The organism is Mycetocola zhujimingii, assembly GCF_003065425.1.
Lineage (GTDB): Bacteria > Actinomycetota > Actinomycetes > Actinomycetales > Microbacteriaceae > Mycetocola_A > Mycetocola_A zhujimingii.
Genome location: NZ_CP026949.1, coordinates 1,769,626 through 1,884,363 on the forward strand (window position 1 = coordinate 1,769,626; position 114,738 = coordinate 1,884,363).

Genomic DNA, 114,738 nt, shown 5'->3' on the forward strand with positions numbered 1-114,738 from the left:
GCGTCCTGATCGTCGTCAACCGCGTCGTCGTCGACTGGATCGCTGTCACTAGGCTCGTGGTCTACCGGCTCACTGTCACCTGGCTCAGTGGCGACCGCGTCATTCTCAACGCGCTCGTTCTCGGCGGGAGCCTTGCTCGCAGGAGCAACGACAGGGGCCTGACTCGCGGCGGAGTTTTTCTCTCCGGACCGGGCATCGCCGGGTTCGACGAGCGGCGGGATGATGGTGACGGATGCCGTCCGCACGCGTTCGAGGTCACGCGCCTGTCGCCGGGTCAGCTGCGACCCTTCGGCTGCCGCGCGCTCGAGCGCTTCAACTTCTTCGGCCGTCATCGACGGCTCGGGCTGCGAGCCGGACACGTTGGGTATCGCCCCACCTGACACAGGAGTCGTGGTGGAGACGCGACGTGACTTCGTTTCGGGGGTCACGTCAGTCGTTCGCTGCTGCTCACGCAGCTGGCGACGAGAGAGCGGTTGCTCGTCGGGCAGCGGGGTCATGCAATACTCCGATACAGGTGGTGTTTGGTGATGTACTGAACGACACCGTCGGGAACCAAATACCAGACCGGGAATCCCCGGCTCACCCGGCTCCGACAGTCGGTCGACGATATCGCCAGGGCCGGAACTTCCAACAAGCTTACGTCTTGAGGCGGTAATCCCGAAACGCTGAGCGGATGTCCCGGTCGACTCACAGCCACGAAGTGGGCGAGAGACCAGAGCTCCTCGACGTCTTTCCAGTTAAAAATCTGTGCAACGGCATCCGCACCGGTGATGAAGAACAGTTCAGCATCCGGGCGATTCCGGTGGATGTCGCGAAGCGTATCGATCGTGTACGTCGTGCCTTCGCGGTCGACGTCGACCCGGCTGACCGTGAATCTGGGGTTCGACGCTGTCGCGATGACCGTCATGAGATAGCGGTGCTCGGCCGGGGTGACAACGTTCTTGTGCCACGGTCGGCCCGTCGGCACGAAGATGACCTCGTCGAGATCGAACGACTGGGCAACCTCACTGGCGGCGACAAGGTGGCCGTTGTGGATGGGATCGAAGGTTCCACCCATAACGCCCACTCGTGGCCGGCGCGACGCGACTGCCATTGTGGGGCTAGTGACCGTGTCCGGGTTCTGCCGCGGCTTGTCCCGAGGCCTTGGCGCTGTGCCGGTTTGCAACGTCGCGGTAGCTGAACGTCGCGACGCCGAGGAAGATGAAGACAATGAGAGCGATGACGCCGTACATCCAGGTGGGCATGGGCAGCTCCACGTGTGATACTGCTTCGGCGAGAAGGGTCGTCGCATACGACATGTGTGCTCCATTCAGTTCCGGCGGGGTGACCACGCCACCATTCAGTCTAACGACTATCCGCGCACCTGGCCGGTACCCCGGACCGTCCACTTGGTGCTCGTGAGTTCGGAGACCCCCATCGGGCCCCTGGCGTGGAGCTTCTGCGTTGAGATTCCCACCTCTGCACCGAAGCCGAACTCGCCACCGTCGGTAAATCGCGTCGAAGCGTTCACCATCACGACAGCTGAATCCACCTCAGCCAGGAACCGCTCGGCGCTTGACACGCTCTCGGTGATGATCGATTCGGTGTGCCCGGTGGAGTACTGGCTGATGTGGTCGATCGCCTCGTCGAGGCCGTCCACCACCCTGACCGAGATGTCGAGGCTCATGTGCTCTGTTGCCCAGTCCTCCTCGGTCGCGACGAGGGCATCAGGCCAGATGGCACGCGTCGCATCGTCAGCGTGGATTGTGACACCGGATTCCGCCAACCGCGCGAGCACGCCCGGAAGCAACCGGTCTGCGGCTGCGGCGTGCACCAGAACGGTCTCAACGGCGTTGCACACGCTGGGACGCTGCACCTTGGCGTTGTGCACGATGTCCGTTGCCCAGTCCTCCCGAGCCGACTCGTCGAGGTAAATGTGGACAACGCCAGCCCCGGTCTCGATCACAGGAACGCGCGACTCGGTCACCACCGCCTGGATGAGTGACGCACTCCCCCTCGGAACGAGAACGTCGACGAGGCCGCGCGCCTGCATCAGCCGCGTCGCGCCGTCCCGACCGAACTCGTCGATGGTCTGCGCGGCGCCCGAAGGCAGTCCTACCGAGCCGAGGGCATCCTGAATCACCTCAACGAGCCTGCCGTTCGTGTTCTCGGCAGCGGAACCGCCACGCAGAACGACAGCGTTACCGCTCTTGATCGCGAGTGCGGCGATGTCGATGGTGACGTTGGGGCGCGCCTCATAAATCGCCCCGACGACGCCGAACGGCACCCGGATCTGGTCGATGCGCACGCCGTTGGGCAGGCGCGAGCCGCGAACGCTCTGTCCGATCGGGTCGGTCAGTACCATGATTTCGCGAATCGCCACAGCGAGGGCGTCCAGTCGGCTCTCGTCGAGGCGCAGCCTGTCCAGCAGGCCGACAGCCAGCCCGTTTGCGCGTCCGTTCTCGAGGTCCTTCGCGTTCGCGGCGAGGATCTTCTCACTTGCCTCAGAGAGTCCGACGGCCATCGCTTCGAGGGCGGCGTTTTTCAGATCCCCGGATGCCGTCGCCAGCACGCGGGATGCGTCGCGCGCTCGGAGGAGGCGCTCGTCGAACGACACCCCGTGGCCGGGATCGGCGAGTGAGCTCGCGGTGGACGAAGCGATGTCTACGGCAGCGGTGTCGGTCATAAGACCGATATTAGCCAGCCGCAGGCGTACGTTCGACCCGTTCCGCCGGCACGAACCACGTTCCGACGGCTTCACCGTTCAAAGCGCGAGCAACATTGTCCGTCGACGTGATGAGGACGCCGGCTCCCGCATCGGCGGCAAGGCGGGCCGCAGACACCTTGGTGGATGCTCCCCCGGTCCCGACGCCGACAGCTCCGGCGCCGCCGAACGTCACACCGATGAGGGCGTCTCCGCGCTCCACCCGGCTGATCGGTTCGGCGCCGGCCTCGGCTGGAGGCTTCGTGTAGAGCGCGTCCACATCGCTGAGCAGCACGAGCGCGTCAGCGTGAATGAGGATCGACACGAGTGCAGCGAGCCGATCGTTGTCACCGAAACGGATCTCGTGTGTAGCAACTGTGTCGTTCTCGTTGACAATGGGAAGGATCCTGAGCGCGAGCAACCGCTCCATGGCGCGCTGGGCGTTCGAGCGGTGAGCGTCGTTCTCGAGATCACCCGCGGTGAGCAACACCTGTCCGGCTACGATCCCGTAGCGGTCAAGGCTGTCCTGGTAGCGGTAGATGAGCACGTTCTGCCCCACCGCCGCCGCGGCCTGCTGGGTAGCGAGGTCGACCGGCCGGTTGGTGAGCGCCAGGTACGGCATCCCGGTCGCGATCGCACCGCTCGAGACGAGAACGATCTCGGCGCCCCGCCCGTGGGCCGCGGCAAGCGCGTCCACGAGCGGTGCAATCTGACCGGCGTTGTCCCCGCTGATCGACGATGATCCCACCTTGACGACAACCCGCCTGGCCGAAGCCAGGTCGGACCGATCAGCTACCGTCATGACCTATTTTTCTCCCTCAGCGCTGGCTGCTTCGGCGGCCGCGCGTTCTTCATCCTCGTACTGGTCGCGCCACAGCCCGGCTTCCCGTTCGCGAACCATTTCGGCACGCGCTTCGGTTTTCGCATCCATCCGCTCGAAGTACTCCTCGCGGCGCTGGTTGCGGGTCGGGCGGTTGTTCGCGTCGAGCCTCGCATCGAGTCCACGAGGAGTCGTGATCATCTCGGCGGACGAGGTCAGCGTCGGCTCCCAGTCGAAGACCACACCGTTGTCAGAACCGATGATGACCGTGGATCCACCGACAGCACCCGCCTTGAAGAGGCCATCTTCGACGCCGAGCTTCGCGAGGCGGTCGGCAAGGTAGCCCACTGCTTCGTCGTTCGTGAAGTCGGTCTGCTGCACCCAGCGCTCGGGCTTGGCGCCACGAACACGGTAGATGTTGCCGAAGCTGCCGCCCTCGACGGTGACCGTGAACTTGGACTCGTCGACGGGACGGGGGCGGATGACGATGCGGGGGTGTGCGGCTTCGTGCTCGGCCTTGGCCTTGCGTTCGGCCTCGACCAGGTCGCCCAGTGCGTAGGAGAGCTGGCGCAATCCCTCGTGGCTGACCGTCGAGATCTCGAACACGCGGTATCCGCGGGCTTCGAGTTCGGGCTTGACCAGCTCGGCGAGGTCCTTGCCCTCTGGAACGTCCACTTTATTGAGCGCGATCAGCTGGGGGCGCTCAAGGAGCGGCGTCTGGCCCTCAGGTACCGGGTACGCGCCGAGCTCACCGAGGATGATGTCGAGGTCGCTGATCGGGTCACGACCCGGCTCGAGGGTCGCGCAGTCGAGGACGTGCACGAGGGCAGAGCAGCGCTCAACGTGACGGAGGAACTCGAGTCCGAGTCCCCTGCCCTCGCTCGCGCCCTCGATGAGTCCGGGGACGTCGGCGACGGTGTAGCGGATCTCTCCGGCCTGGACGACGCCGAGGTTGGGGTGCAGAGTCGTGAAGGGGTAGTCGGCGATCTTCGGCTTCGCAGCGCTCATGGCGGCGATCAGGCTCGACTTTCCGGCAGAGGGGTAACCGACGAGTGCGACGTCGGCAACAACCTTGAGCTCGAGGGTGAACGACCCCTCCTGCCCGAGCGTGCCGAGCAGAGCGAACCCGGGAGCCTTCCGCTTGGTGGTCGAGAGAGCCGCGTTGCCGAGGCCACCCTGTCCACCCTGCGCGATGACGTAACGGATGCCTGGCTCGGCGAAGTCGATCAGTTCGTTGCCATCGGCGTCCTTGACGACGGTTCCGACCGGTACGGGCAGTTCGAGTTCTTCACCCGTCGTCCCCGCGCGGTGGTCGCCCATGCCTGGGCCACCGTTCGGTGAGCTCCGGTGCGGTGAGCGGTGGTAGTTGAGAAGTGTCGTGACCTGCGGGTCAGAAACGAGGACGATGTCGCCACCGTTACCGCCATTTCCACCATCAGGTCCGGCAAGCGGCTTGAACTTCTCCCGACGCACAGACACGCATCCGTTACCGCCGTTTCCAGCACGCAGGTGCAATGTCACCTGATCGACGAATGTGGCCACGAGAGCCCTCCAAATTAGTTTGTTCTTCTACATAAAAAACTCAGGGGCGAGCCGAAGCTCGCCCCTGAGACACATCGAACTGATGCCTATTCGGCAGCTGCCGTCACGATGTTGATGACCTTGCGGCCGCCCTTCGCGCCGAACTCGACGGCTCCTGCCTCGAGGGCGAAGAGCGTGTCGTCACCGCCGCGTCCGACGTTGACGCCGGGGTGGAAGTGCGTGCCGCGCTGGCGAACGATGATCTCGCCTGCTGAGACAACCTGACCGCCAAAGCGCTTCACGCCGAGGCGCTGTGCGTTGGAGTCGCGACCGTTGCGAGTGGAACTCGCGCCCTTTTTGTGTGCCATCTCTGTTCTCCCTCAGGCTTACTTGATGCCGGTGATCTTGACGCGTGTGAGCTCCTGACGGTGCCCCTGACGCTTCTTGTAACCGGTCTTGTTCTTGAACTTCTGGATGTGAATCTTGGGGCCGCGGAGGTTCTCGATGAACTCAGCCGTGACTGTGACCTTTGCGAGCGACTCGGCGTCAGTGGTGATCTTGTCACCGTCGACGAGGAGAACAGCGGCCAGTTCGACCTTGCCGTCCTTGATGCTCTTGACGCGGTCCATCGTCACAATGGTGCCGACCTCTACCTTTTCCTGCCGACCACCGGCGCGCACTACTGCGTAAACCACTTCTCGTACCTACTTCTCTTGGGAGCTTGTGCTCCGAGTTGAATCTGTCAAGGAATATTCACTGTGCGGTAGACCCCAGCGGGAAGGGAGGTCAAGCTGACAGAAAACCATGGGCAAAACGCGGGATAAGCCAACGTGCACCAACAGGAAACTTTACTTGATCACACCCGATCTCACAAATGCACGCCCAGCCGTGTCGCAATTCGTAGACTTCACATCATGACCGTGCTCATCGACACTCCGTTATGGCCGGCACACAACACACTCTGGTCCCACCTCATCAGCGATGTTTCTCTCGATGAGTTGCACGCGTTCGCCGCACGTCATTCACTCCCCCGGCGCAGCTTCGACCTCGATCACTATGACGTGCCGCAGGAACGCTTCGAGGAGCTGGTCGCCGGTGGTGCCGTACCGGTGAGCGCGAATGTCCTCGTCCGCCGGCTGATCGAGAGCAACCTCAGGGTGACGGCGAAGGAACGCAAACGGCGGTCGACCCTCGGGTGAGGGCGACCGCCGTTTCGTCGTTACTCGTTAGTCAGCAGCCGGGGCGGATGTTCCGGCGTCTGCGTCGTGAGCGACAGGAGTCCCGGTCAGGCCGGCTGTCGTAACCCGGCGACGACGTGCGCGGCCGGTTCCGGGAAGCTTGGGCTCCGGAAGCGCGTCGAGCACTGAGCCGAGGAGGTCCTCTGCGTCGCGCGGGTCGACTCTCTTCGCCTTGCGTGCGGGCTCGAGGGGGATGTCGAGGATCGACAGCGCGTCCCGGGCGTCCGTACGGGAATCGGCAACCTGGGGCTCGGGGGCCGGCCTGCTGGTGTCCGGTTTGCTCGTTTCCGGCCGGCTGGCAGGAGCCGAGCTCTCGGCACGAGAGTCAGGCGCAGCTTCCTCGGCCTGGCCTGCTGAGCCGCCACCCGAGTTCCCCTGTGCCGATCCGGCGCCACGGTTCTGGCTCTTCTGGTTCTTCCGGCGTTCGTTGCGTCGCTCGCTGCGTGACTCATTGCGTCGCTCGCTGGCTGCGGGCTGCTCCGTCACCTGATCGGTCGACTGTGCGTCGTCCGCGTGAACAACGATCGTTGATGCGGCGATCTTCGCGAGGGCGTTCTTCGCGTCATCGGTGATGGCGTGTGTCGGTGCCTTCGGTGCCTGGCCGGCGTTGTTTCCTCCGCCGTTGCCGTTGGTGTTGCCACCGTTGCCGTTTCCATTGCCATTGCTGTTCGAGGTGCCACCCTTGCCGCGACGCTTGGTCTCGGGCTGGGGGGTCTGGCGGTGCTTGACGATCGGATCGTGGTGCACGATGACACCGCGTCCTGCACACACCTCGCATGGCTCACTGAATGACTCGAGCAGGCCAAGGCCCAGCTTCTTGCGCGTCATCTGAACGAGACCGAGCGAGGTCACCTCGGCGACCTGGTGCTTGGTCCGGTCACGGCTGAGGCACTCGATCAGGCGGCGCAAAACGAGATCGCGGTTGGATTCAAGCACCATGTCGATGAAGTCGACGACGATGATTCCACCGATGTCGCGCAGCCGAAGCTGGCGGACGATCTCCTCGGCGGATTCGAGGTTGTTCTTCGTTACCGTCTCCTCGAGGTTTCCGCCTGAACCGACGAATTTTCCCGTGTTGACGTCGACGACGGTCATCGCCTCGGTGCGGTCAATGACGAGCGATCCACCGGAGGGCAGCCAGACCTTGCGGTCGAGGGCCTTCTCGATCTGTTCCGTGATGCGGTACTCGTCGAAGACGTCCCGGTTTCCCTCGTAGCGCTCGACGCGCTCGAGGAGGTCGGGCGCGACGCCACGAAGGTAGCTTTCGATGACTTCCTGCGCGTCATCGCCGGCGATAAGCATCTTCTGGAAGTCCTCGTTGAACACATCGCGGACGATCTTGATCAGCAGGTCAGGCTCGGAGTGCAGCAGAGCTGGCGCCTGAACGCTCTCCATCTGCCGTGAGATCTCTGCCCACTGGTTGATCAGGCGATTGACGTCGAGCGTGAGCTGCTCCTCGGTTGCACCCTCAGCAGCGGTGCGCACGATGACGCCGACGTTGTCGGGAAGCACCTCTTTGAGGATCTTCTTGAGGCGCGCGCGTTCGGTGTCAGGAAGCTTGCGTGAGATGCCGTTCATCGAGCCGTTGGGCACGTAGACGAGGTAACGGCCGGGAAGCGACACCTGGCTGGTCAGTCGAGCACCCTTGTGTCCGACCGGGTCCTTGGTGACCTGGACGAGAACGCGGTCGCCCGGCTTGAGCGCCAGTTCGATGCGGCGCGGCTGGTTTCCGGTCTCTGCGGCGTCCCAGTCGACTTCGCCCGAGTACAGCACGGCGTTGCGTCCGCGTCCGATGTCGACGAAGGCTGCTTCCATGCTCGGCAGCACGTTCTGTACGCGGCCAAGGTAGACGTTTCCGATGAGGGATGCCTCTTCGTTACGCGCGACGTAGTGCTCAACGAGAACGCCGTCTTCGAGGACGCCGATCTGAATCTTGTTGCTCTTCGAGCGGACGATCATCGTGCGGTCGACCGACTCGCGACGGGCGAGGAACTCTGCCTCGGTGACAACCGGGCGGCGGCGTCCGGCATCACGGCCGTCGCGTCGTCGCTGTTTCTTCGCTTCGAGGCGCGTCGAGCCCTTGATGCGCTGCGGCTCGGTGATCTGCTCGACCTCGCGCGGCTGTTCCCGCGGCTGCCTGACCTTGACCACGGTGTTGGCCGGATCGTTTTGTCCTGAACGGCGTTCGTCGCCCGAGCGGCGGCGGGCGCGGCGGCGGACCGTCGACGGCTCGTCGTCCTCGTCATCGTCATCGTCGATCACGTCATCGCGATAATCACGCGCGGGGAGCGGCTTGACGTCGGGCGCCTGGAAGAACAGCGCTGTCGTCGGCGCTGTGGAGTACGCGGCGAAGATGCCGGACGCCGTGCTCCCAGCGGTCTTCGCGGGCTCGGCAGCGTTTGTTGCTGACTGCTCGCCAGCAGTCTCGGCTTCGGGCTGAGGGGCGTCGGCGACATCGCCAGCGGCGTCGTGGGCTGCGGACTCGTCATCGGCTGCAACGCCCTCGGGGGCCACAGGCTCGGCGTCGGATGACGACGCACCCTCGGCGTCAGCGCGTTGAGGTGCGTCTTGCTCGCCGAGTCCGTCTGATGCGGCATCCGGTGCCTGAATGCCAGCACTCGGCGTCAGGAACGCCTGCTCCTCGGCTACCTGATTCTCGGTGCTTTCGAGCGCTGCGCCCTCGCTGTTGGTTGATGTGTCGGCCGTGTTATCAAAATTTTCATTCACCATTCCTGGTGCACTCCTCATCCGGCACGGCAGCCGCGCTGCCCATCCGGGAACTCTCGAGCGGTTTCTCGCTTTCGCGTACTCCCCGCAAATCCTGTACGTCCACGACCGGCCCTGTGGCTCTGGTCGCGTACCTTCTTTGTCGGCCGTACCCCTTCGAGTTGTGACCGACGAACACTTTTGTCTCAAACACTGGGCGAACGCTGTTTCATTACGAGCGCCGTGCCCAATAAGCCTTCTGTTGTACGACCCTAGAGCGCGGCCCTATGGTCGTCCATTCATTATCGCACGGCGGGCGTGCTCAGAGCGATTCTCCCGGCTCGCGCCGCAACACTGTGTCGTTCTCTTGCCGTTCCCTGGAGACGTGAGCCGCGAAGGGCTTTGCTCGGACACAAACGGCCACTCGCATCGCCCGCGGGCCTTGCTCGGACACAAACGGTCGCACTTCTCACGAAAGTGCAGCCCTTTCTGTCCGAGCAGCGACTGACCAGCCATTTGTGACCGAGCAGCGGATGCCGTGCCGCCCCGGACGCGCGGCGGCGTGCCGCGCCGCACCCCGCCTGCGTGTCGTACCCTCGAATCGTGAGCCGCGACGAGACCAACACCCGACCGACTGTCCTCGCAGTCTTTCTCATCCTCGCGGGCATCATCGGTGAGATCGCCGCTTTCGCCCTCACGGTCGAGAAGATTCACACACTGTCATCGCCCGGCGAGTCGCTGTCGTGCGACTTCAGCGTCCTCGTGCAGTGCGGCGCCAACCTCGAGTCCTGGCAGGGCTCGGTATTCGGTTTCCCCAACCCGCTGCTCGGCCTCGCGGGCTGGGCCGCTCCGATCGCCGTCGGCATCAGCATCCTCGCCGGTGCCCGCTTCGCGCGCTGGTACTGGGCGCTATTCAACCTGGGCCTCGCCGGCGCTCTCGCTTTCGTGATCTGGCTGATCTCCCAGAGCATCTTCGTGCTCGGGACCCTGTGCCCGTGGTGCATGGTCACCTGGTCGGTGACCATCCCCGCGTTCCTCGCCGTGACCCTCTACAACCTGAAAGCCGGGAATCTTCCCGCACCGGCCGGCGTGCGCCGGGCAGCCGGGGCGCTCTACGGCTGGCTCGTGCCGCTCACCCTGGCCTGCTACCTGATCGTCGCCGTGATCGCGCAGGTGCGCCTCGATGTCCTGCAGCACCTCTAACGAGCGGGGTCGCAGGGTAACGGCATAACGCGCAGCGACACAGCGCCTGTTAACGACACGGCGCTCGTTTAAACGACACAGCGCCAGTTAACGACACAGCGAGGCGCCCGTTCCCGGGTCGCCTCGCTGTGTTGAGGTGGATCGGTTACTTGAACCAGAGCGCGAGTTCGCGCGCCGCCGACTCAGGGCTGTCCGAGCCGTGAACCAGGTTCTGCTGAACCTTCAGGCCCCAGTCGCGACCGAAGTCTCCACGGATGGTGCCGGGAGCTGCCGTCGTCGGGTCTGTCGTACCCGCGAGGCTGCGGAAGCCCTCGATCACGCGGTCACCGGCGACGCGAATCGCGACGATCGGACCTGACAGCATGAACTCGACGAGCGGCTCGTAGAACGGCTTGCCCTCGTGCTCGGCGTAGTGCGCCGCGAGCACCGATCGGTCGGGCTGAACGAGACGGATGTCGACGAGCGAGTAGCCCTTCGCCTCAATACGCGCGAGGATCGCTCCGGTCAGGTTGCGTGCGACACCGTCCGGCTTGACCAGAACGAGTGTTTCTTCAACTGCCATGTGTTTCGTCTCCCAATTGCGCTGCGGCCGCTTTTTCGCGGTCGATCCGACCGCCAGCCACCATGGAGTAAACCCACATGCCGGCAAAAAGCGCACCAATAATGAACATGATCGGCACCAGGATGCCGGTAGCAACGATAACGCCTTGCAGCACCCAGCCCGCAATGATGCCCCAGCGGTAGCGGAGCCCGGCGAGGGCCACCAGGATCGCGACACAGATCGCTGCGCCGCCCCCGAGGGCCACCGGAGCAGGAAGCACCTTGAGCCCGAAGGCCACCAGCGCGGCGAGGAACATCACGATGAGTTCAAAGCCAAGGACGATCGACGCGAGGGATTGCCTCACGCTCTGTCGCTGTCGTCTCATGACTTCTTCCACTCTCCGGCTTCGGCCAGCTCGATGACCTCGCCTGCGAGAACGACAGAGCCGGTGACGACGACGAGCCTCGACGGGCCGTCATTCGCCCATTCGCGTGCGGCGAAGACCGCGTCTTCCACGGTGTCGTACGCGTGAATGAGTCCGGGATCTGCGACAGCCGCTGCACGCCTGGCGAGAGAAGCGGCAGGGATGGACCGTTCGGACGACGGTTCGGTCACGTGGATGCGTGCCGCAATCGGCGCGAGCACGGAGAGGATTCCCTCGGCGTCCTTGTCTCCGAGTACACCGACGACGAAGACGGTCTCGGCGAAGTCGAAGTACTTCCCAAGCGCGGCGGCGAGTGATCGTGCGCCGTGCGGGTTGTGCGCCGCATCGATGAGAACCGTCGGCTCGATGCCGACGAGTTGAAGCCGCCCGGGAGTGGTGATCTCCGAGAGCCCCTCGACCAGTGGCTCCGTCGAGAGCGGCTGGCTGCCGTCGCCGAGGAATGTCTCGACCGCGGCGATGGCGACCGCCGCGTTCTGACCCTGGTGGTCACCGTAGAGCGGGAGGAAGAGGTCGTTGTACTCCCCCGCCCGTCCGCGCACGCTGATCACCTGGCCGCCGACGGCGACATGATCCGCCGTCAATGCGAAGTCGACGTCCTGTGCGATGACGGGCGCTTCGTCCCGTTCTGCCGCCTTCACGATCTCTGCCATGGCGTCGGGATGCTGCGCCGCGGTGACGACGGTAGCGGCCGGCTTGATGATGCCCGCCTTGGTTCGCGCGATCTCTGCAATGGTCGACCCGAGTCGGGCAACGTGGTCGAGATCGATCGGGGTGAACACGGCAATCTGCGCATCGGCGACATTGGTGGAATCCCACTCACCGCCCATCCCGACCTCGATCACACCGACGTCGATCGGCGCATCAGCGAAGCTCGCATAAGCGAGCACGGTGAGCACCTCAAAGAAGGTCAGCGGCACGTCACCGGCGTTTTCAAGCTCGAGGTCGACCATCTCGACGTACGTCCGAATGTCTTCCCAGTTGCGGGCGAGGGCCTCGTTCGAGATCGGTTCACCGTCGATAACGATGCGCTCGTTAAAGCTCACAAGGTGCGGGCTCGTAAAGAGTCCGGTCCGGAGCCCGTAGGCACGGAGAATTCCCTCGATCAGCCGGCTCGTGCTCGTCTTGCCGTTGGTTCCCGTGAGCTGGATGATCGGGAACGCCCGTTGCGGGTCGCCGAGCAGGTCGAGCACCCTGCGGGTCGGCTCCAGCCGCGGCCGAGGAGCCTGCTCGCCCGTTCGGGCGAGCAGGTCCTCGTAGACAGCCTGTCCTTCATCGGCAAATTCGTCGTCAATTTCAGACATTGATGCTCCTGGTAGCGCGGCGAACGGCCACGATGAACGGTCCGGCGTTGGCGAACTGTCCCTTGGCGAACTCCTGGTAGAACTCCGGCTGGTCGTCGAGAAGCTCGGGGAGCCACTCCGCCGGTGTACCGGCACGGCGCGCGTCGTCGATTTCGGCGAACGCGTGGATCGAGGTGGTCGTCGCGAGCGTCTCCGCGGCGATGTCGACCTCGGTGACGAAGGTCACGGCATCCGCATCTTCCGGGCTCTCAAAAACGAGGCCGAGGCGGATGCGGTCGCTGACGTCGAATCCGGCAGCCTTGCGGGTGTCCTGCACGGCACGGACGACGTCCCGAGCGAGACCCTCGGCCTCGAGTTCGGGGGTGGTGTGCGTGTCGAGCAGCACGAATCCCCCGCCGGGCAGCAGAGCGAGCGCCTGCTCGGCGCTGCCCTCAACCGCGGCGGTTTCGAGAACGAGCTCGAATTCGCCGTCCTGGAGTTCGATGCCTCCGGCGGTGACGACACCGTCGGTCTCGGACCAGTCCCCGGCACGGGCCGCCTTGATCACGGTCTGCACGTTCTTGCCGAGACGCGGCCCGGCGGCACGAGCGTTGACGGTGAGCTTCGACGTGATGCCGTAGTCGCCGGCGCTGGAGTCGGTGAGCGTGACGAACTCGACGTTCTTGACGTTGACCTCATCGCGGAGGATGTCGCCGAACCGTTCGAGGTGCTCAGGGTCGGGTGAGACAACGGTGAGCGTCGCGAGCGGGAGACGCACGCGTCGACCGGCTTGCTTCCGGAGGGAGAGCACGGTTGAGCTGATGGCGCGGATGGCGTCCATCGACGCAACCAGCACATCGTCCTCGTTGAAGGCGTTCAGGTCGGGCCAGTCCTCGAGGTGCACGCTGCGGCCACCGGTGAGGTCCTTCCAGATCCGCTCGGACACCAGCGGGAGGAGCGGCGCGGATGCCCGCGTGATCGTCTCGAGCACGGTGTACAGCGTGTCGAACGCCTCGGTTCCGTTGCCGTTCTCGTCGACCCCGGTCCAGAACCGCTCCCGCGACCGACGCACGTACCAGTTGGTGAGCACATCGGCGAAGTCCCGCAGGGTCGCCGCTGCCAGCGTCGAGTCAAGGTTCTCGAGGTGAGTGCCGACCTCCTCGACGACGAGGCGGGTCTTCGCGAGGATGTACCGGTCGAGGACGTCGGTCGAGTCGGTGCGCCACGAGGCGTCGTATCCACCGTCGCGAGCGGTGTTGGCGTAGAGGCTGAAGAAGTACCACGTGCTCCAGAGCGGAAGCAGCATCTGGCGAACACCCTCGCGGATGCCCTCCTCTGTGACGATGAGGTTGCCGCCGCGCAGGACGGAACTCGACATCAGGAACCAGCGCATGGCATCCGAGCCGTCACGATCGAAGACCTCGTTGACGTCCGGGTAGTTACGGAGCGACTTCGACATCTTCTGCCCGTCGCTGCCGAGCACGATGCCGTGGCTGAGCACGTTCTTGTACGCGGGCCGGTCGAACAACGCGGTCGAGAGCACGTGGAGGGTGTAGAACCAGCCACGCGTCTGCCCGATGTACTCGACGATGAAGTCGGCCGGGTTGTGCGAGTCGAACCACTCGCGGTTCTCGAACGGGTAGTGCACCTGGGCGAACGGCATCGAGCCGGAGTCGAACCAGACGTCGAGGACGTCGGTGATGCGCCGCATGGTCGACTGCCCGGTGGGGTCGTCGGGGTTCGGGCGCGTCAGCTCGTCAATGTACGGCCGGTGCAGGTCGGTCGGGCGAACGCCGAAGTCCTGCTCGAGCTCGTCGAGCGACCCATACACGTCAACGCGCGGGTACTCGGGGTTATCGCTCTTCCACACGGGGATCGGTGAACCCCAGTACCTGTTTCGGCTGATAGACCAGTCACGGGCGTTGCCGATCCACTTGCCGAACTGGCCGTGCTTGACGTTGTCCGGCACCCAGTTGATGTCCTCGTTGAGGTCGACCATCCGGTCCCGGAAGTCGGGCACACGGATGAACCAGCTCGACACCGCCTTGTAGATGAGTGGGTTGCGGCAGCGCCAGCAGTGCGGGTACGAGTGCTCGTAGCTCGCCTGGCGGAGCAGGCGTCCCTCCGACTTGATCAGCTGGGTCAGCGGCTTGTTGGCGTCTGACCACAGCAGCCCCGCGACATCCGTCACCGCGGGCAGGAACTTTCCGCCGTCATCGACAGAGATGATGACGGGGATGCCTGCTGCCTCACAGATCTTCTGGTCCTCTTCACCGTATGCCGGCGACTGGTGCACGATGCCGGTTCCGTCTTCGAGGGTGACGTAGTCGGCGACGAGGATCCGCCACGCGTTCTGCATGCCGTACTCCTCGACATCCGAGTAATAGTCGAAGAGACGGTCGTAGGTGACGTCCTCGAGCTCGGACCCGAGCAGCGTCCGCGACACGGCCGCGAGGGCGTCTTCCGCAGAGTCATACCCGAGGTCCTTGGCGTAGTTACCGACGAGCGCCGTTGCGAGCAGGTACTGCCCGCCGAGCACCTCGGTGAGGCCGGCGTCGTCTCCCGCTTTCTCGCGCAGCACAGTGGCATCCGGTGTTCCATGCGGGCCGGCGGGCACAACGGCATATTCGATGTCGGGTCCGACGGCCAGCGCGGCGTTGGTCGGCAGGGTCCACGGCGTCGTCGTCCAGGCCAGCGCACGCACGCCGGTGAGGCCGAGCGACTCGGCCTTGATGCCAACGAGCGGGAAAGTGACGGTGACCGTCTGGTCCTGGCGCATCTTGTAGACGTCGTCATCCATGCGGAGCTCGTGGTTCGACAACGGAGTCTGGTCGCGCCAGCAGTACGGCAGCACGCGGTAGCCCTCGTAGGCGAGTCCCTTGTCGTGCAGCTGCTTGAACGCCCAGATGACACTCTCCATGAAGGTGATGTCGAGCGTCTTGTAGTCGTTGTCGAAATCGACCCAGCGAGCCTGGCGGGTGACGTACCGCTCCCAGTCCTCGGTGTACTTGAGCACCGCGTCCTTCGCAGCACCGTTGAACGCCGCGATGCCCATCTCTTCGATCTGGGCCTTGTCGGTGATGCCGAGCTGGCGCTCCGCCTCGAGTTCGGCGGGCAGTCCGTGGGTGTCCCAGCCGAAGCGGCGGTGCACCTGCTTGCCTCGCATCGTCTGGAAACGCGGGAAGAGGTCCTTCGCGTATCCGGTGAGCAGGTGGCCGTAGTGCGGCAGGCCGTTCGCGAACGGCGGGCCGTCGTAGAAGACCCACTCATCGGCGCCCTCGCGCTGGGCGACGGATGCCTCGAAGGTTCCGTCGTTCTTCCAGAACTCGAGGATCTGGTTCTCGATGTCGGGGAACTTCGGCGAGGGGGTCACGCCGAAGGCGGACCCGGCGTTCGGCGAATCGTCGTTCGACTTGGGGTAAGGCATTTTTCTCCCGGCAGGTTCAGTGTTCACCTGCGAGGGCGGATCGTTTCCGATCCGCGGTACCACCTCGCTTGCCGCTTGTGACGGCCGCTCGTTCATTGGCTGTGACGGGCCAGCCCCGTTCGGTTCTACTGGGCTCCGCAGGTGCACGGTGCTGTTCTTCCGAAGACTCCCCGGTGATGGCCGGTTCACAGTCGCTTCCTCAAGGATAGCGGGGATTTCCGGCCGCCGGGGAGTCAGTGCCTTTCGGCGTGGTGCGGATGCCGTCAGGCGGCAGAGCGAGCGACAAGCGTCTGCATCACACGGGCGGCCGTCTCGGCGTCATCAACGGTCACGACGAGTCGCTTGCCGTTGCGTCTGGTGACCTCGATCGCCTCACCGGCGCGGAGGATGATTCCCGTTCGCCTGCCAGGGGCCACGCGCCAGCCCCAGCCACCGAAATCGGCGGTCGGGTTGACCCGCACAACGCGGACGTCGGCAACCTCGTTGGCCGGAATGCTGACCTGGGGCCAGCCCAGGATCCCGCGCACGGCGAAACCACGTCGGTCGGCACGCACCCGCCAGAACGACATCCCGACCGACAGGAGCAGTACGAACACGGCGAGACCGAGAGCGAACGGCAGGCCTGATGACGACCCACGCGCTGTGGCGATGGCGTTTCCGACGGTGAGCGCGACAACGAGAGCCAGCACCACAACAATGCCCCCGGAGATCCGCACGGTCCGCGACCAGTAGACATTCTCGGTCGGAGCGAGGTCGAGCGGCTCGACCTCGGTCTCCTCGTCGAAGCTGGCCGGCACGGCCCTGGGCAGGACGAACCAGGCGACGGCAGCGAGCAGAACGCCGCCGATTGCGCCGACGATCATCGGCGTCGCGATGTTCGGAGCGGCGGCTGCATCGCTCAACCCTCGCTGCGCAGCGAGCGAGCCGATGACACCAATGGTCAACAGGACGCTCAGGAACATCCGCGTGACGACGATGATCTTCTCAGTGCTGGTGAGCCCGCCGCGCTGGGGTGCGCCGCGGAGTGACAACCCGCTCGCCACAGTGACCACGGTGACGATGGCCAGCGGCATCAGGATCATGATCCATACGCTGCCGAATCCGTCGGCACCGTTGCTGTCCCAGTGGATAGCAACGGGATCTGGGAGGTCGGGCAGCCAGGTCAGAGCGACGATCGCCCCGACGAGGGCGATGAGGATCGGCAGGATCACGCCGATGACCAGGTATCGGCGTCGGCCTGGCATCGTCTGGGGTGCGGTGGTCATCGAAGGGCCTCTCGGAGTAGTGCGGTTACGGTATCTGGACTGAGTTCGAGGATGCGTGCTTCAGCGACAACGGCGTCGATCGCGGCGCTGAGCTGCGAGTAGCGGGCGGCGCGGTCGGTGACAACGGCGCCGCGCCCCCTCCGGAGGTCGACGAGACCTTCGTCGCGGAGCACCTGATACGCCCGGAGGACTGTGTGCACGTTGATCTCGAGCGACTCCGCGAGTTCGCGAGCCGCCGGGAGCCGCTCCCCCGCTTTCACGTCACCGGAGATGGCGGCGGCGCGGATGCTCGCGGCGAGCTGGTCAAACAGCGGTGTGGTCGACGACTGGTCGATTCGAAGGAGCATGGGTCCATTCTATAGTTCTAGTTCAACTAGAACAAGTGGCAATCTGGCTGATTGCCGAACCCGCCTGCAACAATGGCCGGATGACCCGTGCCGATCCGTTTGCCGACACCCGGCTCGTGCGAGACATTCGCCGCATCACCGACGTCGCAGTCCCCGGCGACCAGTGGCCGGCAACCATCCCCGCCATCGCGGCCGTGCTCGACTCGGGGCTCCCACTCGGCAACGGCGTCACATTCCTCGTCGGCGAAAACGGCAGCGGCAAGTCCACCCTGATCGAGGCTGCGGCGGCCGCGTACGGCCTCGGCCCCGAGGGCGGCACGATCAACTCGGCGCACGAGACCAGGCGGACTGAGTCACCCCTCGGCGATTGGATCACCCTCGCCAAACGCCCCGGTGCGGCAAAGTGGGGCTTCTTCCTTCGCGCCGAGACGATGCACGGCTACTACACCTTCCAGGATTCGCTCGAGGGCGGCCACGACTTCCACAGCATGAGTCACGGCGAATCGTTCCTCGCTGTGGCCGAGACCTACCTGACCCGACCCGGTTTCTACTGCCTCGACGAGCCGGAGGCAGCCCTGAGTTTCAGTTCGACCCTCGCGATGATCGGGGTGCTCGGCGACCTCGTCGCCAATGGGTCGCAAGTGCTTTGCGCGACACACTCCCCCGTGCTCGCATCACTTCCCGGCGCGACGATCTACGAACTCGGCGATCACGGCATCCGCCGCGCCGACTGGGAAGACCTCGATCTCGTCACCCACTGGAAGTCCTACCTCGATGCGCCTGGACGCTACCTGCGTCACATCCTCGACTGACCGCCGGCACTGGGTCAGACCGCGTCGGCGAAACCCGCGCAGACCGGACCGACGGCCTCATCGACGTAATCCGCGAGCGGGCGCCTGGTGACGCCGGCGTTCGCCCAGACACCGGCTGCAGCCGCTGCCGCGCCGAGCACCGCAAAGGCAATGGCCTGCGGGAGCAGCACTCCCGCTGAGCCATCCGTCCGGCGCTCAACGAAATCCCGGATGACCGTGCTCTGCTTCATCAAACGCCGGAGCCCGGATGCCTCGAGGTCCTCACGAGTGCCCATGAGGTCGACCTGCGTCAACGCCCACGGCACACGATCGCCGGGATGGGACCGCGCAACACGCACGACTGCGTTGCGCACGGCATCCATCACGGGCTCGGTCGCATCCGCTGCCGCGAGCTCATCGGCGAGCCGGGCGAGTGTCTCGTCGAAGTCGATCCAGAGCACGTCGGACTTGGAGCCGAAGTAGTTGAAGAAGGTGTTCCGACTGACGCCGGCTCGCTGTGCGATCTGGTCGACCGTCGTCCCTGCGTAGGTCTGCTCGAGGAACAGCTCGGCGGCCGCCTCCTCAAGCGTGCGCTTCGATGATCGCCTCGGTCGCCCGACCTGCACGGTGTTCTCGCTCAATGGGTCCTCCTTACGAGATCGTATCGACCCGGGGCACGCCGTCCCCGCTGCCCATCGACGGAAACCGAATCCACCTGTGCTCCCACACCGGCAGCCGAGTCGGGGGCATCGGGAAGAAATCAGGCACTAGTGTCGTTATTAGACCGCGTCCAATAAATCTGGGCGCCACGCTCGGGCCACCCGCATCGCGGCTTTGCCCTCGTCAAGGAACAGGCAATGCACTCACTCACCACATCCCGCGCGCGCCGCGGACTTGGGGCTGTCGGCTCGGCGGCCGTTCTCGCCCTCCTCATCACCGCCTGCCAGTCACCCGCGGCCGAACAGTCGTCCACCCCGGTCGCAGGTGGAACTCTCACCTACGCCAGCGGAGACGCCGAACCCACCTGCCTCGACCCCCACGTCGGCGGCAACTACCCGCAGGCGCTCATTGCCGGCCAGTTCCTCGACTCGCTCGTCTCCCGTGATGCGGACGGCACCGTCATCCCGTGGCTGGCGACCGAATGGTCGGCATCAGACGACGGCCTCAGCTGGGACTTCACTCTTCGTGATGACGTCAGCTTCACCGATGGCACGCCGTTCAACGCCGAAGCTGTGAAGGTCAACGTCGAGCACCTCAAGGATCCGGCCACTGAGTCGTCGACGGGCTACCTCGCCCTCGGCAAAGTGGAGAGCGTCGAAGCGGTCTCCGACACCGTTGCCCGGTTCACCCTGAGCGCGCCCGACAGCGCGCTGCTCGAGTCTCTCTCGATGCCGTGGCTCGCCATCGAGTCGCCCGCCGGAATCGCCCGCGGCATGGAGGAGAACTGCCAGGCACCGATCGGCACAGGGCCGTTCATCGTCGACGAGTGGGTCAAACAGGACCACGTCTCGCTCGTTCGCAATGACGACTACAACTCACCGCCAGCCGACGCGAAGCACGAGGGCAAGGCCTACCTCGAGGCGATCGAATGGCGCTTCATCCCCGACTCCGCATCGCGCTACGCCGCTCTGCAGGCCGGGCAGGTCGACGTCCTCGACAATGCGCAGCCGGACACCATCTCCGCAGCCGAGAAGACCACGACGCTCGCACACATTGACGCGCCCCGCCCCGGTGCCGCCAACCGCATCGAGCTGAACGCCGGTGCTGCACCATTCAGCGACCCCGCTGTCCGTGAGGCATTCATTCGCGCGGTGAACGTCAACGACGGCATCGAGTCACTGTTCTTCGGCTCGGCGGAACGCTCGTACTCGCCGCTGTCGAGCGCTGAGTCGGCTGGATTCTCCGAGGAGTCCCTGTTCGACACCGACCTCGACGAGGCCAACGAACTGCTCGACTCCGCCGGCTGGACCGAACGGGATGCCGACGGCTATCGGGTCAAAGACGGCGAGCGCCTCACTCTCGATTTCCCCGTCTCGACGAACCAGTCGATCCCCGCCGAGCAGTCGCTCTTCGAGCAGATCCAGGCGACGGCCAAGGACGCCGGCTTCGAGGTGAGGCTTTCGCTGCTCGACCTGTCGAGCTGGTACGGCGTCCTCGCCGAGAACAACTACGACCTCGTGAGCGCCCCGTACACGAAGGTCGGCCCTGACGTGCTGCGGATCCTGTACCACTCCGACGGAATCGTCCCGGCGCCGAGCGGATATTTCGCGAACCTCTCGCAGGTCAGCAACCCTGAGCTGGATGAGCTGCTGACCACAGCGAGTGAGACCTCGGATGACGGCGAGCGCGCCGCGCTCTACGACCAGGCGCAGGAGATCATCCTCGGCGGTTTCCACATCCTCCCGCTGTATGACCAGCAGAACCACTTCCTGCTCGGCACACAGGTGAAGGATGCCCGCGCCATGCCGACGGTGTCGACACCCACGTTCTATGACGCCTGGCTTGCCGGACAGTAATCCGGCCAGGCGGTCGAGGAGCCGGCGCTCAGTGCGCTGGCTCCTCGTTCGACTCGGCGGTGCTGCGTTCGTACTGTGGGCAGTCGCGACGCTGACCTTCTTCGCCATCCGCCTGATTCCGGGAGACCCGGCCGAGGCGGTACTCGGCGGGCCCGGGTCGCAGGCGTCACAGGAGACCCTCGACCAGGTTCGACGCGATTACGGTCTCGATCTCCCCCTCAGTATCCAGTACCTTCACGCACTGGGCCGGTTGCTCAGGGGCGACCTCGGCACCTCCTACGCGCTCAAGGTCCCCGTCACCGAACTTCTCGGCGCCCAGCTCGGCGGCACGCTCCTCCTCGCTCTCGCGGCACTCGCCCTCGCCTGGCTCGCTGCCCTCGGCCTCTCGCTCTGGTCGACCGGCGGCGGCCGCTTTGCGGCATCCCTCGGGCAGGGCATCGAACTCACGAGCGCTGCGCTCCCCCACTTCTGGCTCGCCACTGTCCTCATCGCCGTGTTCAGCACGAGCCTCGGCTGGCTCCCACCGGTGTCGACGGGAGGCCCAACGGGACTCATCCTCCCTACGCTGACGCTCGCCATTCCCCTCGCCGGGTTCCTCGCCCAAGTGATGCGCGAGACGCTGCTCGACACCCTCGACGCGCCGTTCATCGTGTCGGCGAGGGCTCGGGGCGAATCGGAGCGGGGCATCCGGCTCCGCCACGCACTCCGTCACGCGAGCCTGCCGGCGATCAGCCTCTCCGGCTGGGCACTCGGTTACCTCATCTCGGGCGCCGTGGTGGTCGAAACCATCTTCGCGAGACCGGGACTTGGCCGCACTCTGCTGCAGGCGGTGACGCTTCGCGATGTGCCCGTGGTCACCGGTGTTGTCCTGCTTGTCGCCCTGGTCTACATCCTCATGACGATTCTGACGGATGCCGCCTCCCGGCTGGCAGATCCGCGCCTGGCCAGTGCGGAGGCAACGCGATGAGCGAACTCGACCTGCGGACCGCTGCGGCGAGCGCGGCACCCGCCCGCCGCGCCCGCCCAAGTGTCGGCGAAATACTCGCCGGTCTCTTCGTCCTCTTCCTCATCGTCGCCACCGTCGCGCCCGGGCTGCTCTCGTCTTTCGACCCCAACGCCATCTCGGCACGCGACGCGTTCCAGGGCCCGTCACTGGCTCACTGGTTCGGCACCGACGAGTCGGGGCGCGACATCTACAGCCGGGTCGTCACCGGAACGGCGACCTCGCTGTTGATCGGCGTATCAGCGACAGCGATCGGTCTCATTCTGGGGCTGATCCTCGGGGTACTCGCCGGGTTCGGCGGTCGCGTATTCGACTTCACGGTGAACCGCACGATCGAGGTTCTCTTCGCATTCCCCGGACTCCTCCTCGCTCTCCTCGTCATTGTGATCGCTGGCCCGGGCCCGGTGACCGCAACCATCGCCGTCGGCCTCTCCACCGCGCCCGGGTACGCGAGGATCATCCGCGGCCAGCTCGTCAGCATCCGTTCGTCTGCGTACGTCGAATCGGCACGAGTGCTCGGTCACGGGCCGTGGCGAATCCTCACCAGGCACATCCTGCCGAACGCCCTCGCTCCCCTCGCGGTACTCGCCACCCTCGGCGTAGGCCAGGCCGTTGTGTGGGCCGCCGCCCTCAGCTACCTGGGCCTCGGCGCACAACCGCCGGAGCCGGAGTGGGGCGCGATGTTGTCTGCCGGGCGCACCTACATCGGTACCGCGTGGTGGCTGACCGTGTTCCCCGGCCTCATGATCGTGCTCACCACCATCGCGACAACGGTGCTCGGCCGAAGCCTCACCCGACGAACGGCGGGCAACCGATGACCGACAGGCAACCGATGAACGCTTCGACAGGCTCCGCGTCACCCCTCCTCGAGGTAGACGGCCTCTCCGTCTCCTTCGGCGGCGTCCCCGTGGTCAGGGACATCTCCCTCAGCATCGGCCGGGGCGAGTGCGTTGCCATCGTCGGCGAATCGGGGTCGGGCAAGAGCGTCACAGCGCGGGCTCTGCTCGGCCTCGCCGGTCGCGGCTCCGAGGTGACTGCGTCAAGGCTCACCCTCGCCGGGCGTGACCTCACCGCGGCGAGTGAACGGGACTGGCGCGGCATCCGCGGATCGCAGGTCGGGCTTGTCCTCCAGGACGCGCTGGTCTCCCTCGACCCGTTGCGTCCGATCGGTCGCGAAATCGGCGACGCGCTCCGGCTGCACGCGAACCTGTCAGCAACGGATGCCCGCAATCGCGTCGTCGAGGTGCTCGCCCGGGTCGGAATGCCCGATCCCGAGCGGGCGGTCTCCCAGCGTGCCGGTGAACTGAGCGGAGGACTCCGGCAGCGAGCACTGATCGCAGCGGCTATCGCTTTGGATCCGCCGTTCGTGATTGCCGACGAGCCGACGACCGCCCTCGACGTCACCATCCAGGCCCGCATTCTCGATCTGCTCGCCGAATTGCGGTCACGGGGTACGGGCATCCTGCTGATCAGCCACGACCTCGCCGTCGTGAGTGCAATCGCCGATCGTGTGCTCGTGCTGAAGGACGGCAGCGTTGTGGAGTCGGGAACGACTCGTGAGCTGCTGACCCGGCCCCGGGAGGACTACACCCGGCGGCTTATCGCGGCGGTGCCCACCGATAAGCCGCGCGGAACCCCGCTCGTGCCGGTTCAGGAGTCGGACGTGACCGATGTTGGCACGGCTCGGGCGCGCGTCGACCCCACAGCGTCGGTCCGTCGAGCCACAACGCCTGCGAAAGCGGATGCCACTCCCGCTGTTCTCGAGGCACGGTCGCTCGTGAAGACGTATCGGTCTCCAGCGGGCCGGTTCCGCGCCGTGGACGGTGTGTCGTTCACCCTGGGCAGGGGCGAGACGCTCGGCCTCGTGGGCGAATCCGGGTCTGGCAAGACGACGGTGGCCCGGCTGGTTCTCGCGCTCACCGCGGCGGACGAGGGCGAGGTGCTGCTCGACGGCGCTCCGTTCTCCACGCTGCGTGAGCGGGAGCGGCGGCCACTCCGGCCACGGATCGGTGCCATCTACCAGGACAGCCTCAGCTCGTTCGATCCCCGGCTCTCGGTGAGACGCATTCTCGACGACGCCATCGGCACCGCGCCAGCCACCGACCGGTCGACCGTCGAAGAACTGCTCGACGCCGTCGGTCTGGCGAGCGGTGTTGCCGACGTGCGACCGTTGCTGCTCTCGGGTGGTCAGCGGCAGCGGGTGTCCATCGCCCGCGCGCTCGCTGCCCGGCCCGACGTCATCGTCTGTGATGAACCGGTCTCTGCGCTCGATGTCACGGTCCAGGCGCAGGTGCTTGACCTGCTCGATCGGCTGCAGGTTGAACGCGAGCTCAGCTACCTGTTCATCTCACACGATCTGGGTGTTGTCCGGCACATGAGCGACCGGGTCGCCGCGATGAAGGATGGGCAGATTGTCGAGACCGGTGACGCGGCGGCCGTGTTTGCCGACCCGCAGCATCCGTACACCGCACGCCTCGTGGCCGATGTGCCCCGGCTCCTTCCAACACATTGATTCGCGTGCGGCATTCCGCTCGGCTCGTCCGGCCGTTACGGTGTCGGTATGAAGCCTCAGTCAGTCACCATCGGCATCCCGGTCCGCGATCTTCGGGCAGCGACCGCCTGGTACCAGACGGCATTCGAACTGGGTGAGCCCGACCTCGAACCAATGGAAGGGCTCGTCGAGTTCGACCTGGGCGCCTTCTGGCTACAGCTTGCCCTGGCGAGCGAGTTCGCAGGAAACGAGGGCATCTCGGTGAGCATCAGTGTCGCGGATGCCACGGCGCAGCGAGAATCGTTTGTCACCCTGGGGCTCGAGGTGACCCCGCTGCAGCACATTGAGGGCGTCGTTGATTTCTTTGAACTGACAGACCTCGACGGCAACAAGATCGGGTTCGTCACCGAGCTCGCCTGACCCTCTGAACCGCTGTGCTGCGGTTCGCTACGGAAACGAGTGCCTGCCTGCCGCGCAGGCGGTATTCTTCCACCATGACCAGTCGCGACACCCACGAGCCCACCGTCCACTCGCGCGGCATCGCGACCGTCTTTTTCTGTGGTGCGGTCATTGTGCTGATGTTCTCAGTACTCACGTTCGGCAACGCAACCGACTGGTACGAGTACGTGAGCGGTGTCGTCTTTGTCGGTCTCGCAGCGACGCTGACATACCGGGGGGTCCTGGCGCTCCGAACCGCGCGCGACGCCGACGCATCGCTCTGACGACCGCCCGCTTCCCTCGCCGCCGGGCTCGCTCTCGGGTCGTCCTCGGGTCGCCCTCGGGGTGGCCTCGCCGTTCGCGCTGCCCCGGCTCCGCTACCATGGATAGTCCCCGACACTCAGGCACGTACACACGGTGCCGCCCATATTGAACCGGAGTTACCCATGACCTCGCACGTTCCAGACAAGCCCGCACTCGAGGGTCTCGAAGCGAAATGGGGTCCGGAATGGGAGTCCCGCGGCACCTACAGCTTCAACCGTTCAGCCGCTCTCGACGGTGGCCGCGAGTGTGTGTACTCGATCGACACACCTCCACCGACGGCATCCGGTTCACTGCACATCGGGCACGTGTTCAGCTACACCCACACCGACGTTGTGGCCCGGTTCCAGCGCATGCGCGGCAAGCAGGTCTTCTACCCGATGGGCTGGGACGACAACGGTCTCCCCACCGAGCGTCGCGTGCAGAACTACTACGGCGTCCGCTGTGACCCGACACTCCCCTACAACGCCGACTTCGTGCCGCCGTTCGAGGGTGGAGACGGCAAGAGCTCCAAGGCTGCCGACCAGGTTCCGATCTCACGACGCAACTTCATCGAGCTCTGCGAGAAGCTGACGCTCGAAGACGAGAAGCAGTTCGAAGAGCTGTGGCGCACCCTCGGCCTCTCGGTGGACTGGAAGCAGTCGTACCGCACGATCGGTGCAGACTCGATCCGGTCGAGCCAGCTTGCCTTCGTGCGCAACGTCGCGCGTGGCGAGGCCTACCAGGCCATGGCGCCCACCCTGTGGGACGTCACCTTCCGTACCGCGGTCGCCCAGGCCGAGCTCGAAGACAAAGAGCAGCCAGCGGCCTACCACCGCCTCGCCTTCGCCAAGCCCGACGGCGGCACGATCGAGATCGAAACCACGCGGCCCGAGCTGCTCCCCGCGTGTGTCGCCCTCGTCGCGCACCCCGACGACGAGCGCTACCAGCAGTACTTCGGCACAACGGTGAAGACGCCGTTGTTCGGTGTCGATGTGCCCGTGCTCGCGCACCACCTCGCCCAGCCTGACAAGGGTGCGGGCATCGCGATGATCTGTACGTTCGGTGACGTCACCGACGTCGTCTGGTGGCGTGAACTCGACCTGCCCAACCGCACCATCATGGGTCGCGACGGTCGCATCATCAGCGAAGCACCGGATGTCATCACGAGCGAAGAAGGCCAGGCCGCGTACCGCGAACTGGCCGGCAAGACCGTCTTCAGCGCCAAGCAGGCCGTTGTTGCCCTGCTCAAGGAGTCAGGTGAGCTCATCGGAGACCCCAAGCCGATCACGCACCAGGTGAAGTTCTTCGAGAAGGGCGACAAGCCGCTCGAGATCGTCTCCACCCGCCAGTGGTACATCAAGAACGGTGCCCGCGACGAGGAGCTTCGTGCCCGCCTGATCGAGCTCGGTAAGGAGCTCGAGTGGCACCCCGACTTCATGCGGGTGCGCTACGAAAACTGGGTCGGTGGACTCACCGGTGACTGGCTGATTTCACGCCAGCGGTTCTTCGGCGTCTCGATCCCGATCTGGTACCCGCTGGACGCCGACGGCAACCCGGTCTACGACTCCCCGATCGTTGCATCGGAAGAGTCACTGCCCGTCGACCCGTCGAGCGACACCGCCCCCGGCTACGACGAATCACAGCGCAATGCTCCCGGTGGCTTCATCGGCGAGCTCGACGTGATGGACACCTGGGCGACCTCCTCGCTCACCCCGCAGCTCGCCGGCGGCTGGGAGCGTGACCCGGAGCTCTGGAACCTTGTCTTCCCCTACTCGGTGCGCCCGCAGGGCCAGGACATCATTCGGACCTGGTTGTTCTCGACCATGCTCCGTTCGGTTCTCGAGTACGGTGAAAAGCCCTGGGAGCACGCTGCCCTGTCCGGCTGGATCCTCGACCCCGACCGCAAGAAGATGTCGAAGTCGAAGGGCAACGTCGTCACGCCCGCCGACATTCTGGAGAAGCACGGTTCGGATGCCGTGCGCTACTGGGCAGCATCTTCTCGCCTCGGTACGGATGCCGGTTTCGACCCGCAGAACCCGACCCAGATCAAAATCGGGCGTCGTCTCGCGATCAAGGTGCTCAACGCGTCGAAGTTCATCCTGAGCTTCGAATCGGCTGCGGATGCGGCCGTGACCGAGCCTCTTGACCTGAGTATGCTCGCGACTCTCCGGACGGTTGTCGCTGATGCGACCAGCGCATTCGAGTCGTACGACCACGCTCGAGCGCTCGAGACCGCCGAGACCTTCTTCTGGACGTTCTGCGACGATTACCTCGAGCTGGTCAAGGAGCGTGCGTACGACGCTGAGCACCCTGGACAGGCGTCTGCCGTAGCGGCGCTCCGTGAAGCACTGAGCGTTTTGCTCCGACTCTTCGCTCCATTCATCCCGTTTGCCGTCGACGAGGCATGGTCCTGGTGGAACGAGGGCTCCGTGCACTCTGCTTCCTGGCCGACCGTCGAAGAGCTGACCGCGGCCGGTGCGCCTGAGCTGCTGGCGCTTGCAGGACAGGCGCTCACGAGCATCCGTCGTGCCAAAACCGACGCCAAGGCCTCGCAGAAGGCGACGTTGAACGAAGCCACCATCACCGGCACACCGGACCAGATAGGCCTTTTGGCTCATGCGGAAGGGGACCTTAAGGCGGTAGGACGTATCGTTAGACTCACATTCACCCCGGCCGACACACTGTCGGTAACCGGAGTCGAGTTTGCCCCGGTCGACGTTCCGACGTCGAACCACAGTTAGAGGAGACACTATGACGATCGAAATCCGTCCGGTCCGCGACCGCGACTTCTTTGACTGGCTGCCACTGTTTGCAAGCTATGGCGAGTTCTACGGTGCTCAGGTGCCCGACGAGAAGGCCCTGCTCGTCTGGAGCTGGATCTCAGACAAAGTGCACGGCGTTTCTGCCCTCGTGGTGCAGGATGACGACGGCAAACTCGTTGGCCTTGCCCACTATCGGCCGTTCCCGAGGCCGCTCGAGGGCGGAACCGGCATCTACATCGACGACCTGTTCGTCGCTCCCGAATCGCGCGGCAAGGGAATCGCGTCTGCGCTGCTCGACCGGGTCACTGAAATTGCTCGTTCGGAGCGTGCCGGGATCGTTCGGTGGGCGACAGCTCCCGACAATGACGCGGCCCAGAGCCTCAGTGGCAAGGTTGCCGACCGCACCGACTGGATCACGTACGACCGCTCGGTCAACGGCTAGCGTCATGCAGCTCGGTACGCGCTGGTCTATCGGTGACACCCCGCCCGCGGGGCTTCCCGAGGTCATCGTCGCTGCGGTCAGGACTGTTGAGGACGAGCTCCGTGCGGAGGATGTCACCACCACCGGGTGGCGATGGACTCTGACGTGGCTTGAGCGAAAGCCGGTTGTCGAACTCGATGATGGAACGGTGATCACGTACAACTCGACAACCGACTCGGCAACGATTCGGCAGTATGACGAGCCGACCCTCGATGACGATGAGGATGACGCCTAGGGCACTGGCCGTCAGGGTTGGCTAAATTTGCGGGAGGGCTGAGCTCCCCGCGACCCCCGACTACGCGGTCCGGGTCTGTTGGGCCGACAGGTGGGCGGAGTTCTCCCTTGGCCTCTGGCCACCCGGTCCGCTCGGCCCGTCACCGCCACCATCGGCACCGGCCGGGTCATGCACGCGGCCACCAGCGCTGCCACCACCATCGTTTCCGGCTGCGGCTCGTGCTGCGGCGTCAGCGGCGTCGGTCGCGGCCTTGATCCCGGCGAGGCGGAGTCGTTCCTTTTCCAACGGTGATTTCGATGGCATCCGGATCGGAATCCGTTCACCGTTCTCCCCCGGTGGGGGGATCAGGTAATACTCGCCCTCGATCCGGACCACCCGATACCCAAACGTGTGCACCAACGTGTGGTGATAGGGACACAACAGGATGCCGTCAGCCAGGTCGGTGCAACCATCGTGGGCGGCCCATTCGTTGATGTGGTGCGCTTCGGTCATCGACGGCGGACACTCGCAGCCCTCGATCCGGCACCCACCGTCACGGACCGCCATCGCCACCCGCTGCTTCCGGGTGTGCAAGCGTTGCTCCCTGCCCACGTCGAGGATCGTGCCAGAAGTGTCCATCAGGATCGGTGAGATCCCGGAGATACAGATCTGCTTCTCGACCACACTGCCCGGAAACGCATCCTTGCTGTCTTCCAGATACCCGGTACCGACCAGGTGCTCCGCGCCCTCACTGTCGGTGGCACGGTTGTCGAGGCTGGTTTCGGTCATCACCACCCGAATTCCGGGTTGACGTGACCCGTACGTCGTGGTCGGGTCGGCCTGCACCCCGGTCCGCATCGCACCCATCAGAATGTCGTACACAATCTGGTCGTTACTGCGTTCGTCTACCCGGAGTTTCTCGGCGCGTTCCGCCTCGACCGGGTCCACCATCCGCGGCCCGCCCCGCCGCGGCCGCAAAGCCGCACCGACGATCGATTCCACCCAGGCGGCGCCTTCCTCGTCGAAGGCCACATACGCCGTCTTCGTGCCGTCCTCGTTGCGGCCGAATCGCCACTTCCGGTTCGCGTACCGCTCATCCCACCGCAACTGCACCCCGGCCGGATCAATCCGGTCCCGCAAATGCCGCGCCCGCACCCCGAGCTCGTCAGCGTTCACCCCGGCAGCATCCGCGATGATCTCCACCGCCGCCGCCCGCAACATCTCCACACCCACCCGGTCGTTCGGTTGCCCGAGCCCGCGCATGATGATCGTTACTGCCTCGGACCGGATCACACCCTCCCGCGCCGCCCGAGAGATCGGTTCATGCCACGGCACCACCGGAACCGGACGCAACAACGACACCCGAGCATCCGCGTCAGGGTCAACGTCCGGGTCAGCGTCGGGGTCGGGGTCGATCAGAACGTTACCGTCGAGATCGATCAACGGCTCATCCGACCCATCAGCATCGGTACCAGCGCCGGGTCCGAACCCCGTCGGGTGGGTGGCGGCATCCGCCTCACCCATTGCCTCACCCAATCGCACCTGCCGGAACGCCTCGGACTTGGTCGACCCGGTCAACCGTTGCACCAGGTTCACCGCCGTGCGATCCCCCGTCGACTGCGCCCACCCCGAGTAACCGAGGTCACGCGCCGACCGTTTCGCCGCGACACCAGCGCCGGCCGCAATCACGGCATCAAGCTCCGACTTCGCCCGCGCCGCATTGCGGAGCAACTCCTCCAGCTCGGCGTTCGCAGCCCGCTCCAACACCATAGATAACGGCAGGCCAGCGTCAGACGCCGAAGTTGCACCCGCAGCAACAACTCCGCCGCTGTTGCTGCCAGCACCAAGCCCAGCGCCCTCCGGCTCTGGCTCCACCGGCACGAACCGCGGCCGCTTAAACGACGAACCGGCACCACCGAACTCGGTGATGCCGGTCGAAACCTCTGCGGACGAAGACCCGCCCCTGCCCGAAACCTGCAGGGCCCCCGACGCCGGTTCAGGACCAGCCGCCGGCTCCGGCTCCGGCCCCGCAGCATCCCCCGCCACACGACCAACCGCCTCGATGGCGTCCTCATACCGAGCGATCTGGTCGCACACCCGAAGGGCGACCTCTCGAATCTGCTCGGACACCTTTGCCATACTTCATGATACCAAGATATTCGATATTAGGAAAGATTCTTCTCCAGTATATTCGTAGATATCTTCTAGTTTGTATCTGAAGAGACGCGCAAACCTCACCGCGCTGCAGATGCCGTCAGTTGCTCGGTGGGATGCACCAGTTGTTCCGTCGTGACTATCGAGGCGAATTCGCGACTGCCGAGGATGCTCGCAGTCCGGCTGATGAGGTCATCAGCGGAGACGCCCGCGTAACCGGGGCCCGGCTCGATGTCGCTGGTCGTGGTGGCGTCGGTTACAAACTCCACCTCGAAGCCCAGGTCGCTTGCCACGCGTGCCGTGGTCTCGCAGCACTGTTCAGTTCTGATCCCGCAGATGACCACCCTGCGAACGTCGTGCTGCACCAATTGCTGATGCAGGTTCGTCGTCGTGAACGCATTGACCGAGGTCTTGGTCACGCGCAATTCGCTGTCGAGGGGATCGAGTTCCGCCACGACCCGAACGAACCCAAGCTCAGGATCAAACACGCCCCCTGTCCCCGGCTCGGCGTGGGTTACCCATACAACGAGCTGACCGGCGGAGCGTGCGTGCGCCACAAGCCGGGCGATGTTGTCGAACACGAATGGGTTTGCCATCCTTGCCCAGTCATCCGGTCGTTGGCGAAAAGACTCCTGAGCGTCGATGACGAGCAGTGCGGTGCGGGTTTCTCGATTCATGGACCCATCCTGCGTGCCCAGAGTGCCAACGCGAAAGCGCTCAGCGGTCAACATATGACGGATTCCGGACAGGTCCGTTTGTCAAAGCGCTCGCTACGCAGACCGCGCGGTGTGCCAGACGGTCAGTTCTTCTCACCGGTCAGTTCGACTCACCCGTCTGGGCAGTCTCCGTGCCGCTGGCCCCGTCGGCAGCGGCGCCGTCGGCGGAAATATCCCCGGCGGAGGCCGCAGCGGGCCTGATCCGCAGGCTCGTGATCAGCCCGACCACCAGAGCACCCGCGGCGATCCAGCCGGCGAGTGACGCACCGTCCGTCATCGCTGCACGCGCGGCATCCGCAATGAACGCGGTCTGCTCATTCGCCGCCAGCGAGGCGATGCTTCCCCCTGAACTCGCGTTCACTGAGTCAACGAGCGACTGGAGCATCGGATTGCCGGCGACGGCATCCGCCACCCGATTCTCCGTGCCCGTCTTGAGCGTCGTGAAGAACGCGGTGCCAAGCACGGCGATCCCGAGCGCTGAGCCGGTCTGCCGAGCGGTGCTCTGTGTCGCGGACCCCTGGCCGCTCCTCGCCACGGGCACATCGGCCAGGACCACACTGGTCAGCTGAGCCGTGGCAAGCCCGACGCCCATTCCATAGACCAGGAGGATCGGGGATGTCAGCCAGGCCGTGCTGTCGGGACGGATCAGGAGCGCAAGCACAGCGATCGCGAGGATCTCGAGACCGAGCCCGATTCGCACCACAACGATCGGTGAGAGTCGCTTCGACAGCCCCGCCACTGCACCGCTCGCGAGGAAAGACCCCGCTGCGAGCGGCACGAGGGCGAGCCCGGCCTCAAATGCCGTGTATCCCAGCACGTTCTGGAACCAGAGAGGCAGCGACAGGATGAGTCCGAACTCGCCGAAACTGACGATCAGCGCGGTGATATTGCCGTTGGCGAATGACGGGATGCTGAACAGCGAGAGATCGAGGATGACGCCCTTGCCCGCATTGGTCCTGGCGCGCTCCCAGAGCACGAAGGCGGTCAACGCGATGACAGCGAGCAGGAACGCGAATGGAACCGGCGAGATGTCACCCACCGCGAACGGGGCCTCGTCTGTTGCGGTCCACCAGCCGTAGTTCCGCCCCTCGATCAGACCGAAGACGAGCGCACCGAAACCGAGGATGGAGAGCAGCGCTCCCCCGATGTCGAGCCGCTGCAGCGCCCCGGTCACCGCCTCGGATGATTCGGCCACGAAGAGGATCAACCCCGCGATGATCAACGCACCGACGGGCACGTTGATGCCGAACGCCCAGCGCCAGCTCGCGTTCTCGGTGAGCCACCCACCCAGCAGCGGACCTACGGCGGCCATTCCACCGATGGTGGACCCCCACACGGCGAAGGCGATACCACGCTCTCTGCCCTGGAAGTTGGCGTTGAGCAGCGCGAGCGTCGTTGGCAGAATCATCGATCCGCCGAGCCCCTGCAGAGCCCGACCGGCGATGAGGACAGCCCCGTTGTCGGCGAGGGCGCAGAGCACGCTGGCCGCGACGAAGATCACGACACCGATGAGCATGATCCGACGCCGCCCGACCCGGTCTGCGATGCGCCCCCAGGTCAGGAGCAGCGCGGCGAACAGCAGCGTGTAGATCTCCTGTACCCACTGGATCTCCGTGCTGGAAATCCCGAGGTCATCGACGATCGAAGGGATTGCGACCGAAACGATTGTCGCGTCCATGATGATGATGGCGACGCCGAGGCTGATGGCGAGCAATCCCCACCAGCGGTAACGCACGTAACGGTCGGGAGTCGATCCCGTCGATGTCTGACTCATGAATAACCCCTTCGGCACAGAGGGCCACCCTAGACCCGCCAGTTCAGAGCACGGAGGGCTGGCGGTCAGGAACCGCCTCTGCTACTTCCGGGCGAGTATCTCACCGTGCGGCATCGCGTACCAGCCGCGATCGTCGGCAACCCATTCTCTCCACGCGGCCGAGATCTCCTCGAGCTCTGCCCCTGTAGCCGCACCCGTTTCGATCGACTGCGTGGCGAAGCTCGATTCGACCGCACGATCCGCCCATGCGCTCCCCCACCAGTCCCGGTCGGCATCCGTCGAGAAGCACCAGATCGAGGCTGCGCTCTCCACCTCGGTAAAGCCGGCCTCCATCGCCCATGCCTTGAGCGAACGTCCGGCGTTCGGCTCTCCCGCGTTCGATCTGGCCAGCGCCTGGTAGACCCGCATCCAGGTGTCGAGACCGGGCAGGAGCGGATACCAGGACGCCGCCCCGTAGACGACGTCCCGGGCTGCGACGATGCCGCCAGGCTTTACAACCCTCCGCATCTCGCGCAGCACAGCAACCGGGTCACCGACGTGCTGCAGCACCTGATGGGCGTGAACGATATCGAAGCTGTCATCCGGAAAATCGAGGGAGTATGCATCGCCGACAACGAAGTCCACATTCATCACACTGCTGTCCCGAGCAAGGGTCGAGGCCTGAATACACACGTCAGCGGACGCATCCATACCGATAACGGATCCCGGTGCGATCCGCTCAGCGATATCGAGGGTAATCGTGCCTGGGCCGCTCCCGACGTCGAGCACCCTGACCCCGGGGACGAGGTAGGGCACGAGATATGCAGCGGAGTTGTCGACGGTGCGCCAGCTGTGCGTGCGGAGCACGCTTTCGTGGTGCCCCAGCGTGTAGCGCTCGGAAATTGCCATGGTCCAAGCCTATGACCGGTTCACGAGCACTCTCGTCCACATGACGGCCCAAGGGTTGGTTCAGGCACGACGTGGCCGCTGCCTGTCCGGCGCGCACTCGGGCGAGCCCGCCCACCGGGCACGCCGGCCGGGCTCGCCGGTTCGCCAAAACAGGCTCACCCAGCGCGGTCTGGGCGGGGTCAGCGAGCCAGTTTTGGCAAACGGATGCTGCGCGACCGCGAGGTCACCGGGCTGAGTTCGCCAGCCCGGGGTCGCCGTTCACGGGAACGACGGCGCGGGTCAGGCCGATTTCTCCTGGCGACGCTGCTTGTGGGGCACAATCGTCGGCGCCGCGTTCTCGAGAACGGATTCGCGAGTGATGATCACCCGCGCCACCTCCTCGGTCGACGGAACCTCGAACATGACGGGGCCGAGGACCTCTTCGAGAATCGCTCGGAGTCCTCGGGCACCGGTCTTGCGAAGCACCGCGAGGTCAGCGATCGCCTCGAGGGCGCTTCGCTCGAACTCAAGCTCGACGCCATCTATCTCGAACATCCGCTGGTACTGGCGAACCAGGGCGTTCTTGGGCACGGTGAGGATCTGCATCAGTGCGTCCTGGTCGAGCGGCGTGACGGTCGTGACGACCGGCAGACGGCCGATGAACTCGGGGATGAGACCGAACTTGTGCAGGTCTTCGGGCAGAACCTCGCTGAACAGGTTCATGTCGTCGCCCTTGGAGTGCAGCGGGGCGCCGAAACCGATGCCCTTCTTCCCGGCTCGCGACGAGATGATCTCCTCGAGTCCGGCGAATGCTCCAGCGACGATGAACAGCACGTTAGTGGTGTCGATCTGGATGAACTCCTGGTGCGGGTGCTTGCGACCACCCTGCGGCGGAACCGAAGCGACCGTGCCCTCGAGAATCTTGAGCAGGGCCTGCTGAACGCCCTCGCCCGATACGTCGCGGGTGATCGACGGGTTTTCGGCCTTGCGGGCGATCTTGTCGACCTCGTCGATGTAGATGATGCCGGTCTCGGCTCGCTTGACGTCGTAGTCGGCGGCCTGGATGAGCTTGAGGAGGATGTTCTCGACATCTTCACCGACGTAGCCGGCCTCGGTCAGCGCGGTTGCATCAGCGACGGCGAACGGCACGTTGAGCCGCTTCGCCAGAGTCTGCGCGAGGTAGGTCTTGCCGCAGCCGGTCGGGCCGATAAGCAGGATGTTGCTTTTCGCGATCTCGATGTCGTCGTTGATCGAGTCGGCGCTGGTGAGCGTGGACCGTGCCCGTGTGCGCTTGTAGTGGTTGTACACCGCGACAGACAGCGCCTTCTTGGCCGGCTCCTGCCCGATGACGTACTCCTCGAGGAAGTTGAAGATCTCGCGGGGCTTCGGGAGTTCGAACTCCGTCGCCGCGACCTCGCCTGCCTCTGCGAGACGCTCTTCGATGATCTCGTTGCAGAGCTCGACGCACTCGTCGCAGATGTAGACGCCTGGCCCAGCAATGAGCTGCTGTACCTGCTTCTGGCTCTTGCCACAGAAGGAGCACTTGAGCAGGTCGGCGCTCTCACCGATTCGTGCCATCAGCTTTTCTCCTCTTCTGGCTATCCGGTACTCGAGCCTAACCCGAACATATGACATCGGAGTGTATCCGGCGCGCGGTGGGTCACAATCGTGACCACCCGCAGACCGAAAAAGGTGGGATCCAATGGTGTTCCATGGATCCCACCTTCGTGGTTGATCGGTGTTACGCGCCCTTGACGAGAGCCGGCAGGCTCTTGCGGCTCGTGAGCACCTGGTCGATGAGACCGTACTCGAGCGCCTCGGCGGCCGAGAGGATCTTGTCGCGATCGATGTCCTTGTTGACCTGCTCGACCGAGCGGTTCGAGAGCTGCGACAGCGTCTCCTCGAGCCAGACACGCATACGGAGGATCTCCGCTGCCTGGATCTCGATGTCGGATGCCTGCCCCTGGCCCGCCTGGCCGACAGCCGGCTGGTGGATGAGGATCCGGGCGTTCGGCAGCGCGAGTCGCTTACCCGGCGTGCCGGCAGCGGTGAGCACCGCGGCAGCTGACGCGGCCTGGCCGAGAACAACAGTCTGCACGTGCGGACGGATGTACTGCATGGTGTCGTAGATCGCCGTCATCGCGGTGAACGAGCCACCGGGTGAGTTGATGTACATGACGATGTCGCGGTCAGGGTCCATGCTCTCGAGCACGAGCAGCTGCGCCATGACGTCATCCGCCGATGCGTCGTCGATCTGCACGCCGAGGAAGATGATGCGGTCCTCGAAGAGCTTCGCGTACGGGTCCTGGCGCTTGTAGCCGTATGCCGTGCGCTCCTCGAAGCTGGGGAGGATGTAGCGCGAGTTCGGCATCGCTGCCGCCTGCTGCGGAAGGTTGCCCGCTGCGCGGAATGTAGGGGTGTCCATAGTTTTTCCTTTGTCTCTCTGCGCTTAGCTCGCCTCGGTGCCGCCGCCGCCGGCGACGTCCGTTGCTGATTCGCGGATGTGATCGACGAAACCGTACTCGAGGGCTTCCTGTGCCGTGAACCAGCGGTCACGGTCACCGTCGGCGTTGATCTGCTCGACGGTCTTCCCGGTCTGCGCTGCGGTGATCTCAGCGAGGCGCTTCTTCATGTCGAGGATGAGCTGAGCCTGCGTCTGGATGTCGCTCGCGGTTCCACCGAAGCCACCGTGCGGCTGGTGCAGGAGCACCCGGGCGTTCGGCGTGATGTAGCGCTTGCCCTTGGTTCCGGCCGTCAGAAGAAGCTGTCCCATCGAGGCCGCCATGCCGATACCGACCGTGACGATGTCGTTGGGGACGAACTGCATGGTGTCGTAGATCGCCATGCCCGCGGTGATGGAACCACCGGGTGAGTTGATGTAGAGGTAAATGTCACGCTTGGAGTCTTCAGCCGCGAGCAGCAACAGCTTCGCAGCGATCTCATTGGCGTTCTCATCGCGTACTTCTGCGCCGAGCCAGATGATGCGATCCTTCAGCAGTCGGTCAAAAACACTGTTCGGCAGTGCCAGTTCGGCCATGTCGCGCTCCATTTCAGTTGTTGCGTGTAATCGAATCTATCGGAGGTGCAAAGCCACTTCTGCCCTGTTCGCCGTGGGCAGATATCCCGAGGGCCATGAGCGTGCGTACAGCGCACCCACGACAAAACGACGGATGCCCCGGAAAAAATTCCGGGGCATCCGTCGTTATCGCACGGCGATACTACTTCTTGGCCTTCTTCGCCTTCTTAGCCGGAGCCTCTTCGGTCTCAGCGTCGGCAGCGTCAGCTTCGACAGCGTCGGCCTCAACAGCGTCGGCCGCGTCGGTCTCGTCAGCGGGAGCGTCGTCTTCGTCGGTCGGGATGAACCCGGTGAGGTCAACGGGCTTTCCGGCGGTGTCGACGACCTTGGTCTTGCCGAGGACAACCGCGAGGGCCTTGTTGCGGGCAACCTCTCCGACCATGGCCGGGATCTGGTTGTTCTCGTCGAGAACCTTGATGAACTCGCCCGGCTCCATGCCGTACTGAGCGGCACCCTGGATCAGGTACTGGGTGAGCTCGTCCTGGCTGACCTGGACCTTCTCGGCCTCAGCGATGGTGTCGAGAAGCATCTGCTGCTTGAAGGTTGCCTCGCTCGAGGTCTTGACCTCTGCGCGGTGCTCGTCGTCTTCGAGTCGGCCTTCGCCCTCGAGGTGACGGTGAACCTCGTCTTCGACGAGCTTCTCCGGAACGGGGATCTCAACCATTTCGACGAGCTTCTCGAGCAGCTTGGTGCGAGCCTCGGTGCCCTGGCCGAACGCCTTCTGGCGAGCCGCCTGCTCCTTGAGGCTCTCGGTCAGCTCGGCGATGGTGTCGAACTCGCTGGCGATCTGCGCGAAGTCGTCGTCGGCTGCAGGAAGCTCGCGCTCCTTGACGGCTCCGACGGTGACGGTGATCTCAGCGGTCTCGCCCTCGTGGTCTCCACCGAGCAGCGGTGCGCTGAACGTGGTGACCTCGCCGGCGGTGAGTGACTCGAGGACCTCGTCGATGCCCTCGATGAGGTCACCGGAACCGACCTCGTATGAGATACCTGAAGCGGTGTCGACCTCTTCGCCGTTGATCGTTGCAACGAGGTCGATCTGCACGAAGTCGCCGGTTGCCGCTGGGCGGTCAACGGTGACGAGCGTGCCGAACCGGGTGCGGAGCTTGTTGAGTTCTTCTTCAACGTCTGCGTCGGTAACCTCGGCTGCGTCGACCTCGATGGTGATGTCGTCGTATGCCGGGAGAGTGATCTCGGGACGAACGTCAACCTCGATGGCGAGCTTCAGGTCTCCGGAGAAGTCCTTGTCGCTGGGCCACTCGACGATGTCAGCCTCCGGGCGACCCAGAGTGCGGATGCCGTGCTCTTCGATGGCGGCGCGGTAGAAACCGTCGAGGCCCTCGTTGACGGCGTGCTCGAGCACAGCGCCCTTGCCCATGCGCTGGTCGATGATTGCCGGGGGAACCTTGCCCTTGCGGAATCCGGGGATGTTGACCTGTTCGGCGATGTGGCCGTAGGCGTGGGTGATGCTCGGCTTCAGGTCTTCGGGTGTCACCGAGATGGCAACCTTGACGCGAGTGGGGCTGAGCTGTTCGACCGTGGATTTCACGTTGGTGTGTTCTCCTGTGTTGTGGATTTTTCCTCGATCTGAGGAGTTTCGGATTGTCGGGGCGACAGGATTCGAACCTGCGACCTCCCGGTCCCAAACCGGGCGCTCTACCAAGCTGAGCTACGCCCCGGTATTACTACCGGTGATGGACAAGCCAATCGATAACAAAACTCGGTTGGAAGGCCTCGGACAGTCTAATGCACGGACGGCGGGCAATCCTGTCCACCGTGCATGTGCACACACCACCCCCAAACGTGTACTACGATATTCGAGTGCCGGTTCGCCGGCATGGTTCTCCAACTGAATACCGTAATTCCGGCATAAATCCGCCGGATTCGGGGCTGTAGCTTAGTGGTAAAGCCTCTGTCTTCCAAACAGATGATGCGAGTTCGATTCTCGTCAGCCCCTCCAATGATCCGTTCCGCCCGCACGACGAAGGCGAAGCCATGAAGATGCTCCGGCCTTACGCGCTGTGGACAGCCGCCGGCGTCGTGCTCTTCGTGATTGCCGGTCTCGCACTCGCCACGGGCCGCTTCGGCTCCGGAGTCCTTCTCATGGCCGCGTCGGCGCTCTGCCTCGGTACCGGAATGGCCTCACAGAAGCGCTGGACGAAGAAAAACCGCCAACGCCAGCGCTAAGTGACACTCACGCTCCCGCGTCGAGTGATTCCGCGTGGTGTTTCGAGTGCCCGAGATAGATCTCCGCATTCTTTCGGATGCCATCGATCTCGTCATCGGTCAGCTCGCGTCGAACCTTTCCCGGCACCCCTGCGACGAGCGAACGCGGTGGAATAACCGCCCCCGACAGCACGACCGCTCCCCCGGCGATCAGGCACTCGTCGCCGATCACCGCTCCGCTGAGGACGACGGCGCCCATGCCAACGAGCACCGTGTCTCCAATCGTGCAGCCGTGCACGACGGCATTGTGACCGACCGATACCCCTTTGCCGATGACAACAGGCGATGCTGAATCCACGTGCACGGCGACCCCGTCCTGGATGTTGCTCCCATCGCCGATCTCGATCGACGCCGAGTCCCCGCGGAGAACCGCGTTGTACCAGACGCTCGATGCCGGCCCGAGCGTGACGTTACCGACGATGCGCGCACCGGGCGCAATGAAGGCTGTGTCGTCGATCGTCGGCCCCTCGATCCCGGTGAGCCGGAGGACTGTTGCGCTGCTGTCACTCGTCATGGGGTCACACTATCGCTCCGGATTTTCTCCACATGGGCAGTTCTGTCCACGGATCGCAAATGTACCCACCCATCTCGACAGCCTCTGCCACAATCGGGCCATGTCTTCGACTCAGGGCCATGTGCCCCAGCCGCACCCTCCGACTGAGCCCACTGTTCCCGGTGGAGGACTGAACGGTCGAACACCGGTATGGCCGCAGCGCGCGGAATACCTGACAGACAGCTCTCGGTGCCCGTCATGCTTCACCGCTCTCTCGGCATCCACACCGGTGCCGGCAGGTTCCGCCGGTCCTGTGTGCCACGTGTGCGGTCTCGACCTCTCAGGCCCCGAGGCCGCCGGCGTGCTCGAAGCGGGCACCGCTGTTCGGACCGCTGAGTCGAGACGGCAGAATCTTCTCGATCGCATGCGCGCCTCGCAGGCTGAGCGCGAGGCGCTTCGGCTCGCGGCTAGCGCGCCTGTACCGCAGGTGGTCCAGCAGCAGCCGGTAAACGTCGGGCAGTACCCGGGCGCGCTGTACCAGAGTGCGCAGTCCCCCGCCGCCTCTGTTCCCCTCGCACACTCGACAGAACCAGCATCCCTGAGCGCGCTGCACGCACAACTGCCGCCGCAAGCTCTCCCGCCGACGTCGGGGGGTGCAACCGCTGATGGCCGCCCGCGCCGTTCGGGCATCCAGATACTGATGCTGACGGTTGGCGTCATCCTGGTCTCGATCATGGCGATCTTCTTCGTCCTTCTCGCCTACCTCGTCGCGAGCCTCGAAGTCCGGTCGATCCTGACCGGAGCGGCAAGCATCGCCGTCTTCGGCATTGCCTGGCTGCTGCACCGGCGGAGGCTCTCGGGCACCGCGCAGGGAATCGCCGTGCTCGCCATCGTGCTCCTCCTGCTCGACATCTGGATCGTTCGCGCCAATGACCTGTTCGGCTCGGCAACGCTCGACGGCTGGTTGTACACGGGCATCGCAACGGGCCTGCTGGCTGTGGCACTCACCGCGGGATTCCGGATGCTGCCGCTGCGGTCGCTGAGTATCTCCGCGGCGCTGCTCGGGCCGGTCGCCGTCTTCGCGCTCACCATCGGCATTCTCACCACGGTCGACGCCAGCGAGCAGATCTGGGCGGCGTTTGCGGCCGTGGGTGCTGCCGCCCTCGCATGGCGCTGGATTCCGCTCGGCGCGCTCGAGTGCAGCCTGGTGCGAGCGCTCGGGTTCATCGCGGCCGGGCTGGCGATCCTTCCGGGTTCGTTCGGGTTCCCCGATCTGGACGGTGGCGCGGTTATCGCGCTCGCTGTGATCGCGGTGATTTGGTTCGGCCACCTCGCACTGTCCGAGTTCCAGGTCGTCGGGCCGACAGGCCCAGGCGGCACCAACCCGGCTGGCGTCGCCCCTGGCGTTCTCGACCCCAGCGTCGCCCCCGACATGGGGGCACCGCCCATCGAGGAACCGGCCGACAACGCAGCCGCGCAACCGGCGTCGCAGCCGCGTCCCGATGTGACCTCGGCGCTCCGGAGCACACCGTGGCAGGTCTTCGCCGCCCTCGGGCTCGGCTTGAGCATCGCGGCAATCGGTCCCGCTCTCCTGTTGGAGGCGAACAGCCCCAGCGACCTGTTCTGGATTCCCGTGACCGCGACAGCGATGGGTGCTGTCGTTCTCGCCATCGTCGCGCGGCTCGGTCGCGCGTCAGACGGCGCATCGCTCCTGAGGCTCGCGACGGCCGTGCCCCTCGCCGCGACAGCGCTGCTGGCCGCTCCGGCCGCGATGAGTGCGCTCCTCCACCTCCTCTCGATCCTTACCCTCCGACCGTTCAGCCTCGGTGTGCTCGAACCATTCGCGCGTTCGGGGCCCGGCTCCGAGTGGACCGCACCTGTCGCGCTCATCGCTGTCTCGCTGCTCACAGCATCCGCACTCGCGCTGCTTGGCCACCTTCGGAGCAGCGGCTGGGCGTCCCTGGCTCTCGGCGCCATCGGCCTCATCGGCGCGTGTCTCGTCCTGGGCACACCGGCACTGAGCGGCTCTGGTCTCCTCCTCGTCGCCGTTGCAGCGCTTGCCGCGACCGCATCAGGACGTATCGCCTGGCCCTACCGGCTCGTCGCCGCGATCACCTCAGCTCTCGGCACCTTCGGGGTGTTCGTCGTCGGCCTCACGAGCACCGTTACCTTCCCCTTCGCGGTGATCGCGACGCTGGCGGTTCTCGTTGTCCTCCACCGGGTCGTGCACCACACGGCCCCTCACACCGTGGCCAGCGCAACAACGCCGGTCGTCGTCGCCAGCGGACTCGGGGTTCTGCTCGGCAGCGTCCTGCTCGCTCCCTCCTGGTACCAGACGGTCACGGAAGCCACGAGTGCGCCGGCCGCTCCCGCCCTGGCCCTGGTCGTCTGCGCCGCCGTAATCGTCCTGACCGTCCTCTTTGCGCCAGGGCTTCTCACCCGCGCGGAGTCCGCCGTCGCCGTGTCCATCGGCGGCCTCGCGACCTTCGCGGGCCTCCTCTGGCTGGCCGCCCGCATCTCCGCCGACGCCACTCCGTTCCTCATCGCCTCGGGGATTGCGGCGGGTGTCACCATCCTCTGGCAGTTCCCCCGTCGCGTCGCTGCGTGGCCTGAACGGTACGTGGCTGCTGCGGCAGCACCGGTCACCGCCCTCGGGTTCGTTGCTGTCCTCTGGGACCAGATCGACGACGCAGTGACTCCGGTGGCCGTCTCCTCGGCAATCGTCGTCCTCGCCGCTCTGGCTCTCGCGGTCTTCCGGCCGACGCACAATTCGGCGGCAGCGACTCTTGCAGGAATCCTGAACGACCCGGCGAGGATCGCACGGGCCTGTTGGGACGTCCCCGTCGTTCTCGTGGCCGCGTTCCTCGTCCCGCGCGCGGTCGGCAGCGAGAGACTCGGCTGGCTCGCGCTCCTTCTGCTCGCGGTCGCCGCAGTGATCATCGCGAGTGGCGACGGCGGAGTCTTCGCTGGTCGTTCGCTCCGCCGCCACGTGGCGTGGGCAGGTCTCCCGCTCGCAGTGGGTTCGTTGTGGCTTGGCCTCGCGAGAAACGACGTCGATGTCGTCGAGTTCTACACCCTGCCGGTCTCCGGTCTCCTGTTCGCGATCCTGGCCCTCATCGTGATCCGTCGCGAGCCTGTCACCGACAGAGTCAGTTCACCCCGGACCGTCCTCTTCGGTGCGGCGCTCGCGGTTGCGCTGCTCCCGAGCGCCGCAGCCTCGGGCACCGATGAGCCCGTTCGCATGGCCATCACGCTTGGCGCCGCCATCCTGTTGCTTCTGGCTGGCCCGTTCCTGCCGCCCGTCTGGGCCGCGACCCGCGTTGCTGTCGTGGTGTGGTTCACCGGCGTGGTCACGATGCTGCTCCTCACCCTCGTCCTCCCGGTCGTCGACTCGACGCGCACCCCGGGCGGATGGGAGAACGAGGTCGCCGCGGCTGGCCTTGCGGTCGGCGGTGCGCTCTGGCTGTACCGCCGCCGGGTTCCCCACATCCTCGGCACACTCGCCGTCGCCGCGGCCCCCGTTGTCCTCGCACTCCCACTCGCGGAGTCGATCCTGGCCGGAGAGGCAGAGTTCTGGCGGTTCCTGCTCACGCTGCTGCTCGCCAGCGCCCTCTTCGTCGCCGCGTCGCTGGGAGCCGCACGGTCGGAGATCATTCGCTGGACGGCACTCGGAGCCGCGGTGATCGTCGCAGCATCGGCGATGACCGTCGGCCTCGCCGACCCGTTCGAAACGGCGACGGTGCCGATCGCGGTCGCCCTGATTGCGGTTGGCGCCGTGCGTCTGAGCGCCGACCCGGCGGCCCGCTCATGGCCGCACCTCGGTGCTGGCCTGATCCTTCTCCTGGTTCCGTCGCTCTTCGCCGATTTCGCGAGCAACGAGCTGTGGCGCGTTGTCGCTCTCGGCGTCGCGGCACTCGTCGTGTTCGGAATCGGGCTGGCTCTCAAGCTCAGTGCACCGACACTGATCGGGGCCGCTGTGCTCGTCGTCCACGGTCTCGCACAGCTCTGGCCGTGGATTTCGGGACTCTACGGGGCCATCCCCTGGTGGCTGTGGGCGGGCATCGGTGGCGTCATCCTCATTGTCCTCGCGGCAACATACGAGAAACGGATTCGTGATCTTCAGGCCGTTGCACGGAGCATCCGGTCACTGCGTTAGTTCGCGGCGTCGGATCCGTCTGCGTCTGCAACATCAGTGATCATGGCCGGTTCCTTCAGTCTGCCGTGGGCCATACCCGTCCGGGTGTTGATCGTGCTTCGGTGAGGTCGGTGCTCCGGGGAGATCGCGCTGTTCGCCCGGCTCGACGACGAGAAACTGGCCCATCATCCCGTTGTCCTCGTGCCACAGCAGATGGCAGTGGTACATGTAGGGAACGTCCGAATCGGCGTAGTCCTCGAAGCGCAACAGAAGCCGGTACTCGACCTGTGGTGCGAGATAGATCGTGTCTTTCCAGCCGGCGAGTTCGGGCCCTGGTTCCTTCCCGTCGACGGATGCCACCTGGAACTGAACGTCGTGCACGTGGAAGTTGTGCGGCATCGTCATGCCGTTGGTAACCACCCACTCCTCGGTGGAGCCGACCGTGACCACCTCATCGATGCGGTCCATGTCCATGCTCTGACCGTTGATGGTGAACCCGTCGAGTCTGAATGTCCGCGTGGTTACAGCATCCGACGCCTGGATCCGGTCAACGGGGACCAGCGCGTCCGGAACCGCCGCGGAGGGACGCAGCGTGGCCGCGGCGCGCAACTCGAGCACGTCGAACCGGTCAGCACCACCGTTCTGGCCAGCGAGGACCGGCAGCATGCCGAGGTCGGGTTCTGTCGACCGTAGCGCCACACGCTCGCCTGGCACGATATCGACCACGATTTCCGCCCGTTCCCCCGGCGACAACCGCACGGCTGAGGTGCGATTCGGTTCGGCGAGGAGTCCTCCGTCCGAACCGATCTGCGCGAAGTCCCTCCTGTCATCGAACCCGAAGTTGTATGTCCGCGCTGTCGAGGCGTTGAGGAGGCGGAGCCGCACGGATGTCGTCTCGACGTCGAGGTATGGACCTGGCGTTCCGTTGACGATCAGATCCCGGCCGAGGGCTCCAACGAACCCGCGATCTTCGTTTCGGATCTCTCCGTCGTCATCGATGGGAGTGTCCTGCACAATGACGGGAACGTCGTCGACTCCGTACGTGCGCGGGAGCGCAAGCGCCGCCTCGGCGTCGTCCCGAAGGTAAAAGAGCCCGGCAAGTCCCGCCGTGACCTGGTTGTCGGTCTCACCGTGCGGATGCGGGTGGTACCAGAGTGTCGCGGCTGGCTGGTCAATGACCCACTCGGGCGACCAGGTCGCATCGGGCTCGATCGGCTGGTGTGGTCCTCCGTCCATGGCCGGGGGCAGGTGCATGCCGTGCCAGTGCACCGTGGTGCGATCGTCCAGGCGATTCGTTACATCCACCCGCACTTTCTCGCCGCGGGCAGCAACGAGGGTCGGACCGAGATGGTTGCCGTTGTACCCGCGGGTGGTGGTCGTCGTTCCCGGTCGGAAACTCGTCGACCCTTCCTGCGGTTCGAGCTCGAAAACGCGCGTGCCGTCGGACTCGAGGCGCGACGGGGCGAGCGGAGGAACCGCGAGTGCATTCGCGAACGACACCGAACCGATGGTGTTCACTTTCGCAGCGGCGAACACCCCCGCCGACCCGAAGACGGCAAGGGCTGCGCACCCGGCGATGAGCAGGACGGGGATGGCGATGATGAGGCTGAGAAGTGCTCCGCGGCGTGGTCGCGCCGGAGAAGCGGAAGAACGGGAGGTCATGCATCAAGCCTCGTGAGAGCGAGCTCTCACAACATCCGGCATCGTCCCGATTCCGACCGGGGTAAACCCCCTCTGATCCCTGAGTTAGACGAGCCTTGGCTTGCTTGCGGAATGCCTGAGCCTGAGTACCGTTGCATCCAGAGCGCACCACTTTCAGCGCACAAGCAAAGGGGAACACCATGGCAGAAACCACCGCAACCGTCTCACAGACCTCCGTCAGCCCCGACGTCGCCGCAGGCGTCGCACAGTTCCTGACCCCGGTCGTTATCGACCTCACCGCCCTCGTCGTCAACGGCAAGCAGGCGCACTGGCACGTTCGCGGAGCGAACTTCATCGGGGTCCACGAGCTCCTCGACACCATCGTCGCGCACGCCCAGGACTGGGCAGACAGCGCAGCAGAGCGCATCGTCGCATTGGGCCTTCCTGTGGACGCACGCCTGTCCACCGTCGCCGCCAAGACCACCACCGGCGAGCTGACCGCTGGTTTCCAGCAGTCGGAGACCACCATCGCCGAATTCGTGGCGCAGATCGACGCAACGCTCACCACGGTGAAGACCGCGGTTGACGAGCTCGACGCCATCGACCTCACCAGCCAGGACATCGCCGTCGAGGTTTCCCGCGGCCTTGAAAAGGACCGCTGGTTCCTCGTCGCCCACGTCGCCAGGTAGCGCCGGTTCCCCGCTCTCTTCGAAAGAGGGTCGCCTTCGGGCGGCCCTCTTTTGTGTTGCGCCAGCGGGTACAGCCGGATGGGTTCTAGAGCACCGAGTGCGTGAACCGGCCGTTGAGGATCGTCGCAGCGACGGGCATCCGCCTCAGTTCTTCCGGAGTTGAGGTAAGCGGGTTCCTGTCGACGATGGCGAGGTCAGCGACCCGCCCGGCCGCTACCGCCTCGTTCGGCGTGCGGGTGGTCGCCGCGAGCGCCTCGGCGACACCAATCGACTGTTCCGGATGCCACGGCGCGCGGTCGTCCCTCGACCGCCCCACCGCTGCAGAAATGGCCACCCACGGATCGAGTGGCGCGACGGGCGCATCCGAACCCAGGGCGATGGTTGCACCGTGATCGAGCAGGGCACGGAGGACAAATGCGCGGCGCGTGCGCCCCGGCCACAGCTTCTCCGCAGCGTCGCGATCGTCCATGGCGTGCTCGGGCTGAACACTCGCCGTAACGCCGAGCTCGGCGAACCTCGCAACATCGGTGTCGCGAAGCAGTTGTGCGTGTTCGATGGACCCTGTCGCGCCCGTCGCGGCAAAGGCGTCGAGTGCGAGCGAGTTTGCGCGGTCACCGATGGCGTGAATCGCGCTGCTCAGGCCACCGGCCGTTGCGCGACGCATCAGCTCGGTGAGTTCTGCCTCGGGGACCGTCAGCACACCGTGTGCGTCCGATTGACCAGCGAGTCCGTCGTAGTGATCGTCGCAGTACGCGGTCCTCGTGTTCAGGGACCCGTCGGTGATGACCTTGAGCGAGCCGACCTCGACGAGGCCGTGGGTGTGCGGCACGACCTGCCCGGTCGCGAGCCGCTCGGTGAGCGCGCGGTCGAGGTCGCCGGGGTAGATACCGAACCGCACCCGGAGCGCGGTTGCCCCGGCCTGGGCCCGACGCTTCCACACCTCGAGATTCCACGCCATTTCAAAGTCGACCACCCCGACCACTCCGCGTGCAGCCGCCGCAGCGGCCGTGTCTCGCGCCCAGCCATCGACGACGAGATCATCAGCGCCGAGTCCCTGGCTCACGGCGAAGGCGTCCTCCTCGCGCAGCAGCCCGGTGGGGTGACCCGCGTGCCCGAACTGCGCGAGGGCGGCGCTGTTCAGCCACACACAGTGCAGGTCTGCTCCGATCAGCACAACCCGGCGGCCATGGGAGATCCGGTCGAACGCCTCGAGCTCAGCGGCATCCGGCCACAGAGCGTCACGGAAACCGGAGCCGACGAGGATGTCGTCGGGACGCACCGTCGGGAGGGCAGCGGCGACATAGCCGCTGACGAGGTCGAGCACCGATGCGGCTGAGTCGCTCGCCGTCAGGTCGAGCCGTCGGGAGGCCAGGGCTACCTGCGTGAAGTGAACGTGGTGATCCCAGAGGCCTGGCAGCACCCACCGGCCATCGAGCTCCGTGAGTTCCCCCTCCTGAGCCGTCGAACCAGCGGGACGGATGTCGGCGATCCGGGCGTCTTCGATCACGATATCGACACCAGAGCCGTCGGAACCGACAACGCGGGCGTTTCTGAGGGTCGAGCGGATGCCGGAACCCGGACTGGTTGCGCTCAGCCGGAATTCTGTCATCGCGCCCTCCTCGGGTGGGCCATACCGCCGGTCACCGCTGGCAGTTGGGGCACCAGTACAGCTTTCGGGCACCCATCTCTTCGAGAACGATGTTCGTCCCGCAGACCCGGCAGGGCAGACCCTCGCGCTTGTAAACCCAGTGGCGATCATCTCGACTCGCCATCGCCTTGCGATAGTCCTCGCCCCGGAGATCGTCCATCGTCATCATCTGGCCGGTCTCCACCCCAATGGGCAGGAGCCTCGCCCAGTCCTGCCAGAGCCCGCGCACGAGTTCCTCGGGGATCTGCTTGCCCGGAGTGTGCGGGTTGATCCGCGAACGGAAGAGCAGCTCAGCGCGGTAGACGTTTCCGATCCCGGAGACGACGGACTGGTCCATCAGCAGCAGGCCGATCGGTGTGGGCTTCTTGCGCACAACAGCGGTGAACCTGTCCTCGGCGGCCTGACTCGGGTCGAGGAGCGGGTCAGGGCCGAGTTTCGCGATCACCGCGTTCACCCGTTCGCCATCGAGAATCTCGCAGGCGGTCGGACCCCGCAGGTCGGCGACGGCATGCTCGGTCAGCAGGCGGAGCCGGACGGCGCCGACGGGCGGAGGCGGGAACGTGTCCCAGTCCTCACCCGAGAGGCCCTTGGTCTGCTCAGACATTCGCACGCGGGTCTTTCGCGGCGCACCGATCGAGTGCAGCGAATTCTCGCCGGCCTCGTCGAGGATCACCGCGGCGAGGTCGGTACCGTGCTGGTTGGTCTGGCCCATCCTGCCGTTGGCACTCGCGATAGTGGCGTCAGAGGTGATCTCACCGGCAAAGTCCCATGCCCCGTACATGCCGAGGTGGACCCGCAGCCAGAGGTCGTCATCGAAGTCGAGGAACATCTGCTTGCCGACGGCCTTCACGTCGGTGAGCGTACGACCGTCGAGGATCGACGCCCCCTCCGCGAACCTCCCCTGCGGGCTCGACGCGGCGACCCGGTGTCCCTGGAAATTCGTGCGGAACTGCCGGGCGATGCGATGAACTGAGTGACCCTCTGGCACGCTAACCCCGCTCGGACAATCCGGCGTCGACGCCCTTGCCGGCGATCGTCCCCGTGGTCTCGTACTCGGCGATCTGCGCAATGCGCCGGACGTGGCGCTCATCGCCCGAGAATGGTTCAGCGATGAACGCGTCGATAAACGTCTTCACCTCGTCGAACGAGTGCTGCCGCGCACCGATCGAGATCACGTTGGCGTCATTGTGCTCGCGTGCGAGCTTCGCGGTGCTCACGTTCCAGACGAGGGCAGCACGGATGCCGTTCACCTTGTTCGCGGCGATCTGCTCGCCGTTGCCAGAGCCACCGAACACCACACCGAGAGCCTCGACACCGGCCGCACGGTCGTGCAGCACTCCGAGCGCCGCGTTGATGCAGAACGCCGGGTAGTCGTCGAGTGCGTCATACTCGGTCGGCCCGTGGTCGATGACCTCGTGCCCGCTACCGGCGAGGTACTCCTGCAGGTCTGTGCTGAAGTCGAGGCCGGCATGATCGGTGGCGATATGGATGCGCATGCTTCCATTCTGCCGTCCCCGACGAGAGTCCGTGCGACTCGCGCGGCGCGATCAGTTGAAGATGGGCTCGACGGTCCGGCTGCGCTTGAGTTCGAAGAAGCCGGGGTATGACGCCACAGCGACGACTCCGTCCCACAGGCGGACGGCCTCCTCGCCCAGCGGCGCCGGGGAAATGACCGGTCCGAAGAACGCTGTGCCGTTCACGGCAATGACCGGCGTTCCGACATCCTGGCCGACCCGCTCGATGCCGTCGAAGTGGCTGGCACGCATCTGGGCGTCGTAGCTGTCGCTCTCGGAGTGCTCCGCGAATTCCGGGGGAAGGCCGACCTCGGCGAGCGCCTGCGAGATCACCGTGTCCGGGTCGGTTGACCCGCCGGGGTGAATCTGGGTGCCGAGGGCGTCGTAGAGGGGCTTAACGATGGCCTGACCGAATTCTTCCTTCGCGGCGGTGACGAGGCGGGTGTACCGGAGCGCTCGCGGGAAAAAGGCGCGGTATTCGTCCGACACGTCCTGGTTCTCATTGAGCACGGCGAGGCTCATCACGTGCCACGTCACCTCGAGGTTGCGGTATTTCGCGACCTCGTCCACCCACCTCGATGTCATCCACGCCCAGGGGCAGGACGGGTCGAACCAGAAATCAACAGCGGTCGGGGTATCGGTGCTCATTCCCACAGCCAACCACGGAATTCACTCACGAGAGGCCACCTCAGCCCATTGGCAGCGGAAGGCGGAGCACTACGCTGGAATCTCGGACACGATCCGCATCGATCCACAGCCACACCTAAGGAGTCCCCGTTGCCCGGAGAAAACCTCACCCGCGCCGAAGCACAGGAACGAGCCTCGCTCGTCTCTCCCTCGAGCTACCAGATCGCCCTTGACCTCACCACCGGCCCCGAGACCTTCCGGTCGACGACGACGGTCCGGTTCAGCGCGACACCGGGCGCTTCGACCTTCATCGACGCCATCACCCGCACCGTGCACTCGGTGACCCTCAACGGTGTTGCCCTCGACCCCGCGGCCATCAGCGACGGCATCCGTATCGCCCTCGACAACCTGCAGGCCGACAACGAGCTCATCGTCGACGCCGACATGATCTACATGAACACCGGTGAGGGCCTGCACCGATTCGTCGACCCCGTCGACGACGAGGTCTACCTCTACAGCCAGTTCGAGGTGCCGGACTCGCGCCGCATGTATGCCGTCTTCGAGCAGCCGGACCTCAAGGCGACCTTCCGGTTCACCGTGACCGCGCCCGCCCACTGGGACGTCATCTCCAACTCCCCCACTCCAGAGCCCGTCGATGCAGGCGAGAACAGCAAGACCTGGGCGTTCGAGCCGACACAGCGGATGTCGAGCTACATCACCGCGATCATCGCAGGTCCGTATGTCGCCGTGCGCAGTGAGCTGACGTCGAGTGACGGACGCACGATTCCGCTCGGAGTCTTCTGCCGTCAGAGCCTGTCCGAATATCTTGACGCTGACTACATCTTCGAGAAGACCCGCCAGGGCTTCGAATACTTCGAGAAGAACTTCGACTACCCGTACCCCTTCCCCAAGTACGACCAGCTGTTCGTACCCGAGTACAACGCCGGGGCCATGGAGCACGCGGGGGCTGTCACGTTCACCGAGGCGTACGTCTTCCGCTCCAAGGTGACGGATGCCATCAAGGAACGCCGCGTCGTCACGATCCTGCACGAGCTCGCGCACATGTGGTTCGGCGACCTCGTCACGATGAAGTGGTGGAACGACCTGTGGCTCAACGAGTCGTTCGCCGAGTGGGCGTCGACCATCGCGGTCGCAGAGGCCACCGAGTGGACCGGCGCATGGACAACGTTCAACGCCATGGAGAAGAGCTGGGCATACAAGCAGGACCAGCTGCCATCGACCCACCCCATCGTTGCGACGATCAACGACCTCGAGGACGTTCAGGTCAACTTCGACGGCATCACGTACGCCAAGGGTGGCTCGGTTCTCAAGCAGCTCGTGGCCTGGGTCGGAATCGAGGCGTTCTACGCCGGCGTCGCCGCGTACTTCAAGAAGCACGAGTACGGCAACACCGAACTCGTCGACCTGCTCAGCGAGCTCGAGACGGCGTCCGGCCGCGACCTCAGCGACTGGGGCAAGCTCTGGCTCGAGACGGCCGGCGTCAACACGCTCCGTCCGGAGATCGCCGTCGACGAATCGGGAGCCATCACCTCGTTCGCCGTGCTGCAGTCGGCGGTACCTGAGTACCCGACGATCCGCCCCCACCGCCTCGCCATCGGTTTCTACAACCTGGTCGACGGCAAGCTCCTCCGCGAGCACAGGATCGAGCTCGACGTCGACGGTGAGCGCACCGAGGTCGCCGAACTCGTCGGCCTGAAGCGCCCGGACCTCGTGCTGCTCAACGACGACGACCTCGCCTACGCGAAGATCCGCCTCGATGACGCATCACTCGCCGTCGCGACCGAGTCGCTCTCCGCGATCGAGGACCCGCTCGCACGGTCCCTCGTGTGGGCCGCCGCCTGGGACGCGACCCGCGACGCCGAAACTCCCGCTCGCGACTACGTGCGCCTCGTGCTCGGAAACATCGCGACAGAGACCGAGTCGACGACCATCCGCACGACACTCAACCAGCTCGTACTCGCGGCCACCCAGTACGTCGCACCCGAGCACAGGGAGAGCACGGTTCGCGAGGTCGGCGACGCACTGTGGGCCCTCGCCCAGGGTGCCGAAGCCGGCAGCGACGCCCAGTTCCAGTTCGTGAAGTTCTTCGCGGCTGTCGCGTCGACCGGGGAGCACTTCGACGCCATTCGCGCCCTCCGTTCGGGCGAGACCGCGCTCGACGGACTCGAGATCGACACCGACCTCGACTGGGAACTCCTCGCCGCACTCACGGCGGGTGGAGTCGCCGGAAACGACGAGGTCGATGCGGCCCTGGCCGCCGACAACACGGCCAATGGCGCGAAGGCTGCTGCGCTCGCCCGCGCCGCGATCCCGACGCTCGAAGCGAAGCGTGCCGCCTGGGCATCCGTCGTCGACATCGACACCGCCCCGAACGCCATCGTGCAGTGGACCGGCATCGGCTTCCAGCGCGCTCGCGACCGTGATGTTCTCGCGTCGTTCGTTCCCGACTACTTCGAGATGCTCCAGCGCATCTGGGCATCGCGCAGCTACAAGATCGCCGAGTACCTCGCGGTGGGGCTCTACCCTGCACCGCTCGCCAGTGCAGAACTGCGGGACGCAACGGTGGCCTGGCTCGACCAGAACGCCGAGCCGCCCGCCCTTCGGCGCATCGTCGTCGAGAACCTCGCGGGCGTTGAGCGTGCGCTCAGCGCACAGGAGCGCGACGCTCAGGCGTAGCCCGACCTTCAGGGGCGCCATGCGCACGGATGCCGTCACCGGCCCGTGCGTGTGGCGCCTTTGTCGTTAACCACCTCGGATCCGACACCCACGCCGCCTCCAGCATCCGCCCAGTGCGCCGCACGTAGACTTGGAGCGATGACTGAATTCTGGACAGGCGTTGAGGCGTTTTTCGCGACCCCCATCGGCAAACTCGTCGCGATAGCGATCATTATTGTCGGCGCGTTCATCGCGTCGTGGCTTCTGCACTTCGTCATTCGACGGGTCGTGAACCAAATAGTCTCTGGGGTGAAGAAGACCCAGGGTGCTGAAGATACCCAGGCGCTCAACGTCTCCCCGCTCGCTGCGGTGAGACTTGTGCAGCGGACCCGCACCCTCGGCACCGTGCTCGGCAACATCGTCAACGTCACTGTCGTCATCATCACCGTCGTTCTCATCGTGAACCTGATCGACGACAAGATCATCGGCTCGCTCGCACTGCTCACCGCCGCGCTCGGTGCCGGTCTTGGTTTCGGTGCCCAGAACATCGTCAAGGACGTGCTCAACGGCCTGTTCATGGTGATGGAAGACCAGCTCGGCGTCGGCGACGTCGTCGATCTGGGTCCTGCCACCGGAGTGGTCGAGCGCGTCGGCATCCGCATCACGCAGGTACGCGACGTCAACGGAACCCTGTGGTTCGTTCGCAACGGCGAGATCCTCCGCGTCGGCAACATGTCTCAGGGCTGGGCGCGCGTGATCATCGACCTCGCGATTCCGTATGACGCCCCTGATGTCGAAGCCGTCCAGGACACCATGCTCGCCACGTCGACAGGCCTCGCCCAGGACCCGAAGTGGCGCAGCCGCATCCTCGAGCGTCCCGAGCTCTGGGGCATCGAGTCTATCTCCGAGGAGGCACTCGTCATTCGCCTCGTCGTGAAGACCCGTCCGCCCGCCAAGGACGACGTCGCCCGCGAGCTCCGTGCGCGGCTCAAGGCGGCAACCGACGAGATGGGCATCCTCCTGCCGTCGCTCAATAGCGTGGTCCTCGAGGGCTTCGACGGCGCGGCATCCGTGACCGGAGCGCGCCCCCCGCGTACGAAGCCGCTCAAGACGGTCAACGAAGCTCCCCACGCTGTGAGGAAGCCGGCGAAGAAGGGGCCAGCACAGCCATGACCAACCTCAACTCCCCCAGTTTCTACGAGGAGGTCGGCGGCCGGGCCACCTTCGAAAAGCTGTCACTCGAGTTTTACAAGGGTGTCGCCGCCGATCCCGTGCTCAAGCCGATGTACCCCGAGGAAGACCTCGCAGCGGCGACCGAACGCCTGACGATGTTCTTCGAGCAGTACTGGGGCGGGCCGTCGACGTACAGCGAGCAGCGCGGGCACCCGCGGCTCCGCATGCGGCACATGCCGTTCAAGGTCAATCCGGATGCGCGCGACCGCTGGCTGCTGCACATGCGCGCCGCGGTCGATACCCTCGGCCTGTCGCCCCTGCACGAAGCGACCCTCTGGGACTACCTCGAGCGCGCAGCGCAGGCGATGGTCAATACCTTCGACGAGTAACGCGCCGACGACGCCCCTCTCGTCCGATGCGGCACCCATCTCCTACGCTGGGAGCATTGCGGGCGGCGTAGCCCGCGGATCGAAGGAGATCCCGGATGCCAGCAGTACCATCGACCTCGGCCGACGTGATCATTGTGGGCGCTGGGCTCGCCGGGCTCGTGGCTGCCGCTGAGCTGTCGGACGCCGGCAGGCGGGTGATCATCGTTGAGCAGGAACCGGAAGCGTCACTCGGCGGACAGGCCCACTGGTCGTTCGGTGGGCTGTTCCTCGTCGACACACCCGAGCAGCGCCGTATGGGCATTCGCGACTCGCACTCCCTCGCCTGGCAGGACTGGCAGGGGTCCGCTGCCTTTGACCGGCAGGACGACGACTGGGCCAGGCGATGGGCAGAAGCGTATGTCGACTTCGCCGCTGGGGACAAGCGATCGTGGTTGCGCGAACGTGGCGTCGGCTTCTTCCCCGTCGTCGGCTGGGCTGAGCGCGGCGGGTACACGGCGAACGGGCACGGCAACTCGGTCCCGCGGTTCCACATCGTCTGGGGCACCGGTCCCGCGATCGTCGAACCGTTCCTGAAACGCGTCCGGGCGGGGGTCGAGGCAGGGCGTGTAGAGCTCAGGCATCGCCACCGCGTCGACGACCTCGTGGTTCACGACGGTGCTGTGACCGGCGTGACCGGAAGCGTTCTCTCGCCATCGACCGCCAGTCGTGGCGAAGCGAGCCCGCACGACGTCGTCGCCGACTTCGAGCTGTCGGCGCAGGCCGTCGTCCTGACGACGGGCGGCATCGGCGGCAACCTCGATCTGGTCAGGGCGAACTGGCCGGCGAGGCTCGGTGCCCCGCCCGAGTCGATGCTCTCCGGAGTACCGGCCCACGTCGACGGCCGCGGGCTCGGTATCGCCGAGCGCGCCGGCGCCCGACTGGTCAACGGTGACCGGATGTGGCACTACACGGAGGGCATTGCCAACTGGGATCCGGTCTGGGCCGCCCACGGCATCCGAATTCTCCCCGGGCCGTCATCACTCTGGCTCGATGCAACGGGTGCACGCCTTCCCGCGCCACTGTTCCCCGGCTTCGACACGCTGGGGACCCTGCAGCACATCCTCGGCACAGGACACGGTCACAGTTGGTTCGTACTCACCCAGAAGATCATCGAGAAGGAGTTCGCCCTCTCCGGCAGCGAGCAAAACCCCGATCTCACCGACCGGGACCTCCGGCTCCTGCTCAAGCGGGTCGCTCCCGGCGCACCAGGCCCGGTTGAGGCGTTCAAAGAGAAGGGCGACGACTTCGTGGTCGCGGACAACCTGCCCGAGCTGTTGGCGGGCATGGAGCGGCTCTCTGGCACCGCCCCACTCGACCCGGTGCGGGTGGAACGCGAGATCAGGTGGCGGGATGCCCAGCTGGACAACGAGTTCTCGAAGGATGCCCAGATCACAGCGATCAGGGGCGCCCGCTCCTACCGGGGCGACAGGATCATCCGTGTCGCACGACCGCACAAACTGCTCGATCCGAAGGCAGGGCCGCTCATCGCGGTGAAACTGCACATCCTCACCCGGAAAAGCCTTGGCGGCATCCAAACCGACCTGTCCGCGCGTGCGATCGGCCACGACGGTTCACCGGTCCCGGGCCTCTACGCGGCCGGAGAGGCCAGCGGCTTCGGCGGCGGCGGGATGCACGGATACCGGGCGCTCGAGGGGACGTTTCTGGGCGGATGCCTGTTCACCGGGCGGACCGCCGGGCGCGCGATCGTCGCCCAGCTGTCCTGAGCCACGCGAGTTGCTGGGTGTGCACCGGCGGCGGCAACGCTGACCCGGGCAAACCCAGCAACTCGCGATCGGTTACAGCTCCTGCGGTCAAAGACCCCGTGACGAGCGAACGAGGACGTGGCCCCGCAGCGGGCTCGCCCTGATCCAGGGACCGGAGGCGTAGAGCGGGACCTCTTCCTCGCCGACGAGGAACCCGAGGCTCCCCGCCGCGAACGCGATTCCTGACGGAACGTCCGGATGCCCGGCGAGCGGGCGCGACCAGACCTCGGCCCTGACCCGCTGCACGATGGCGTCACCCGCGTTGTCCGGCACAGTCCGGGCAACTTCTCCCGCGCCGTCCCTCGCTGCCAGTTCGAGCGCGACCGAGCTGATTCCTCCGATCCGCTCCCACCCGCCACGGGGCGGCGCGATCCCCGACCAGCTCGTTCGTACGTCGGCCGGCGGAAGCGGGATCACAATCTCGCCGGACGCCCCTTCGGTGTGCGCGAGCCGGTCTGCGATCGCAGCCGGAGCGACCACGCGGTCGAAGACGGCGCCGGAAACCTCGGCGAAGGTCCGGAGGCCGAGGATCGTCGGACTGGTGTCGAGCAGGCCGCGCGGGTGCAGCACAGCCGAATACACGGCGAGCACTCCCCCGCCTGCAATCAGGCGAACCGCTGTGTCATCCACGAGTCTCGCCCGGGCGAGATATACCCGAAGGTCGGCGGCGGCGTGGGCGTCCTGGAGGGTGATCGCGTCATTCATCTGCTGTCTAAACTACCTAAGAAGCATTGGTGAAACCCACCAGTCCGCCCGCACCACCAATCGGAGAGCAATGACAGACCCCGTCGCATCCCTCTTGAACGCCCTTAACCTGACTGATACCGGAGCTCGGACCAGCGAGGACATCTTCACGGGGCCATCACTGTGGATGCCGGGTGGGCGCGTCTACGGCGGGCAGGTGCTCGCACAGGCCGTGATGGCGGCAAGCCGAACGACGGCGGAAGACCGCATCGTCCACTCGATGCACGGCTACTTCCTGCGGCCCGGCGACGTGAACCAGGAAATCACATTCAGTGTCGACCGGATTCACGACGGCCGTTCATTCTCGACGAGACGCACACAGGCGTACCAGTCCGGTGTTCCGATCCTCTCGATGATCGCATCGTTCCAGGACCCGGACGAAGGCCTCGACCACCAGGCGACAATGCCTGAGGGGTACCCAGACCCCGAGAGCCTCCCGACCGCAGCCGAGCTGCTCGGACACATCGATCACCCGGCTGCCAGGGCGTGGGCCAACGATCGACCATTCGACATCCGCCACGTCCCGTCGCCGATCTACCTCTCGGTCGAGGGCGAGCGCACGGCGACGAACGCGGTCTGGATCAAGGCGTTCGGCACACTTCCCGACGACCCGAGCCTGCACAGGGCTGCGCTCGCGTACGCGAGCGACTACCCGCTGCTCGAGTCGATCCTGCGCAAGCACGGGCTGGCCTGGGTCACCCCGAATCTCAAGGTCGCGAGCCTCGACCACGCCATGTGGTGGCACCGGCCGGCCCGCGCTGACGAGTGGTTGCTCTACGTCCAGGAGTCCCCGAGCGCATCCGGCGGACGCGGACTCGCGCTCGGCCGGTTCTACTCCCGCGACGGCGTGCTGGTTGCGAGTGTCGCCCAGGAGGGCATGGTGCGGGTACCACCGGCACTGGCAACTGACGCTTAAGCCCACCCGGTGAAGGCACGACAAGAATGAAGGCCATGCCGGTGACTGAGTCACCGGCATGGCCTTCATCGTTTCGCCAGAGCGCCCGCGTCAGTCGCGAGTGAGCTTGCGGTAGGCGGAACGGTGCGGCTTCGCTGCATCCGGTCCGAGCCGCTCAATCTTGTTCTCCTCGTACGACTCGAAGTTGCCCTCGAACCAGTACCAGTTGCCCGGGTCTTCCTCTGTCCCCTCGTAGGAGAGGATGTGAGTTGCAATGCGGTCGAGGAACCACCGGTCGTGGGTGATGACCACGGCACAACCGGGGAACTCGAGAAGCGCGTTCTCGAGGCTGCCGAGCGTTTCGACGTCGAGGTCGTTTGTCGGTTCGTCGAGGAGCAGGAGGTTTCCGCCCTGCTTGAGGGTCAGTGCCAGGTTGAGACGGTTGCGCTCACCACCGGAAAGGACACCGGCCTTCTTCTGCTGGTCAGGGCCCTTGAACCCGAACTGGGAGACGTACGCCCTGGACGGGATCTCGGTCTTTCCGACCTGGATGTAGTCCTGGCCGTCTGAGACGACCTCCCACAGGTTCTTGTTCGGGTCGATGCCACCGCGGCTCTGGTCGACGTACGAGATGTCGACCGTCTCACCGATCTTGAGCTCTCCGCCGTCAAGCGGCTCAAGGCCAACGATGGTCTTGAAGAGCGTGGTCTTACCCACACCGTTGGGGCCGATGACTCCGACGATGCCGTTGCGGGGCAGGGTGAAGCTGAGGTCGTTGATGAGGATGCGCTCCCCGAAGCCCTTCTTGAGGTTCTTCGCGTCGATGACCTGCGCGCCGAGGCGCGGTCCGACGGGGATGACGATCTCTTCGAAGTCGAGCTTCCGCGTGCGCTCGGCCTCGGTCACCATCTCTTCGTAGCGTGCGAGTCGAGCCTTCGACTTCGCCTGCCGTCCCTTGGCGTTCGACCGGACCCACTCGAGTTCCTCAGCGAGGCGCTTCGACAGCTTCTGGTCTTTCTTGCCCTGGACCTGGAGACGTTCCTGCTTCTTCTCGAGGTAGGTCGAGTAGTTGCCCTCGTACGGGTAGAGGTGACCGCGGTCGACCTCAGCGATCCACTCGGCGACGTGGTCGAGGAAGTACCGGTCGTGAGTGACGGCGAGCACGGCACCTGCGTACTTGGCGAGGTGCTGCTCGAGCCAGAGAACGCTTTCGGCGTCGAGGTGGTTGGTGGGCTCATCGAGGAGCAGGAGGTCAGGCTTCTGCAGCAAAAGCTTGCAGAGCGCAACGCGACGCTTCTCTCCACCGGAGAGGTTGGCAACGGGCAGGTCACCGGGCGGGGTGCGCAGCGCGTCCATTGCCTGTTCCAGCTGGGAATCGAGGTCCCACGCGTCAGCGTGGTCGATTTCTTCCTGGAGCGTGCCCATCTCGGCGAGCAGCGCGTCGAAGTCGGCATCCGGTTCGCCCATGGCGAGGGAGATTTCGTTGAAGCGGTCGACCTTGGCTTTGATCTCGCCGACGCCCTCCTGGACGTTCTCGAGTACGGTCTTCGACTCGTCGAGTTCCGGCTCCTGCATGAGGATGCCGACGGTGTAGCCGGGCGTGAGCTTCGCTTCACCGTTGCTCGGTGTATCGAGGCCAGCCATGATCTTGAGGATCGTGGACTTTCCGGCCCCGTTGGGACCGACGACACCGATTTTGGCGCCAGGGAAGAACGACATGGTGACGTCGTCAAGAATCAGTTTGTCTCCGACGGCCTTGCGGGCGCGGACCATGGAATAGATATATTCGGCCATATTGCTACCAGTCTATTGTTCTTGTCTTCCCAATGAGACATGTCCCGGTGCCGAGCACCCGGCCCACCGTCGAGTGGTAGCCGCCGACGGCGGTGCCGTTCTGACCGATGAGGCACGATTCGCCCCACCGCACCGAGAACTGGATGGAGTCGGCCGCGTTCCCGATCGTGGTCGTATCGCTCGTCACCTCCATGGCTGCCTTGTCGAAGCCGGCGGCAACGAGCCCGTCGATGAAGGCGCGCCCGTCCGCGGCCGAATTGGCGGCGAGGGTAGAAGCGTTGACCGAATCGAAGTACGGGAGGTTCTCCTCCGCGGTGCCGCCAGGCACGAGCTGGGGCGCCTGCTGGTCCGGAGCCGGCGACTCGCTGCCGGCCGGCGGCGTCGGTGTCCCGGTCGATTGCCCGCCTGGGGTCGAGCACCCGGCGAGCAGTCCAGCCGAGAGAAGAACAGCGAATACACCCACTCCAACCCGACCTGTCGACCGTGTATCGGGTTTTGCCACGCCGTCTCCTTGTGCCTGTGTGATCGGGGCCTGTTGTGATCGAGGCCTGATGTGCTCGGGCCCCGGTGTGATCACGGCCTGATGTGATCGGGCCGGTCGGCGCGATCAGCTTCTACCCGAGTCTAGAACGGGAGCGCTCGAACCGTCAGAAGGGCGTATCCGATTCTGACAGCGGCCGGCTCTCCGCGGTTCTCCCGAACTCCGTGACCGATTCAGCCGTCCTGCCCAGTACTGGCGTTATCCAATCCGCCTGCTCTCGCGACGAGCCCGTTCGGGTGCCGGCGAAGTCGGGCTCCTGGGCGGCCGACGCGGAGTGTTCGGGGTCGTCGTCGCCCGGTTGCCTGGCGGTCGGGTACCCCCGCTGCTCGTCGCCGACGGCGTCAGCCGCGGGTGTGCCCGAGTCGCGTGCGGGGGTTCTCGCGTATCTGGCGGTTCCCCACGTGAGGTCATGTCCCACGCTGTCGGCATCGACCTCAACGGTCGTGCCGTTCTTATCGCCGCTCTCCCAGCGCCGAATCCGCAGTCGACCCATAACCAGGACACGGTCACCCTTGTGCACCGACTCGTGGACGTTGCCGGCGAGCTGCCGGAACGACGAGACCGTGTACCAGTTCGTTTCGCCAGCGACCCAGGCTCCAGCCGTCCTGTCGAAGTAACGCTGGTTCGACGCGAGCCTGAAACTCGTGAGTTCGACGCCGTCGCGGATCGTCTTGTGCTCGGGAACTGTAGCGACAAGGCCGGTGAGGCTGATGCTGTCTGTCATGAGGATTCTCCCAACTGGATTCCACACGCAGAACCTCCGGTGTGGAGGTTCCGGAGACGACCTCGTGCCGGACCGCCGCCTCCGGAACCGTGATTCGAGTGTGGGGCGCTGCAGCGCACCGGGCGGCGCACGTTGTCCTCCGGTGGACAGGGCATCCGCTTACGGGAACTGGGGAGGAGTACGGGCGGCACGCCCCGGGACCGGCAGCGCTAGCCTGTCCTCATGACGTACTCCGCTGCCGAAGACCGATATGACGACATGCACTATGCCAGGACGGGCAGGAGCGGACTCTTGCTCCCCCGCGTCTCGCTGGGCCTCTGGCACAACTTCGGCGACGGCCGTGACGTCGAGACCCAGCAGGCCATCGTGCGGCGGGCGTTCGACCTCGGCATCACCCACTTCGACCTTGCCAACAACTACGGTCCGCCTCCCGGGTCCGCCGAGCGAAACTTCGGCCGCATCCTTCACGACGACCTCCTCGCTCACCGTGATGAGATCGTCATTTCGACGAAGGCCGGTTATGACATGTGGGCCGGCCCCTACGGCCAGTGGGGCTCACGCAAGTCACTCCTCGCCTCACTCGACCAGAGCCTCGGACGCCTCGGCGTCGATTACGTCGACATCTTCTACTCCCACCGCCCGGATCCCGACACCCCCATCGAAGAAACGATGGGGGCGCTCGCGACAGCTGTGCACTCAGGGAAAGCCCTCTACGCCGGAATCTCGAACTATTCACCGGACCAGACCAGACAGGCAGCAGCGGCACTCGCCGAACACCGCGTCCCCCTCCTGATCCACCAGCCGAGCTACTCGATGTTCAACCGCCACGTCGAAAACGGGCTCCTTGACGTCCTCGACGAGGTGGGCGCGGGATCCATCGTGTTCTCGCCCCTCGCACAGGGACTCCTGACCGACCGATACCTCGACGGTACGATTCCCGACGGCTCCCGTGCGGCAACGAGCAGGTTCCTGCCGGCTGAGCGGATCTCGGACACCTACCTCGACCGTGCCCGAGCCCTTAACGCGCTCGCCGCTGACCGCGGACAGTCGCTCGCGCAGCTCGCGCTGACCTGGGTGCTCCGGCACCCGCAGGTCACCTCAGCGCTCATCGGTGCCAGTTCGGTGACGCAGCTGGAACAGAACGTCGCCGCGCTGAGCGCTCCGCCGCTCACGGCAGAAGAACTCGCGGCGATCGAACCATACGCCGTCGACGGCACCGGACTCAGCTAGGGCTGCTCCCGGCCGACCGGGCGGTGTCGGTGGTGTCTCTTATCGTGTGGGTTAAGAGATCACCGACACCACCGGCCGGAGACAAGAGGCAGCATGCACATCGCAACACACCAGGTGACACTCTCCTCGAGCACGAGGGCAGGGATCGACCTCGTCAGCGTCCACGACGGCCTGTGGCGCGTTCGCCTCAGCGACGGTCGCATCCTCGGACACATCGAGCGCCTCAGCTCGGCGACCGGAGACGTCTTCATCGCCAAGCGGTTCTCGCCGGTAAGGGCATCATTCCTGGCGCTCGGGCAGTTCTGGAATATGCAGGATGCCGTCGATTCCCTGCGCTGAGTGATCGCCGCTATCTGGCCGCCTACTCCATCTCCCGGCCATGACCGGTCGGGTCCTGCAGCGCCGAAAGCGCGACACGGCGGCCCCGTTGACGGATTACGGGCGGGCCCGAAGGTAGCCTTCGGCACATGGAATGGTGGAATGAATTCGTAGACTGGCTCACCGCAACTGACACACGACCGGTGCTCTTCACCGCCGCCGTGATCTTTATAGCGATTATTGTGTCGGCGCTGCTCGCGGCGTCGATCACCAAGGCAGCGGTACGTCGGCTGGTCGCCCAGCGCGACCGCGACCTGAAGACAGCGGCGATCGCCGCACTCGTCGACGCGTCGACCGAGGCCGCCGCGTGGAACTCGCTGACTCCGCAGGAACAGACACTCGCCGACCGGGCAGTCGCCCAGGCGGATATCCAGCTCCGCCTCCTGCCCATCAAGGGTGCGTCAACCGCGGCAAACTGGTCAGCGCACCAGCTCGCCGAGATGAAGCGCAACTCTGCCACCTTCGGTTATGAGCTCGGGCCCGTCGTCGCGGAGTTCCGTGACCGTCTCGTCGATTGGCAGAACCGTCCCAACCGCTCGAAGCGCGTCTTCGAGACCGACCTGGAGCGCTGGCGGTTCGAAACCACGACAACCGAAAAGACCCTTCTCGCGGAGCAGGACGCCTGGGCGACCCGCCAGCACCACGAAAAGCACACGGCGGAAGAGACCGCAGAGCAGCCAGCTGCTGTCGCACCCGCCGCGTTCGCCCGCCCGGAGTCTGACATCCCCGACACCACGACACAGAAGCTGATCGATGATGTCGCCGCCATGGATGTCGCCCGTGCAACAGCAGCACGCGAGCCTGACGAGAAGAAGCTGGCCTAGAGCTACCACTTCCACAACAAAGCCGGTACCGCGAACTCGCGGTACCGGCTTTGTTGTATCCGGGTTCGGTGCACCAGCGTTCAGCACTCCAGGGCGTCAGTACGCCGGGGCGGTGCGGCCGGTCAGCGCCACCAGTTGTCCGCAGGCTCCACCGGTGTCGTGCGCTTGTGCCTGGTGGCGAGGAACCGCGCCTCGATAGCATCCGCCACCTCATCGGGAACGTCTTTCCCTTCGAGGTAGTCGTCGATGTGCGCGTAGGTCAGCCCCAGGTTCGCCTCGTCGGTCTGCCCGGGCTGGTCGTCGAGCAGGTCAGCCGTCGGGAGCTTCTCGTACAGTCGGGCGGGAGCACCGAGGAACGTCAGCAGAGCCCGACCCTGCCGCTTCGTCAATCCGGTGAGCGGGACGATATCGGCGCCACCGTCTCCGAACTTCGTGAAAAAACCGGTGACGGCCTCGGCCGCGTGGTCTGTCCCGACGACGAGGAGCCCGTCCTGACCGGCGAGCGCGTACTGCGCGATCATCCGCGCCCGTGCCTTCACGTTGCCCTTGTTGAAGTCGCTGATCGGCGCACCGGTCGCTGCTTCGAATTCCGCTTCAATGCCGTCGACGCCGGCCTTGACGTTGAACGTCACGACCCGCTGCGGCTGGATGAATTCCAGGGCCAGCTGCGCATCATCCTCGTCGCGCTGCACCCCGTACGGCAGCCGAACAGCGACGAACGACACCTTGACATCGTCCTCAGCGAGTTGCTCGACGGCAAGCTGGCACAGCCGCCCGGCGAGGGACGAGTCCTGCCCGCCGCTGATACCGAGCACGAGGCCTTTCGCACCGGTCGCCGTGAGGTAATCCGCGAGGAAATCGACGCGCCGACGCGCCTCGGTCTCCGGGTCGATCTCAGGAAGAACGTGCAGTTCGGCAATGATCTGTTTTTGGAGTTCTCGCATGGGTAGTAATTTACCCACACGCCGTTACGAACGGATGTCGCACCGACAGAAATGTGCCCCCGGCAGGATTCGAACCTGCGACCAAGAGATTAGAAGGCTCCTGCTCTATCCCCTGAGCTACGGAGGCTGGCGTCTTTCAGAATACCGCAGCACGCTGGACCCCGGTCACGCGCGGCCGGGCAGCCGGCGTCGCAGGTCACGGATAGCATGGACACCATGAGCACTGTGAGCGACCGACTTGTCTGGATCGACTGCGAAATGACGGGACTCGACATCGATGCCGACGAACTCGTCGAGATCGCCGTCGTGATCACCGACTATGACCTGAAGCCCGTCGACGATGGCCTCGACATCGTCATCAAGCCAGACGACTCGGCGCTGGCGAACATGGGTGAGTTCGTCACCAACATGCACACCTCCTCCGGCCTCCTCGAAGAGATCCCGCTCGGTGTCAGTGTCGCCGAAGCCGAGTACCAGGTCCTCGAGTACGTGCTCAAGCACATCCCGGCCGAGCAGCGCGCTCCCCTCGCCGGAAACTCGATCGGCACCGACCGCGCCTTCCTCACCAAATTCATGCCGCGACTCGATGCGCAGTTGCACTACCGCAACGTCGATGTGTCGTCGATCAAGGAGCTCGCCAGACGCTGGTACCCGCGGGCTTATTTCAACGCGCCTGCTAAAGACGGCGGTCACCGCGCGCTCGCCGACATCCTCGAATCGATCCGCGAACTGGCCTATTACAGGCAGGCAGTCTTCGTTCCCCAGCCGGGGCCGACATCCGACCAGGCAAAATCGGCTGCACAGGCCGTAGTGAACAATTACGCCCCAATCATGTAATACACTTTTAGGGTTGCCTCGTCCGGTTGAGAGATCGGAAGATGCGCATGGTGGGTATAGCTCAGTTGGTAGAGCGCCTGGTTGTGGTCCAGGAGGTCGCGGGTTCAAGCCCCGTTACTCACCCCAAGTAGACAGATCCTCTCGCGCGGGTCGCGAACCGGGTCGGATCGGCAGTCGTCAATGTTCACCCTCGACGCTGATGCATTCGAAGCACTCGTCGGCGACGTATTCGACACGCTGCCTGACGACATGGTCGACGGACTCGACAATGTGGTCATCGTCATCGAGGATCTTCCCGAAGACGGTTCGCTCGACCTCCTCGGCCTGTACTCGGGTGTGGCACTGACCGATCGCGGGCAGTACGGCTTCGGCGAGTTGCCCGACATGATCAGCATCTACCGCGAGCCTCTTCTCGCCATCGTCGACAACGAAGAGCAGCTCAGGGACCAGGTCCGCATCACACTGGTGCACGAAATCGCCCACTTCTACGGAATCGACGATGACGAATTGCACTCGCTCGGCTGGGGCTGACGGTCAAAGGACGATCGGCCAGATAGCCTGATCCCGTGTCAGGAACAGGCGGTACACCATGGGCGTAGCACGGGGTCTCGGGATCTTCGCCGGAACACTGGTCATTCTCGGAGCGGGCATCTATGGGCCCGTCACGCTGGTCGGCCCGCTGCCGACGGCATCCGTGACCGCGCTTCCCGCATCCGCGCCCGACGCGGCGAGTGTGCCCCCCGCACTGCCGACGACCGGCGCCAGCGCCGTCACCGAAGCGCCAGACACCGCTCCCCTCGCGGTCGCTGGTACTCCAGACGCTGTCCCGATGGCCGGTATCACCAAGACGATCACCGCCCTGGTCGTCCTCGATGCCAAACCGCTCGTTGACGGTGCCCCCGGCGGGACCGTTCCCATCACGAGCGATGACTACCTGAACTACGTCGATTACCGCGACGCCGGCACCCGCACCGTCACCGTCTATACCGAGGATCAGTGGACCCAGCGCGAGATGCTGCAGGCACTGCTTCTCGGCTCGAGCAACAACCATGCCGACACGCTCGCACGCTGGGCATTCGGATCCACCGAGGCGTACGTCGAGGCCGCGAACGCCTGGCTGGTCGAGAACGGCATGACCGAGACCACGGTGGTCGACGCCACAGGGCTTGACGAAGCAAGCGTCGGCACAGCGAAAGATCTCTCCCGCCTGGCCGCCCTCGCGCTCACCAACCCGGCGATATCGTCTGTGCTCGCCGAACCGGTCACCGGTCTCCCGAGCCGGCGCGGCATCACCAACACGACGACCTACCTGCCCGAGCAGCAGGTGGTCGGGATTTCACGGAGCTACACGGATGCCGCTGGCATCTGCCTCCTCTTCGCCGGCGACGTGACCATCGAGGGCGTGTCGTACAGGTTCTACGGCGCATTCCTCAGGCAACCGGACTGGGATACTCTCGAAACGGCCGTCACCGGCGTGATGGAGAGCGCAAGAGCCGGAGTCACGCCCACACCGGTCCTCGCCGAGGCCACCCCTGTCGTCTCGTTCACTACCGCGTGGGGCGATTCGGCGAACGGAATCTCCGGAGCGTCACCCGCACGACTCCGCTGGCGCGCGGCTACGCCCGAGATCGATGTAAAGACTGACGAGGTCACGTCGGCCGGGACCGGCACTAAGGTCGGCAGTATCAGCGTTGTCGACGGATCGACGTCGGCCAGAACCTCGCTCACGCTCGACGGCGCCCTGACCGATCCCGGCGTGTTCTGGCGGCTCTCCCACCCGATTCCGGTTATCGGGGCGCTCATCGATTCGCTGAACGACTAGTCGAGCGCGAGCACCAGGTCAGCAAGGCTCTCGGGGTCCTCACGGTCGACGAACCGCTCGAACTGTTCCTGCCATCCGTCCCAGTGGGCGTCGAAAGCACCCTCATCCCTCGCCAGCGCCCGTGTCTTTCGCACGCTGTCGTCCGCGTCCAGCCAGACAGCGAGCGTCGCGAACCGCCGGTTGGCCGCTGTAAGCGCGCCGCACCCCTCGATGACCAGGGGGCCGCTTGCCGGTACCAGATTCCACTCCGCGTTCGTGTCCCGCGCCCAGTCATGCCGCTGCCAGCGGGCCCGTTCACCGCACGCTCGCGGTTCGAGCAGGTTCACGGCTACGTGCTCCCCCGCGGCTCTGAGCCCGTCCCAGCCCGGGTAGATGTCGTCCATCCGGACGAGCATAGGTTCCACGGACCCCGGCCAGGTCGCCACGAGGGCATCGGCGAGGGTGGACTTGCCCGCGCCACTCGGGCCGTCGATGAGGACCACCTCAGTTGTCGGGTCCCCCAGCCGCGCGAGGATTGCACTGACTACCAGGGACAGACCGGACTCAGGCAAGGATGAACTCCCAGGTCCCCGCCAGCACTGCCGCGGTGATCGCCGCCGCCGCGATGGACGCCCCGATGAGCAGCAGCACCAGTTCGGGCCTGCCGACCGTCGACGGCCGGGCCCACGTGCGTTCGATCGGCGAGCCGAAGCCTTTGGCCTCCATGGCTGTCGCGAGCTTGCTGCCCCGACGGATCGCGAGGACCAGCAGCGCGAAGGCCTGGCTGGCGAACCGGACGAGCATCCTGACGTCCCCGACTCCCCTGGCGCGACGTGCCTGCCCGAGTGCACGCCAGTCGTCGACGAACAATCCCACCATCCGCAGTCCAGCGAGCCCGCCGAGAACGAACCGCGCGGGCAGGTGTAGCACCTGGCCGAGCCCGTCGGCGAGGTCTGTCGGGTCGGTCGTTGCGAACAGCACGATGCTCGGCAAGCCGATCGCCAGCACCCGGAGCATGATGGCAATCCCCAGGGCGAGAGAGCCCTCGGTGATGGACACGAAACCCCACGAAGCGAGAAGCGTTCCGGAATCCTCGCCGTAGAGCACCGTGGTCAGCCCGGCAAAGGGCGCGCCGAGCCACAGTGGCGCTGTCCTGAGCCAGAAGCCGCGGGCGTCGAGCCCCGACCAGAACAGCAGAACGCACACGAGGATGAGGGCAACGGATGCCGAGACCACGTCGATCGACAGCAGGAGGGTCACACTGATCAATACAGCAACAGCGAGCTTGGCGATGGGGTTCACTCGCGCGAGCGCCGAGTCGCCCGCTCCCATAACCAGCCCGGTCACGACAGCACCGCGTGGCTGGGATCCATGGCGAACTGCCGGTCGGACAGTGCCCGCACGAGATCCTCGTCGTGCGTAACCGTCACGATGGAGCTTCCCGAGTCGACGAGTTCGCCGAGCAGCACCACGAGTTCCCGCCAGGTGACAGCATCCTGGCCAAAGGTGGGTTCGTCGAGGAACAGGATCTGTGGTCTCGTCGCGAGAATCGTCGCGACGCTCAGGCGCCGTTTCTCGCCGCCGGACAGGGTGAACGGATTCGCATCGGCCAGGGTGTCGAGCCGCAGCCTCGAGAGCAGCTCATCGACCCGCTCGCCCACTTCCCGGTCACCGAGCCTCAGTGCCGTCGGCCCGACGGCCAGCTCGCGCCGCACCGTCGTGGCGAGGAACTGGTGCTCAGGATCCTGGAAGACGGTGCCCATCCGCGTCAGCAGCTCCCTCGACTTCCACCGCGCTGGGTCCGGCCCGAGTCCCCTGGCGAGTGGAGAGCGCGCGTCGAGCCCGCCGCCGAGGCGAGCGAGCAGTCCCGCAAGAGTGAGGGCAAGGGTTGACTTCCCCGCACCGTTCGGCCCGGTGATGGCGATGCTCTCGGATTCGAACAGCGAGAGGTCAAGGGCGGATGCCGCCGTCATCCGCGTTCGCGAGGCGAACGGCGTTCGTCCCACCGAGAGGTCTCTGGCGGCGAGGAGTTCGTCACCCCTGCCGGAGCGCGCCGGTCGCACGGGCAGAACGGGTGGATACGAGGGCACCCAGACCCCGGCCTCGGCAAGGCTCTGACCGTGGGTGTCGAGCACATCGGCCGGCGTCCCGTCCGCGAGCACTCCGCCCGCCGGGTCGAGCACGATGACCCGGTCAACGAGATCCTGCCAGACAGCGACCCTGTGCTCGACCACGATCAGGGTCGCGCCGGTGTCGGCGATCACCCGCGCGACAACATCCCTCACCTCGGTCACTCCCTCAGGATCGAGGTTGGCGGTCGGCTCGTCGAGCAGCACGAGGCCAGGACGCATGGCAAGGACGCCGGCGAGAGCCAGCCGCTGCTTCTGCCCGCCTGACAACCGCGACGACGGGTGGTCGAGGGGAAGGCGAAGCCCAACCGCGTCGAGCGCCCAGTGCACGCGTCGCCAGATCTCGTCCCGTGGGACCCCGAGGTTCTCGCAGGCAAACGCGACATCGTCGCCGACGCGCGCCAGCACGACCTGCGAGTCAGGGTCCTGGAGAACCAGGCCAGCCCTGCCCCGAGCATCGGCAGGCCTCGCGCCGTCGATGAGCAACTGCCCTGTCTCGTCGCCCTCCTCATCACCCCCGAGCACGCCCGCGAGGGCGGCGAGCAGCGTGGATTTGCCAGCGCCCGACGCACCGAGGAGCAGGACGCGCTCACCGGGAGCGATCTCGAGGGTCAGCTCGGAGACCGCCGGCGCGGCCCGCCCGGAGTGCCGCCAGCCCCACCCGGTTGCGCGAATAGCCGCACCGGGAACGGCGCCCTGCGCTCCCGACACTCAGTTACCCCGCGGGGTCGCTCGAGCGGGAATCGCGCGAGCCGAGTTCCCCGAGGCGAACCGTGACAAGGCACCGGTCCCGGCGAGGCCACGCACAGCGAACCACGACAGCAGGCCGGCGAGGACGACACCGGATGCCACGGCACTCACGAAGTAGGTCAGCTTCGCACCGGCATCGAGCGCCGCGTAGCTCGTGAAGGTCGTGTCGAGGAGCCCAACCGCGACGCCAGCTCCCGCACCGGCGAGCAATGCCACCCCGATGCCAAACCGGCGGTAGAAGAACAGGGCGAAGATGAGTTCGGCGCCAGCGCCCTGGATCAGACCCCAGATGAGGGTGTCGAAACCCCAGACGGTACCGATGAGTGCGGAGACCGCAGCGGCAACGAGTTCCGTGTAGATCGCCGCACCGGGTTTACGGATGATGAGCCCGCCGAGCACCCCGGCGAACAGCCAGCCTCCGGCGAGAAGTCCCCCGAGTCCCGGAGTGAGCGCAAGCGCCGTGCTGATCGGGCCCCAGGCGAGTCCCCACGCCCAGAAGATGACGCCGGCGGCAACGCCGATGACGCTGGCCGTGACGATGTCGACGACCCGCCAGCGGGACGGACGTCGTCCTCGCGCTGGCGTGCCGGCGGCATCCGTCGAGTGTTGTACCTGTGATGGTGATTCTGAAAATTGCACTTTCGCGCCCTCCGTGTAGGAAACAGGGCACGGGTAGCGAGATGAATGCCTCCCTGCGCTGGCATGACCCAGATCAGGTTCGACGGTCGAAGATTATGGAATCTTCCTCTCAGCCCGGTTCACCGGACTCCCGTGTTACTCAGGCGAGTATAGCCCGAACGCTACTTCTTCAGTGCTTTGATGACAAACGCAAGCGCTTTGCCGACGGCCCACACGAAGGGGATGCCGACGGCCATGAGCGAGACGACGTTCGGCTCGAAGCGCAGGCCGGTGCTCGTCTTGAGGTAGGCACCGATCGGAAGCGCGAATCCGCCGCCTCCGCCACCGGAGCCTGTTCCCTTGCCCGACACGGTCGACGACGCTGTGTCGCCCTCACCCTCGCCCTCACCGACTCCAAAGCCGTACCAGGCGAGCGCGACGGGAACGAGCTTCGCTCCGTCGACCTCAACCGGGTCACCGTAGACGGAGGTCACTCCGATCGACTTGAACCTGTCTGCCATTTCCAACGCGAGATTTGTCATGCCAACACGCTACCGGCCGCAGGAGAGACGCGCCAAGGGTTGCTTTCTGTGTGCGCGGGCGTCACGTGCCGGCGTCACGGTGCCCTGCATCACGGTGTCAGCGTCACGGCACCGGGGTCAGGGCGCGGGTGCCCGCGTCCCGCCCGCTGTGTCGTTTCCCTTCCTGCCCAGGAGGGACGCGCGCCGGACGGCCTGGCCACCAAACCTCGCGCGAAGCGAATCGATGGTTGTCTCCGCCTCTCGCCACTCCTCGTCCGGATCCCACAGCGCGGCGACGGCATCCTGTTCGTCGGTGAGCTGTTCCGCGCGAACCCCGATCAGGCGGATCGCCCTGCCGTCGATGCCGAGGACGGTGAGCAGCTCATTCGCGCCCTCGAAGAGACGCCGGCCGACGTTCGTGGGCTCGGAGAACGTGCGCGACCTGGTCACCGTCGTGAAGTCCTCGAACCGCACCTTGATCGCGACGGTTCTGGCGGAAGCGCCGCTTTTCCTGAGCCGCACGGCCACCTGGTCGGCCAGCCGGAGCAACTCGAGCCGTACGCGTGCCGGGTCAGTGACATCGACGTCAAACGTGACCTCGTGCCCGATGCTCTTCTCCGACGTCGCTGTGACGATGCGGCGGGCGTCACGTCCGTGAGAGAGCTCGTGCAGCTTGACGCCGGTGGCCTCCCCGACGGCCCTGGTCAGGGTCGCGAGTGGTGTGTCGGCGACGTCGCCGACGGTCGAGAGGCCGAGCCGATGCAGGGACTCCTCCGTTTTTGCTCCGACTCCCCACAGCGCACGGATCGGGAGCGGATGCAGAAACGCGAGCGTCTCGGCCGGCGGAATCACGAGGAGTCCGTCCGGCTTGGCGCGTCCTGACGCGACCTTCGCCACAAACTTGGTCGCAGCGGCACCGACCGAGCAGGTCAGCCCGGTCTCGCGGTGCACCCGCTCACGAATGTGCTGACCGACGACGGCGGGCGACCCGATCAACCGTCTCGCCCCCGAGACGTCGAGAAACGCCTCGTCGATACTCAGCGGCTCGACGAGCGGAGTCGCGTCCCGGAAGATCGCCATGACCTGACGGGAGTACTCGGTGTACCGCTGATGGTGCGGTGGAAGGATCGTTGCCTGCGGGCACAACCGGATCGCCTTCGAGACCGGCATGGCAGCGGTCACACCGAATCGCCGTGCTTCATAGGTGGCGCTGGTGACAACACTCCGGCCCTCCGGGTTCCCGATGATCACCGGCTTGCCGCGGAGTTCGGGGTGGTCGAGCAGCTCCACCGACGCAAAGAATGCGTCCATGTCGATGTGCAGGATGCTGGCACCGGTATCGTCGACGTCACCTCGCGTGACCTGTCGTGCGCTGCCGTCCTGCCTGCTCATGGGTTCTATTCTCCCAGCTTTGCGACGGCGCCACGCCGGGTCAGACCAGGGCGATCACGACCGGCTTCAGCCACTCCCGGAACGCCTCGGGGTCGTCACGAAGCGACTCGGAAATGATCACTGTGTCGGGAGCAACAACCCAGGCCCCCGGCTCAGCGACGGGAATCACCTCGAGGTCGAGCCGAAAGGACGTGGTCTGCCTGCGGAGCTCGAATTGCCGCCTCTGCACGAGCTGGTACGCGTCCCCCAGCGGATGCTCCCTCGCCTTCACCGCCATCAGGTATTCAGCGTGACGCGACTCGACCCAGTCCGTGACGGTGTCGTAGCAGGCATACACGAGGTCCTGCAGTTCGAGCGCACGATCGAACACCTCGAAGTGCGGCGGGCGAACCTGGCTGATGAACGGCCGGGTCTCCCTGCGCACGATGCCGGCCCACCACCCGCGCCACTGCGCGGCAAGTGCGACCCTGTCGATATCGCGCAGGGGTACCCCGGCTGGCGGAGGGATGACACGAGGCACCTGCGCCTCGCACTCGTCCGAGAGACCGGCGAGGTCTCTCAGGGCAAGCGCGAGGAGCAGATCCCTCGGGCAATCCTCTGTAATCTGCCAGCGAATCGAACCCTCGACCAGCATGGGCCGATCGTACCTGAAGACTTTTCAGGTTTACAGGTAACGAACGCCCTTAGCCCTGTGCACGTTCGAGAACGAGTTCGCGCACCCTCGCAGCGTCGGCCTGGCCCTTCATCGCCTTCATCACGGCACCGATGACGGCGCCTGCCGCCTGAACCTTGCCATCGCGGATCTTCGCGAGCACATCCGGCTGCGATGCAAGGGCGTCGTCGATGGCCGCGATCAGGGCACCGTCGTCGGAGACGACAGCGAGTCCACGGGCGTCGACAACTTCCTGCGGCGATCCCTCGCCGGCGATAACGCCCTCGAGGACCTGACGTGCGAGCTTGTCAGTGAGAGTGCCGTCTTCGACAAGAGCGGCCAGTGCGGCGACGTTCTCCGGCGAAACGAGGGCGGATGCTTCAGTCCCCTGCGCGTTGGCGATCCGGCTGATTTCTCCGGTCCACCACTTGCGCGCGGCCGCGGGCTTCGCGCCGGCAGCAACGGTGGCCGTGATCTCGACGAGAAGTCCGCCGTTGACGACGTCCTGGAACTCGAGGTCGGTGAAACCCCACTCGGCCTTGAGCCGACGACGACGTGCGGCCGGGGGTTCCGGCAACGCGGCGCGCAGTTCCTCGATGAGCTCGAGGCTCGGCTCGACCGGGAGGAGGTCGGGCTCAGGGAAGTACCTGTAGTCGTCAGCGTCGCTCTTCGGGCGGCCGGCGCTCGTACGGCCGGTGTCCTCGTGCCAGTGACGGGTCTCCTGAATGATGGTCCCGCCGTCGGCGAGCACCTGGGCCTGGCGCTGGATCTCGTAACGGATGGCGCGCTCAACTGAGCGCAGCGAGTTGACGTTCTTCGTCTCGGTGCGCGTTCCGAGCGGAGCGGGCGGCTCGCCCTCGGGTGTGCGAGGACGCAGCGAGATGTTGGCGTCGCAACGCAGGTTCCCGCGCTCCATCTTTGCGTCGGAGATCCCCAGGCTCGTGACGATGTCGCGGATCGTCGCGACGTACGCCTTGGCCAGCTCGGGGGCATCCGCTTCGGCACCGTAGATGATGTCTGTGACGATCTCGACGAGCGGGACACCGGCACGGTTGTAGTCGACGAGCGAGTATTCGGCGCCCTGGATGCGGCCGGTCGACCCGCCGACGTGGGTCAGCTTGCCGGCGTCTTCTTCCATGTGCGCGCGTTCGATCGACACGGTGACGAGGCGGCCGTTCGGCAGTTCGACGTCGACAGATCCGTCGAAGGCGATCGGCTCGTCGTACTGCGAGATCTGGTAGTTCTTGGCCAGGTCGGGGTAGAAGTAGTTCTTCCGCGCGAACCGCGACGACGGCGCGATCGAGCAGCCGAGCGCGAGGCCGAGGCTGATCGCGTAGCGGACCGCCTGTCCGTTGACGACGGGAAGCGAGCCGGGAAGGCCCAGGCACACCGGCGAGACGTTCGTGTTCGGTAGCGAGCCGAACTCGTTCGGCGCTGACGAGAACATCTTCGTCTTGGTGTTGAGTTCGACGTGGACCTCGAAGCCGAGCACCGGCTCGAACAGCTCAAGCGCCTTCTCGTAGTCCATCAGGGCGTCTTTCGCCATTATTTTCCTCCCAGTGCCGGAGCCTGTGAGATCAGAGTGTGACCCCACTGCTGCTCGAGCAAAGCTTCGATTGCCGCACCAACGCGGTAGAGACGGGCGTCTTCACGCTGCGGCGCCATGACCTGGATGCCGACCGGCAGGCCGTCTTCCGGCGCGAGGCCGATCGGAACGCTGATGCCGGGGATACCGGCCAGGTTTGCCGGGATGGTGGTGATGTCGTTGAGGTACATCGCCATCGGGTCCGCAAGCTTCTCGCCGAACTTGAACGCCGTTGTCGGCGCACTCGGGGTGACGAGAACATCCACCTGCTCGAACGCGGCGTTGAAGTCGCGCTGGATGAGGGTTCGGACCTTCTGCGCGCTGCCGTAGTAGGCGTCGTAGTACCCGGCGCTCAGTGCGTAGGTGCCGAGGATGATGCGGCGCTTGACCTCTGGGCCGAATCCGGCCTCGCGGGTGGCCGCCATGACCTGCTCGACGGTTCCGCCGCCCTCCGGCTGAACGCGCATGCCGAACCGGACGGAGTCGAACTTGGCGAGGTTGCTCGACGCCTCAGCAGGGAGGATGAGGTAATACGCGGCAACGGCGTACTCGAAGTGCGGTGCACTCACCTCGACGACCTCGGCGCCCTGCTTCGTGAGCAGTGCAACGGTTTCCTCGAAGCGGCTCTGGACTCCGGCCTGGAAGCCGTCGCCGGAGAGTTCCTTGACGACACCGACCTTGAGGCCGGCGAGGCCCTCGCCGCGAGCGCCCGACCTGGCGGCATCCGCCATCGACGGCCAGGCGTCCGCGAGGGACGTCGAGTCCTTGGGGTCGTGCTTCGCGATGACGTCGTGCAGGAGGCCGGCGTCGAGCACGGTGCGGGTAACGGGGCCGACCTGGTCGAGCGATGATGCGAGGGCAATGGCGCCGTACCGGCTGACTGCTCCGTACGTCGGCTTGACGCCGACGGTGCCCGTGACATGCGCGGGCTGACGGATGGAACCACCGGTGTCGCTGCCGAGCGCGAGCGGAGCCTCGAAGGCGGCGACAGCGGCAGCAGAGCCACCGCCGGATCCGCCCGGAATGCGGTCGAGGTCCCAGGGGTTGCGGGTGGGCCCGTATGCGGAGTGCTCGGTCGACGAGCCCATGGCGAACTCGTCCATGTTGGTCTTGCCGATGGGGATCAGGCCAGCCTCGCGCGAGAGCCGGACGACCGTCGCGTCGAACGGCGACATGTAGCCCTCGAGGATCTTGCTGCCCGAGGTCGACGGCATGTCGGTGGTGACGAGCACGTCCTTGACGGCGAGCGGAACACCAGCGAGAGGGCCGAGCTTCTCGCCGGCCGCGCGGCGTTCGTCGATGCGCCTGGCTGTGGCCAGCGCGGTGTCGCTCACAGCGAGGAACGCGTGCACGTCGGTGTCGACGGCCTCGATGCGATCGAGGTGCGCCTGGGTGGCGTCAACAGCGCTGATCTCGCCGCTCTGCAGGTTCTCAGACAGGTCGGCAGCTGTCATCCGGATGATGTCGTTCATTACTGCTCCTCCCCGAGGATCGCTGAGACCTTGAACCGGTTGTCTGCCTGCTCCGGCGCGTTCTGGAGGGCCTGTTCGATGGTGAGCGTGTCACCGACAACGTCGTCGCGGAAGACGTTGGAGAGCGGGACAGGGTGGCTCGTCGCGGGAACGTCGTCAGTGGCGACTTTCTGCACCTTTGCGATGCTGTCGACGATCTGGTCGAGCTCGGTCGTGAGACTCGAGATCTCTTCGGGAGTGAGGGCAATTCGGGCGAGGTTCGCCAGATGCGCCACCTGCTCCTCAGAAATTTCAGACATGGGTCTCCGTCAAATAAGTGCTGGGGTGTCCCTCCATTGTATTGGGAGCGTGCGCTGCGGCTCGTCGCCCGCGAGTGCGCGCGATTAGAATATGCCGAGTGACCGATACCACCGAACGTCCCTGGCTTGCCAACTACGCACCGGACGTCCCCGTCGACATCCCGGTTCAGGATGGAAGCCTCGGCGACCTGGTCCGCCTCTCCGCCGAAAAGCACCCGTCGCTCGTCGCCCTCGAGTTCTTCGGCGCAACGACGACCTACCGCGAACTCCTGCAGACCATCGAGCGTGTCGCAGAGGCGCTCCGCGGTCTCGGCGTGAAGAAGGGCGACCCCGTCGCCATCGTGCTGCCGAACTGCCCGGAACACATCGTGGCGTTCTACGCGATCCTCCGCCTCGGCGCGATCGTCGTCGAGCACAATCCGCTCTACACTCCACGGGAGCTGAGGCACCAGTTCGAGGATCACGGTGCGAAGGTCGCCATCGTGTGGAACAAGGTCGTCGCAACGGTTCAGGACTTCCCCGCCGACATCGCCGTCGAGTCTCTTATCGACGTCGACATCACCCGGAGCATGCCATTCGGAATGCGCGTTGCGCTGACCCTGCCGATCGCGAAGGCCCGTGCGTCACGAGACGCTCTCACCGCGAAGACGAGCGGCACCATCAGCTGGTCAAGCCTGCTGTCCTCCCGTCCGATCGATTCTGACCACCCGCGCCCGGAGTCCGGCGACGTCGCGATCATCCAGTACACCTCGGGAACGACGGGCCTCCCGAAGGGCGCGGTGCTCAGCCACGCAAACCTCCTCGCGAACGCCGCGCAGTCACGCGCCTGGACACCGACGATCACCCACGCCGGCTGCACCGTCTACGCCGTGCTCCCGATGTTCCACGCGTACGGGCTGACGCTGTGCCTGACCTTCGCGATGAGCATGGGCGCTCGGCTCGTGCTGTTCCCGAAGTTCGATCCCGACCTCGTCCTCAAGGCGGCGAAGAAGCATCCGCCGACCTTCCTGCCAGCGGTCCCGCCGATCGCCGACCGCCTGCTCGCGCGGGCGAAGGAGACGAACACCTCCCTTCAGGGCCTCGAGATCGGCATTACGGGTGCGATGGCGCTCCCCCACGACCTCGTCGTCCCGTTCGAGGCCGCCACGGGCGGGTTCCTCATCGAGGGTTATGGGCTCAGCGAATGCTCCCCCGTCCTGATGGCCAACCCCGTGTCGGACGGGCGCAAGGCCGGAACCGTCGGTCTCCCCCTGCCGAGCACCGAAATCAGGATCGTCGACCCCGAGAACCCGACCGTCGACGTCGAGCCGGGGATGCCCGGCGAGCTCATCGTTCGCGGACCACAGGTGTTCTCCGGTTACTACCGCAAGCCAGAGGAGACGAGTGCCGTCTTCGTCGGCAACTGGTTCCGCACGGGAGACATCGTCTCGATGGACACCGACGGTTTCGTCACCGTTGTCGACAGGATCAAGGAACTCATCATCACCGGCGGCTTCAACGTCGCGCCGACCGAGGTGGAGAACACCCTGCGCCTGCACCCATCGATCGCCGACGTGGCTGTTGTCGGTATGCCGAGCGCGCACTCGGGCGAGGACGTCGTCGCCGCCATCGTGCTCAAGGACGGCGTAAAGCCCGACCGCGAGTCGATCCGCCAGTTCGCCAGGGACAACCTCACGCCGTACAAGGTCCCGCGGCGCATCATGTTCATCGACGAACTGCCCACCTCGCTCATCGGCAAGGTCCTGCGCAAACAGGTCAGGGAGCACCTGCTCGAGAAGGAATCAGGCAAGACGGGGTCCTTCCCGACGGTGTAGTCAGCGCCCGGGCGCCGGGACCGTTCATTCGTCGAGCGCCGCGGGTCCTTTCGTCACCAGCAGCGCGAACTGCTCGGCGTCGATGATCCGGAGTCCGAGTTCCTCGGCCTTGCCGAGCTTTGACCCTGCACCGGGCCCTGCAGCGACGAAATCCGTCTTCTTCGACACACTGGATGCCGCCTTGCCGCCGGCGGCGATGATCGCTTCCTGGGCACCCTCGCGGGTGAATCCCTCGAGCGACCCGGTCGCCACGACCGTGATCCCGGCGAGGACACCGTCTTCGTTGCCAGCGGCGCCGGGGCCGGGGTGGCCGGGCGTCGCGAACTGGACGCCCGCCTTTCGCCACTCCTCGACGATCTGCTTGTGCCAGTCGACCTCGAACCAGTCGATGACCGCGTCGGCGATGATGCCGCCCACACCCTCTGTCTCGGCGAGTTCGTCACGGGTGGCCGCGCGGATGGCGTCGAGCGACCCGAAGTAGTTCGCGAGAGCCCGAGCAGCGACAGGGCCGACGTGTCGGATATTCAGGGCGACGAGGATGCGCCACAGCGGTTTGGTCCTGGACGCTGCGAGGTTGTCGAGCAGCTCGAGCGCACCCTTGGACGGCACGGAGAACTCGTCGCCATTGAACACCTCCGAGTCGGGGTCGAACAGGCCATCTTTCTTCGCCCTGCGGCGGCGGAACGGAGTGACTCGCTTTACAGCACCGTCATCGGTCAGCTTCGGCAGGCCCGTCTCGATGTCGATCACGGTCACCTCGACCGGGAACAGGTCGGCGATGGTCATCGCGAACAGTCCGGCTTCGGACACGTCACCGTTTTCGTCGGCGAGCGGTGGTCGTGTCGGTTCGAGCGGCTGCGTCAGCGCGGCAGCCGCAACCTCTCCGAGCCCTTCGACGTCGAGGGCGCCACGGGAACCGACGTGTTCCACCCGGCCCCGCACCTGCGCCGGGCACGAACGGGAATTGGGGCAGCGGAGGTCTTTGTCACCCTCTTTCGCCGGCCGAAGCGGGGTGTCGCACGACGGGCAGCGCTCTGGCATCACGAACTCGCGCTCGGTGCCGTCGCGCAGTTCGACGACGGGCCCCAGGATCTCGGGGATCACGTCACCGGCCTTGCGCAGCACGACGGTGTCGCCGATGAGCACACCCTTCGCCTTGACGACGTCCTGGTTGTGCAGCGTCGCCTGGCTGACTGTCGAGCCGGCGACGCGCACAGGCTCGACCTGCGCAAACGGGGTAGCCCGCCCTGTTCTGCCGACGCTCACCACGATGTTGAGAAGCTTGGTGTTGACCTGTTCCGGCGGGTACTTGTACGCCGTCGCCCACCTCGGGGCCCTGCTCGTCGCACCGAGTTCGTCGTGCAGCGCGAGCTCATCGACCTTGACGACGATGCCGTCGATCTCGTGCTCGACGCTCGACCGGTGCTCACCGAAGTAGTCGATGAAGCCGACGGCTCCGTCGATGTTGTCGAAGACCCGGTAATGAGTCGATGTGGGCAGCCCCCACCCCGCCAGGAGGTCGTAGACCTCGCTCTGCGCGGAGACGGGCGGGTTCGGCCAGGCCCCGACGCCGTGAACGAGCATCTGCAGCCGGCTCAGCCGGTTCTTCATCAGCGTGAGCTGGGCGGCGTTCTTGCCCTCTGCCTTCTGCCTGAGGCTGCCGCTCGCCGCATTGCGGGGGTTGGCGAAGACCTTCTCACCGGCGGCGAGCTGCAGTTCGTTGAGTTCGCGGAACGATTCGACGGGAAAGAAGATCTCGCCGCGGACCTCGACCAGGTCTGGATGCCCGGTTCCGCTGAGGCGCTCGGGGATGGACGAGATTGCGGCGACGTTCTCGGTGACGTCTTCGCCGACGACGCCGTCACCGCGGGTCGCGGCGCTCACGAGCCGACCCCGCTCGTAGCGCAGGTTCACGGCGAGGCCGTCGATCTTGAGCTCGGTGAGGTAGTGGACCTTGCGGCCTGACGCTCGCTCCACCCGCTCGCTCCACGCGCGGAGTTCATCGGCGGAGAAGACGTTGTCGAGGCTCAGCATCCGTTCCACGTGCGTGACCGGATCGAAGAGCGATGCCTGCGCGCGGCCGCCAACGGTCTGGGTGGGGCTGTCCTGCGTTTGCAGCTCGGGGAAGAAGTGCTCGAGCTGCTCGAGCCTGTGCATCATGGCGTCGTACTCGGCGTCGGAGACGAGCGAGGTGTCTCGCTCGTAGTAGGCGTCGCGGAGTTCGAGGATCCGTGTGGTGAGGTCAGCGGCTTCTGCCGCCGCCGTCTCCAGGTCGTCGCGTGTGCCCTGCGTCTCGATGCTTTCTGTCACCCAACCAGTCTAGGGACAGCCACAGACACCGGCGGAGGGGTTGCGCGCTCCGTCGCCGCTCAGCCCGCACATCGGTGCGCGAGAGTTCAGGCGTCGGCGGGAACCGCGCTGACCGTGCGGTCGATGGTGCACTGCCCGAGCACGCGGGTACCGACATAGACGACGGCAGTTTGTCCTGGCGCCACACCGTCGAGCGGGGTGTGCGGGCGGATCATCAGCTCGGGCTCGCCGGTCTCTGCGTGCGGCTGCACAACCGCGACGGCCGGTACCGGGTCGGCGTGGGCGCGGATCTGCACGTCGCACTCGAATGCCAGGTCGGGGTGTTCGGGAGCGCGTCCGGCCCAGGTGAACCGCGAGCCCGCGATCTCACCGATGGCCAGTGCTTCCTTGGGTCCGACGACAACCTCGTTGGTCTTCGGCCGAACCTCGAGCACGAAGCGGGGACGACCACCCGGGTCCGGCACGCCGAGGTTGAGTCCGCGACGCTGGCCGACGGTGAACGCCTGGGCACCCTCGTGCGAGCCGACGACTGCTCCGTTCCGATCCAGGATCGCGCCCTTCTCGGCACCGACGCGATCGGCGAGCCAGCCGCGGGTGTCTCCGTCGGGGATGAAGCAGATGTCGTGGCTGTCCGGCTTGTTCGCGACGCTGAATCCCCGCGCGGCAGCTTCGGCACGAACCTCCGCCTTGGACGGCGTAGCGCCGAGGGGGAACATCGAGTGCGCGATCTGCTCGGCGGTGAGCACACCAAGCACGTAGCTCTGGTCCTTCGCCCACGCGCTCGCGCGGTGAAGTTCAGGGTTGCCGTCGGCATCCGCCACGATCGTGGCGTAGTGCCCCGTGCAGACCGCGTCGAAGCCCAGGTCGAGAGCTTTCTCGAGCAGGGCGGCGAACTTGATCTTCTCGTTGCATCGCATGCACGGGTTCGGGGTACGGCCTGCGGTGTACTCCGCGATGAAATCGTCGACGACATCGAGCTTGAACCGCTCGGAGAAATCCCACACGTAGTACGGGATTCCGATGATGTTCGCGGCCCGCTGTGCGTCCATCGAGTCCTCGATGGTGCAGCACCCTCGGCTCCCCGTGCGCAGCGTTCCGGGCATCCGGCTCAGCGCCAGGTGCACGCCGACGACCTCGTGGCCCGCTTCGACCGCACGCGCTGCGGCGACCGCGGAGTCCACCCCGCCTGACATAGCTGCTAAAACCTTCACCGGAACAGTCTACGCGCCCTCGTCTGGATACGGCCTTCGGGCTGCCAGACGCGGCGCCCTGCGGAAGGCGGCGAGGCGGCCCTACGCGCCGAGCACGGTCTTACGGTCGGACAGTCCCGCGCGCGCGGCCTGGGCGTATGCCGCAGGGACGGCGGCGAGGAGGGCATCGATGTCTGATTCCGTCGTCGAGTGCCCGAGCGTAACGCGGAGTGCACCCCGAGCCTCGAGTTCGTCGCGACCCATCGCCCTCAGCACGTGTGACGGCTCGGGGATGCCGGCCTGGCAGGCTGATCCGGTCGAGACCGACACCCCCGCCATGTCGAGCAGAAAGAGCAGCGAGTCGCCCTCGCACCCAGGGAAGGCGAAGTGCGCGTTGCCCGGCAGCCGTCCTGCCCCTGTCGGCCCGTTGAGCTTCGCCGACGGGACAGCGTTGAGGATGCCGGCGATCAGCCGGTCCCGCAGAGCGGTGAGACGGTCGGCTTCGCTGGCGAGTCGTTCGCCTGCCGCGCGCGCCGCAACGGCGAACGACACAGCCCCTGCGACGTCCTGGGTCCCGGAACGGACCTGGCGCTGCTGGCCTCCGCCGTGCAGCAGCGGTTCGACGTGCGCCGACCGCGAAACGACGAGGGCGCCGATGCCCACGGGTCCGCCGATCTTGTGCGCAGAGACGCTGAGCGCAACGAGTCCGGTGTCGCCCGTGCTGCCTGACGCGCGCCGAACCGCTCCGAAGTCAACGGGAAGGTATCCGTATGCCGCGACGGCGTCGACGTGCATCGGCACTCCGGATGCCGCGGCGAGCGCCGCGATATCGGTGACGGGCTGAATGGTCCCCACCTCGTTGTTCGCCCAGAGCAGGGTGAGGAGAGCGACCCGGTCACCGTATTCGGTGAGCGCACGCTCGACGACGGCGGGTGAGAGCCAGCCGTTGTCGTCGAGCGGAAGCCACTCGATCGACGCGCCCTCGTGTGCCTGGAGCCACTCCAGTGTGTCGATGGTGGCGTGGTGCTCCCCGCCGGGGGCGAGAATGACCGGGCGTTGTGCGTCGGCGTTGCGCTTCCAGTAAATGCCCTTGAGCGCGAGGTTGATGGACTCCGTCCCACCCGAGGTCAGCACGACCTCGATGGGGTCACAACCCAGGGATCGCGCAATGACCTCCCTGGCTTCCTCGAGCATCTGTTTCGCGGACTGTCCCTGCGAGTGAATGGAGGCAGGGTTACCGACCTGGCGCATGGCATCGGTGTATGCGTCGATGGCCTCGGGGAGCATCGGCGTGGTCGCCGCGTGGTCGAGGTAGACAACCATGGGTTCTCCCTCCTGGTGACGATTCACGTACGAAACCCGTACCCAACTACTCTAGGTCGCATGACTTCTGCCGGCGCACCGCGCTCCCTCGGAGTGCACCTGACCTCGCACGGTGGAGAGCTCAGGGTGTGGTCCGCCTCTGCCCAGCAGCTCGAGCTCGTGCTGTTCGACCCCAAGGATCCCACCTGGGTCACCAAGACCGTGCCGCTCGAACGTGGAGACTCCGACGTGTGGTCTGTTCGGTCACGATCGCTGAAAGCCGGAACGCGATACGCGGTGCGCGCCACCGGCCCCGATGGCCCGACTCACGCCTTCGACCCATCGACGCTTCTCATCGAGCCGTACTCGAAGGGCCTCGTCCGGATCGCTCCCGGTCAGTACCGCTCCGTCGTCGTCGACGGCACTTTCGACTGGGGCGGAGTGGAGAAGCCGAAGGTCCCCCTCGACACCACGGTGATCTACGAGGCGCACGCCCGGGGTATCTCCAAGCTCAATACCTCGATACCGGAGCACCTTCGGGGAAGCTACGCCGGCATCGCGCACCCCGCGACGATCGGGTACCTGAAGGACCTCGGCGTCACGAGCGTCGAACTCCTCCCCGTTCACGCGTTCACCTCCGAGCAACGGCTCGTCAGGCAGGGCCTCGTCAACTACTGGGGCTACAACACCCTCAACTTCTTCACCCCGCATCCGCCATACGCGTCCAAGGCAGCACAGGCTGAAGGACCGGATGCCATCCTCCGTGAGTTCAAGGGCATGGTCAGGCTTCTGCACGAGGCCGGCATCGAGGTCATCCTCGATGTTGTGTACAACCACACGGCGGAGGAGGGCAGGAAGGGTCCGACAACGAGCCTTCGCGGAATCGACAACGACGCCTACTACCGGCAGACCGCTGACGGCACCTACATCGATGTCACGGGCTGCGGCAACAGTGTGAACACCGCCCATCCCGCCGCGCGTCAGCTGGTCCTTGATTCGCTCAAATACTGGGCAAACGACCTGCAGATCGACGGTTTCCGCTTCGACCTCGCCGTGACGCTCGGGCGGGAGGCGAACCACGAGTTCTCCGCTGGGTCTGAACTGATCAACGACATCATCACCGACCCGGCCCTCGCAGGCGTGAAGATGATCGCGGAGCCGTGGGATGTCGGCGCCGGCGGTTGGCAGACGGGGCACTTCCCCCGCGGCTGGAGCGAGTGGAACGACAGATACCGTGACCGCGCCCGCAACTTCTGGCTCTCCGACATCGACTACGCGCGGAGGGCGAGCCAGGCACCGGTCGGCATCGGTGGCTTCGCGACGCGACTGGCCGGGTCAAGCAACACCTTCTCACCCGACCGCGGCCCGCTCGCGTCGGTCAACTTCATCACCGCCCACGACGGGTTCACCCTCGCCGACCTCGTGTCGTACGACATCAAACACAACATCGGCAACGGTGAATCGAACCGTGACGGGACTGACAACAACCGGTCGTTCAACCACGGTGCCGAGGGGCCGACCGCCGACGTGACGATTCTCGAGACGCGCAGAAAGGCCATGCGCAACCTGCTCGGAACCCTGCTGCTGTCGGCCGGCATCCCGATGATCACGGCCGGTGACGAGTTCGGGCGCACCCAGCGGGGAAACAACAACGCGTACTGCCACGACTCCGAGCTGACCTGGCTCGGCTCTCCTGTCGATGGGTGGCAACGCAACCTGTTCGAGCACTCGAAGAGACTCATCGAACTCAGGCGGCAGAATCCGGCGCTGCGGCCGACGCGATTCGGACGCTCAGGAGAGGTGATCCCGAGCGCGAACCAGATGGACTGGTACGACGCATCGGGCAACACCATGAGCGGCCACGACTGGGAGAGCGCACGCAACCGCACGCTGCAGTACGTGGCGTCCTCGACGCCGGAGTTCGAAGACTTCAACCGGATACTCCTCATCATCCACGGGGTGGAAGACGGGATCACGGTGACACTCCCCCGGCATCCGGGAGTCTCGCGGTACGAACTTCTCTGGCGAAGCAACGATGAAACACCGGTGATGGATGCCGTCGGCTCGGCACCAGGAGACAGAATCGAGATCGCACCCACATCGATGCAACTGTTCCTCGCGGTCTCCGACGACGGCGGCGGAGAGAGCGACGAAAGCCACGGCTGACGCTGACACTGGCGCCGGAGACACTGGCCGGGAGACACTGCCCGGGAGACACTGGCCCGGGAGACACTGGCCCGCAAACGCGACGCAAGGAGACACCGTGGCCCGCAAGGAGAAATCAGCACAGACGCCGGCGACGGCGATGCTTCTCGCCAGGGGCATCCCATTCGCGCCGCATCCGTATGAGCATGACCCCGCAGCCGCCGGGTACGGCCTCGAAGCGGCCACCGCGCTCGGGGTTCCACCGACGCGGGTTTTCAAGACGCTGCTCGCAGACGTCGACGGTTCTCTCGTTGTCGCCGTCGTTCCCGTCGCCGCTCAACTCGACCTCAAAGCGCTCGCCGCTGCCGTCGGGGGCAAGAAGGCCGCGATGGCCGATCCCCGGCTCGCCGAACGCAAGACCGGTTACGTCGTCGGCGGAATCAGTCCGATCGGCCAGAAGACACGACTCGCCACGGTGATTGACGCGTCCGCCGCCACCCATGAGACGGTTTTCGTCTCGGGCGGGCGGCGAGGGTTCGACATTGAACTCGCCCCAGACGACCTGGTCTCCGTCACGCACGGTGAGTACAGGGCGATTGCCCGGACCTAGCTGGCGGTACTGATCAAGCCGAGTTCTGCCGGGCTCGCGAGCAGGTCGTTCTTCGGCACGATCCGAACACTGTAGCCAAAGCCGCCTGGCCGCCTGAGCCGTACCGACCCCGTGAAAAGGCTCGTGCCCTCCGACTGGTCAGTCGACCTGTCCGGGTCGAGCTCGATCTCGAGGTCCTGGGTGCGAGTGTCGTGAAGCTCGTCGTCCCCGGTCCTGCTCTGGCCGTAGACGACCTGTACGGCGACGTCGTCTGGGGAGAGCGTGCCGAGGCGAACCGTCGCACGAAGCCGCAGCTCGTCGCCCACCTGGGGTGTCGCGTCGAGTCCGCCGGATTCCACGTGAACGATGCTGACGTCTGGCCACGCCGCGGTGACGCGTCGTTTCCATTCGGCGAGCGCCCTCGCGGCACGATAGCCATCGTGGCGAAGAACAGCCTGGCTCGAATACGCGGGGACGTAGAGTTCAGCGACGTACTGCCGCACCATGCGGTCCGCGGTGAGCCGTGGAGACAGGGTCGCAAGGGTGTGCCTCACGTGTCCGAGCCAGCGCTCGGGGTCACCCGACTCATTCCTCTCGTAGAACAACGGGGCGATCTGGTGCTCGATCAATTCGTACATGGCGTTTGCCTCGAGCCGGTCCCGCTCGACCGGATCCGTTGTCGCGGCGGACGGGATTGCCCAGCCGTTCTCGCCGTCGAAGAACTCGTCCCACCAGCCGTCGAGAATCGACAGGTTGAGCGTTCCATTGAGTGCCGCTTTCATCCCGCTCGTCCCGCATGCCTCGAACGGCCGAAGCGGATTATTGAGCCAGATGTCTGTGCCCGGGTAAAGCTTTTGCGCCATCGAGATGTCGTAGTCGGGGAGGAACACGATGCGCTGGCGCACCTCGGGGTCGCTCGCGAATTCGACGACCTTCTGGATCAGCCGTTTTCCCTCTTCGTCTGCGGGGTGAGACTTGCCAGCGATGACGATCTGCACCGGGCGGTCGGGGTCGGTGAGGAGCCGCTTCAGCCGGTCGGTGTCATGGAGCATGAGGGTGAGCCGCTTGTAGGTCGGCACCCGCCTCGCAAAACCGATGGTGAGCACATCGGGGTCGAGGATCGTTGAAAGCCAGTTCGGTGCGAGCCCTCCCGGGTTCTGCTCGTTCCACGCCCTGGTCACCCGGCGTCGTGCGTCGGCGACCAGTTCCGCTCTCATGACGTTTCGGGTTTCCCACAGGGCGGAGGTCGACAGCTGGGGGCTGGTCCAGTCGGCGTGCGCGGTCTCCGGGTTACCCCAGGTCGCCTCGGCGAGCGCCGTGAGTTCGGGTGATGTCCAGCTCGGTGCGTGGACACCGTTGGTGATCGACGTAATCGGCACATCGTTCGCGTCGAATCCGGGCCAGAGCGACGAGAACATGCCGCGGCTCACCGAGCCGTGCAGCTTCGACACTCCATTGGCACGCTGCGCGAGGCGAAGACCCATGACGGCCATGTTGAACGCGCCACCCGGCGCTCCGGTTTCGCTCCCGAGCGCGAGGATGTCATCGACCGATACTCCGGGAAGAAGATCGGCGTCGAAGTAGAGCCTCACCAGATCTGAGGAAAACCTGTCAATGCCGGCAGGGACAGGGGTGTGAGTGGTGAAGACCGTTCCGGCCCGAACGGTCTGGAGGGCTTCGTCGAAGCTGAGACCGCCACGAATCAGGTCGCCGATACGCTCGAGCCCGAGGAAACCGGCGTGTCCCTCGTTGCTGTGGAACACATCGGGCTGACCGACTCCGGTCTGCTCGGTCCAGGCACGGATGGCTCGCACGCCGCCGATGCCCAGGAGGAGTTCCTGCTGCAGCCTGTGCTCCTCTGAACCGCCGTACAGACGGTCGGTAACCCGGCTGAGGTCGTCGGTGTTCTCCGGAATGTCTGTGTCGAGCAGCAGCAGTGTCACCCGTCCAACCGCGGCGACCCAGACCCGAGCGCTCAGGACCCGATCGTCGGGGAGGCTCAGGGTGATCACAACGGGGCTCGAGTCCGGCTGGCGCAGCACCCGCAGCGGGAGGCCGTCAGGGTCGAGAACCGGATACGTCTCCTGCTGCCAGCCGTCAGGCGACAGGGACTGGCTGAAGTAACCCGCCCGGTAGAAGAGTCCGACGGCAACGAGCGGCACGCCAAGGTCGGACGCGCTCTTGAGGTGGTCGCCCGCAAGGATGCCCAGTCCGCCCGAATACTGCGGCAGTGCGGCGGCGATGCCGTACTCAGGCGAGAAGTAGGCGATCAGTCCAGGCTTTTCTCCCTCGAGCTCCTGGTACCAGCGCGGCTCGTGCAGGTACCGCTCAAGATCGTCCCTGAGCGTGTTCGCCCGGTGCACGAACGCGTCGTCTGCGGCCAGTTCGTCGATGCGATCCTGGCTGATCTCTCCGAACAGGCTCATCGGATCATGCTGGTAATCCCGCCACGCTCCCGGCGAGATCTCGGAGAACAACTGTTGCGTGGGCAGATGCCATGCCCAGCGCAGGTTTCCCACGAGCGCTTCGAGCGCGGCGAGCCGCTCTGGCAGTGCCGGACGTACGGTAAATCGTCGAATAGCCTTCACGCGTTCAGCCTAGGCGCGCGGGCACGTGTGGCGTTAGCGGTCGGCCCTATTAGCTCGTGGCGGTTTGGTCAAGGCTCCTCGTCGATCGCGTATTCGCGGTACGGTCGGGGGTGTGGCGAAGAAAGTATCCAGCGCGGCGGCGGCGACAGCCCCGACTGCAGCAGACGTTAAATCCATAGCTCCCGTGTCCCGGATCGGACGCATCCCCGTTCTCGGAGTCTCCCCTGTCGTCTCGTGTGGCCGGTGGCCGGCACGAGGCTTCGTCGGCGAAGTCATACCGTTCGAGGCAACGGCGTTCCGCGAAGGTCACGACAGCATCGGGGTGGAGCTGTTGCTCACCGATCCTTCCGGGCGCACGACACGGCATCCGATGCATCTCGTAACCGTCGGACTCGACGACTACTCCGCACTTGCGCAGGTCACCGCGCAGGGAACGTGGACGTTCCGCGTACGTGCCTACGCCGATGAGTGGGCGACCTGGCAGCACAACGCCGAGATCAAGATTCCCGCCGGCATCGACGTCGAGCTCATGTACACCATGGGTGCCGAGTTGCTCGTCGGTGCTGCGAAAGACAAGAACCGCCCGGTGCGCGAGCGCGATGCACTCGCCAGGGCGGCTGAGCTCCTGCTCGACACCTCGATCGATGACGCTGCGCGGTTTGCTGTGCTCTCCGACCCGGAGATCGAACGCATCGTCAAGGTTCGCCCGATCAGCGGCATTGCGAGCGAATCGGAGACCGCCGAGATCCGGGTGGAGCGTTCCAGGGCCGGACTCGGTTCCTGGTACGAGTTCTTCCCCCGCTCGGAAGGCGCGAAGCAGCGCGAGGACGGCTCGTGGCAGTCTGGCACGTTCAGGACCGCCGCCAACCGCCTTGGACCCGTCGCCGACATGGGGTTCGATGTCGTCTACCTGCCCCCGATCCACCCCATCGGCACGTCGTTCCGCAAGGGCCCCAACAACTCACTCACCCCGGGTGAGCACGACCCGGGTTCGCCGTGGGCCATCGGATCGCCCGCGGGCGGACACGACGCCATCCACCCTGACCTCGGCACCGTCGACGACTTCACCTGGTTCATCAAGCAGGCAGCGCGTCACAATCTCGAGATCGCCATCGACCTCGCGCTCCAGGCCTCGCCAGACCACCCCTGGGTGACCACTCACCCCGAGTGGTTCACGACTCTGCCCGACGGATCAATCGCGTACGCGGAGAACCCGCCGAAGAAGTACCAGGACATCTACCCGGTCAACTTCGACAACGACCCCGAGGGCATCCGCGCCGAAGTCCTCCGCATCGTCCGTTACTGGATTTCGCTCGGCGTGAAGATCTTCCGCGTCGACAACCCGCACACCAAGCCCGTCGAGTTCTGGGAGTGGCTGATCGCGACGGTCAACGCCGAGAGCCCGGATGTCGTCTTCCTCGCGGAGGCGTTCACCCGCCCGGCGATGATGCAGGCGCTCGCCCGTGTCGGGTTCCAGCAGAGCTACACGTACTTCACGTGGCGCAACACGAAGGAAGAACTCGAGGAGTTCTTCACGAGCATCTCCAGCGAGACCGCCGACTTCCTGCGCCCCAACCTCTTCGTGAACACGCCGGACATCCTCACCGAGTACCTCCAGTTCGGCGGACCGGCCGCGTTCACCATCCGCGCTGCCCTCGCCGCGACCGCCGCTCCGACCTGGGGCGTCTACTCCGGATTCGAGCTGTTCGAGAACGTCGCGCGGCCCGGCTCAGAGGAGAACATCGACAACGAGAAGTACGAGTACAAGCCTCGCGACTTCGACGCAGCCGATGCGGCAGGAAAATCGCTCTCGGTCTACATCGGGATGCTGAACAAAATCCGCCGGGCGCACCCTGCGCTGCAGCAGCTGCGGAACCTCACCCTGCACTCGAGCAACGACGATTCCATCCTCGTGTACAGCAAGCACCTCGACGGTGCTTTCACACCGTCCGGTGCCGCCGACACGATCCTCGTTGTCGCCAATGTCGATCCGCACTCGGTGCGGGAGACCATGGTGCACCTCGACACGACGGCATTCGGCATCGCGCCGGGAACGCCGTTCCGCGTCACCGACCTCATCACGGGCAACGCCTGGGAATGGGGAACCGACAACTTTGTCCGACTCGACGCCTTTGTCGAACCGGTACACATTTTCCACGTTGAGGAGCTCAACAAGTGACAGACCCGAACACGCCGACACCGAAGACGCCGGTCCCCCCGGTAACGCCGAAGACGCCCGCAACACCGGCAACACCGGCGACGCCCGAACGTCAGGCGGCGCCGACGACCCCGGTCACCTCGGCGCCTGCAACCCGGAACCCGCTGAACGCGGATACCCCGTCGACGACGGATGCCACACCACCGAAATCGGACGCCAGCACGTCGAAGGCGGATGCCACCCCGCCGAAGCCCGATGCCGTCACGGGCACACCCACGCCATCGACCGCTGACGTTGTGCCGCCCAAGGCCGATGCCGGTGCCGATGTCGCGACCCGGGCTGCCGCGCCGGTTCCGGTCCCCGAGACCGACGTCCTTGAGGCGGTCTCTGCCGGTGCTTACCGCGACCCGCACGCGGTCCTTGGACAGCACACGTTCGGCTCTGAGTCGGTCATCCGCGTCCTTCGGCCGTTCGCGTCATCCGTCACCGCGATCCTCTCCGATGGAGAAGAGGTGCAGCTCGAGCACCTCTACGGCGGCATCTGGGCAGGCACGCACTCCAACGGCTTCGCCGATTACCGTGTGCGCGCAACGTACGAGGACGGCGGGGCATGGACCTCAGACGACCCGTACCGCTTCCCGCCGACGATCGGCGAACTCGACCTTCACCTCATCGGTGAGGGCAGGCACGAGGAGCTGTGGCACGCACTCGGTGCCCGCCTCACGACCCACTCCGCCTACGGCGACCCCGTCGAGGGAACAGCGTTCACCGTGTGGGCACCGCACGCTCGCGCCGTCCGGGTCATCGGCGAGTTCAACGGCTGGCACGGCCTGTCCCACGCCATGCGCACCATGGGGCCGACCGGCGTCTGGGAACTCTTCGTCCCTGACGTTGCTGCCGGCGCGAAGTACAAGTTCGAGATTCTGACCGCGAACGGTGAGTGGGTGCAGCGCGCAGACCCGATGGCCAGGTTTACGGAGATCCCGCCGCTCACGGCATCCGTCGTCGGTGAATCGACGCACACCTGGAACGACTCAGCGTGGCTCGAGCGTCGCGCGGGCACAAACCCGCAGGACGGGCCGATGAGCATCTACGAGATGCACCTCGGCTCATGGCGCCCAGGCCTCGGCTACCGCGAAGTTGCCGAGCCATTAATCGAGTACATTCGCGCGCTCGGCTACACCCACGTAGAGTTCATGCCGCTGGCTGAGCACCCGTACGGCGGATCGTGGGGCTACCAGATCAGCGGCTACTACGCGCCGACGAGCCGCTTCGGCCACCCCGACGACCTCAAGTACCTGATCGACCAGCTGCACCAGGCCGGCATCGGCGTACTGATGGACTGGGTTCCAGGACACTTCGCCACCGACGAGTGGGCGCTCGGCCGCTTCGACGGACAGGCTCTCTACGAGCACTCGGATCCGCGCCTCGGCGAGCACAAGGACTGGGGCACGTATATCTTCAACTTCGGCGACAGCCAGGTGCGCAACTTCCTCGTTGCAAACGCGCTGTACTGGCTGGAGGAGTTCCACGTCGACGGTCTTCGCGTCGACGCCGTTGCATCGATGCTCTACCTCGACTACTCGAGGGAAGAGGGCCAGTGGGTGCCCAATGAGCACGGTGGCCGCGAGAACCTCCACGCCATCAGCCTGCTCCAGGAGGCGAATGCGACGGCGTACAAGCGCAACCCCGGCATCGTGATGATCGCCGAGGAGTCGACGAGCTGGCCGGGAGTCACCAGGCCGACGTCGGCTGGCGGACTGGGCTTCGGCATCAAGTGGAACATGGGCTGGATGAACGACACCCTCCAGTACATGAAGGAAGACCCGATGTACCGCCAGTACCACCATGGCGAGCTGACGTTCACCTTCGTCTATGCGTTCAGCGAGAACTTCCTCCTGCCGATCAGCCACGACGAGGTCGTGCACGGCAAGGGATCCCTCCTGACCCGGATGCCGGGAGACCACTGGCAGAAGCTCGCGAACGTTCGTGTGTTCCTCGCCTTCATGTGGGCGCACCCGGGCAAGCAGCTGCTGTTCATGGGACAGGAGTTCGGCCAGCCGTCCGAATGGTCTGAGGCACGCGGTCTCGACTGGTGGATTCTCGACCAGCCTGCGCACCAGGGCCTGTTCAACCTCGTCGGGCAGCTCAACGCCGTCTACAAGGAGAACCCGGCACTCTGGGCGCGCGACAGCGACCCTGAAGGGTTCGAGCTCATCGATGGTGGCGACGCCGAGCACAGCGTGCTGTCGTTCCTGCGCCGCGACCACGACGGCAATGCCATTGCCGTGCTGCTGAACTTCTCCGGCGCTCCCGTCGGCCCTTACCGGGTCGGGCTGCCCGAAGCCGGCGAGTGGGAAGAACTGCTCAACACGGATGCCACGGCCTTCGGCGGCTCCGGAGTCGGCAACATGGGTTCCGTCACGGCCACGGACACCCCGTGGGCGGGGCGTCCCGCCTCCGCCGAGGTGACACTGCCTCCGCTCGGGAGCATCTGGCTGCGCCTGCGCCGCTAGGCCCCTGAGCCCCTGCATCGCGCCTCGCGCTGGTCCCCGTGACCGGCGCGGGGCGCGTTGTCGTTGGGCTCGGCGCCGCGAGAGCATCACTTGCGGTCGAAAGCACCACTTCCGCGGGATGTTCTCGACCGGAACTGATGCGCTCGCGCTGAAGAAGCACGCCCCAGCCGCCGGCCCACGCTGCCGATGCAGTGCGTGGCCCCCACGCGAAAACACCCGCCCCGGTCGAGAACACCCGTTATAACGGGTGAACTCGACCGGAACGGGTGTTCTCGGTGAGGCTGGCTCTGTAGCCGACTACTGGAGCCGGCTTAGTAGAGCAGGTTCGTCAGACGTGCCCTGGCCTGACCGACACGCGGGTCGGTCACACCGACGACCTCGAACAGGTCGAGCAACCGCGTACGAATGATCGTGCGGTCCTCGGGTCCCGCTGCCTCAAAGAGGGTGAGAAGCCGATCGAAAGCATCCTCGACGTGGCCTCCAGACAGGTCAAGGTCCGCCACATCGAGCTGCGCGTCCAGATCATTGGGTTGCGCGGCGCCCGCGGAGCGGATCTCTTCGATCGTCTTGCCGTTGAGCCGGTGAAGCAGGCTTACCTGAGCCAGACCGGCGACGGCCATCTTGTCGAGGGGGTTTTGAGCGATCGCCTTCGAGTATGCGGCCATCGCGCGCGGGTAGTCCCCCGCCTCGATCGCGTCGTACGCCTCGGCGTGCAGAGGCGGAAGCGGGGGCTCAACGGGCTCGGCTTCCTCGACCGGCTCGCCGGCAACAACGGCGACAGAGCTGACGCCCGTCTGTTCTGCTGCCTGGAGCACCTGCTCGAAGATCGCGCGGACCTGCTGCTCGGGAATGGCGCCGGTGAACAGCTGCAGCGGGCGACCACCGATGAGCGCGACGACTGCCGGGATCGACTGTGCCTGGAACGCCTGCGCCAGCTGCGGGTTCGCATCGACGTCGACCTTGACGAGAAGGAGGCGTCCTCCATACTCGGCGGTGAGCTTCTCGAGCACCGGCGACAGCTGCTTGCACGGTCCGCACCATTCGGCCCACAGGTCGACGATGACGGGAACCTGCTGAGAAATTTCGAGGAACTGGGCGAAGTTCACGTCGGTGCCGTCGAGCACGAGCGCGGGAACGTTCACGCCGCCCCCTTCGCCCTGAGCCGCGACGGGGGCACCTGGCGCTGCGGGCGCCGCGGTTCCGGGCGCTGGACGGTTCACGAGGCTCGACAGGTCGACAGCACCGCGGAGTGCCGCACTGTTCAGGGGCGACGGCCCTGGCTGGACCCCGCTCACGGCAGCTGCACCGCGGCCGTCAGGCTCTGGCTGAAGCCGAGCAACCTGATCTGGTCGGTGCTCCCGGCCGGGGGAACATAGAACAAAAGCTGGTCACCGTAGGTCGATTGCACGCCCTTCTCCGTTTCTGTGATTCCACTCAGCGCGGACACCGCACCTGTCGTCTTAATCTTTGCACCGACCTCGAGTGGTTTGACGACCTCGTTCTCGGCGATATTGACGGAGACGAGGGCTCCTGAGTCGTTGGTCGCAAGCGCGAGCGCCGGTGCGCTGCCCGCCGCGACGGAGAACTCGATCGATGCGGTCGTCGGCAGAGCAGCCTTCTTTGCCTCGCGGTCAGCGGCGATCACTCCCCTGAGCGTGTCGGCGTCGCCGCTGAACAGGGATGTGAATTCGCTGTTGTCCCCGTTCGTGATGACATCGGCGTATGCCGCGGCCAGCTTGTTTGGGGGCAGAAGAAGGAATGCAGAGTCCGGCGGCAACTGGGCGGCGCCGATGGTCGCGGGGGCCACCTCGGGGATCTCGGCCTGCGGCTCAAGGCGCACAGCGTATTCGACGTGGTAGTTCTCACGCGGGCTCGCCTGCACGAGAACCACCGCGGTCGGCGCTGCCGTCGGGTTCTCCTCGTCCTGGACAACGGTCATGACCGTGCGCGGCCAGGTGTCGGTCGCCTGCGGGAGGGTGAGTCCGCCAGGCGAGGACGGAATCGAGGGTGCCGACGCGTACTCGGGGATCTTCGCGCGAATCAGGTAGTTGGCCTTGCGCTCGTCGAGCGCAGGACCGACGAACCGGGTGGCAGCGAGATCGGCATTGAGCGTCTCGTCCGCTTCCGTCGCGGTAGTCGAGATGCGGGCGGTAATGCGCTCGAGCTGGGGCGTCGTCACGGCTGGAGCCGGCTGGTCCTCGGCCTCGAGTTCAATCTCCTCCGTCGGTGTTGCTGACGGAGTCGAGTCGGATGAAAGATCCGGCCAGTACCCGGCGGAGCAACCGCTGAGGGCGAGCGAGGAGACGAGAGCGACCGGGATAAGGGCAACCATCGTCCTCTTCGGTGCCCGCTGGCGGCGGGGGGCGCTTCCGTGCCTCTTGTCTGACTTGTAACGTGATGGCTTCGGCACTTTGGGCATTTTCTCCATCCCGGGTCCGGCTGTGATGCCCTTCCGGCGAGGCCCACGGCTCTTTCGCATGTGGTTGATGCCGAGCAGGTACAGCACGAGACCGGCAATGAGAAGAAGGATGCCGCCGGCAATGAGGGGGCCGGCCCACGGGGTCGCATTGTCGAGCGGCCACGAAATTTCGACGTTGGACGGAGCAGGGTCTGTTCCGTTCGAGGCGATCAGAACGCTGATGTCTTCCGGCACGTTGATCGTTGTGACGACTGCGCCCTCTTCCGAGTGCTCCGCGAGCCAGAGGTCGGAGCCTCGCGGGTCGTCGAGCTCCATCTGCGCGGTGACCTGATCGGGAGTGAGTTCACCGTCCTGCTCCTGTGGGGTGTCTGCGGGCTCAGGCTCGACAACTGCGTCGACGAGTTCACCGCTCTCCTCGTCAAGGGTGAGTTCGTTGTACGACGCGCCTCCAAGCCACGCGAGTACGTCGGCCGTCCGGCCGTACGACACGAAAACCGTGTCGCTTCCGGAGACCGTCAGCGACTGCTGACCTTCCTCGGATACCAGGACGTCTCCGTCGATCACGGTGTACGGAAGTTCGCTGTCCACACTGGTCTCAATGCCATAGGTGGATGGGCCAAGGAACACGGTGCGCTGGGCGATGCCGAGCACAATCATGGTCGCGGCAACCACGAACGCCAGAATAGCGAGTACGAATCGCACTAAATCTCCTTCTCTGCTGCAACCGCACGGGCATTTTCGCTCGAATTATGGTCAGCATCGGGCCGGAAGCAACAGGCACAGACGTTTCAGACTAGCCGAGATCCCTGAGAGGCACCTAGCAGCGACTGGGGCATCGCACACCTCGGCGCCCGACCACTACGATGATGAAATGTTCACCGCGATGGTACCCACGTGAAGATTCAGAACCCGTTCCGGTTCGGCCTCATCGGTACCCTCGGCGTCGGTCTCGGCCTTCTCATCATCCTCTCAATCGTCACGCTGCAGACGATTCTCACGTACATCGGTGCCGCGATCTTCATCGCGCTCGGACTCGACCCGATCATCACCTGGCTCGAGAAGAAGAGGGTTCCGCGGTGGAGTGCCCTCATCGTTGTCATCGTCGGCTTGCTCGCGCTCTTCGCCGGCCTGGTCTGGATGGTGGTCCCCATCATCGTCGACCAGATCTCCGAGCTCATCAGAATCATTCCCGATCTGCAGACGCAGTTTCAGGAGTATCCGCTCGTCGACAACCTCTCTGAGCAGTTCCCCTTCATCGACTTTCAGAAGATCATTACGGACGCCGGCGATTTCCTGACCTCGAACATCACCAACATCGGCAGCGGTGCCATCAAGTTCGCTGTCGCCATCGGGACCGGCCTCTTCGGCGCCCTCATCGTCCTTATCCTGACGATTTATTTCACCGCATCCCTGCCGGCCATCAAGCGGGGCCTCTACCAGCTGGTTCCGGCGACCAGGCGCGAGCGCTTCGCTGACCTCGCCGAGCAGATCACCGACTCGGTCGGCCGTTATGTCATCGGTCAGGTCGGAATCGCCGCGTGCAGCGGCATCCTGACCTTTATCTTCCTGTCGGTCATCAAGGGTCCGTTCCCGCCGGTGCTCGCGTGCGTCGCATTTTTCTTCTCGATGATTCCGCTCGTCGGCACGCTGACCGGTTCGATTATCATCACGCTCGTCTGCCTGATCCCCGGACTCGGCTCACCGCTGACCGCTCTCGTTGCCGCGATCTACTACCTGATCTACATGCAGGTTGAGGCCTATATCCTCAGCCCGAACATTATGAGGCGTGCGGTCAGTGTGCCGGGCGCGGTCGTCGTGATCGCCGCACTCGCCGGTGGTTCTCTGCTTGGGCTTCTCGGCGCGCTCATCGCTATCCCGACAGCAGCCTCGATACTGCTGATCATCAAACAGGTGGTCATTCCACGCCAGAACGAGCTGTGAGTCAGAACGAGCGGTAGCCACGGTACGAGCGCCGCGGGACAATCGCCGCATGAGCACTCGCTCACCGCGAGCGGGACTCAGGCCTCGGCGACGTCCCACTCGTTAGGGAGCGGAAGCGCTGCGGGGTTCACAGCCTTGACGATCTCGGTGAGCACGCGGCGGGTTTGCGTCTCACCAACCCACAGGTGCTTTCCGCCCTCGACCGCGATCAGCACGGCGTTCGGAACGCCGGAGAACCGCGCTGTCGCCTCATCGGGGCGGAGATAGTCGTCGAATTCAGGAATTACGGCGATCACGGTGCGGGGGTCGTCCCGCCATGCGTCAAGCTCAGCCTGTGTCGCACGGTGAAGCGGCGGCGACAACAGGATGACGCCATCCACCGGGTGGTCCCTGCCGTACTTGATGATGATCTCGGTTCCGAATGACCAGCCGACGAGCCAGGGCCGGGGCAGTCCCCTGGCGGTGACGAAGTCCATGGCCGCCCTGAGATCCAGTTCCTCCGTGACTCCGTCGCCGAACTCGCCGTCGCTTGTCCCCCGCTCGGAGCTGGTACCCCGCGTGTTGAACCTGAGCACGGCGAGATCGGCCATGGCGGGAAGTCTGGCCGCAGCCTTCCGGAGGATATGGGAGTCCATGAAACCGCCAGCGGTCGGCAGCGGATGGAGCGTGACCAGTGTCGCGACCGGTGGCCGGTCGGCGGGGACAGCGAGCTCGCCGACGAGGGTGAGCCCGTCATCCGTGGTCAACGTGATTTCTTCACGCACGGCGGGCAGTACGGTGCCGCCGCGCACCTCGATGTGGGTCATGGGTTCCGTTCAGCCGATTCGCCAGCAGTGAGTGTGCCAGTGGCGCCTGGCAGCAAGGTCAGCCTCATCCCCCAGGACGCCGTCGGCCCGCCAGATGACGAGGTGCGGCACCGATGGCTTGATGCCAAGCCCACAGCCCGGGCAGAGGTATTCCTTGACGGCGCGTTCGGCGCTGACCGGCTGGACGAAGAACTCCCGACCACGACGGGACTCCGTGCGCTTCCAGCCCGAGAGCAGGTGTTCGAGGGAATCGCCCTCACCTGTCGACGGTCCGCCTGGCCGCCGCTTCGGACGGTTGCTTCGTGGCATGGGTTCAGTCCAGGCACCGCTTCCGCCGGTCGGCGGACGCTGTGACTAGTACCAGTTCTTGGCCTGCGAGTGGCCCCACGCGCCGCACGGGGTGCCGTAGCGACCGGAAATGTAGCCAAGTCCCCAGGTGATCTGCGTTGCAGGGTTAGTTGCCCAGTCGCTGCCCGCGCTGGACATCTTGCTGCCTGGAAGCGCCTGAGGGATACCGTACGCACCGCTTGACTTGTTTTCCGCGTTGACGCGCCAGCCAGATTCCTTCTTCCACAGCGCAACGAGGCAGGAGAACTGGTCCTCGCCCCAGCCACGCGCAAGCACCATGTCGTGCGCGATTGCCTGTGCGGAACCCGGGTCAGCGTTGACCTTGGGAAGCGGTGCAGCCGGCTTTTTGCCCGGTGCGGTCGCCTTGGCATCCGATTTTGCGTCTTCGGTCTCTTCGGTCTCTTCGGGTTCTTCGACGACGACCGGTTCGGGGATCGGCGCGGCGACGAACTCGTAACCGTCGCGCGTGAACGTGGTCTGGTAAGCGCCGGCGACGGCAAGCGTCTGAGTGCTCTCCCCGTCGTACCGGTCAGCGACCTGGAAGTATGGCGACGCTGTTGCTCCCGAGTACGGGTCGACGACGTTGACGGCTACGACCGAAACCGCGGCGACGAACGAGAAGAAGAACAGCGTGAACGGACTGCGGGACCGGGGTCTCTCAAAGGCCCGCCCGACTCGGGGAGCAGGTACGGAGGACTCGAGTTTCACAGGATGTTTAGCCACGATTTTTCGATTTTAGCCCAGAACGGGGCTCACCGCGAGTTTGAATCGCGATTCACCGGACAGCGAGCATCACATCGACCACACTGTCGAGCAGCAGATCGACCTGTGCTTCGCGGTATCCACCCCGCTGGGCACGGAACACCGCTGTCCTTACGGCGTCGGTGTTGAACGGCACACCACGCTCGAAGTACTCGGTCAGGGCGTCGCACAGAGCGTCGACATCGTCAACGTGGTACCCCTGAGCGAGGGCACTCGTGCGCTGGAAGCGATGTCCAGGCTCACGCGTGATCCGGTTGAGGATCACCTGTGCTGTCTCCCGTGCGGCGCTGAGCCACGCGCCCTTACCCTCGGACGCCAGGGCGCGCTCCCTCTCGCGGAGTGCAAAAGCATCCTCGAGGCGTTCAAGCGCGGCATCGACGTGACTTGTCGAGTATCCGCCGCGGACGAGCGAGAAAGACGTGTGCCTGATATCGGCTGCTGTCAGCGCTTCGCCGTCGTGCTCGTCGGCGTCGTACGCTTCCCTGGCCTTCGCCAGAAAGGCATCGACCTGCGAAGGGTTGTAACCCTTTGTGCGCTTGGCAGCCTGAGGAAAAGTCGTGCTCACCCGTTCATCCTCTCAGCACCGGCGCCCGCGTGCATAACGCGCGAGCACTATGCAGTGATCCCGGTCACGCTGAAGAGCGTGTACATCAGGAGGGCAAGCGGTGCGGATGGCAGCATCGAATCGATCCTGTCGAGGAAGCCCCCGTGCCCGGGCAGCCACGAGCTGATGTCCTTGATGCCGATGTCCCGCTTGATCAGAGATTCGGTCAGGTCGCCGAGCGTTGCGGTGCCGAGAAGGGCCAGCCCGAAGATCACACCGACCCACCAGGGAACGTGCAGCATAAAGATGGCGAGCACGGTGCCCACCACGACCGCGGCGACGCCGGCACCGGCAAACCCTTCCCAGGTCTTCTTCGGGCTGATCTTCGGCGCCATCGGGTGCTTGCCAAATGAAAGTCCACTTGCGTATGCGCCGATGTCCACCGAGATCACGAGGATCAGGAACGCGAGAGTCCACCACTGCCCCTCGGGCTGGGCGACGAGGATGACGGCGAAGCTCGCGAGGAAGGGAACGTAGAGCTGGACGAATATTCCGGTCACAAGGTCACGCAGAACGTTCCTCGCCGATCGCTTGTCCGCCTCGAAGAGCCGCGCCACCAGGCGCCACAGCACAACGAAGACCACTGCCCCGGCGAGAGCTATCCAGCGCCAGGCCGGCTCCGCCAGGAAGCTCACGGCCAGGATGGTCACGCCAGAGATGACTGCGGGGATGATGTCGATGCGCCTGCCGCTCTCGCGGAGCGCACGAACCAGCTCAAAGATGGTGAACGCCATAACGACGCCGCAGAACACAACGAAGATCGCCTTCACGAAAATCAGGCTCGCGATCATGATCAGGCCGAGTGCAAGGCCGAAGACCGTAGCCAGCAGGAGATTCCGGCCAGCACGCGCCTCGATCCGTTCGTTGACCTGGTCGATCTGCGCCCGCGTCGATCGCACCTGGCGTTCGAGTTCCGCCCGACGCGCCCTCAACTGAGCCTGAAGCTCGTCTCGCGACACACGCTTCGACCGAGGGGCCCGTCCCCTTGTTTCGTCACCGGGTTCGGTCATACCGTCACCGTCGTTCGAGAAGCCACTGGCGCCCTAAATCTCGAGCAGTTCGGTCTCTTTGCGCTTCAGAGCCTCGTCGATGGCATCGATGTGGGTCTTCGTGACCTGCTCGAGTTCCTTTTCGGCCCTCGCCACGTCGTCATCGCCGACCTCGCTCTTGAGCGCGTCGAGGTCGTCCTTACCCTTGCGTCGGATGTTGCGGACGGCAACCTTGGCGTCCTCGCCCTTGGTACGCACGATCTTGACGTACTCCTTGCGACGCTCCTGCGTGAGCTCCGGAAGAGTGACCCGGACGATGGTGCCGTCGTTGGTGGGGTTTGCGCCGAGGTTCGGCACGTCGCGGATGGCCTGCTCGATGTCCTTGAGCGCGGTCTTGTCGTACGGGCTGACGATGATCGTGCGTGCCTCGGTGTTGTTGAGCGACGCGAGCTGATCGAGAGGAGTCGGTGTGCCGTAGTAGTTCACGAGGATCTTCTGGAACATCTGGGGGTTTGCACGCCCCGTTCGTACGGTGGCGAAGTCCTCCTTCGCGACCTCGACCGCTTTTCCCATTCGGGTTGTTACGTCTGAGAGAACTTCGGCAATCACGTGCGACTCCTTCTTGTTGCGTGTAGTCGTCCTCCATTCTAGGCGGAGGACTCGAGGTCGGCCGGAGACCGGCGGGTCAGTTGGAGACGAGCGTTCCGATGCCATCGCCGAGGATGGCCTTGGTGACATTGCCCTGCGGCGCCATGCCGAACACCTGCATGGGCATCGCGTTGTCCATGCAGAGGCTGAACGCCGTCGAGTCGACCACCTTGAGTCCCTTTTGGAGGGCTTCCTGGTACGTGATGTGGTCGATGCGAGTCGCACTGGTGTCGACCTTCGGGTCAGCGGTGTAGACGCCGTCCACGCCGTTCTTCGCGAGAAGCACAATGTCTGCGCCGATTTCGAGCGCGCGCTGGGCAGCGACGGTGTCGGTCGAGAAGTACGGCAGCCCTGCCCCTGCGCCGAAGATCACGACCCGGCCCTTCTCGAGGTGACGCTCCGCGCGCCGCGGGATATAAGGCTCAGCAACCTGCGTCATGGAGATCGCCGACTGCACCCGTGTTTCGGCGCCGGCCTGCTCGAGGAAGTCCTGGAGGGCGAGGGCGTTCATCACGGTGCCGAGCATGCCCATGTAGTCGGCGCGACCGCGGTCCATGCCGCGCTGGGACAGCTCAGCCCCACGGAAGAAGTTGCCTCCACCGACAACGATCGCGATCTCGACGGTCTTGGCGGCCTCGGCGATCTCACGGGCGATATTCGAAACGACGTCGGGGTTGACGCCCAGAGACCCCGCCCCGAACGACTCTCCGGAGAGCTTGAGCAGTACCCTGCGCTTCTTCGTGGCTTCAGACATCCGTTGTGCGCCTTTCCTTGGACTTCAGAATTGGGGAGTTTGTGAAAATGTGTGGCTGCACACAAAAGGAGTCCGGATCACGATTGTGATCCGGACTCCTCATGATGTGGTTACGCGCCGACCTTGAAGCGGGCGAAGCCCGTCACTGTCAGGTTCGCGTCGGCAAGAACCTTCTTGACCTGAATCTTGCTGTCGCGTGCGTAGTCCTGCTCGAGCAGGGCAACCTGCTTGAAGAACGCGGTCAGGCGACCCTCGACGATCTTGGGAAGTGCCGCTTCCGGCTTTCCTTCGTTCTTCGAGATCTCGGTGACGATCTCGCGCTCCTTGTCCACAGTCTCAGCCGGAACTTCTTCGCGGGTGAGGTACTGGGGGTCGAACATGGCGATGTGCTGGGCGACTGCGCGAGCAGTCTCAGCGTCATCACCGGTGTAGCTGACGACAACACCGATCTGCGGCGGCAGGTCCTTGCTGGTCTTGTGGAGGTACACAGCGAACTGCTCTCCCGAAACCAGCGCGACGCGGCGCAGCTCGACCTTTTCGCCGAGGATGGCGGCCTGGTCGTTGATCAGGTCGGCAACCGTCTGGTCACCGGCCGGTGCAGCGAGTGCTTCCTCGAGCGAGGATGCACCGGATGCCGCAACAGCTTCCAGGACCTTGTCGGCGAGAGCGACGAACTTGTCGTTCTTCGCGACGAAGTCGGTCTCGCACGCGAGCTCGATCATCGTTGCGGTCGTGCCGTTTTCCTTGACAGCAACGAGACCCTCGCTCGTGGAGCGGTCGGCACGCTTCGCGTTACCCTTTGCTCCCTTGAGACGCAGGATTTCGGTGGCCTTTTCCATGTCACCGTCGGCCTCGACGAGCGCGTTCTTGGTGTCGACCATTCCGGTCCCAAGCTGCTCGCGAAGAGCCTTGATGTCAGCAAGAGCGATGTTTGCCATATTCGTGAAACTCCTCTTTTGCGATTAGTTGTTGTCGGCGACCGGCTGCTTTTCAGCCTCGGTCGCTTCCGCCTCGAGGCGCTCTTCGGTCTTCTCGTCGCTCTCAGGAGCGACGACCTCGACCGGAGCGTCTTCCGGAATTGCTGCGTTCTTCTCGGCTACTTCAGCGTCAGCGTCGTTCTGCTCGACCGGCGCTTCGGTTGCGGCGTCGTCTGCTGCGGGTGCCTCAGCTGCAGCAGCGTCAGCTCCGAGGAGTTCTGCTTCCCATGCGGCCAGCGGCTCGACAGGAGCGTCGCCCTCGACGGGCTTCTGGTGACGCTGGATGAGGCCCTCAGCGGCTGCGTCAGCGATGATGCGCGTGAGCAGGCCAACCGAGCGGATCGCGTCGTCGTTACCCGGGATCGGGTAGGTGACTTCGTCGGGGTCGCAGTTGGTGTCGAGGATGCCGATGACGGGGATACCGAGCTTCTTGGCCTCGTCAATGGCGAGGTGCTCTTTCTTGGTGTCAACAACCCACAGAGCCGACGGCGTCTTGGTGAGGTTGCGGATTCCGCCGAGCGACTTGTGAAGCTTGTCGAGCTCGCGCTTCTTGATGAGCATTTCCTTCTTGGTGAAGCCCGACTTTGCGGTGTCTTCGAAGTCAAGCTCTTCAAGCTCTTTCATGCGAGCGAGACGCTTGGAAACCGTCTGGAAGTTGGTGAGGAGTCCACCGAGCCAGCGCTGGTTGACGTAGGGCTGGCCGACGCGGGTCGCCTGCTCGGCGATCGCTTCCTGTGCCTGCTTCTTGGTACCAACGAAGAGGATGGTTCCACCGTGGGCGACGGTCTCCTTGACGAAGTCGTATGCCTTGTCGATGAATCCAAGCGACTGCTGGAGGTCGATGATGTAGATGCCGGAACGCTCGGTGAAGATGAAGCGCTTCATCTTCGGGTTCCAACGGCGGGTCTGGTGCCCGAAGTGCACGCCGCTGTCGAGCAGCTGGCGAATGGTTACGACGGCCATGAGCCGTTCTCCTATTCTGACGCGCCCGGATGCCGGGCGAGCGTCTGTCGGTTGTCAGTGCGGCCGAGTGGCCGCTCCTCCTGGTGCCCGGCGCACGTCCGCCCTGTCGTATTTCACGAGAGAGACCGATTGGAAGTGGGAGCCGAATGGGCACGCGTAGTCACCCCGACATGCGAGGTGCTCCGAATATCTTAGCAGTACGGGGTAGCCCCCAGCGTCCCGAACACCGGGGTTCACCCGGCGCGTTTGGCACAGAACCCGGTGCGGCATCCGGTTTGGTTGCACGACAGGCAGTCTTGGTGGATGACCGGTCGATCATCCCGTCTGTATGGCCTCGCCCTCGCGGGGTGCTGTGTCGCCGTCATCCTCGCCGCGCCGAGTGCCGCGGCGGCTCCGTTTCCAGCAGCGCCGTTTGCCGAGACCGCTCCCCACGCCGCGACCCGGGCAGGCAGCTGGCTGTGGCCGGTGTCAGCGGCCCCTGCGGTGCTTCGCCAGTTCGAAGCCCCGGCAACCCGATACTCAGCCGGGCACCGCGGAATGGACCTCACCGCACCAAACGGCACGCCGGTCGTGGCACCGGCGGACGGGTTGGTGAGCTTCTCTGGGACTGTGGTCGACCGACCCGTGCTGTCGATCACCTATCCCGGAGGGCTGGTATCGAGCATCGAGCCCGTCCTCGCCACGGTTGCCGAGGGCGACCAGGTTCTTGCCGGAGCCGTCATCGGCGCCGTGGCCTCCGGGGGTCACTGCTCCGATTCGTGTGCGCATTTCGGCGTCCGTCTCCACGGCGAGTACGTGAACCCGCTCGCACTGCTCGAGTCGCTCCAGCGGGCGGTGCTCCTTCCGCTGGAGCGCTGATCCCGCTCAGGCGCGCGGATGGGCGCCGCGGTAACTCTCCCGCAGCCGCTCGGTTGAGACGTGCGTGTAGATCTGTGTCGTGCCGAGAGAGGCGTGGCCGAGCATCTCCTGGACCGCGCGAAGATCGGCACCGCCGTCGAGCAGATGCGTCGCTGCCGTGTGCCGAAGCGCGTGAGGCCCCTGGGCGGATCCGCCCGGCAGCGACGCGAGCAACCTGCTGACCAGGTTGTACACGCTCTTCGGCCCCATTCGCGCTCCCTTCACACCGAGGAAGACAGCATCCGTCGTCTCTTTCCCCCGCGCCAGCAGGGCAGCACGGCCGAGCCGCAGGTAGTCGACGAGCGCCGAGTGCGCGGGAACGCCGAACGGGACGACGCGCTCTTTCGATCCTTTGCCGACCACGCGGAGCGTCAGCCGGTCGAGGTCGATGTCGTCGACGTTGAGGCCGCACAGCTCCGACACGCGGGTGCCTGTTGCATAGAGCAACTCGATGAGCGCGGCGTTGCGAAGTGCGACGGGATCCCCTGTCGCGGCCAGTTCGGCGAGGGAATCGAGCATGGCGTCCATCTGGGGCCGTTGCACCACGTGCGGCAGCGACCTCCCCGTCTTCGGCGAGCGCAACCGAACCGCGGTATCGACGGGGACGTGCCCATTCTGCGCGAGCCAGGCGGACCACCCCCTGACAGAGGCGGACCGTCTCGCGAGCGTCGACGGCCCGAGCCCAGCCTGGGACGATTTCCAGAGCCAGTCCCTCAGCAGGTCAAGGTCCACCTCCGTGACGAGGTCCCTCTCCCGCTTCGCCGCGAACACCGCGAAGTCGGTGAGGTCGGATTCATAGGCCCTGCACGTCGACTCCGAGTACTGTCGCTCGACCGCGATGTGATCGATGTATTGAGCGACGGCGGACGGGATCTTCATCCCTCAAGAATTACGCACCCGCCGCCCTATCCCCCGCAGGCGCACCACGAATCACTCCCTGATCAGTTGGGAAGCCGGCGAGCTGCGACGCTCAGATCAGATCAGAAAGCAGAACACTCCCGTCGCCACGCACATCGCGAGCATCCCCGTTGCGTTCACGAAGAGATTCCTGCCGAAGTCGCGTGCGGCGATATGCATGGAGATCGCCACGAGAAAATACAGTACGAGCGCCGCGCACGTGAGATCGCACCGAGGTAGGGAATCCAGATGCCCGCTACCAGGCCCAGCGCTGCGGCGAACTTCACCGGCGTCATGAGCCGCCAGTACCGCCTCGGGAACCTCACGTCGGTAAAGCACGCGGCAATAAAGCCGACCGGCTTGATACAGAGGATGCCGTCGGCCACCTGGATCGCGGCGAGGACGAGAACGGGCCAGACAGGGGCTGGCAGTGCAGTCATGGTCGACCACCTTTGATCAGATGCAGGAACCATACCAAACCGTATGGTCTGCATCAAGTGTCCAAAGGCAGATCCTTCTGCGCTGAGAGGGGCTACTCCCCCGGTACTTCGGGAACGAGCGGCAGAATCAGCTCGAACACAGCTTTCAACTCTGAACCCGAGACCGGCGGTGAGGTCACCGCGGCCCCGACGGACAGCAGGTACGGAACCAGGGCGGCAATCCGCGCCTCGGCGTCGGTCCGGACATACGTTCGCCATACCTTCTCCAGCGCCGCAAGTCGCGCTTCGTCGATTCTGGCCAGAGTGGCCCTCGCGTCAGCGTCAGACAAGGCCCACGCCCGCACCGCGGCATCCATCTCCGGTCGGTACAGTCCCGCCGCCGGGGTGCCGACCGCATCAGTGAGGCGCCTCAGGACGTCCCGCGCGGTGTCCGTTTTCGGTGCACTGTTGACCGCAATTTCGAGCGCCTCGAGCGACAGCTGTTCGATCCGGCCGAGTAGCACGCGTTTATAGTCGACTGCGCCGGCGAAGTGATGGTGGAACGACCCCTTGGACAGGCCGAGCCTGGCCGCAAGCCTGTCGATGCGGATGCCGTTAAACCCGTCGTCCATCAGGACGCGAACGCCCTCGTTCAGCCAGCGCTCCCGTGCTTCACTCATGCGAGGACCATACCATCCGGTACGGTGCTACCCGCCGGGCTTTCCAAGGAACCCCTTGAGCGGCCGCCGACCACGCGGGTACCGTTCGTTTCCTGACGAGATACGGATCGAGGTTGTGGCCCATGCACACAGTCGCTTCCCTGAGTTTTTCGTCCTCCGGTGCGCTGTGCCGTGGCACTCTGCTTCTGCCTGAGTCGGAGGCGCCACCTCCCGTCGTGCTCCTGTGCTCGGGGTTCGGCGGCACCCAGGACACACCGGCGATTCGCGCCGCCGCCGAGGCGTTCGCCGACGCCGGATTCGCCGCGTTGAGCTTCGACTACCGTTCGTTCGGCGTGAGTGACGGAGAGCCCCGCCAGGTCATGGACATCGACGGCCAGCTGTCCGATATCCGGGCAGCGATGGACTACATCACTAACGACCTGCGCCTGGACGCGTCACGGATCGTGCTGTGGGGGACGTCGCTCGGCGGCGGGCACGTCGTGACGTCGGCGGCAGACCGGGACGATGTGGTCGCGGTGATCGCGCAGGTTCCGTACAACGGGTTCCCGCGCCGCGTCGAAGGTCGGACTCTTCGCGGCACTCTCAGCATGCTCCTGGCGATTGTGCGCGATCGGTTGAGGGGAAGGTTCGGGAGGCCTCCCGCCTACATCCCGCTCGTTGGGCCGACTGGGTCTCTGGCGGTGATGGCATCCGACGGCGCGACAACCGCGATCGACGCACTCGACTCGCCCACATGGCGCAACGAAGTGGCACCGCGTGACCTGCTCACCATGACGAAATATCATCCGGGCGACTACGCCAACCGGATCGCCGCTCCCCTGTTGGTTTGCGCTGCCGTCGGGGATCGGGAGTCCCCTCTCGATCAGGTTAGGGAACTTGCTGACCGTGCGCCGCATGGGCGCCAGATTGACTACGACGTTGCGCACTACGACGTTTATCGTCCCGAGATCCGCGCCCGGTTGCTCGCCGATCAGGTCCGTTTCCTCGAGGAAGTCGTCTGACCCGCTGACTCAGCGCGTCCGGTTCACCGACGCTGGGGCAGGTACACCCACCCCAGCTGACGCTCTCCGACAACACCCTCCAGTTCCAGCACGCCAAGAACCGACTGCACGGCATCCACAGGAAGCCCGGCCCGGCGTGCGATGTCGTCGACGCTGCGACCCGATCGGGTGCTCAGCGAATCGAGCACCCGCACCTCGTCCGAGCTTCGCTCGGTCTCCCGCGAGGGCACACCTCCGGACATGCCGGCTCCCAGGTCCCCCTCCCCCGCGAGTTCGGCCATCTCGTCGGCGTTCGTCACGCACGTCGCTCCGTACTCTCTGATCAGCCGATGGCATCCGGCAGACGCCGCACTCGTCACAGGCCCCGGCACAGCGCCGAGCGGCCTGCCGAGCGCCGCAGCGTGGCCAGCCGTGTTGAGTGAGCCTGATCTCCACCCCGCTTCGAGCACGACGGTCGCCGAACTGACCGCGGCAATGAGTCGATTCCGTTGGAGGAATCGCCACTTGCTCGGTGGGACTCCGCAGGGCACTTCCGAAGCGACAGCACCGGTCTCCACAATGCGCCCGATCAGAGCGTCATGGCCGCTCGGATATGGGCGGTCAACTCCACCGGCGAGAAACGCCACCGTTGTGCCCTGTGAAGCCAGCGCCGCCCGGTGCGCCGCTCCGTCGATGCCGTACGCCGCCCCGGAAATTATGGTGAAACCGCGATCGACGAGAGTGCTCGCAGCCTCAAGTGTCACGTGTTCGCCGTAGCCGGTGGCGGCCCGAGCCCCGACCAGCGAAATCGACGGCGAGGTCGCCGGCAACCGCCAGGGATCGCCCCTGACCCAGAGGGCGAGCGGAGCATGCGGGCCGAGGTCGTTCAGGCCCGCCGGCCAGCAGTCGTCGTCAGGGCAAATGAGCGTCGCCCCGCTGTGTTTGGCCAGCCGAATTGAGGCCAGCGCTGCTGCTGAATCCAGACGGGGAATCCACCTGGCCCACGCTTTCTGCACGTGCTCGAACAAGTCGCCGTCGCCCGGGGCACCGAGTGCCGCGCTCACCCGCTGCGGGCCCCATCGCTCGATCAGTGAGCGCAGTGCCGCTGACGCGCCGATCGCTTCGATCAGGGAACCGGCGGCGCCGTCTCCCGGCTCGACGATGCCGGTCCAGACGGCTCGCGCGAACCGCTCCGCGGCCACCTCTGCCGTTGCACCGGAGTCGCGAGCAGCGTCGACGACGGCCTGTGGGGTGACAGAGAAGATGGCCCGGCTCACGTCGTCGGCGTCGAGTTCGAACACCCGCATGTCAGATCCCCTTCCTGAGAAACAGAGCCCGCCCGATGTGCGTCTTCTCCGGTCTGGGCACTGCGTCCATATCGGCGAGGGTCCACGCGACGCGAAGCACACGGTCGTATCCACGCATGGTGATGCTGCCGTGTTCGAGCGCGCGATCGATTGGCTCGGTGACGTCGCGCGGCAACGCTCGCGACCCAGCGCGCAGCCACGGACCCGGAACCTGCCCGTTCGTGGTCCACCCGGTCCCGGCAAGGCGCGACACGGTGCGCTGCCGGGTCTCGGAAACCAGACGCCGCGCATCGGTGCTGTGTGTGCCGGCGGTTTCACCCGAGAGCACCATTTCTGCTCGCGAGATGCGATGCATTCTGAGCTGGATGTCGATCCGGTCCATGAGCGGTCCGGAGAGCCGGCCCAGGTAACGGCGAATAGCCGCCGGCGGGCAGACACACGAATTCTCCCTGCTGCCGTACTGGCCGCATGGGCAGGGGTTCGCGGCGAGGACGAGCTGGAATCTGCCCGGAAAGTGGGCGACCGCGTTGGCGCGATGGATGCTGATGGTTCCGGACTCGAGCGGCTGCCGCAACGCGTCAAGTACGTTTGCCTGAAACTCCGGCGCCTCATCGAGGAAGAGGACACCGTGGGCAGCCCGCGCCGCAGCACCGGGTCGGATGAGCTTGCTCCCTCCACCGAGGATTGCTGCGGTCGTCGCAGTGTGGTGCGGACTCTCGAAGGGCGGGCGCGACTGGAGCTGCGTGCCGATGGGCTGCCCGGCAAGCGACCTGACAGAGGTCACGTCGAGTGCCTCGGTGACACCGAGGTCGGGCAGGATGCCGGGAAGCCGCGCTGCGAGCATCGTCTTGCCCGCCCCGGGCGGGCCGAGCATCATCAGGTGGTGGCCGCCGGCCGCCGCGACGAGCAGGGCCTGGATCGCGTCCTCCTGACCGACGATGTCCGAGAGATCCAGGTCGGCCGGCGCCTCGGCATCCGTTGCAGCGGTGAGTATCGGTGCGACCTCCACCGGCGTCAGCGATGCGCCGTGCCAGATCGCCGCCTCACGAAGCGATGCCACGGGAATGACCGTCACGTCGGGGATCAGGCGGGCCTCGTGCTCGTTCCCCGCCGGAACCATCACCGTCTTTCGGCCAGCGCGGACCGCGGCGAGGACGGCGGGCAGCACCCCGGGGGTGGGCCGCAGCCTTCCGTCGAGACCGAGTTCGCCGATATGGACAACGCCGTCGATCGATTCGTTCGAGACGACGCTGTCGGCGGCGAGGCACGAGAGTGCGATGGCGAGGTCGAAGCCTGACCCGTTCTTGGGCAGGCTCGCCGGCGAGAGGTTCACCGTGATGCGCTGGCCGGAAAGCCGGCACCCGGCGTTGGTCGCGGCCTGGCGCACCCTGCCCTCCGCCTCACCGAGCGAACGATCGGCGAGGCCGATGATCACGAACTTGGGCAGCTGCGCAGAGATGTCGGCTTCGACTTCGACGAGTGAACCATCGAGACCGAGGAGCGCGACGGCCCAGGTCCGGCCGACGGTCACGCGGTCACCCCGCTCAGGTGCTCAACAGTGAATGGCCCATCGTGAGGAATCACAACGGCGATCACGTCGATGCGGATGCGCGGCGTCTGCGGATCGTTCTCGGCGCACCACGCGGCAGCCAGGCGACGCAAACGGGCCAGTTTCGTCGGAGTGACGGCTTCGAACGGATGCCCGAAAGCGAGCGAGGAACGCGTCTTCACCTCTACAAATGCGATCACGTCTCCTCGTGTGGCAATAACGTCGATTTCGCCCTGTCTGCACCGCCAGTTGCGGTCGAGGATGCGGTAGCCAAGCCCGGTGAGGTGTTCGGCGGCGAGGTCTTCACCGCGGCGGCCGAGCGCGATCCGATTCGACACGAGTACCTTCATCCCCCGATGCTGGCGCGTCGCCACCCGCCCTGCCGCCCACGCGCGCATCTGCGGAGAACCCCGTCGCGTCGTCCGGGTGGGGAGGACAGCTATCCCGCTTCGGTTGTCACAAACGCACCTATCCGCGCGGAATAACGGCACTCTGTGACAACTGAAGGCCGGGGTCGCAGCCAACACGCTGGACTGATAACGGCGGCGCGCGTCAGACTGGGGTCGTGCCAGAACTCCCCGAAGTACACGCCCTGACCACCGGCCTCGGTGCCCGCCTCACCGGTCGCGTTATCGAGCGGCTCGAGGTCGTCGCGTTCGCCGCACTCAAGACTTACGACCCACCCGTCACGGCGCTCGCGGGCGCGACGATCAACGGGGTCTCCCGTCACGGCAAATTCCTCGACATCGCGGCGGACGACCTCCACATCGTTATCCACCTCGCGAGGGCCGGCTGGATCCGCTGGCGCGACAACGCGCCTGAGCGGTCGGCGCGGGGCGGCAAGACGGCACTCGCAGCGCGACTTGTCCTCGATGACGGCTCGGGCATCGATATCACCGAAGCCGGCTCGAAGAAAAGCCTGTCGATCTCGGTGGTTCGCGACCCGTCCGATGTCCCCGGCGTCGCGCGACTCGGCCCCGACCCACTCGACGAGAGTTTCACTGTCGACGCCCTCGCCGCGATCCTCCGCTCGGCAGGGCGAGCACAGCTCAAGGGCGTCCTCCGAAACCAGTCGGTGATCGCCGGCATCGGCAATGCCTACTCTGACGAGATCCTCCACACCGCCAGGATGTCCCCGTTCAAGCCAGCCACCCTCGACGATGAGGAAGTCGCGCGCCTCTACGACGCCATGCAGTTCACACTGCGGAGCGCGATCGAGCGCGCCGACGGCCTCGCGGCATCCGAACTGAAGAAGGAGAAGAAGGCGGGCCTCCAGGTGCACGGCCGAACCGGCGAACCGTGCCCGGTGTGTGGAGACATGGTGCGGCAGGTCATCTTCGCCGACTCGACGTTCCAGTACTGCCCGACCTGCCAGACCGGCGGGAAGGTGCTCGCCGACCGGGTACTCTCGCGGCTACTCAAGTAGGTCCTGAACCAGAACGGCGCAATCGAGAGTCAGGAAAGACCGGAGACCGGACTCTACTCGTCGAGCGCGAGTTCCTTCGGAAGCTCGAAGTCACGGGTCGAGAGCTCCTCGATGTTGACGTCCTTGAACGTCAGCACCCGCACGCTCTTCACGAAACGGTCGGACCGGTAGACATCCCAGACCCACACGTCGGTCATGGTGATTTCGAAGTAGAAGTCGTGCTCGGTGTCGCGACGGACCAGGTCGACGTCGTTGGCCAGGTAGAACCGGCGCTCCGTCTCGATCACGTATTTGAACTGCGACACAACGTCGCGATACTCGCGATACAGGGCCAGCTCGACCTCGCGGTCGTAGTCCTCGAACTCGTCTTCTTCCATGGTGAGTCCATCCTACGCGTAGGAAACGAGCCAGCTCTTCCTGTGGAAATCGGTCATCCCGAGCGTCCGGATGGCATCGAGGTGTTCGCCGCTCCCGTAACCCTTGTTGCCGCTCCAGCCGTAGCCGGGAAGCACAGCATCCTGCGCGATCATCATCGCGTCGCGGTGCACTTTCGCGAGAACGGATGCCGCCGCGACCGACACGCAGTCACGGTCGGCCTTGACGCGGGTCCGGATATCGAGCGGCGTCGACAGCACCGGGCTGAGCCAGTCGTGGTTCCCATCGAGGAGAATCACGCTCGACGAGACGTCTGCGCCCTGTGAGTGAAGCGACTGGAGCGCCCGCTTGCCGGCGAGCCCCAGGCAGTGGACGATGCCGAGGTCATCGACTTCCCGCGCGTCAGCGATTCCGACGGCACCTAAGAGAACCCACTTCCTGAGCAGCGGTTCGAGTTCCTCACGGCGCTTCTGGCTGAGCAGTTTGGAATCGCGCAACCCGTCGGGGTGCGCGCCGCAGGTCTCGGCAACGACGGCCATACCGACGGCGACAGGGCCGGCCACTGCGCCGCGACCGACTTCGTCGCATCCGATCACGAACCGCGAACCGCCGGAGAAGAACTCCCGTTCGACGACGTCGGTCGGGTCGCAAACCGCCATCATGACCCTTCCGGGTCCCGGATTCCGGCGAAGACCGACGGATGGTTGTCGAGCCAGCCCCAGTGCGAACTCGGCCAGCTGACGACAAAGGCGCGGCCGACGACGTTATCGACGGGGACGAACCCGTTGCCGGGCTGTTCGCGGTTGTACCTGGAGTCCTTCGAGTTGTACCGGTTGTCCCCCATCACCCAGAGCGAGTTATCGGGAACCGTGACGTCAAAGGCATCCTTCGACACCGTGGCGACTCCGGCGGGGAGCGTGACGTATGGCTCGTTCAGCGGAACACCGTTGACGGTCATCTGGCCAAGCGCGTTGCAGCAGACGACGTGGTCGCCGGGCAGGCCGATGACGCGCTTGATGAGGTGGTCATCGCTGTCGGAAGCCGAGAGGCCCACAGCCGAGAACACCCAGTCGACCGCAGCGACCAGAGGAGGCTGTTCCACCTCGGCGGTCGGGGGCAGCCATCCGCCCGGATCGCGGAAGACGACGACGTCGCCCCGCTGGACACCGACGAGGTCAGGGACGAGTTCGTTGACGAGAATGCGGTCGTCGATCTGCAGAGTCTGCTCCATGGAGCTCGACGGAATGAAGAACGAACGGACGAGGAACGTCTTGATGAGGAAGGAGACGAGCAGGGCGACAACGAAGATAACGAGCACGTCCCTCAGGAAGAGGAGTGCGCCTTTCTTCTGCGATCGCCGTCGCAACCTGGCGGAAGTATCGTCCGCCGGCACTGTGATATCTGTCATATAAACCGCCCGAGCTCCCCACCAGTTTATCGGTGGGGAGCTCGGTGAAGTTTCGCTGTATTCGCGGAAACCTTAGTTGAAACGCTTTTCCTTGATCTTCGCCTTCTTGCCGCGCAGTTCGCGGAGGAAGTAAAGCTTGGCGCGACGGACGTCACCGCGGGTGATGACCTCGATCTGCTCGATCACCGGGGAGTGAACCGGGAACTTGCGCTCGACGCCAACGCCGAAGCTGACCTTGCGGACAGCGAAGGTCTCGCGGACGCCTTCGCCCTGGCGACCGATCACGATGCCCTGGAAGACCTGGATTCGAGAACGGTTGCCCTCAACGATGTTGACGTGAACCTTGACCGTGTCACCGGCGCGGAATTCAGGGATGTCGCTTTTGAGGGATGCTGCATCGACACTGTCGAGGATGTGCATGATAGTTCGCTCTCTGTAACCGCCACAGGTCGACTACGAATAAGGGGTTGAGTTGATGTGTGTCCGCTTGCCCTGAAAAGTCAGGGCGAAGGCACTTACTCCCCTGTGGCAGAGTCCGGCCGCGGCACAATGTTCCATTCTGCCATGAATCGGATGCCACGCGCAAAGCGGGGCAGGCTACGGTTCGTCCCTGGGGTTCTCCCTGACGATGATGACCTGCTCGCTCGCCACGCCGGTCGCACCGGGGGGAACCCGGCCGATGGTGGGCGCCGTCGCCATCTGCTCGAACTCGGCGAGGGTCTCACGCGCTCGCTTCGCGGCATCCTTGAAGAAGGCCCATACGGAGTACCAGAAC

General features: G+C 65.4%; 106 protein-coding genes, 4 tRNA genes and 1 riboswitch (2 of these 111 cut by a window edge). Of the genes, 37 read left to right on the forward strand and 73 right to left on the reverse strand.

The window, feature by feature from the left end; genetic code table 11:
* The 8 genes from C3E77_RS08425 to rplU form a co-directional block, all read right to left on the reverse strand.
* A protein-coding gene (locus C3E77_RS08425) for a hypothetical protein (RefSeq protein ID WP_108391229.1) crosses the window boundary here: on the reverse strand, nt 1–497 show its start. Its footprint begins 790 nt before the window's first position; the window shows 497 of its 1,287 coding nt (coding positions 1–497); it begins with the start codon at nt 495–497; the stop codon falls past the left edge of the window.
* Nucleotides 494–1,093, reverse strand: a complete 600-nt coding sequence (gene nadD / locus C3E77_RS08430; protein ID WP_108391230.1) for a nicotinate-nucleotide adenylyltransferase — start codon at nt 1,091–1,093, stop codon at nt 494–496. Before nadD ends, C3E77_RS08425 begins: the two co-directional genes overlap by 4 nt.
* A 7-nt stretch (nt 1,094–1,100) precedes the next feature.
* Nucleotides 1,101–1,298, reverse strand: a complete 198-nt coding sequence (locus C3E77_RS08435; RefSeq protein WP_108391231.1) for a hypothetical protein — start codon at nt 1,296–1,298, stop codon at nt 1,101–1,103.
* Nucleotides 1,299–1,351: 53 nt separating this feature from the next.
* Nucleotides 1,352–2,665: a glutamate-5-semialdehyde dehydrogenase gene (locus C3E77_RS08440; protein WP_108391232.1), complete on the reverse strand. Its 1,314-nt coding sequence runs from the start codon at nt 2,663–2,665 to the stop codon at nt 1,352–1,354.
* A 10-nt stretch (nt 2,666–2,675) separates the two neighbouring features.
* The gene (gene proB, locus C3E77_RS08445) at nt 2,676–3,485 is read right to left on the reverse strand and encodes a glutamate 5-kinase (protein ID WP_108391233.1); all 810 of its coding nucleotides are present in this window, start codon (nt 3,483–3,485) and stop codon (nt 2,676–2,678) included.
* Between the two features lie 3 nt (nt 3,486–3,488).
* Nucleotides 3,489–5,045 carry a GTPase ObgE gene (obgE, locus tag C3E77_RS08450; protein WP_108391234.1) on the reverse strand — a complete coding sequence of 519 codons (1,557 nt, stop codon included), beginning with the start codon at nt 5,043–5,045 and terminating at the stop codon, nt 3,489–3,491.
* Between the two features lie 86 nt (nt 5,046–5,131).
* Complete coding sequence (gene rpmA, locus C3E77_RS08455; RefSeq protein ID WP_108391235.1) at nt 5,132–5,392, reverse strand: 50S ribosomal protein L27; 261 nt, start codon at nt 5,390–5,392, stop codon at nt 5,132–5,134.
* Between the two features lie 18 nt (nt 5,393–5,410).
* Nucleotides 5,411–5,719 carry a 50S ribosomal protein L21 gene (rplU, locus tag C3E77_RS08460; protein WP_108391236.1) on the reverse strand — a complete coding sequence of 103 codons (309 nt, stop codon included), beginning with the start codon at nt 5,717–5,719 and terminating at the stop codon, nt 5,411–5,413.
* A gap of 219 nt (nt 5,720–5,938) precedes the next feature.
* On the opposite strand from rplU, the gene C3E77_RS08465 reads away from it, so the two are divergent.
* Nucleotides 5,939–6,223, forward strand: a complete 285-nt coding sequence (locus C3E77_RS08465) for a DUF4031 domain-containing protein (RefSeq protein WP_108391237.1) — start codon at nt 5,939–5,941, stop codon at nt 6,221–6,223.
* A 27-nt stretch (nt 6,224–6,250) separates the two neighbouring features.
* On the opposite strand, the gene C3E77_RS08470 is transcribed toward C3E77_RS08465, so the two are convergent.
* The gene (locus tag C3E77_RS08470; protein WP_108391238.1) at nt 6,251–8,992 is read right to left on the reverse strand and encodes an Rne/Rng family ribonuclease; all 2,742 of its coding nucleotides are present in this window, start codon (nt 8,990–8,992) and stop codon (nt 6,251–6,253) included.
* 579 nt (nt 8,993–9,571) lie between these two features.
* On the opposite strand from C3E77_RS08470, the gene C3E77_RS08475 reads away from it, so the two are divergent.
* Nucleotides 9,572–10,171 carry a vitamin K epoxide reductase family protein gene (locus C3E77_RS08475; RefSeq protein WP_108391239.1) on the forward strand — a complete coding sequence of 200 codons (600 nt, stop codon included), beginning with the start codon at nt 9,572–9,574 and terminating at the stop codon, nt 10,169–10,171.
* A 145-nt stretch (nt 10,172–10,316) separates the two neighbouring features.
* Here the strand turns inward: C3E77_RS08475 and ndk are convergent, their stop codons facing one another.
* The 6 genes from ndk to C3E77_RS08505 form a co-directional block, all read right to left on the reverse strand.
* Nucleotides 10,317–10,733 (reverse strand): nucleoside-diphosphate kinase, encoded by a 417-nt coding sequence (ndk, locus tag C3E77_RS08480; RefSeq protein ID WP_108391240.1) that lies wholly within the window; start codon nt 10,731–10,733, stop codon nt 10,317–10,319.
* A complete protein-coding gene (locus C3E77_RS08485; RefSeq protein WP_158270246.1) occupies nt 10,723–11,076 on the reverse strand; it encodes a DUF4233 domain-containing protein in 354 nt (117 codons plus the stop codon). The genes ndk and C3E77_RS08485 overlap by 11 nt, the downstream gene beginning before the upstream one ends.
* A 17-nt stretch (nt 11,077–11,093) precedes the next feature.
* Entirely contained in the window at nt 11,094–12,458 is a 1,365-nt protein-coding gene (locus C3E77_RS08490) for a bifunctional folylpolyglutamate synthase/dihydrofolate synthase (RefSeq protein WP_108391242.1), read from the reverse strand.
* The gene (gene ileS / locus C3E77_RS08495; RefSeq protein ID WP_108391243.1) at nt 12,451–15,864 is read right to left on the reverse strand and encodes an isoleucine--tRNA ligase; all 3,414 of its coding nucleotides are present in this window, start codon (nt 15,862–15,864) and stop codon (nt 12,451–12,453) included. The genes C3E77_RS08490 and ileS overlap by 8 nt, the downstream gene beginning before the upstream one ends.
* Before the next feature lie 263 nt (nt 15,865–16,127).
* The gene (locus C3E77_RS08500; RefSeq protein WP_108391244.1) at nt 16,128–17,129 is read right to left on the reverse strand and encodes a DUF1648 domain-containing protein; all 1,002 of its coding nucleotides are present in this window, start codon (nt 17,127–17,129) and stop codon (nt 16,128–16,130) included.
* Complete coding sequence (locus C3E77_RS08505) at nt 17,126–17,476, reverse strand: GntR family transcriptional regulator (RefSeq protein WP_108391245.1); 351 nt, start codon at nt 17,474–17,476, stop codon at nt 17,126–17,128. The genes C3E77_RS08500 and C3E77_RS08505 overlap by 4 nt, the downstream gene beginning before the upstream one ends.
* Before the next feature lie 80 nt (nt 17,477–17,556).
* Here C3E77_RS08505 and C3E77_RS08510 point away from each other — a divergent pair, with 80 nt between their 5' ends.
* Nucleotides 17,557–18,288, forward strand: a complete 732-nt coding sequence (locus C3E77_RS08510) for an AAA family ATPase (protein ID WP_108393192.1) — start codon at nt 17,557–17,559, stop codon at nt 18,286–18,288.
* Between the two features lie 14 nt (nt 18,289–18,302).
* Here C3E77_RS08510 and C3E77_RS08515 read toward each other — a convergent pair whose 3' ends face one another.
* On the reverse strand, nt 18,303–18,908 hold the full coding sequence (locus tag C3E77_RS08515) for an acyl-CoA-like ligand-binding transcription factor (protein ID WP_108391246.1): 606 nt from the start codon (nt 18,906–18,908) through the stop codon (nt 18,303–18,305).
* 216 nt (nt 18,909–19,124) lie between these two features.
* On the opposite strand from C3E77_RS08515, the gene C3E77_RS08520 reads away from it, so the two are divergent.
* From C3E77_RS08520 to C3E77_RS08560, 9 genes are all read left to right on the forward strand, one after another.
* The gene (locus C3E77_RS08520) at nt 19,125–20,783 is read left to right on the forward strand and encodes an ABC transporter substrate-binding protein (RefSeq protein ID WP_108391247.1); all 1,659 of its coding nucleotides are present in this window, start codon (nt 19,125–19,127) and stop codon (nt 20,781–20,783) included.
* Entirely contained in the window at nt 20,758–21,750 is a 993-nt protein-coding gene (locus tag C3E77_RS08525) for an ABC transporter permease (protein ID WP_108391248.1), read from the forward strand. Before C3E77_RS08520 ends, C3E77_RS08525 begins: the two co-directional genes overlap by 26 nt.
* Nucleotides 21,747–22,604 carry an ABC transporter permease gene (locus C3E77_RS08530; protein ID WP_108391249.1) on the forward strand — a complete coding sequence of 286 codons (858 nt, stop codon included), beginning with the start codon at nt 21,747–21,749 and terminating at the stop codon, nt 22,602–22,604. The genes C3E77_RS08525 and C3E77_RS08530 overlap by 4 nt, the downstream gene beginning before the upstream one ends.
* Nucleotides 22,601–24,298 (forward strand): dipeptide ABC transporter ATP-binding protein, encoded by a 1,698-nt coding sequence (locus C3E77_RS08535; protein WP_232528807.1) that lies wholly within the window; start codon nt 22,601–22,603, stop codon nt 24,296–24,298. Before C3E77_RS08530 ends, C3E77_RS08535 begins: the two co-directional genes overlap by 4 nt.
* A 48-nt stretch (nt 24,299–24,346) precedes the next feature.
* Complete coding sequence (locus C3E77_RS08540) at nt 24,347–24,697, forward strand: VOC family protein (RefSeq protein WP_108391250.1); 351 nt, start codon at nt 24,347–24,349, stop codon at nt 24,695–24,697.
* A gap of 74 nt (nt 24,698–24,771) precedes the next feature.
* Entirely contained in the window at nt 24,772–24,999 is a 228-nt protein-coding gene (locus C3E77_RS08545; protein ID WP_108391251.1) for a hypothetical protein, read from the forward strand.
* A gap of 162 nt (nt 25,000–25,161) precedes the next feature.
* Complete coding sequence (gene valS, locus C3E77_RS08550; RefSeq protein ID WP_108391252.1) at nt 25,162–27,759, forward strand: valine--tRNA ligase; 2,598 nt, start codon at nt 25,162–25,164, stop codon at nt 27,757–27,759.
* 10 nt (nt 27,760–27,769) lie between these two features.
* On the forward strand, nt 27,770–28,222 hold the full coding sequence (locus tag C3E77_RS08555) for a GNAT family N-acetyltransferase (protein ID WP_108391253.1): 453 nt from the start codon (nt 27,770–27,772) through the stop codon (nt 28,220–28,222).
* Between the two features lie 4 nt (nt 28,223–28,226).
* Nucleotides 28,227–28,496 (forward strand): hypothetical protein, encoded by a 270-nt coding sequence (locus C3E77_RS08560; protein WP_108391254.1) that lies wholly within the window; start codon nt 28,227–28,229, stop codon nt 28,494–28,496.
* 60 nt (nt 28,497–28,556) lie between these two features.
* Here C3E77_RS08560 and C3E77_RS08565 read toward each other — a convergent pair whose 3' ends face one another.
* From C3E77_RS08565 to C3E77_RS08605, 9 genes are all read right to left on the reverse strand, one after another.
* Nucleotides 28,557–30,614, reverse strand: coding sequence for a DUF222 domain-containing protein (locus tag C3E77_RS08565; protein WP_108391255.1), 2,058 nt, complete (start codon nt 30,612–30,614; stop codon nt 28,557–28,559).
* Nucleotides 30,615–30,709: 95 nt separating this feature from the next.
* Nucleotides 30,710–31,306: an isochorismatase family protein gene (locus C3E77_RS08570; protein WP_108391256.1), complete on the reverse strand. Its 597-nt coding sequence runs from the start codon at nt 31,304–31,306 to the stop codon at nt 30,710–30,712.
* A gap of 139 nt (nt 31,307–31,445) precedes the next feature.
* A complete protein-coding gene (locus tag C3E77_RS08575) occupies nt 31,446–33,119 on the reverse strand; it encodes a DHA2 family efflux MFS transporter permease subunit (protein WP_108391257.1) in 1,674 nt (557 codons plus the stop codon).
* 81 nt (nt 33,120–33,200) lie between these two features.
* Nucleotides 33,201–34,007, reverse strand: coding sequence for a class I SAM-dependent methyltransferase (locus tag C3E77_RS08580; protein WP_108391258.1), 807 nt, complete (start codon nt 34,005–34,007; stop codon nt 33,201–33,203).
* A gap of 279 nt (nt 34,008–34,286) precedes the next feature.
* Nucleotides 34,287–35,564, reverse strand: coding sequence for an ATP-dependent Clp protease ATP-binding subunit ClpX (gene clpX / locus C3E77_RS08585; protein ID WP_108391259.1), 1,278 nt, complete (start codon nt 35,562–35,564; stop codon nt 34,287–34,289).
* Between the two features lie 163 nt (nt 35,565–35,727).
* Nucleotides 35,728–36,411, reverse strand: a complete 684-nt coding sequence (locus C3E77_RS08590; protein WP_108391260.1) for an ATP-dependent Clp protease proteolytic subunit — start codon at nt 36,409–36,411, stop codon at nt 35,728–35,730.
* A gap of 24 nt (nt 36,412–36,435) precedes the next feature.
* A complete protein-coding gene (locus C3E77_RS08595) occupies nt 36,436–37,023 on the reverse strand; it encodes an ATP-dependent Clp protease proteolytic subunit (protein WP_108391261.1) in 588 nt (195 codons plus the stop codon).
* 181 nt (nt 37,024–37,204) lie between these two features.
* Nucleotides 37,205–38,608 (reverse strand): trigger factor, encoded by a 1,404-nt coding sequence (gene tig, locus C3E77_RS08600; protein ID WP_158270247.1) that lies wholly within the window; start codon nt 38,606–38,608, stop codon nt 37,205–37,207.
* A 56-nt stretch (nt 38,609–38,664) separates the two neighbouring features.
* Nucleotides 38,665–38,738 (reverse strand) — tRNA-Pro (locus tag C3E77_RS08605).
* A gap of 207 nt (nt 38,739–38,945) precedes the next feature.
* Here C3E77_RS08605 and C3E77_RS08610 point away from each other — a divergent pair.
* Both C3E77_RS08610 and C3E77_RS08615 read left to right on the forward strand, forming a co-directional pair.
* Nucleotides 38,946–39,019: transfer RNA gene (locus C3E77_RS08610), tRNA-Gly, on the forward strand.
* A gap of 35 nt (nt 39,020–39,054) precedes the next feature.
* Nucleotides 39,055–39,246 carry a hypothetical protein gene (locus C3E77_RS08615; protein WP_108391263.1) on the forward strand — a complete coding sequence of 64 codons (192 nt, stop codon included), beginning with the start codon at nt 39,055–39,057 and terminating at the stop codon, nt 39,244–39,246.
* A 7-nt stretch (nt 39,247–39,253) separates the two neighbouring features.
* Here C3E77_RS08615 and C3E77_RS08620 read toward each other — a convergent pair whose 3' ends face one another.
* Entirely contained in the window at nt 39,254–39,799 is a 546-nt protein-coding gene (locus C3E77_RS08620) for a gamma carbonic anhydrase family protein (RefSeq protein WP_108391264.1), read from the reverse strand.
* A gap of 100 nt (nt 39,800–39,899) precedes the next feature.
* Between C3E77_RS08620 and C3E77_RS08625 the strand changes: the two genes are divergently transcribed.
* A complete protein-coding gene (locus C3E77_RS08625) occupies nt 39,900–43,934 on the forward strand; it encodes an SCO7613 C-terminal domain-containing membrane protein (protein ID WP_162924958.1) in 4,035 nt (1,344 codons plus the stop codon).
* Nucleotides 43,935–43,967: 33 nt separating this feature from the next.
* Here C3E77_RS08625 and C3E77_RS08630 read toward each other — a convergent pair whose 3' ends face one another.
* Entirely contained in the window at nt 43,968–45,575 is a 1,608-nt protein-coding gene (locus tag C3E77_RS08630; protein ID WP_108391266.1) for a multicopper oxidase family protein, read from the reverse strand.
* 179 nt (nt 45,576–45,754) lie between these two features.
* On the opposite strand from C3E77_RS08630, the gene C3E77_RS08635 reads away from it, so the two are divergent.
* Nucleotides 45,755–46,243 carry a Dps family protein gene (locus C3E77_RS08635; RefSeq protein ID WP_108391267.1) on the forward strand — a complete coding sequence of 163 codons (489 nt, stop codon included), beginning with the start codon at nt 45,755–45,757 and terminating at the stop codon, nt 46,241–46,243.
* An 85-nt stretch (nt 46,244–46,328) separates the two neighbouring features.
* Here C3E77_RS08635 and C3E77_RS08640 read toward each other — a convergent pair whose 3' ends face one another.
* From C3E77_RS08640 to C3E77_RS08655, 4 genes are read right to left on the reverse strand one after another with little or no spacing between them, the layout of a single operon-like run.
* Entirely contained in the window at nt 46,329–47,852 is a 1,524-nt protein-coding gene (locus C3E77_RS08640) for an amidohydrolase (RefSeq protein ID WP_108391268.1), read from the reverse strand.
* A gap of 31 nt (nt 47,853–47,883) precedes the next feature.
* Nucleotides 47,884–48,879 (reverse strand): Fpg/Nei family DNA glycosylase, encoded by a 996-nt coding sequence (locus C3E77_RS08645; protein WP_108391269.1) that lies wholly within the window; start codon nt 48,877–48,879, stop codon nt 47,884–47,886.
* Nucleotide 48,880: 1 nt separating this feature from the next.
* Complete coding sequence (locus tag C3E77_RS08650) at nt 48,881–49,387, reverse strand: ribose-5-phosphate isomerase (RefSeq protein ID WP_108391270.1); 507 nt, start codon at nt 49,385–49,387, stop codon at nt 48,881–48,883.
* Nucleotides 49,388–49,438: 51 nt separating this feature from the next.
* Nucleotides 49,439–50,053 carry a mycothiol-dependent nitroreductase Rv2466c family protein gene (locus tag C3E77_RS08655; RefSeq protein ID WP_108391271.1) on the reverse strand — a complete coding sequence of 205 codons (615 nt, stop codon included), beginning with the start codon at nt 50,051–50,053 and terminating at the stop codon, nt 49,439–49,441.
* Between the two features lie 129 nt (nt 50,054–50,182).
* On the opposite strand from C3E77_RS08655, the gene pepN reads away from it, so the two are divergent.
* The 4 genes from pepN to C3E77_RS08675 all read left to right on the forward strand — a co-directional run bounded on the left by pepN (nt 50,183) and on the right by C3E77_RS08675 (nt 56,033).
* Nucleotides 50,183–52,729, forward strand: coding sequence for an aminopeptidase N (gene pepN, locus C3E77_RS08660; RefSeq protein WP_108391272.1), 2,547 nt, complete (start codon nt 50,183–50,185; stop codon nt 52,727–52,729).
* Between the two features lie 138 nt (nt 52,730–52,867).
* The gene (locus tag C3E77_RS08665; protein ID WP_108391273.1) at nt 52,868–53,881 is read left to right on the forward strand and encodes a mechanosensitive ion channel family protein; all 1,014 of its coding nucleotides are present in this window, start codon (nt 52,868–52,870) and stop codon (nt 53,879–53,881) included.
* Nucleotides 53,878–54,270 carry a globin gene (locus C3E77_RS08670; protein WP_108391274.1) on the forward strand — a complete coding sequence of 131 codons (393 nt, stop codon included), beginning with the start codon at nt 53,878–53,880 and terminating at the stop codon, nt 54,268–54,270. The genes C3E77_RS08665 and C3E77_RS08670 overlap by 4 nt, the downstream gene beginning before the upstream one ends.
* A gap of 95 nt (nt 54,271–54,365) precedes the next feature.
* Nucleotides 54,366–56,033 (forward strand): FAD-binding dehydrogenase, encoded by a 1,668-nt coding sequence (locus tag C3E77_RS08675; protein ID WP_108391275.1) that lies wholly within the window; start codon nt 54,366–54,368, stop codon nt 56,031–56,033.
* 87 nt (nt 56,034–56,120) lie between these two features.
* Here C3E77_RS08675 and C3E77_RS08680 read toward each other — a convergent pair whose 3' ends face one another.
* Nucleotides 56,121–56,777, reverse strand: coding sequence for a DUF8185 domain-containing protein (locus C3E77_RS08680; RefSeq protein WP_108391276.1), 657 nt, complete (start codon nt 56,775–56,777; stop codon nt 56,121–56,123).
* 70 nt (nt 56,778–56,847) lie between these two features.
* Here C3E77_RS08680 and C3E77_RS08685 point away from each other — a divergent pair, with 70 nt between their 5' ends.
* A complete protein-coding gene (locus C3E77_RS08685; protein ID WP_108391277.1) occupies nt 56,848–57,732 on the forward strand; it encodes an acyl-CoA thioesterase in 885 nt (294 codons plus the stop codon).
* Nucleotides 57,733–57,822: 90 nt separating this feature from the next.
* On the opposite strand, the gene ettA is transcribed toward C3E77_RS08685, so the two are convergent.
* From ettA to C3E77_RS08700, 3 genes are all read right to left on the reverse strand, one after another.
* Nucleotides 57,823–59,505 carry an energy-dependent translational throttle protein EttA gene (ettA, locus tag C3E77_RS08690; protein WP_108391278.1) on the reverse strand — a complete coding sequence of 561 codons (1,683 nt, stop codon included), beginning with the start codon at nt 59,503–59,505 and terminating at the stop codon, nt 57,823–57,825.
* A gap of 4 nt (nt 59,506–59,509) precedes the next feature.
* Nucleotides 59,510–60,007, reverse strand: coding sequence for a DUF6993 domain-containing protein (locus C3E77_RS08695; protein WP_162924959.1), 498 nt, complete (start codon nt 60,005–60,007; stop codon nt 59,510–59,512).
* 145 nt (nt 60,008–60,152) lie between these two features.
* Entirely contained in the window at nt 60,153–60,770 is a 618-nt protein-coding gene (locus C3E77_RS08700) for a single-stranded DNA-binding protein (RefSeq protein WP_108391280.1), read from the reverse strand.
* Nucleotides 60,771–60,992: 222 nt separating this feature from the next.
* On the opposite strand from C3E77_RS08700, the gene C3E77_RS08705 reads away from it, so the two are divergent.
* The 3 genes from C3E77_RS08705 to C3E77_RS08715 all read left to right on the forward strand — a co-directional run bounded on the left by C3E77_RS08705 (nt 60,993) and on the right by C3E77_RS08715 (nt 63,202).
* The gene (locus C3E77_RS08705; protein WP_108391281.1) at nt 60,993–62,000 is read left to right on the forward strand and encodes an aldo/keto reductase; all 1,008 of its coding nucleotides are present in this window, start codon (nt 60,993–60,995) and stop codon (nt 61,998–62,000) included.
* Between the two features lie 93 nt (nt 62,001–62,093).
* Nucleotides 62,094–62,339 carry a hypothetical protein gene (locus C3E77_RS08710; RefSeq protein ID WP_108391282.1) on the forward strand — a complete coding sequence of 82 codons (246 nt, stop codon included), beginning with the start codon at nt 62,094–62,096 and terminating at the stop codon, nt 62,337–62,339.
* Between the two features lie 128 nt (nt 62,340–62,467).
* Complete coding sequence (locus C3E77_RS08715) at nt 62,468–63,202, forward strand: hypothetical protein (RefSeq protein WP_108391283.1); 735 nt, start codon at nt 62,468–62,470, stop codon at nt 63,200–63,202.
* Between the two features lie 122 nt (nt 63,203–63,324).
* Here the strand turns inward: C3E77_RS08715 and nadE are convergent, their stop codons facing one another.
* Together nadE and C3E77_RS08725 are read right to left on the reverse strand one after the other, a co-directional pair.
* On the reverse strand, nt 63,325–64,146 hold the full coding sequence (nadE, locus tag C3E77_RS08720; protein ID WP_108391284.1) for an NAD(+) synthase: 822 nt from the start codon (nt 64,144–64,146) through the stop codon (nt 63,325–63,327).
* 54 nt (nt 64,147–64,200) lie between these two features.
* Nucleotides 64,201–64,273 (reverse strand) — tRNA-Arg (locus tag C3E77_RS08725).
* Between the two features lie 89 nt (nt 64,274–64,362).
* Between C3E77_RS08725 and orn the strand changes: the two genes are divergently transcribed.
* From orn to C3E77_RS08745, 4 genes are all read left to right on the forward strand, one after another.
* The gene (gene orn / locus C3E77_RS08730; RefSeq protein ID WP_108393196.1) at nt 64,363–64,983 is read left to right on the forward strand and encodes an oligoribonuclease; all 621 of its coding nucleotides are present in this window, start codon (nt 64,363–64,365) and stop codon (nt 64,981–64,983) included.
* Between the two features lie 50 nt (nt 64,984–65,033).
* Nucleotides 65,034–65,109: transfer RNA gene (locus C3E77_RS08735), tRNA-His, on the forward strand.
* Nucleotides 65,110–65,163: 54 nt separating this feature from the next.
* Nucleotides 65,164–65,514 (forward strand): metallopeptidase family protein, encoded by a 351-nt coding sequence (locus C3E77_RS08740; protein ID WP_108391285.1) that lies wholly within the window; start codon nt 65,164–65,166, stop codon nt 65,512–65,514.
* A gap of 58 nt (nt 65,515–65,572) precedes the next feature.
* The gene (locus tag C3E77_RS08745; RefSeq protein WP_108391286.1) at nt 65,573–66,805 is read left to right on the forward strand and encodes a D-alanyl-D-alanine carboxypeptidase family protein; all 1,233 of its coding nucleotides are present in this window, start codon (nt 65,573–65,575) and stop codon (nt 66,803–66,805) included.
* Here C3E77_RS08745 and C3E77_RS08750 read toward each other — a convergent pair.
* The 10 genes from C3E77_RS08750 to gatC form a co-directional block, all read right to left on the reverse strand.
* On the reverse strand, nt 66,802–67,356 hold the full coding sequence (locus C3E77_RS08750; RefSeq protein ID WP_234031168.1) for an AAA family ATPase: 555 nt from the start codon (nt 67,354–67,356) through the stop codon (nt 66,802–66,804). The two genes, C3E77_RS08745 and C3E77_RS08750, sit on opposite strands and share 4 nt — an antisense overlap.
* Complete coding sequence (locus tag C3E77_RS08755; RefSeq protein ID WP_108393200.1) at nt 67,349–68,116, reverse strand: energy-coupling factor transporter transmembrane component T family protein; 768 nt, start codon at nt 68,114–68,116, stop codon at nt 67,349–67,351. The genes C3E77_RS08750 and C3E77_RS08755 overlap by 8 nt, the downstream gene beginning before the upstream one ends.
* Before the next feature lie 11 nt (nt 68,117–68,127).
* The gene (locus C3E77_RS08760; protein WP_108391287.1) at nt 68,128–69,624 is read right to left on the reverse strand and encodes an ABC transporter ATP-binding protein; all 1,497 of its coding nucleotides are present in this window, start codon (nt 69,622–69,624) and stop codon (nt 68,128–68,130) included.
* Nucleotides 69,625–70,302, reverse strand: coding sequence for an ECF transporter S component (locus C3E77_RS08765; RefSeq protein ID WP_108391288.1), 678 nt, complete (start codon nt 70,300–70,302; stop codon nt 69,625–69,627).
* A 33-nt stretch (nt 70,303–70,335) separates the two neighbouring features.
* Nucleotides 70,336–70,446, reverse strand: a riboswitch (TPP riboswitch).
* Between the two features lie 17 nt (nt 70,447–70,463).
* Nucleotides 70,464–70,823 (reverse strand): hypothetical protein, encoded by a 360-nt coding sequence (locus C3E77_RS08770; RefSeq protein WP_108391289.1) that lies wholly within the window; start codon nt 70,821–70,823, stop codon nt 70,464–70,466.
* A gap of 117 nt (nt 70,824–70,940) precedes the next feature.
* Nucleotides 70,941–72,194, reverse strand: coding sequence for a DNA polymerase IV (locus C3E77_RS08775; protein WP_108391290.1), 1,254 nt, complete (start codon nt 72,192–72,194; stop codon nt 70,941–70,943).
* 40 nt (nt 72,195–72,234) lie between these two features.
* Nucleotides 72,235–72,828 (reverse strand): hypothetical protein, encoded by a 594-nt coding sequence (locus C3E77_RS08780; protein WP_108391291.1) that lies wholly within the window; start codon nt 72,826–72,828, stop codon nt 72,235–72,237.
* A gap of 49 nt (nt 72,829–72,877) precedes the next feature.
* Nucleotides 72,878–74,392, reverse strand: coding sequence for an Asp-tRNA(Asn)/Glu-tRNA(Gln) amidotransferase subunit GatB (gatB, locus tag C3E77_RS08785; RefSeq protein WP_108391292.1), 1,515 nt, complete (start codon nt 74,390–74,392; stop codon nt 72,878–72,880).
* Nucleotides 74,392–75,903, reverse strand: a complete 1,512-nt coding sequence (gene gatA, locus C3E77_RS08790) for an Asp-tRNA(Asn)/Glu-tRNA(Gln) amidotransferase subunit GatA (RefSeq protein WP_108391293.1) — start codon at nt 75,901–75,903, stop codon at nt 74,392–74,394. Before gatA ends, gatB begins: the two co-directional genes overlap by 1 nt.
* Entirely contained in the window at nt 75,903–76,202 is a 300-nt protein-coding gene (gene gatC, locus C3E77_RS08795) for an Asp-tRNA(Asn)/Glu-tRNA(Gln) amidotransferase subunit GatC (RefSeq protein WP_108391294.1), read from the reverse strand. Before gatC ends, gatA begins: the two co-directional genes overlap by 1 nt.
* 98 nt (nt 76,203–76,300) lie before the next feature.
* Between gatC and C3E77_RS08800 the strand changes: the two genes are divergently transcribed.
* On the forward strand, nt 76,301–78,016 hold the full coding sequence (locus C3E77_RS08800) for a long-chain-fatty-acid--CoA ligase (protein WP_108391295.1): 1,716 nt from the start codon (nt 76,301–76,303) through the stop codon (nt 78,014–78,016).
* 24 nt (nt 78,017–78,040) lie between these two features.
* Here C3E77_RS08800 and ligA read toward each other — a convergent pair whose 3' ends face one another.
* The 3 genes from ligA to C3E77_RS08815 form a co-directional block, all read right to left on the reverse strand.
* Nucleotides 78,041–80,326 carry an NAD-dependent DNA ligase LigA gene (gene ligA, locus C3E77_RS08805; RefSeq protein ID WP_108391296.1) on the reverse strand — a complete coding sequence of 762 codons (2,286 nt, stop codon included), beginning with the start codon at nt 80,324–80,326 and terminating at the stop codon, nt 78,041–78,043.
* A gap of 86 nt (nt 80,327–80,412) precedes the next feature.
* Nucleotides 80,413–81,537: a tRNA 2-thiouridine(34) synthase MnmA gene (gene mnmA, locus C3E77_RS08810; protein ID WP_198410406.1), complete on the reverse strand. Its 1,125-nt coding sequence runs from the start codon at nt 81,535–81,537 to the stop codon at nt 80,413–80,415.
* An 81-nt stretch (nt 81,538–81,618) separates the two neighbouring features.
* Nucleotides 81,619–82,839, reverse strand: a complete 1,221-nt coding sequence (locus tag C3E77_RS08815) for a cysteine desulfurase family protein (protein ID WP_108391298.1) — start codon at nt 82,837–82,839, stop codon at nt 81,619–81,621.
* 60 nt (nt 82,840–82,899) lie between these two features.
* On the opposite strand from C3E77_RS08815, the gene glgX reads away from it, so the two are divergent.
* Together glgX and ybaK are read left to right on the forward strand one after the other, a co-directional pair.
* Nucleotides 82,900–84,984 carry a glycogen debranching protein GlgX gene (glgX, locus tag C3E77_RS08820; protein WP_108391299.1) on the forward strand — a complete coding sequence of 695 codons (2,085 nt, stop codon included), beginning with the start codon at nt 82,900–82,902 and terminating at the stop codon, nt 84,982–84,984.
* A gap of 97 nt (nt 84,985–85,081) precedes the next feature.
* Nucleotides 85,082–85,573: a Cys-tRNA(Pro) deacylase gene (ybaK, locus tag C3E77_RS08825; protein WP_108391300.1), complete on the forward strand. Its 492-nt coding sequence runs from the start codon at nt 85,082–85,084 to the stop codon at nt 85,571–85,573.
* Here the strand turns inward: ybaK and glgP are convergent.
* Nucleotides 85,570–88,140 (reverse strand): alpha-glucan family phosphorylase, encoded by a 2,571-nt coding sequence (glgP, locus tag C3E77_RS08830; protein ID WP_108391301.1) that lies wholly within the window; start codon nt 88,138–88,140, stop codon nt 85,570–85,572. The two genes, ybaK and glgP, sit on opposite strands and share 4 nt — an antisense overlap.
* 112 nt (nt 88,141–88,252) lie before the next feature.
* On the opposite strand from glgP, the gene C3E77_RS08835 reads away from it, so the two are divergent.
* Nucleotides 88,253–90,319 carry an alpha-1,4-glucan--maltose-1-phosphate maltosyltransferase gene (locus C3E77_RS08835; protein ID WP_418288040.1) on the forward strand — a complete coding sequence of 689 codons (2,067 nt, stop codon included), beginning with the start codon at nt 88,253–88,255 and terminating at the stop codon, nt 90,317–90,319.
* A gap of 275 nt (nt 90,320–90,594) precedes the next feature.
* On the forward strand, nt 90,595–92,814 hold the full coding sequence (glgB, locus tag C3E77_RS08840) for a 1,4-alpha-glucan branching protein GlgB (RefSeq protein ID WP_234031351.1): 2,220 nt from the start codon (nt 90,595–90,597) through the stop codon (nt 92,812–92,814).
* 311 nt (nt 92,815–93,125) lie between these two features.
* Here the strand turns inward: glgB and C3E77_RS08845 are convergent, their stop codons facing one another.
* A complete protein-coding gene (locus C3E77_RS08845) occupies nt 93,126–94,109 on the reverse strand; it encodes a tetratricopeptide repeat protein (protein WP_198412132.1) in 984 nt (327 codons plus the stop codon).
* The gene (locus C3E77_RS08850) at nt 94,106–95,935 is read right to left on the reverse strand and encodes a DUF8094 domain-containing protein (protein WP_108391303.1); all 1,830 of its coding nucleotides are present in this window, start codon (nt 95,933–95,935) and stop codon (nt 94,106–94,108) included. Before C3E77_RS08850 ends, C3E77_RS08845 begins: the two co-directional genes overlap by 4 nt.
* Nucleotides 95,936–96,127: 192 nt before the next feature.
* Here C3E77_RS08850 and C3E77_RS08855 point away from each other — a divergent pair, with 192 nt between their 5' ends.
* The gene (locus tag C3E77_RS08855) at nt 96,128–97,174 is read left to right on the forward strand and encodes an AI-2E family transporter (RefSeq protein WP_108391304.1); all 1,047 of its coding nucleotides are present in this window, start codon (nt 96,128–96,130) and stop codon (nt 97,172–97,174) included.
* Nucleotides 97,175–97,251: 77 nt separating this feature from the next.
* Here C3E77_RS08855 and C3E77_RS08860 read toward each other — a convergent pair whose 3' ends face one another.
* The 9 genes from C3E77_RS08860 to rpsB all read right to left on the reverse strand — a co-directional run bounded on the left by C3E77_RS08860 (nt 97,252) and on the right by rpsB (nt 104,025).
* A complete protein-coding gene (locus C3E77_RS08860) occupies nt 97,252–97,980 on the reverse strand; it encodes an alpha/beta hydrolase (RefSeq protein WP_162924960.1) in 729 nt (242 codons plus the stop codon).
* Nucleotides 97,981–97,989: 9 nt separating this feature from the next.
* A complete protein-coding gene (locus tag C3E77_RS08865; protein WP_108391305.1) occupies nt 97,990–98,289 on the reverse strand; it encodes an Rv1322 family protein in 300 nt (99 codons plus the stop codon).
* 45 nt (nt 98,290–98,334) lie between these two features.
* Entirely contained in the window at nt 98,335–99,051 is a 717-nt protein-coding gene (locus tag C3E77_RS08870; RefSeq protein ID WP_108391306.1) for an aggregation-promoting factor C-terminal-like domain-containing protein, read from the reverse strand.
* Between the two features lie 52 nt (nt 99,052–99,103).
* Nucleotides 99,104–99,655 carry a DivIVA domain-containing protein gene (locus tag C3E77_RS08875; RefSeq protein ID WP_108391307.1) on the reverse strand — a complete coding sequence of 184 codons (552 nt, stop codon included), beginning with the start codon at nt 99,653–99,655 and terminating at the stop codon, nt 99,104–99,106.
* Between the two features lie 47 nt (nt 99,656–99,702).
* The gene (locus C3E77_RS08880) at nt 99,703–100,704 is read right to left on the reverse strand and encodes a phosphatidate cytidylyltransferase (protein ID WP_108391308.1); all 1,002 of its coding nucleotides are present in this window, start codon (nt 100,702–100,704) and stop codon (nt 99,703–99,705) included.
* Nucleotides 100,705–100,737: 33 nt separating this feature from the next.
* A complete protein-coding gene (gene frr / locus C3E77_RS08885) occupies nt 100,738–101,292 on the reverse strand; it encodes a ribosome recycling factor (RefSeq protein WP_108391309.1) in 555 nt (184 codons plus the stop codon).
* Between the two features lie 76 nt (nt 101,293–101,368).
* Complete coding sequence (pyrH, locus tag C3E77_RS08890; protein WP_108391310.1) at nt 101,369–102,085, reverse strand: UMP kinase; 717 nt, start codon at nt 102,083–102,085, stop codon at nt 101,369–101,371.
* 110 nt (nt 102,086–102,195) lie between these two features.
* Nucleotides 102,196–103,023, reverse strand: a complete 828-nt coding sequence (tsf, locus tag C3E77_RS08895) for a translation elongation factor Ts (RefSeq protein ID WP_108391311.1) — start codon at nt 103,021–103,023, stop codon at nt 102,196–102,198.
* A gap of 24 nt (nt 103,024–103,047) precedes the next feature.
* Complete coding sequence (rpsB, locus tag C3E77_RS08900; RefSeq protein ID WP_108391312.1) at nt 103,048–104,025, reverse strand: 30S ribosomal protein S2; 978 nt, start codon at nt 104,023–104,025, stop codon at nt 103,048–103,050.
* Between the two features lie 303 nt (nt 104,026–104,328).
* Between rpsB and C3E77_RS08905 the strand changes: the two genes are divergently transcribed.
* Nucleotides 104,329–104,883 carry a M23 family metallopeptidase gene (locus C3E77_RS08905; protein WP_108391313.1) on the forward strand — a complete coding sequence of 185 codons (555 nt, stop codon included), beginning with the start codon at nt 104,329–104,331 and terminating at the stop codon, nt 104,881–104,883.
* A gap of 6 nt (nt 104,884–104,889) precedes the next feature.
* Here C3E77_RS08905 and C3E77_RS08910 read toward each other — a convergent pair whose 3' ends face one another.
* From C3E77_RS08910 to C3E77_RS08920, 3 genes are all read right to left on the reverse strand, one after another.
* Nucleotides 104,890–105,801: a tyrosine recombinase gene (locus C3E77_RS08910; protein ID WP_108391314.1), complete on the reverse strand. Its 912-nt coding sequence runs from the start codon at nt 105,799–105,801 to the stop codon at nt 104,890–104,892.
* A gap of 155 nt (nt 105,802–105,956) precedes the next feature.
* Nucleotides 105,957–106,259, reverse strand: a complete 303-nt coding sequence (locus tag C3E77_RS08915) for a hypothetical protein (protein ID WP_198412133.1) — start codon at nt 106,257–106,259, stop codon at nt 105,957–105,959.
* A 92-nt stretch (nt 106,260–106,351) separates the two neighbouring features.
* A complete protein-coding gene (locus tag C3E77_RS08920; RefSeq protein WP_108391315.1) occupies nt 106,352–106,918 on the reverse strand; it encodes a TetR/AcrR family transcriptional regulator in 567 nt (188 codons plus the stop codon).
* Between the two features lie 122 nt (nt 106,919–107,040).
* Between C3E77_RS08920 and C3E77_RS08925 the strand changes: the two genes are divergently transcribed.
* The gene (locus C3E77_RS08925; RefSeq protein ID WP_108391316.1) at nt 107,041–107,919 is read left to right on the forward strand and encodes an alpha/beta hydrolase; all 879 of its coding nucleotides are present in this window, start codon (nt 107,041–107,043) and stop codon (nt 107,917–107,919) included.
* A gap of 23 nt (nt 107,920–107,942) precedes the next feature.
* On the opposite strand, the gene dprA is transcribed toward C3E77_RS08925, so the two are convergent.
* The 3 genes from dprA to C3E77_RS08940 are packed head-to-tail and all read right to left on the reverse strand — an operon-like array spanning nt 107,943 to nt 111,104.
* The gene (dprA, locus tag C3E77_RS08930) at nt 107,943–109,205 is read right to left on the reverse strand and encodes a DNA-processing protein DprA (RefSeq protein ID WP_108391317.1); all 1,263 of its coding nucleotides are present in this window, start codon (nt 109,203–109,205) and stop codon (nt 107,943–107,945) included.
* Nucleotide 109,206: 1 nt separating this feature from the next.
* Nucleotides 109,207–110,736, reverse strand: a complete 1,530-nt coding sequence (locus C3E77_RS08935) for a YifB family Mg chelatase-like AAA ATPase (RefSeq protein WP_108391318.1) — start codon at nt 110,734–110,736, stop codon at nt 109,207–109,209.
* Nucleotides 110,733–111,104 (reverse strand): YraN family protein, encoded by a 372-nt coding sequence (locus tag C3E77_RS08940; RefSeq protein WP_234031169.1) that lies wholly within the window; start codon nt 111,102–111,104, stop codon nt 110,733–110,735. The genes C3E77_RS08935 and C3E77_RS08940 overlap by 4 nt, the downstream gene beginning before the upstream one ends.
* Nucleotides 111,105–111,319: 215 nt before the next feature.
* Here C3E77_RS08940 and C3E77_RS08945 point away from each other — a divergent pair, with 215 nt between their 5' ends.
* Entirely contained in the window at nt 111,320–112,180 is an 861-nt protein-coding gene (locus tag C3E77_RS08945) for an Fpg/Nei family DNA glycosylase (protein ID WP_108391320.1), read from the forward strand.
* Between the two features lie 53 nt (nt 112,181–112,233).
* Here C3E77_RS08945 and C3E77_RS08950 read toward each other — a convergent pair whose 3' ends face one another.
* The 5 genes from C3E77_RS08950 to C3E77_RS08970 form a co-directional block, all read right to left on the reverse strand.
* Nucleotides 112,234–112,557, reverse strand: a complete 324-nt coding sequence (locus tag C3E77_RS08950; protein WP_108391321.1) for a DUF2469 domain-containing protein — start codon at nt 112,555–112,557, stop codon at nt 112,234–112,236.
* A gap of 12 nt (nt 112,558–112,569) precedes the next feature.
* Nucleotides 112,570–113,217 carry a ribonuclease HII gene (gene rnhB / locus C3E77_RS08955; protein WP_335583231.1) on the reverse strand — a complete coding sequence of 216 codons (648 nt, stop codon included), beginning with the start codon at nt 113,215–113,217 and terminating at the stop codon, nt 112,570–112,572.
* Nucleotides 113,214–113,963: a signal peptidase I gene (gene lepB, locus C3E77_RS08960; protein WP_108391323.1), complete on the reverse strand. Its 750-nt coding sequence runs from the start codon at nt 113,961–113,963 to the stop codon at nt 113,214–113,216. The genes rnhB and lepB overlap by 4 nt, the downstream gene beginning before the upstream one ends.
* Before the next feature lie 72 nt (nt 113,964–114,035).
* Nucleotides 114,036–114,383 carry a 50S ribosomal protein L19 gene (gene rplS, locus C3E77_RS08965; RefSeq protein WP_108391324.1) on the reverse strand — a complete coding sequence of 116 codons (348 nt, stop codon included), beginning with the start codon at nt 114,381–114,383 and terminating at the stop codon, nt 114,036–114,038.
* A gap of 177 nt (nt 114,384–114,560) precedes the next feature.
* Nucleotides 114,561–114,738: the 3' end of a hypothetical protein gene (locus tag C3E77_RS08970; protein WP_146188058.1), read on the reverse strand. Its footprint extends 323 nt past the window's final position; the window shows 178 of its 501 coding nt (coding positions 324–501); its start codon lies off the right edge, out of view; the stop codon is at nt 114,561–114,563.

Coding starts and splice junctions, on each gene's coding strand:
- C3E77_RS08925 (WP_108391316.1), top strand. CDS start 107,041: ATGCACACAGTCGCTTCCCTGAGTTTTTCGTCCTCCGGTGCGCTGTGC.
- C3E77_RS08440 (WP_108391232.1), bottom strand. CDS start 2,665: ATGACCGACACCGCTGCCGTAGACATCGCTTCGTCCACCGCGAGCTCA.
- rnhB (WP_335583231.1), bottom strand. CDS start 113,217: ATGATGGCGGTTTGCGACCCGACCGACGTCGTCGAACGGGAGTTCTTC.
- C3E77_RS08705 (WP_108391281.1), top strand. CDS start 60,993: ATGACGTACTCCGCTGCCGAAGACCGATATGACGACATGCACTATGCC.
- rpmA (WP_108391235.1), bottom strand. CDS start 5,392: ATGGCACACAAAAAGGGCGCGAGTTCCACTCGCAACGGTCGCGACTCC.
- nadE (WP_108391284.1), bottom strand. CDS start 64,146: ATGCGAGAACTCCAAAAACAGATCATTGCCGAACTGCACGTTCTTCCT.
- C3E77_RS08770 (WP_108391289.1), bottom strand. CDS start 70,823: ATGACAAATCTCGCGTTGGAAATGGCAGACAGGTTCAAGTCGATCGGA.
- C3E77_RS08685 (WP_108391277.1), top strand. CDS start 56,848: ATGACAGACCCCGTCGCATCCCTCTTGAACGCCCTTAACCTGACTGAT.
- C3E77_RS08580 (WP_108391258.1), bottom strand. CDS start 34,007: ATGGCAATTTCCGAGCGCTACACGCTGGGGCACCACGAAAGCGTGCTC.
- ettA (WP_108391278.1), bottom strand. CDS start 59,505: ATGGCCGAATATATCTATTCCATGGTCCGCGCCCGCAAGGCCGTCGGA.
- C3E77_RS08545 (WP_108391251.1), top strand. CDS start 24,772: ATGACCAGTCGCGACACCCACGAGCCCACCGTCCACTCGCGCGGCATC.
- C3E77_RS08915 (WP_198412133.1), bottom strand. CDS start 106,259: ATGACTGCACTGCCAGCCCCTGTCTGGCCCGTTCTCGTCCTCGCCGCG.
- C3E77_RS08950 (WP_108391321.1), bottom strand. CDS start 112,557: ATGGAAGAAGACGAGTTCGAGGACTACGACCGCGAGGTCGAGCTGGCC.
- C3E77_RS08700 (WP_108391280.1), bottom strand. CDS start 60,770: ATGACAGACAGCATCAGCCTCACCGGCCTTGTCGCTACAGTTCCCGAG.
- glgX (WP_108391299.1), top strand. CDS start 82,900: ATGACTTCTGCCGGCGCACCGCGCTCCCTCGGAGTGCACCTGACCTCG.
- pyrH (WP_108391310.1), bottom strand. CDS start 102,085: ATGTCTGAAGCCACGAAGAAGCGCAGGGTACTGCTCAAGCTCTCCGGA.
- nadD (WP_108391230.1), bottom strand. CDS start 1,093: ATGGCAGTCGCGTCGCGCCGGCCACGAGTGGGCGTTATGGGTGGAACC.
- C3E77_RS08680 (WP_108391276.1), bottom strand. CDS start 56,777: ATGAATGACGCGATCACCCTCCAGGACGCCCACGCCGCCGCCGACCTT.
- C3E77_RS08675 (WP_108391275.1), top strand. CDS start 54,366: ATGCCAGCAGTACCATCGACCTCGGCCGACGTGATCATTGTGGGCGCT.
- clpX (WP_108391259.1), bottom strand. CDS start 35,564: ATGGCACGAATCGGTGAGAGCGCCGACCTGCTCAAGTGCTCCTTCTGT.
- lepB (WP_108391323.1), bottom strand. CDS start 113,963: ATGACAGATATCACAGTGCCGGCGGACGATACTTCCGCCAGGTTGCGA.
- C3E77_RS08535 (WP_232528807.1), top strand. CDS start 22,601: ATGACCGACAGGCAACCGATGAACGCTTCGACAGGCTCCGCGTCACCC.
- C3E77_RS08670 (WP_108391274.1), top strand. CDS start 53,878: ATGACCAACCTCAACTCCCCCAGTTTCTACGAGGAGGTCGGCGGCCGG.
- C3E77_RS08565 (WP_108391255.1), bottom strand. CDS start 30,614: ATGGCAAAGGTGTCCGAGCAGATTCGAGAGGTCGCCCTTCGGGTGTGC.
- C3E77_RS08865 (WP_108391305.1), bottom strand. CDS start 98,289: ATGCCACGAAGCAACCGTCCGAAGCGGCGGCCAGGCGGACCGTCGACA.
- C3E77_RS08940 (WP_234031169.1), bottom strand. CDS start 111,104: ATGAAGGTACTCGTGTCGAATCGGATCGCGCTCGGCCGCCGCGGTGAA.
- gatC (WP_108391294.1), bottom strand. CDS start 76,202: ATGTCTGAAATTTCTGAGGAGCAGGTGGCGCATCTGGCGAACCTCGCC.
- C3E77_RS08530 (WP_108391249.1), top strand. CDS start 21,747: ATGAGCGAACTCGACCTGCGGACCGCTGCGGCGAGCGCGGCACCCGCC.
- C3E77_RS08525 (WP_108391248.1), top strand. CDS start 20,758: ATGACGCCTGGCTTGCCGGACAGTAATCCGGCCAGGCGGTCGAGGAGC.
- C3E77_RS08620 (WP_108391264.1), bottom strand. CDS start 39,799: ATGACGAGTGACAGCAGCGCAACAGTCCTCCGGCTCACCGGGATCGAG.
- C3E77_RS08490 (WP_108391242.1), bottom strand. CDS start 12,458: ATGTCTGAAATTGACGACGAATTTGCCGATGAAGGACAGGCTGTCTAC.
- C3E77_RS08560 (WP_108391254.1), top strand. CDS start 28,227: ATGCAGCTCGGTACGCGCTGGTCTATCGGTGACACCCCGCCCGCGGGG.
- gatA (WP_108391293.1), bottom strand. CDS start 75,903: ATGAACGACATCATCCGGATGACAGCTGCCGACCTGTCTGAGAACCTG.
- C3E77_RS08595 (WP_108391261.1), bottom strand. CDS start 37,023: ATGGCCGAACTGGCACTGCCGAACAGTGTTTTTGACCGACTGCTGAAG.
- C3E77_RS08590 (WP_108391260.1), bottom strand. CDS start 36,411: ATGGACACCCCTACATTCCGCGCAGCGGGCAACCTTCCGCAGCAGGCG.
- C3E77_RS08435 (WP_108391231.1), bottom strand. CDS start 1,298: ATGTCGTATGCGACGACCCTTCTCGCCGAAGCAGTATCACACGTGGAG.
- gatB (WP_108391292.1), bottom strand. CDS start 74,392: ATGGCGAAAGACGCCCTGATGGACTACGAGAAGGCGCTTGAGCTGTTC.
- C3E77_RS08540 (WP_108391250.1), top strand. CDS start 24,347: ATGAAGCCTCAGTCAGTCACCATCGGCATCCCGGTCCGCGATCTTCGG.
- C3E77_RS08630 (WP_108391266.1), bottom strand. CDS start 45,575: ATGACCTCCCGTTCTTCCGCTTCTCCGGCGCGACCACGCCGCGGAGCA.
- C3E77_RS08470 (WP_108391238.1), bottom strand. CDS start 8,992: ATGGTGAATGAAAATTTTGATAACACGGCCGACACATCAACCAACAGC.
- C3E77_RS08640 (WP_108391268.1), bottom strand. CDS start 47,852: ATGACAGAATTCCGGCTGAGCGCAACCAGTCCGGGTTCCGGCATCCGC.
- C3E77_RS08510 (WP_108393192.1), top strand. CDS start 17,557: ATGACCCGTGCCGATCCGTTTGCCGACACCCGGCTCGTGCGAGACATT.
- C3E77_RS08615 (WP_108391263.1), top strand. CDS start 39,055: ATGAAGATGCTCCGGCCTTACGCGCTGTGGACAGCCGCCGGCGTCGTG.
- C3E77_RS08625 (WP_162924958.1), top strand. CDS start 39,900: ATGTCTTCGACTCAGGGCCATGTGCCCCAGCCGCACCCTCCGACTGAG.
- dprA (WP_108391317.1), bottom strand. CDS start 109,205: ATGCGGGTGTTCGAACTCGACGCCGACGACGTGAGCCGGGCCATCTTC.
- C3E77_RS08665 (WP_108391273.1), top strand. CDS start 52,868: ATGACTGAATTCTGGACAGGCGTTGAGGCGTTTTTCGCGACCCCCATC.
- C3E77_RS08710 (WP_108391282.1), top strand. CDS start 62,094: ATGCACATCGCAACACACCAGGTGACACTCTCCTCGAGCACGAGGGCA.
- rplS (WP_108391324.1), bottom strand. CDS start 114,383: ATGCACATCCTCGACAGTGTCGATGCAGCATCCCTCAAAAGCGACATC.
- C3E77_RS08650 (WP_108391270.1), bottom strand. CDS start 49,387: ATGCGCATCCATATCGCCACCGATCATGCCGGCCTCGACTTCAGCACA.
- orn (WP_108393196.1), top strand. CDS start 64,363: ATGAGCACTGTGAGCGACCGACTTGTCTGGATCGACTGCGAAATGACG.
- proB (WP_108391233.1), bottom strand. CDS start 3,485: ATGACGGTAGCTGATCGGTCCGACCTGGCTTCGGCCAGGCGGGTTGTC.
- C3E77_RS08555 (WP_108391253.1), top strand. CDS start 27,770: ATGACGATCGAAATCCGTCCGGTCCGCGACCGCGACTTCTTTGACTGG.
- C3E77_RS08570 (WP_108391256.1), bottom strand. CDS start 31,306: ATGAATCGAGAAACCCGCACCGCACTGCTCGTCATCGACGCTCAGGAG.
- C3E77_RS08520 (WP_108391247.1), top strand. CDS start 19,125: ATGCACTCACTCACCACATCCCGCGCGCGCCGCGGACTTGGGGCTGTC.
- C3E77_RS08775 (WP_108391290.1), bottom strand. CDS start 72,194: ATGAGCAGGCAGGACGGCAGCGCACGACAGGTCACGCGAGGTGACGTC.
- C3E77_RS08920 (WP_108391315.1), bottom strand. CDS start 106,918: ATGAGTGAAGCACGGGAGCGCTGGCTGAACGAGGGCGTTCGCGTCCTG.
- C3E77_RS08500 (WP_108391244.1), bottom strand. CDS start 17,129: ATGACCACCGCACCCCAGACGATGCCAGGCCGACGCCGATACCTGGTC.
- rpsB (WP_108391312.1), bottom strand. CDS start 104,025: ATGGCCGTCGTAACCATTCGCCAGCTGCTCGACAGCGGCGTGCACTTC.
- C3E77_RS08635 (WP_108391267.1), top strand. CDS start 45,755: ATGGCAGAAACCACCGCAACCGTCTCACAGACCTCCGTCAGCCCCGAC.
- C3E77_RS08505 (WP_108391245.1), bottom strand. CDS start 17,476: ATGCTCCTTCGAATCGACCAGTCGTCGACCACACCGCTGTTTGACCAG.
- ndk (WP_108391240.1), bottom strand. CDS start 10,733: ATGGCAGTTGAAGAAACACTCGTTCTGGTCAAGCCGGACGGTGTCGCA.
- C3E77_RS08715 (WP_108391283.1), top strand. CDS start 62,468: ATGGAATGGTGGAATGAATTCGTAGACTGGCTCACCGCAACTGACACA.
- C3E77_RS08860 (WP_162924960.1), bottom strand. CDS start 97,980: ATGACCCACATCGAGGTGCGCGGCGGCACCGTACTGCCCGCCGTGCGT.
- valS (WP_108391252.1), top strand. CDS start 25,162: ATGACCTCGCACGTTCCAGACAAGCCCGCACTCGAGGGTCTCGAAGCG.
- C3E77_RS08745 (WP_108391286.1), top strand. CDS start 65,573: ATGGGCGTAGCACGGGGTCTCGGGATCTTCGCCGGAACACTGGTCATT.
- C3E77_RS08655 (WP_108391271.1), bottom strand. CDS start 50,053: ATGAGCACCGATACCCCGACCGCTGTTGATTTCTGGTTCGACCCGTCC.
- C3E77_RS08905 (WP_108391313.1), top strand. CDS start 104,329: ATGACCGGTCGATCATCCCGTCTGTATGGCCTCGCCCTCGCGGGGTGC.
- C3E77_RS08575 (WP_108391257.1), bottom strand. CDS start 33,119: ATGAGTCAGACATCGACGGGATCGACTCCCGACCGTTACGTGCGTTAC.
- C3E77_RS08755 (WP_108393200.1), bottom strand. CDS start 68,116: ATGGGAGCGGGCGACTCGGCGCTCGCGCGAGTGAACCCCATCGCCAAG.
- C3E77_RS08880 (WP_108391308.1), bottom strand. CDS start 100,704: ATGACCGAACCCGGTGACGAAACAAGGGGACGGGCCCCTCGGTCGAAG.
- C3E77_RS08780 (WP_108391291.1), bottom strand. CDS start 72,828: ATGCTGGTCGAGGGTTCGATTCGCTGGCAGATTACAGAGGATTGCCCG.
- C3E77_RS08815 (WP_108391298.1), bottom strand. CDS start 82,839: ATGGTTGTCTACCTCGACCACGCGGCGACCACGCCGATGCTCCCCGAG.
- C3E77_RS08910 (WP_108391314.1), bottom strand. CDS start 105,801: ATGAAGATCCCGTCCGCCGTCGCTCAATACATCGATCACATCGCGGTC.
- C3E77_RS08465 (WP_108391237.1), top strand. CDS start 5,939: ATGACCGTGCTCATCGACACTCCGTTATGGCCGGCACACAACACACTC.
- tsf (WP_108391311.1), bottom strand. CDS start 103,023: ATGGCAAACATCGCTCTTGCTGACATCAAGGCTCTTCGCGAGCAGCTT.
- C3E77_RS08740 (WP_108391285.1), top strand. CDS start 65,164: ATGTTCACCCTCGACGCTGATGCATTCGAAGCACTCGTCGGCGACGTA.
- ileS (WP_108391243.1), bottom strand. CDS start 15,864: ATGCCTTACCCCAAGTCGAACGACGATTCGCCGAACGCCGGGTCCGCC.